The 114073-nt window shown below is 65.1% G+C and carries 104 protein-coding genes and 2 pseudogenes (1 of these 106 running past the window's edge); 51 read left to right on the top strand and 55 right to left on the bottom strand.

Annotation, left to right across the window (positions count from 1 at the left end):
• The first annotated feature begins 967 nt into the window (after positions 1-967).
• On the top strand, positions 968-1192 hold the full coding sequence (locus HAP48_RS17875) for a hypothetical protein (RefSeq protein WP_166211969.1): 225 nt from the start codon (positions 968-970) through the stop codon (positions 1190-1192).
• Between the two features lie 265 nt (positions 1193-1457).
• On the top strand, positions 1458-2675 hold the full coding sequence (locus HAP48_RS17870; RefSeq protein WP_166211972.1) for an ABC transporter substrate-binding protein: 1218 nt from the start codon (positions 1458-1460) through the stop codon (positions 2673-2675).
• A gap of 232 nt (positions 2676-2907) precedes the next feature.
• On the opposite strand, the gene HAP48_RS17865 is transcribed toward HAP48_RS17870, so the two are convergent.
• The 3 genes from HAP48_RS17865 to HAP48_RS17855 all read right to left on the bottom strand — a co-directional run bounded on the left by HAP48_RS17865 (position 2908) and on the right by HAP48_RS17855 (position 7952).
• The gene (locus HAP48_RS17865; RefSeq protein WP_166211976.1) at positions 2908-3870 is read right to left on the bottom strand and encodes an alpha/beta hydrolase; all 963 of its coding nucleotides are present in this window, start codon (positions 3868-3870) and stop codon (positions 2908-2910) included.
• A 75-nt stretch (positions 3871-3945) separates the two neighbouring features.
• Positions 3946-7407, bottom strand: a complete 3462-nt coding sequence (locus tag HAP48_RS17860) for an acyl-[ACP]--phospholipid O-acyltransferase (RefSeq protein ID WP_166211979.1) — start codon at positions 7405-7407, stop codon at positions 3946-3948.
• Positions 7408-7694: 287 nt separating this feature from the next.
• Positions 7695-7952, bottom strand: coding sequence for a hypothetical protein (locus tag HAP48_RS17855; protein ID WP_166211982.1), 258 nt, complete (start codon positions 7950-7952; stop codon positions 7695-7697).
• A 52-nt stretch (positions 7953-8004) separates the two neighbouring features.
• On the opposite strand from HAP48_RS17855, the gene HAP48_RS17850 reads away from it, so the two are divergent.
• Positions 8005-8625: a TetR/AcrR family transcriptional regulator gene (locus tag HAP48_RS17850; RefSeq protein ID WP_175612319.1), complete on the top strand. Its 621-nt coding sequence runs from the start codon at positions 8005-8007 to the stop codon at positions 8623-8625.
• 31 nt (positions 8626-8656) lie between these two features.
• On the opposite strand, the gene HAP48_RS17845 is transcribed toward HAP48_RS17850, so the two are convergent.
• Positions 8657-9655, bottom strand: a complete 999-nt coding sequence (locus HAP48_RS17845; protein ID WP_166211985.1) for a winged helix-turn-helix domain-containing protein — start codon at positions 9653-9655, stop codon at positions 8657-8659.
• 151 nt (positions 9656-9806) lie between these two features.
• Between HAP48_RS17845 and HAP48_RS17840 the strand changes: the two genes are divergently transcribed.
• Entirely contained in the window at positions 9807-10997 is a 1191-nt protein-coding gene (locus tag HAP48_RS17840) for an ABC transporter substrate-binding protein (RefSeq protein WP_166211988.1), read from the top strand.
• Positions 10998-11044: 47 nt separating this feature from the next.
• Here HAP48_RS17840 and HAP48_RS17835 read toward each other — a convergent pair whose 3' ends face one another.
• Complete coding sequence (locus tag HAP48_RS17835) at positions 11045-11464, bottom strand: hypothetical protein (RefSeq protein ID WP_166211991.1); 420 nt, start codon at positions 11462-11464, stop codon at positions 11045-11047.
• Between the two features lie 221 nt (positions 11465-11685).
• On the opposite strand from HAP48_RS17835, the gene HAP48_RS17830 reads away from it, so the two are divergent.
• Both HAP48_RS17830 and HAP48_RS17825 read left to right on the top strand, forming a co-directional pair.
• Entirely contained in the window at positions 11686-13953 is a 2268-nt protein-coding gene (locus HAP48_RS17830; protein ID WP_166211994.1) for a DUF2235 domain-containing protein, read from the top strand.
• 197 nt (positions 13954-14150) lie between these two features.
• Positions 14151-15833: a phospholipase D-like domain-containing protein gene (locus HAP48_RS17825; protein ID WP_166211997.1), complete on the top strand. Its 1683-nt coding sequence runs from the start codon at positions 14151-14153 to the stop codon at positions 15831-15833.
• A 77-nt stretch (positions 15834-15910) separates the two neighbouring features.
• On the opposite strand, the gene HAP48_RS17820 is transcribed toward HAP48_RS17825, so the two are convergent.
• Positions 15911-17011, bottom strand: a complete 1101-nt coding sequence (locus HAP48_RS17820) for an LLM class flavin-dependent oxidoreductase (RefSeq protein WP_166212000.1) — start codon at positions 17009-17011, stop codon at positions 15911-15913.
• A gap of 105 nt (positions 17012-17116) precedes the next feature.
• A complete protein-coding gene (locus HAP48_RS17815) occupies positions 17117-17755 on the bottom strand; it encodes a TetR/AcrR family transcriptional regulator (protein WP_166212003.1) in 639 nt (212 codons plus the stop codon).
• 55 nt (positions 17756-17810) lie between these two features.
• Between HAP48_RS17815 and HAP48_RS17810 the strand changes: the two genes are divergently transcribed.
• On the top strand, positions 17811-19337 hold the full coding sequence (locus HAP48_RS17810; RefSeq protein WP_210292652.1) for an FAD-dependent monooxygenase: 1527 nt from the start codon (positions 17811-17813) through the stop codon (positions 19335-19337).
• Positions 19338-19357: 20 nt separating this feature from the next.
• Here HAP48_RS17810 and HAP48_RS17805 read toward each other — a convergent pair whose 3' ends face one another.
• The 5 genes from HAP48_RS17805 to cobS all read right to left on the bottom strand — a co-directional run bounded on the left by HAP48_RS17805 (position 19358) and on the right by cobS (position 25018).
• Positions 19358-20470, bottom strand: a complete 1113-nt coding sequence (locus HAP48_RS17805; protein ID WP_166212006.1) for an NADH:flavin oxidoreductase/NADH oxidase — start codon at positions 20468-20470, stop codon at positions 19358-19360.
• A gap of 139 nt (positions 20471-20609) precedes the next feature.
• Positions 20610-21707: an esterase-like activity of phytase family protein gene (locus tag HAP48_RS17800; protein ID WP_166212009.1), complete on the bottom strand. Its 1098-nt coding sequence runs from the start codon at positions 21705-21707 to the stop codon at positions 20610-20612.
• Positions 21708-21710: 3 nt separating this feature from the next.
• The gene (gene cobT / locus HAP48_RS17795) at positions 21711-23609 is read right to left on the bottom strand and encodes a cobaltochelatase subunit CobT (protein WP_166212012.1); all 1899 of its coding nucleotides are present in this window, start codon (positions 23607-23609) and stop codon (positions 21711-21713) included.
• Entirely contained in the window at positions 23606-24016 is a 411-nt protein-coding gene (locus HAP48_RS17790; RefSeq protein WP_166212015.1) for a GNAT family N-acetyltransferase, read from the bottom strand. The genes cobT and HAP48_RS17790 overlap by 4 nt, the downstream gene beginning before the upstream one ends.
• A 3-nt stretch (positions 24017-24019) precedes the next feature.
• Positions 24020-25018 (bottom strand): cobaltochelatase subunit CobS, encoded by a 999-nt coding sequence (gene cobS, locus HAP48_RS17785; RefSeq protein WP_420869877.1) that lies wholly within the window; start codon positions 25016-25018, stop codon positions 24020-24022.
• Between the two features lie 292 nt (positions 25019-25310).
• Here cobS and HAP48_RS17780 point away from each other — a divergent pair, with 292 nt between their 5' ends.
• A complete protein-coding gene (locus tag HAP48_RS17780; protein WP_166212018.1) occupies positions 25311-25973 on the top strand; it encodes a DedA family protein in 663 nt (220 codons plus the stop codon).
• Positions 25974-25976: 3 nt separating this feature from the next.
• On the opposite strand, the gene HAP48_RS17775 is transcribed toward HAP48_RS17780, so the two are convergent.
• Positions 25977-27200 (bottom strand): citrate/2-methylcitrate synthase, encoded by a 1224-nt coding sequence (locus tag HAP48_RS17775; RefSeq protein ID WP_166212021.1) that lies wholly within the window; start codon positions 27198-27200, stop codon positions 25977-25979.
• 76 nt (positions 27201-27276) lie between these two features.
• Here HAP48_RS17775 and HAP48_RS17770 point away from each other — a divergent pair, with 76 nt between their 5' ends.
• The gene (locus HAP48_RS17770) at positions 27277-28371 is read left to right on the top strand and encodes a citrate synthase/methylcitrate synthase (protein WP_166212024.1); all 1095 of its coding nucleotides are present in this window, start codon (positions 27277-27279) and stop codon (positions 28369-28371) included.
• A gap of 180 nt (positions 28372-28551) precedes the next feature.
• Here HAP48_RS17770 and HAP48_RS17765 read toward each other — a convergent pair whose 3' ends face one another.
• A complete protein-coding gene (locus tag HAP48_RS17765) occupies positions 28552-29190 on the bottom strand; it encodes a J domain-containing protein (RefSeq protein WP_166212027.1) in 639 nt (212 codons plus the stop codon).
• A 109-nt stretch (positions 29191-29299) separates the two neighbouring features.
• Here HAP48_RS17765 and HAP48_RS17760 point away from each other — a divergent pair, with 109 nt between their 5' ends.
• Positions 29300-29575 carry a BolA family protein gene (locus HAP48_RS17760; RefSeq protein ID WP_166212030.1) on the top strand — a complete coding sequence of 92 codons (276 nt, stop codon included), beginning with the start codon at positions 29300-29302 and terminating at the stop codon, positions 29573-29575.
• 126 nt (positions 29576-29701) lie between these two features.
• Complete coding sequence (locus tag HAP48_RS17755; RefSeq protein ID WP_166212033.1) at positions 29702-30151, top strand: hypothetical protein; 450 nt, start codon at positions 29702-29704, stop codon at positions 30149-30151.
• A 146-nt stretch (positions 30152-30297) separates the two neighbouring features.
• On the opposite strand, the gene HAP48_RS17750 is transcribed toward HAP48_RS17755, so the two are convergent.
• Genes HAP48_RS17750 through HAP48_RS17740 form a run of 3 tightly spaced genes read right to left on the bottom strand, consistent with a single transcriptional unit; the run spans position 30298 to position 33393 of the window.
• Complete coding sequence (locus HAP48_RS17750) at positions 30298-31605, bottom strand: HlyC/CorC family transporter (protein ID WP_166212036.1); 1308 nt, start codon at positions 31603-31605, stop codon at positions 30298-30300.
• A 16-nt stretch (positions 31606-31621) separates the two neighbouring features.
• Positions 31622-32764 carry a 3-dehydroquinate synthase gene (gene aroB, locus HAP48_RS17745; RefSeq protein WP_166212039.1) on the bottom strand — a complete coding sequence of 381 codons (1143 nt, stop codon included), beginning with the start codon at positions 32762-32764 and terminating at the stop codon, positions 31622-31624.
• Positions 32761-33393, bottom strand: a complete 633-nt coding sequence (locus HAP48_RS17740; protein ID WP_166212043.1) for a shikimate kinase — start codon at positions 33391-33393, stop codon at positions 32761-32763. The genes aroB and HAP48_RS17740 overlap by 4 nt, the downstream gene beginning before the upstream one ends.
• 147 nt (positions 33394-33540) lie before the next feature.
• Here HAP48_RS17740 and HAP48_RS17735 point away from each other — a divergent pair, with 147 nt between their 5' ends.
• The 5 genes from HAP48_RS17735 (at position 33541) to HAP48_RS17715 (ending at position 38896) form a co-directional block, all read left to right on the top strand.
• Entirely contained in the window at positions 33541-33687 is a 147-nt protein-coding gene (locus HAP48_RS17735) for a hypothetical protein (protein WP_035976483.1), read from the top strand.
• A gap of 17 nt (positions 33688-33704) precedes the next feature.
• Complete coding sequence (xerD, locus tag HAP48_RS17730; RefSeq protein WP_166212047.1) at positions 33705-34709, top strand: site-specific tyrosine recombinase XerD; 1005 nt, start codon at positions 33705-33707, stop codon at positions 34707-34709.
• 212 nt (positions 34710-34921) lie between these two features.
• A complete protein-coding gene (locus HAP48_RS17725) occupies positions 34922-35884 on the top strand; it encodes an acetyl-CoA carboxylase carboxyltransferase subunit alpha (protein ID WP_166212051.1) in 963 nt (320 codons plus the stop codon).
• A gap of 230 nt (positions 35885-36114) precedes the next feature.
• Positions 36115-37593 carry a L,D-transpeptidase family protein gene (locus HAP48_RS17720; RefSeq protein ID WP_166212054.1) on the top strand — a complete coding sequence of 493 codons (1479 nt, stop codon included), beginning with the start codon at positions 36115-36117 and terminating at the stop codon, positions 37591-37593.
• 907 nt (positions 37594-38500) lie between these two features.
• Positions 38501-38896: a nuclear transport factor 2 family protein gene (locus tag HAP48_RS17715; protein WP_166212057.1), complete on the top strand. Its 396-nt coding sequence runs from the start codon at positions 38501-38503 to the stop codon at positions 38894-38896.
• Positions 38897-38935: 39 nt separating this feature from the next.
• On the opposite strand, the gene HAP48_RS17710 is transcribed toward HAP48_RS17715, so the two are convergent.
• The 9 genes and pseudogenes from HAP48_RS17710 to HAP48_RS17670 form a co-directional block, all read right to left on the bottom strand.
• The gene (locus tag HAP48_RS17710; RefSeq protein ID WP_166212060.1) at positions 38936-39166 is read right to left on the bottom strand and encodes a hypothetical protein; all 231 of its coding nucleotides are present in this window, start codon (positions 39164-39166) and stop codon (positions 38936-38938) included.
• A 63-nt stretch (positions 39167-39229) separates the two neighbouring features.
• Positions 39230-39931, bottom strand: a complete 702-nt coding sequence (locus tag HAP48_RS17705; RefSeq protein ID WP_166212063.1) for a branched-chain amino acid ABC transporter ATP-binding protein — start codon at positions 39929-39931, stop codon at positions 39230-39232.
• The gene (locus HAP48_RS17700) at positions 39924-40658 is read right to left on the bottom strand and encodes an ABC transporter ATP-binding protein (protein ID WP_166212066.1); all 735 of its coding nucleotides are present in this window, start codon (positions 40656-40658) and stop codon (positions 39924-39926) included. The genes HAP48_RS17705 and HAP48_RS17700 overlap by 8 nt, the downstream gene beginning before the upstream one ends.
• Positions 40645-41763 carry a branched-chain amino acid ABC transporter permease gene (locus HAP48_RS17695; RefSeq protein WP_224496500.1) on the bottom strand — a complete coding sequence of 373 codons (1119 nt, stop codon included), beginning with the start codon at positions 41761-41763 and terminating at the stop codon, positions 40645-40647. Before HAP48_RS17695 ends, HAP48_RS17700 begins: the two co-directional genes overlap by 14 nt.
• A 7-nt stretch (positions 41764-41770) precedes the next feature.
• Positions 41771-42990 (bottom strand): annotated as a pseudogene (locus HAP48_RS17690) (substrate-binding protein).
• Positions 42991-42994: 4 nt separating this feature from the next.
• Complete coding sequence (locus HAP48_RS17685) at positions 42995-43852, bottom strand: branched-chain amino acid ABC transporter permease (protein WP_029079578.1); 858 nt, start codon at positions 43850-43852, stop codon at positions 42995-42997.
• A 42-nt stretch (positions 43853-43894) separates the two neighbouring features.
• Positions 43895-45409, bottom strand: coding sequence for an amidase (locus HAP48_RS17680; protein ID WP_166212073.1), 1515 nt, complete (start codon positions 45407-45409; stop codon positions 43895-43897).
• Positions 45410-45681: 272 nt separating this feature from the next.
• Positions 45682-46863, bottom strand: coding sequence for a substrate-binding domain-containing protein (locus tag HAP48_RS17675; protein WP_166212076.1), 1182 nt, complete (start codon positions 46861-46863; stop codon positions 45682-45684).
• Positions 46864-46953: 90 nt separating this feature from the next.
• Positions 46954-48135: a substrate-binding domain-containing protein gene (locus HAP48_RS17670; RefSeq protein ID WP_166212079.1), complete on the bottom strand. Its 1182-nt coding sequence runs from the start codon at positions 48133-48135 to the stop codon at positions 46954-46956.
• A 178-nt stretch (positions 48136-48313) separates the two neighbouring features.
• On the opposite strand from HAP48_RS17670, the gene HAP48_RS17665 reads away from it, so the two are divergent.
• Together HAP48_RS17665 and HAP48_RS17660 are read left to right on the top strand one after the other, a co-directional pair.
• Entirely contained in the window at positions 48314-48757 is a 444-nt protein-coding gene (locus tag HAP48_RS17665; RefSeq protein ID WP_038387042.1) for a MarR family winged helix-turn-helix transcriptional regulator, read from the top strand.
• Positions 48758-48943: 186 nt separating this feature from the next.
• Complete coding sequence (locus HAP48_RS17660) at positions 48944-49378, top strand: VOC family protein (protein ID WP_166212082.1); 435 nt, start codon at positions 48944-48946, stop codon at positions 49376-49378.
• Positions 49379-49435: 57 nt separating this feature from the next.
• Here HAP48_RS17660 and secA read toward each other — a convergent pair whose 3' ends face one another.
• The gene (gene secA, locus HAP48_RS17655; RefSeq protein ID WP_166212085.1) at positions 49436-52300 is read right to left on the bottom strand and encodes a preprotein translocase subunit SecA; all 2865 of its coding nucleotides are present in this window, start codon (positions 52298-52300) and stop codon (positions 49436-49438) included.
• Positions 52301-52668: 368 nt separating this feature from the next.
• On the opposite strand from secA, the gene HAP48_RS17650 reads away from it, so the two are divergent.
• The 3 genes from HAP48_RS17650 (at position 52669) to HAP48_RS17640 (ending at position 55795) form a co-directional block, all read left to right on the top strand.
• Positions 52669-53598, top strand: coding sequence for a peptidylprolyl isomerase (locus HAP48_RS17650; protein WP_166212088.1), 930 nt, complete (start codon positions 52669-52671; stop codon positions 53596-53598).
• Positions 53599-53950: 352 nt separating this feature from the next.
• Positions 53951-55192: a bifunctional glutamate N-acetyltransferase/amino-acid acetyltransferase ArgJ gene (gene argJ / locus HAP48_RS17645; protein ID WP_166212091.1), complete on the top strand. Its 1242-nt coding sequence runs from the start codon at positions 53951-53953 to the stop codon at positions 55190-55192.
• 192 nt (positions 55193-55384) lie between these two features.
• Positions 55385-55795 (top strand): (deoxy)nucleoside triphosphate pyrophosphohydrolase, encoded by a 411-nt coding sequence (locus HAP48_RS17640; protein WP_166212094.1) that lies wholly within the window; start codon positions 55385-55387, stop codon positions 55793-55795.
• 277 nt (positions 55796-56072) lie between these two features.
• On the opposite strand, the gene HAP48_RS17635 is transcribed toward HAP48_RS17640, so the two are convergent.
• Positions 56073-56915, bottom strand: coding sequence for a methyltransferase domain-containing protein (locus HAP48_RS17635; RefSeq protein WP_166212098.1), 843 nt, complete (start codon positions 56913-56915; stop codon positions 56073-56075).
• 78 nt (positions 56916-56993) lie between these two features.
• Between HAP48_RS17635 and HAP48_RS17630 the strand changes: the two genes are divergently transcribed.
• From HAP48_RS17630 to HAP48_RS17610, 5 genes are all read left to right on the top strand, one after another.
• On the top strand, positions 56994-57803 hold the full coding sequence (locus HAP48_RS17630) for a ComF family protein (protein ID WP_166212101.1): 810 nt from the start codon (positions 56994-56996) through the stop codon (positions 57801-57803).
• 29 nt (positions 57804-57832) lie between these two features.
• Positions 57833-58105, top strand: a complete 273-nt coding sequence (gene grxC, locus HAP48_RS17625) for a glutaredoxin 3 (RefSeq protein ID WP_166212104.1) — start codon at positions 57833-57835, stop codon at positions 58103-58105.
• Entirely contained in the window at positions 58105-58983 is an 879-nt protein-coding gene (locus HAP48_RS17620) for a carbon-nitrogen hydrolase family protein (RefSeq protein WP_166212107.1), read from the top strand. Before grxC ends, HAP48_RS17620 begins: the two co-directional genes overlap by 1 nt.
• Positions 58980-59459 carry a DUF1178 family protein gene (locus tag HAP48_RS17615; RefSeq protein ID WP_166212110.1) on the top strand — a complete coding sequence of 160 codons (480 nt, stop codon included), beginning with the start codon at positions 58980-58982 and terminating at the stop codon, positions 59457-59459. Before HAP48_RS17620 ends, HAP48_RS17615 begins: the two co-directional genes overlap by 4 nt.
• A 128-nt stretch (positions 59460-59587) precedes the next feature.
• Positions 59588-60028: an EamA family transporter gene (locus HAP48_RS17610; RefSeq protein WP_166212113.1), complete on the top strand. Its 441-nt coding sequence runs from the start codon at positions 59588-59590 to the stop codon at positions 60026-60028.
• A 1-nt stretch (position 60029) separates the two neighbouring features.
• Here the strand turns inward: HAP48_RS17610 and HAP48_RS17605 are convergent, their stop codons facing one another.
• From HAP48_RS17605 to HAP48_RS17595, 3 genes are all read right to left on the bottom strand, one after another.
• Positions 60030-60929 carry a DMT family transporter gene (locus HAP48_RS17605; RefSeq protein WP_166212116.1) on the bottom strand — a complete coding sequence of 300 codons (900 nt, stop codon included), beginning with the start codon at positions 60927-60929 and terminating at the stop codon, positions 60030-60032.
• Positions 60930-61096: 167 nt separating this feature from the next.
• Positions 61097-61849: a bifunctional 2-polyprenyl-6-hydroxyphenol methylase/3-demethylubiquinol 3-O-methyltransferase UbiG gene (gene ubiG / locus HAP48_RS17600; protein ID WP_166212119.1), complete on the bottom strand. Its 753-nt coding sequence runs from the start codon at positions 61847-61849 to the stop codon at positions 61097-61099.
• Between the two features lie 14 nt (positions 61850-61863).
• Positions 61864-62331: a PH domain-containing protein gene (locus HAP48_RS17595; protein WP_166212122.1), complete on the bottom strand. Its 468-nt coding sequence runs from the start codon at positions 62329-62331 to the stop codon at positions 61864-61866.
• A 220-nt stretch (positions 62332-62551) separates the two neighbouring features.
• Here HAP48_RS17595 and HAP48_RS17590 point away from each other — a divergent pair, with 220 nt between their 5' ends.
• The 3 genes from HAP48_RS17590 to prfA all read left to right on the top strand — a co-directional run bounded on the left by HAP48_RS17590 (position 62552) and on the right by prfA (position 67664).
• Positions 62552-63805, top strand: coding sequence for an aspartate kinase (locus HAP48_RS17590; RefSeq protein WP_166212125.1), 1254 nt, complete (start codon positions 62552-62554; stop codon positions 63803-63805).
• Positions 63806-64259: 454 nt separating this feature from the next.
• Positions 64260-66527 (top strand): phosphoenolpyruvate--protein phosphotransferase, encoded by a 2268-nt coding sequence (ptsP, locus tag HAP48_RS17585; RefSeq protein WP_166212128.1) that lies wholly within the window; start codon positions 64260-64262, stop codon positions 66525-66527.
• Between the two features lie 57 nt (positions 66528-66584).
• Complete coding sequence (gene prfA / locus HAP48_RS17580) at positions 66585-67664, top strand: peptide chain release factor 1 (RefSeq protein WP_166212131.1); 1080 nt, start codon at positions 66585-66587, stop codon at positions 67662-67664.
• A 104-nt stretch (positions 67665-67768) separates the two neighbouring features.
• Here the strand turns inward: prfA and HAP48_RS17575 are convergent, their stop codons facing one another.
• Together HAP48_RS17575 and HAP48_RS17570 are read right to left on the bottom strand one after the other, a co-directional pair.
• Positions 67769-68236 (bottom strand): MarR family winged helix-turn-helix transcriptional regulator, encoded by a 468-nt coding sequence (locus tag HAP48_RS17575; RefSeq protein ID WP_166212136.1) that lies wholly within the window; start codon positions 68234-68236, stop codon positions 67769-67771.
• Positions 68237-68381: 145 nt separating this feature from the next.
• Positions 68382-68822 carry a hypothetical protein gene (locus tag HAP48_RS17570; RefSeq protein ID WP_224496499.1) on the bottom strand — a complete coding sequence of 147 codons (441 nt, stop codon included), beginning with the start codon at positions 68820-68822 and terminating at the stop codon, positions 68382-68384.
• Positions 68823-69111: 289 nt separating this feature from the next.
• On the opposite strand from HAP48_RS17570, the gene HAP48_RS17565 reads away from it, so the two are divergent.
• The 4 genes from HAP48_RS17565 to HAP48_RS17550 all read left to right on the top strand — a co-directional run bounded on the left by HAP48_RS17565 (position 69112) and on the right by HAP48_RS17550 (position 74012).
• Positions 69112-70467, top strand: coding sequence for a substrate-binding protein (locus HAP48_RS17565; RefSeq protein ID WP_166212142.1), 1356 nt, complete (start codon positions 69112-69114; stop codon positions 70465-70467).
• Positions 70468-70570: 103 nt separating this feature from the next.
• Positions 70571-71446 carry a branched-chain amino acid ABC transporter permease gene (locus tag HAP48_RS17560; RefSeq protein ID WP_166212145.1) on the top strand — a complete coding sequence of 292 codons (876 nt, stop codon included), beginning with the start codon at positions 70571-70573 and terminating at the stop codon, positions 71444-71446.
• Positions 71447-71460: 14 nt separating this feature from the next.
• Positions 71461-73317 (top strand): branched-chain amino acid ABC transporter ATP-binding protein/permease, encoded by a 1857-nt coding sequence (locus HAP48_RS17555; protein WP_166212148.1) that lies wholly within the window; start codon positions 71461-71463, stop codon positions 73315-73317.
• Complete coding sequence (locus HAP48_RS17550) at positions 73314-74012, top strand: ABC transporter ATP-binding protein (RefSeq protein WP_166212151.1); 699 nt, start codon at positions 73314-73316, stop codon at positions 74010-74012. Before HAP48_RS17555 ends, HAP48_RS17550 begins: the two co-directional genes overlap by 4 nt.
• 9 nt (positions 74013-74021) lie before the next feature.
• Here HAP48_RS17550 and HAP48_RS17545 read toward each other — a convergent pair whose 3' ends face one another.
• Positions 74022-74447, bottom strand: coding sequence for an HIT family protein (locus HAP48_RS17545; RefSeq protein ID WP_166212154.1), 426 nt, complete (start codon positions 74445-74447; stop codon positions 74022-74024).
• A 106-nt stretch (positions 74448-74553) separates the two neighbouring features.
• Between HAP48_RS17545 and prmC the strand changes: the two genes are divergently transcribed.
• Both prmC and HAP48_RS17535 read left to right on the top strand, forming a co-directional pair.
• The gene (gene prmC / locus HAP48_RS17540; RefSeq protein WP_166212157.1) at positions 74554-75444 is read left to right on the top strand and encodes a peptide chain release factor N(5)-glutamine methyltransferase; all 891 of its coding nucleotides are present in this window, start codon (positions 74554-74556) and stop codon (positions 75442-75444) included.
• A 452-nt stretch (positions 75445-75896) separates the two neighbouring features.
• The gene (locus HAP48_RS17535; protein ID WP_166212160.1) at positions 75897-76655 is read left to right on the top strand and encodes a DUF4167 domain-containing protein; all 759 of its coding nucleotides are present in this window, start codon (positions 75897-75899) and stop codon (positions 76653-76655) included.
• Positions 76656-76801: 146 nt separating this feature from the next.
• On the opposite strand, the gene HAP48_RS17530 is transcribed toward HAP48_RS17535, so the two are convergent.
• Entirely contained in the window at positions 76802-77551 is a 750-nt protein-coding gene (locus HAP48_RS17530; protein ID WP_166212163.1) for a class I SAM-dependent methyltransferase, read from the bottom strand.
• Between the two features lie 182 nt (positions 77552-77733).
• On the opposite strand from HAP48_RS17530, the gene gloB reads away from it, so the two are divergent.
• Positions 77734-78501, top strand: coding sequence for a hydroxyacylglutathione hydrolase (gene gloB, locus HAP48_RS17525; RefSeq protein ID WP_166212166.1), 768 nt, complete (start codon positions 77734-77736; stop codon positions 78499-78501).
• Between the two features lie 12 nt (positions 78502-78513).
• A complete protein-coding gene (locus HAP48_RS17520; RefSeq protein WP_166212170.1) occupies positions 78514-78948 on the top strand; it encodes a cupin domain-containing protein in 435 nt (144 codons plus the stop codon).
• Positions 78949-79134: 186 nt separating this feature from the next.
• Here HAP48_RS17520 and yddG read toward each other — a convergent pair whose 3' ends face one another.
• The 3 genes from yddG to HAP48_RS17505 all read right to left on the bottom strand — a co-directional run bounded on the left by yddG (position 79135) and on the right by HAP48_RS17505 (position 82338).
• Positions 79135-80001, bottom strand: a complete 867-nt coding sequence (gene yddG / locus HAP48_RS17515) for an aromatic amino acid exporter YddG (protein WP_166212173.1) — start codon at positions 79999-80001, stop codon at positions 79135-79137.
• A gap of 164 nt (positions 80002-80165) precedes the next feature.
• The gene (phbB, locus tag HAP48_RS17510) at positions 80166-80891 is read right to left on the bottom strand and encodes an acetoacetyl-CoA reductase (protein WP_166212176.1); all 726 of its coding nucleotides are present in this window, start codon (positions 80889-80891) and stop codon (positions 80166-80168) included.
• Between the two features lie 268 nt (positions 80892-81159).
• Complete coding sequence (locus HAP48_RS17505) at positions 81160-82338, bottom strand: acetyl-CoA C-acetyltransferase (RefSeq protein ID WP_166212180.1); 1179 nt, start codon at positions 82336-82338, stop codon at positions 81160-81162.
• A gap of 315 nt (positions 82339-82653) precedes the next feature.
• Between HAP48_RS17505 and phaR the strand changes: the two genes are divergently transcribed.
• Positions 82654-83241, top strand: coding sequence for a polyhydroxyalkanoate synthesis repressor PhaR (gene phaR, locus HAP48_RS17500; protein WP_166212183.1), 588 nt, complete (start codon positions 82654-82656; stop codon positions 83239-83241).
• 106 nt (positions 83242-83347) lie between these two features.
• Here phaR and HAP48_RS17495 read toward each other — a convergent pair whose 3' ends face one another.
• The 6 genes from HAP48_RS17495 to HAP48_RS17470 all read right to left on the bottom strand — a co-directional run bounded on the left by HAP48_RS17495 (position 83348) and on the right by HAP48_RS17470 (position 91899).
• Complete coding sequence (locus tag HAP48_RS17495) at positions 83348-83734, bottom strand: RidA family protein (protein ID WP_166212186.1); 387 nt, start codon at positions 83732-83734, stop codon at positions 83348-83350.
• Between the two features lie 28 nt (positions 83735-83762).
• Positions 83763-86102: an acetamidase/formamidase family protein gene (locus tag HAP48_RS17490; RefSeq protein WP_166212188.1), complete on the bottom strand. Its 2340-nt coding sequence runs from the start codon at positions 86100-86102 to the stop codon at positions 83763-83765.
• An 82-nt stretch (positions 86103-86184) separates the two neighbouring features.
• A complete protein-coding gene (locus tag HAP48_RS17485) occupies positions 86185-87426 on the bottom strand; it encodes an acetamidase/formamidase family protein (protein WP_166212191.1) in 1242 nt (413 codons plus the stop codon).
• 40 nt (positions 87427-87466) lie between these two features.
• Positions 87467-89077 (bottom strand): amino acid ABC transporter permease/ATP-binding protein, encoded by a 1611-nt coding sequence (locus tag HAP48_RS17480; RefSeq protein WP_166212194.1) that lies wholly within the window; start codon positions 89075-89077, stop codon positions 87467-87469.
• 31 nt (positions 89078-89108) lie between these two features.
• The gene (locus HAP48_RS17475) at positions 89109-90002 is read right to left on the bottom strand and encodes an ABC transporter substrate-binding protein (RefSeq protein ID WP_166212197.1); all 894 of its coding nucleotides are present in this window, start codon (positions 90000-90002) and stop codon (positions 89109-89111) included.
• Positions 90003-90207: 205 nt separating this feature from the next.
• Positions 90208-91899, bottom strand: coding sequence for a putative bifunctional diguanylate cyclase/phosphodiesterase (locus HAP48_RS17470; protein WP_166212200.1), 1692 nt, complete (start codon positions 91897-91899; stop codon positions 90208-90210).
• Positions 91900-92118: 219 nt separating this feature from the next.
• On the opposite strand from HAP48_RS17470, the gene HAP48_RS17465 reads away from it, so the two are divergent.
• Positions 92119-92403 carry a hypothetical protein gene (locus HAP48_RS17465; protein ID WP_166212203.1) on the top strand — a complete coding sequence of 95 codons (285 nt, stop codon included), beginning with the start codon at positions 92119-92121 and terminating at the stop codon, positions 92401-92403.
• A gap of 14 nt (positions 92404-92417) precedes the next feature.
• On the opposite strand, the gene HAP48_RS17460 is transcribed toward HAP48_RS17465, so the two are convergent.
• From HAP48_RS17460 to mtgA, 3 genes are all read right to left on the bottom strand, one after another.
• The gene (locus HAP48_RS17460) at positions 92418-93047 is read right to left on the bottom strand and encodes a hypothetical protein (RefSeq protein ID WP_166212206.1); all 630 of its coding nucleotides are present in this window, start codon (positions 93045-93047) and stop codon (positions 92418-92420) included.
• 193 nt (positions 93048-93240) lie between these two features.
• The gene (gene rpmF / locus HAP48_RS17455; protein ID WP_021077536.1) at positions 93241-93426 is read right to left on the bottom strand and encodes a 50S ribosomal protein L32; all 186 of its coding nucleotides are present in this window, start codon (positions 93424-93426) and stop codon (positions 93241-93243) included.
• A gap of 160 nt (positions 93427-93586) precedes the next feature.
• A complete protein-coding gene (gene mtgA, locus HAP48_RS17450; RefSeq protein WP_166216303.1) occupies positions 93587-94258 on the bottom strand; it encodes a monofunctional biosynthetic peptidoglycan transglycosylase in 672 nt (223 codons plus the stop codon).
• A gap of 200 nt (positions 94259-94458) precedes the next feature.
• Here mtgA and HAP48_RS17445 point away from each other — a divergent pair, with 200 nt between their 5' ends.
• The 3 genes from HAP48_RS17445 to HAP48_RS17435 all read left to right on the top strand — a co-directional run bounded on the left by HAP48_RS17445 (position 94459) and on the right by HAP48_RS17435 (position 96649).
• Positions 94459-95379: a polyprenyl synthetase family protein gene (locus HAP48_RS17445; RefSeq protein ID WP_166212209.1), complete on the top strand. Its 921-nt coding sequence runs from the start codon at positions 94459-94461 to the stop codon at positions 95377-95379.
• Between the two features lie 16 nt (positions 95380-95395).
• The gene (locus HAP48_RS17440) at positions 95396-96076 is read left to right on the top strand and encodes a DUF1345 domain-containing protein (protein ID WP_166212212.1); all 681 of its coding nucleotides are present in this window, start codon (positions 95396-95398) and stop codon (positions 96074-96076) included.
• A 162-nt stretch (positions 96077-96238) separates the two neighbouring features.
• Complete coding sequence (locus HAP48_RS17435) at positions 96239-96649, top strand: hypothetical protein (RefSeq protein WP_224496498.1); 411 nt, start codon at positions 96239-96241, stop codon at positions 96647-96649.
• A gap of 12 nt (positions 96650-96661) precedes the next feature.
• Here HAP48_RS17435 and HAP48_RS17430 read toward each other — a convergent pair whose 3' ends face one another.
• On the bottom strand, positions 96662-97096 hold the full coding sequence (locus HAP48_RS17430) for a GFA family protein (protein ID WP_166212215.1): 435 nt from the start codon (positions 97094-97096) through the stop codon (positions 96662-96664).
• Positions 97097-97298: 202 nt separating this feature from the next.
• On the opposite strand from HAP48_RS17430, the gene HAP48_RS17425 reads away from it, so the two are divergent.
• A complete protein-coding gene (locus HAP48_RS17425; protein ID WP_166212218.1) occupies positions 97299-97673 on the top strand; it encodes a nuclear transport factor 2 family protein in 375 nt (124 codons plus the stop codon).
• A gap of 108 nt (positions 97674-97781) precedes the next feature.
• Positions 97782-99389, top strand: coding sequence for a Na+/H+ antiporter (locus tag HAP48_RS17420; protein ID WP_166212221.1), 1608 nt, complete (start codon positions 97782-97784; stop codon positions 99387-99389).
• 139 nt (positions 99390-99528) lie between these two features.
• Here HAP48_RS17420 and HAP48_RS17415 read toward each other — a convergent pair whose 3' ends face one another.
• The 3 genes from HAP48_RS17415 to ispG form a co-directional block, all read right to left on the bottom strand.
• Positions 99529-100869 (bottom strand): Rieske 2Fe-2S domain-containing protein, encoded by a 1341-nt coding sequence (locus HAP48_RS17415; RefSeq protein ID WP_166212224.1) that lies wholly within the window; start codon positions 100867-100869, stop codon positions 99529-99531.
• Positions 100870-100999: 130 nt separating this feature from the next.
• Complete coding sequence (locus HAP48_RS17410; protein WP_166212227.1) at positions 101000-101893, bottom strand: TauD/TfdA dioxygenase family protein; 894 nt, start codon at positions 101891-101893, stop codon at positions 101000-101002.
• Positions 101894-102163: 270 nt separating this feature from the next.
• Entirely contained in the window at positions 102164-103456 is a 1293-nt protein-coding gene (gene ispG, locus HAP48_RS17405; protein ID WP_166212230.1) for a flavodoxin-dependent (E)-4-hydroxy-3-methylbut-2-enyl-diphosphate synthase, read from the bottom strand.
• Between the two features lie 259 nt (positions 103457-103715).
• On the opposite strand from ispG, the gene HAP48_RS17400 reads away from it, so the two are divergent.
• Complete coding sequence (locus HAP48_RS17400) at positions 103716-104591, top strand: sulfurtransferase (RefSeq protein ID WP_166212233.1); 876 nt, start codon at positions 103716-103718, stop codon at positions 104589-104591.
• A gap of 364 nt (positions 104592-104955) precedes the next feature.
• Here HAP48_RS17400 and HAP48_RS17395 read toward each other — a convergent pair whose 3' ends face one another.
• The gene (locus HAP48_RS17395) at positions 104956-105144 is read right to left on the bottom strand and encodes a hypothetical protein (protein WP_166212236.1); all 189 of its coding nucleotides are present in this window, start codon (positions 105142-105144) and stop codon (positions 104956-104958) included.
• 175 nt (positions 105145-105319) lie between these two features.
• Between HAP48_RS17395 and HAP48_RS50760 the strand changes: the two are divergent.
• Positions 105320-105529, top strand: a pseudogene (locus HAP48_RS50760) (DUF805 domain-containing protein); the annotation flags it as partial.
• Positions 105530-105795: 266 nt separating this feature from the next.
• A complete protein-coding gene (locus HAP48_RS17385) occupies positions 105796-106593 on the top strand; it encodes a hypothetical protein (protein WP_224497160.1) in 798 nt (265 codons plus the stop codon).
• Positions 106594-106825: 232 nt separating this feature from the next.
• On the opposite strand, the gene HAP48_RS17380 is transcribed toward HAP48_RS17385, so the two are convergent.
• Entirely contained in the window at positions 106826-107701 is an 876-nt protein-coding gene (locus HAP48_RS17380) for a DMT family transporter (protein WP_420869900.1), read from the bottom strand.
• Positions 107702-108011: 310 nt separating this feature from the next.
• Positions 108012-108500 (bottom strand): Fur family transcriptional regulator, encoded by a 489-nt coding sequence (locus HAP48_RS17375; RefSeq protein ID WP_165126866.1) that lies wholly within the window; start codon positions 108498-108500, stop codon positions 108012-108014.
• Positions 108501-108664: 164 nt separating this feature from the next.
• On the opposite strand from HAP48_RS17375, the gene HAP48_RS17370 reads away from it, so the two are divergent.
• The 4 genes from HAP48_RS17370 to HAP48_RS17355 all read left to right on the top strand — a co-directional run bounded on the left by HAP48_RS17370 (position 108665) and on the right by HAP48_RS17355 (position 113441).
• The gene (locus tag HAP48_RS17370; RefSeq protein ID WP_166212249.1) at positions 108665-109144 is read left to right on the top strand and encodes a MarR family winged helix-turn-helix transcriptional regulator; all 480 of its coding nucleotides are present in this window, start codon (positions 108665-108667) and stop codon (positions 109142-109144) included.
• A complete protein-coding gene (locus HAP48_RS17365) occupies positions 109137-110312 on the top strand; it encodes an HlyD family secretion protein (protein ID WP_166212252.1) in 1176 nt (391 codons plus the stop codon). Before HAP48_RS17370 ends, HAP48_RS17365 begins: the two co-directional genes overlap by 8 nt.
• A 6-nt stretch (positions 110313-110318) precedes the next feature.
• Positions 110319-111866, top strand: coding sequence for an MDR family MFS transporter (locus tag HAP48_RS17360; protein ID WP_166212255.1), 1548 nt, complete (start codon positions 110319-110321; stop codon positions 111864-111866).
• Positions 111867-112130: 264 nt separating this feature from the next.
• Complete coding sequence (locus tag HAP48_RS17355; protein WP_029079521.1) at positions 112131-113441, top strand: ABC transporter substrate-binding protein; 1311 nt, start codon at positions 112131-112133, stop codon at positions 113439-113441.
• Positions 113442-113643: 202 nt separating this feature from the next.
• Here HAP48_RS17355 and HAP48_RS17350 read toward each other — a convergent pair whose 3' ends face one another.
• On the bottom strand, positions 113644-114073 hold the 3' end of the coding sequence (locus HAP48_RS17350; RefSeq protein ID WP_166212258.1) for a Gfo/Idh/MocA family protein. 740 nt of this gene lie beyond the right edge of the window; 430 of the gene's 1170 nt are visible here — the last part of the coding sequence; the start codon falls outside the window, past its right edge; it ends in the stop codon at positions 113644-113646.

The raw sequence follows: 114073 nt of genomic DNA, 5'->3' as shown, positions 1-114073 counted from the left end.
CGGTGTCCCCTCGCGAAACGCGTAAGCGTTTCTGCGACGGCGGTGACAAGCAAGCCCAGTCTCGCCGGGGAGAGCACGTATAAGCCGTAACCCATCCGCGCGGGGAACGCCGGGATCGCCCGGCCGTACCTGTGGTCCTACCTCCCGAGCTTTTTGTTGCTCGGGACCCATGGGTGCGTGCTGGCACCCGGCGTTCCCCGCGCCCTCTGCTTAAGAAGCGAGGGTCACACTGCCGCAAAGCTCGGGCCGATCCGGCCGCGAGGCTGCGCGCGCTCACCCTCTCCTGCTGTCTGACAGGTGAATCGATCCGAGCAACGCGCATGCGTGGCAACGCGTGAGTGGATTTTTCTTTGTGTGATGACGCATGGAGTAAAATCATCCATCGCATCGCGTGAGGAGAGATGGATTGCGCTGCCTCGCCAAAGCTTCCGCCTTCCGCCTTCGCCAAGGCTACGGCGGACAAGTCGCCAAAGGCTTCGGCGGACAAGACGGCGCGACAAGCCTCACAGTGACGGCGTTGCCATGGCTGCGACACGTCCGCTGACAGCTGTTGCCAATGACAGCGGTGTCATCACGCGAATCCATTCTGACGCTTGGAGTGCGCGTGAAGAAAGCCTTAACGCGCCGACGTTAACCGACAAAGAAAGCCTATAAATCACGGCAAAAAGCGGCTTGTTGCGCCGAGGCCCTCGGCGAAGGCGGAACGTTAATCACAACATCACTGCGCATCATCACGAGCGCATGAGGCGCATGCAAAACGCCACGATCTCTTCCAGATGTTAGTGTGCAAACAAGCCGTCCGACACGATTGCGATTCGACGCGGCCACGCCGCGCGGCTTCGAAAACCGTGAAGGACATCACGGCCGGCACAACTGATCGTGAGGCATGTGCGCCGCACTCTTGGGAACAAGCCAGGCCGTAACTACATCACGTCCAAAGAACGACTTCAGTACAAGGAATTGATCAATGCAAGTTCGCGCAGTCGATACGCGCGGAAGACTGGTGCCTGCACTCGCAACCGCCGCCGTGGCGGTGCTGGCCACCGCCGCCCTCGTCGTCCTCGAATTCCACCCGCCCCGCAATGTGCTGAAGGGCGAGCCCGGCATGATCACCTCCGCCGCCGCCAGCCGCGCCGGCGCCACCGTGCTGCCGACCGATCCGATCACGACCGGCAGCGTGAGCTACCGTTAAGGGCGTCGCTATTTCACCATTGTCGTCCCGGCGAAGGCCGGGACCCATTACCCCGGCTGTCTATTTGGTGCGACGCTGGGGCAACATTCCGTGTAACGGCAAGCATTAGTGGTTGTGGGTCCCGGCCTTCGCCGGGACGACAGCATTAGTTGCCACGCCGCCGCATTTTCGCATCCCTGCCCCGGCGTCTCGCCACAAGCCCGACCCCCACAGCCTCACGTAAGCTCTCCCCGCGAACAATAAGAACGCCACAGGGAGGCTCACGATGACATCGAAGGCCATTTGGACGGCCATCACGGCTCTGGCTGCGCTTGCGCTCGCGACACAGGCGCACGCCGCCGAGAAGAAATATGGCGCGGGTACCAGCGACACCGAGATCAAGCTCGGGCAGACCTCGCCATTTTCAGGCGCGGCGTCGGCCTACAGCGTGATCGCGAAGGCGCAGGCGGCGTACTTCAAGATGATCAACGACCAGGGCGGCGTGAACGGGCGCAAGGTCACCCTGATCACGCTCGACGACGGCTACTCGCCGCCGAAGACGGTGGAGCAGACCCGCAAGCTGGTCGAGCAGGAGGAGGTCGCCGCGATCCTCAATCCGCTGGGCACGCCGACTGGGCTTGCCGTGCGCAAATATCTCAACGACAAGAAAGTGCCGCAGCTGTTCGTCGGCGCAGGCGCCACGCTGTGGGGCGACTATGCGCATTACCCGTGGTCGATCGGCTTCCAGCCGTCGTACCAGGCCGAGACCGCGGTCTACGCGAAATATGTGCTGACCAACAAGCCGGACGCCAAGATCGCGCTGTTCTACCAGAACGACGACGCCGGCAAGGATTACGGCAACGGCTTCAAGAAGGGCCTGGGCGCGGAGAACACCGCGAAGATGGTGGTGGCGGAAACGACCTATGAATCGACCGATCCGACGGTCGACAGCCAGATCGTGAAGCTGAAATCGTCCGGCGCCAACGTGCTGTTCATGCACGCGATCCCCAAGCAGGCGGCGCAGGCGATCAAGAAGATCGGCGAGATCGGCTGGAAGCCGGACCTGTTCTTCCTCGCGGCGACCTCGACCTCGGTGTCCTCGGTGCTGAAGCCGGCCGGCTTCGAGTACTCCAAGGACATCATCTCGTCCTACTCGCTGAAGGATCCGAACGATCCGCAGTGGAAAGACGATAAAGACGTGATCGCCTGGCAGGGCTTCATGAAGAATTACTTCCCCGACGGCAATCTGCAGGACCAGTTGATCGTCTACGGCTATGTGGTGGCGGAGGCGACGGTGCAGGTGTTGAAGCAATGCGGCGACGACCTCACCCATGAAAACATCATGAAGCAGGCCGCCAACCTCGACATCGCGCTGCCGATGTTCCTGCCCGGCATCAAGGTGAAGACCTCGCCGACCGACTATTTCCCGGTCGAAGCGATGCGGCTGCAGAAGTTCAACGGGGAAACGTGGCAGCTGTTCGGGGATACGATCGGGAATGATTGAGGGGGAGTGATTGAGGGGGTTGAGGAGAAGTTGTCGAGCGACGACCCCATCCACATCGTCGTCCCGGAACTATCCACATCGTCGTCCCGGCGAAGGCCGGGACCCATTACCCCGAATGTGCAAGTGGCGGGACGCTGGGGCCACAGCCTGCTCCCACAACAGACTGCGGTGGTTATGGGTCCCGGCCTTCGCCGGGACGACGAGGAGGTTAGACTTCCGGGACGACGGGAGGTTAGATCCCCTTCTCCAGCAACGCCCGAAAATCCGCCCGCGCGCGCTGCGCCTCGGCCCGCGCCGTCTCCGACGCATCGCCGAGACCGAAATAGCCGTGAATGAGACCTTCGCCGGCATGATACGTCACCGGCACGCCGGCCGCCTGCAACGCCCGCGCATAAGCATGGCCCTCGTCGCGCAGCGGGTCGAACCAGGCGGTCGTCACCACGGCCGGCGCGACACCGGCGAGGGACTTGGCGCGCAGCGGCGAGACGCGCCAGTCGGCACCCTGCGCCGGGTCGGCGAGATAGTGCCCGCAGAACCACTGCATCGTCGCACGCGTCAGGAAATAGCCCTCGGCATTCTCCGCGCGCGACGGAAATCTGGCGTTCTCGGCCGGATCGGCAAAACCGCCGACCACATCGGCGACGGGATAGACCAGCAGCTGCCCGGCAAGCTTGATGCCGGCGTCGCGGCAGGCGAGTGCGGTGGTCGCGGCAAGATTGCCGCCCGCGGAATCGCCGGCGACGCCGACGCGGGAGAGGTCGCCGCCGAATTCGCCGATACGCGCGACCACGTCGCGGATCGCGGCGAACGCATCCTCGAACGCGCCGGGGAAGCGCGTCTCCGGCGGGCGCCGGTAGTCGACGGAGATCACGACAGCGCCGGTCTCGATCACGAGGTTGCGGGCCTGGCGGTCATGGGTCTCGAGATCGCCGGCGACCCAGCCGCCGCCGTGGAAGAAGATCACGGTCGGCGCCCGCCCGCTGCCGCTCCGATAGAGCCGCGCGGCGAGCTTGCCGGCCGAGCCCTGCACCTCGATATCCCGCGCGACATCGACCGGCGGCGGCGGCACCGCCTTGCGCGCCTCGGCCAGCGCGCGCAGCGAATCGCGCGCGCTCTGCGGCGTCATGGTCGTGGGGTCGCGCAGCGGCAGCAGCGGAATGATCTTCTCAATGACGGGATCGAGCGGAAGCGGCATGATCGTGCTTTCTCGGGAGCAGTTGCCGTCTATCTGACAACATGCTCCCGAAAAGCACAACCATCATGCCAACCATCATGCGACGTGTTGCGCGAGCTGCTCCGGCGCGGCCTCGCCCTCCTCGCCGGCGGGCTCAGCCTGCGCCGCGGGCGCAGCAGCAAGTTCCTTGGCCAGCGCGGTGGCGCCGACATAGTCGGTCTTGCCGGTGCCGAGCAGCGGCACCTTGTCGACGACGCGGATGTCGGCGGGCACCGCAAGCTCGGAGGCGCCGACGCTCTTGGCCTGGCGCTGCATCGCGGCGCGGTCGGCATCCTTCTGCGTGGTGAGCAGCACGATGCGTTCGCCCTTGCGCTGATCGGGAAGCGTGACCGCGACCGACATCGCCTGCGGCCACAGCGCAGTCGCCATCGTCTCCACCGCGGACAGCGACACCATCTCGCCGGCGATCTTGGCGAAGCGCTTGGCGCGGCCCTTGATTGCGATGAAGCCTTGCGCGTCGACCGTCACGATGTCGCCGGTGTCATGCCAGCCTTCGGGCAGCGGCTCGAGCACGCCGGGATTTTCGGCACGGAGGTAGCCGATCATCACGTTCGGGCCCTTCACCGAGAGCCGTCCGCCTTCCTCGATGCCGGGGACCGGATCGAGGCGATACTGCATCAGCGGCGAGATGCGGCCGACGGTGCCCTGGCGGTTCGCCATCGGCGTGTTCATCGCGAGCACCGGCGCGGTCTCGGTGACGCCGTAACCTTCGAGGATACGGATGCCGTAACGCTCCATATAGATCTGCCGCGTGCGCTCCTTCACCGCCTCCGCACCGGCGATCACGAGCCGCAGCGTGCGGAAGTCATAGGCATGCGCCGAGCGGGCGTAGCCGGTGAGGAAGGTGTCGGTGCCGAACAGGATGGTCGCGCCGGTCTGGTAGATCAGCTCGGGCACGATCCGGTAATGCAGCGGCGACGGATACATGAAGATCGGGATGCCGCCGAGCAGCGGCATCATCATGCCGCCGGTCAGGCCAAAGGAGTGGAACACCGGCAGGACGTTGAACACCTTGTCGTTGGCATTGGCATCGACCCGCGCCAGCGCCTGCGCCGCATTGGCGAGGATATTGCGGTGGGACAGCACGACGCCCTTCGGCGTGCCTTCCGAACCCGAGGTGAACAGGATGACCGCGGGATCGTTGGCGTTGCGGGCGACGCGCGGCGCGATGCCGGCGCGGAAGCCCGCGATCTTGTCGGCGAAGCCGATGCCGGCCCTGACGTCCTCGAGATAGACGACGCGCGCCTGGCCCGCGATCGCCGCGATCAGCTTGTCGAGCTTGCCCTTCTCGATGAAGGCCTGCGAGGTCAGCACGGTCTTGACCTGCGCCGCCTTCATCGCGGCCAGCACGTTGACCGGGCCGGCCGAGAAGTTGAGCATCGCCGGCACACGGCCGATGGTCTGCAGCGCAAAGAAGACGACCGCAACGCCGGCCGAGTTCGGCAGCAGCACGCCGACATTCTCACCGACCGAGGTGCCCTGCTCGAGCTTGCGGCTCAACACCTGCGCGCCGAGGATCAGCTTGCGATAGGTCAGCTTGGTGCCGAGCGCGTCCTCGACGATGATCGGCTTGCCGGTGTCGCGGTCGCGATAGGCGTGGCCGAGGCCCTCGAACAGCGTCTGGTCGAGCATCGCATTCTTGACCATGGCGTCGATCATGACGTCCTGCAGCGCGGCGCCGGCGGCGTTGCGGCGCGCCTTGCCGCGCAGCGACTGGTCGACCGGCAGCTTCACCGGCGGCAGGATCGAGATCGTCACCTTGGGGAACCAGGAGCGCTTGATCTCGCCGTTCTTCAGATAGCTGAGATGCGAACGCTGCGCGCCCTCGATGCGGACCGGGACGACGACCGCATCGGCCTTGTCGGCGATCATCGCGGTGCCGTCATAGACCTTCATCAGCGAACCGGAGACCGTGATGCGGCCTTCCGGGAAGATCACGACCGGCTCGCCGGCGGCAACCAGTTTGATCAGGTCGCGCGCCGCCAGCGGCTTGGACGGGTCCATCGTATAGTGCTTGATCATCTTCAGGAACGGCTTGGCCCACCACGCCTTGGAGATGCCGGTGTCGACCGCGAAGCTCGCATCGATCGGCAGCGTGGCGTGCAGCAGCGGGCCGTCGACCAGGCTGACATGGTTGGGCGCGATCAGCATGCGGGTGCCCTCGGGCGGCAGGTTCTCCATGCCGCGCACCTCGACGCGGAACAACGCACGGAACAGCAGCGCGCCGAAGTCGCGCACGCCCTCCTTGCCCCACTTGCTCAGCACGAACCAGACGGTGCCGAAGCTCGCGATGGCGAGGCCGAAGAAGATCCAGGCGATCGCAAGCCCCGCGGCCTGCAGCGCGCCGACGAACACCGCGCCGGCGACCATGAAGCCAGCCTGCAAAATGTTGCCGGCGGCGATGATGCGGGCGCGCTCGGACGGTGCGGTCCAGGCCTGCACGGCGGCAAACGACGGCACCACGAACAGGCCGCCGCCGAAGGCGAACAGGAAGAAGTCGGCCAGCATCCGGAAGCCGCCGAACGAGCTCGCAAATGCGGCCGCGGTGACCTCTTTGCCGAGCGAGGTGGTTGCGATCGCCCAGGCGAGGTCGAGGCCGATCACGCCCATCACGATGGCGCCGATCGGCACCAGCGCGAGATTCGGACGGACATGGCTCAGCTGCGCCGCGAACAGCGAGCCGGCGGCAATGCCGATCGCGAACACGGCGAGGCACAGCGTGACCACGCCCTCGGTGCCGCCGACGCCTTCCTTGATCAGCGCGGGCAGCAGCGACAGCACGATCGCGCCGACCATCCAGAACCAGGACACGATCACCATGCCGTCCCACAGCCGCGGTTCGGCGTAGAGCGACTTCAGCAGGCGCACGGTCGAGGTCCAGGGATTCTTGGTGATCGACAGATCGGGCGCGGAGGGCTGCGTCAGGGGGATGCGGGATGCGAACGCCCAGGACAGAACGGAAAGGCCGACGACGGCGGCGCAGATCCAGCCCATATGGCTGGCGCCGGCGACGAACATGCCGCCCGCAATGGTGCCGATCAGGATCGCCATGAAGGTTGCGCCCTCGACCAGCGCGTTGCCGGTTGCAAGCTCGGAGACCGAGAGCTGGTCGGGCAGCACCGCATACTTCACCGGACCGAACAGCGCAGCGACGATGCCGAACAGCGCCAGCGCGATGAACAGCAGCGGGATCGAATGGGTGAAGAAGCCGGCTGCGGCGAACGCCGCGGCGAAAATCTCGAAGAACTTCAGCCGGCGGGCGACGACGGACTTGACGTAGCGGTCGGCGAGTTCGCCGCCGAGCGCCGACAGCACAAAGAACGGCGCGATGAAGACCGCACCCGCGAGCTGAACCAGCGCCGGCCCCTGCTCGTTGGCGACGCCATACAGCAGCATGATGACCAGGGCGTTCTTCAGCACGTTGTCGTTCAACGCCGAGCAGAACTGCGACCAGAACAGCGGCGCGAAGCGGCGGGACGACATCAATTCCTTGATCATGACCGTTTCCTTGGGTTAGCGCGCGAGGCGCTGGCAGGTCTGCGAGTTCGGGTGGCAGAGAATGGTGAGCGTGGTGAAATGACGGAGATGCCGCAGCCTTTAGTCTTTTCCGCAACGTATCGGTTCGAACCGGCGCACATCCGCTGGCGCCGGAATACCGGGACATTGCTCGCCAGAGATGTACGAGACCTTATCCAGACCTGGGGTTGCTCGGCGCCGAGGCGAGTTCGCGGAGGACATGGTGAGCGCTTTGTTGAGGTTTCGGCGACAATTGCCGCCGGTACGGTTCAGGTCAGTTCACTCAACCCGCGGAACGGCGACCAACGGCAGTGGCGCGGCTTGCACCCGCCGCCGCCCGAGGCCGCCGGGCGCGGCGCGCGCCGATCCGCGCGCCGCTGCTCCAGGACACCTGCGACGTCGCAGGCGCGGGCGATCCGCTCGATCGGCTCCATCGCCGGGGAGAGGATGGCGCGGCCAAGGCCCTTCACGAGCTCGATCGCGTCATCGACAAGGGTGGTGGTCAATTGAAGTGCTAGGGTCTGCATGTGAGTGGCCTCCTAAGCAGACTTGAGCAACGCTCAAATTAGTAGTACGAAAATGACCATTGTTCAAGAAGAATCGCGACGTGACCGAAAAAAACTTCAGCGGCGGACCCTGCTGATCGAGATCGCGCGCCGATCGATCGCAACTAAGGGATTGAGATCATTGAAGGTTCGAGACGTCGCCGAGGCCGCCGGGTGCTCCATCGGCAGCGTCTATAATGAGTTCGGCGACTTCGACGGCTTGATCCTGACGGTGAACCGGGAGACCGTTGAGGCCCTGACCACACGGCTGAAGGCAATTCCAGCCGACGATCCCCTGCGCCAGCTGCACGGGCTCGCCGACGCCTATCTCGGCTTCGCGACCGAGCACACCAATCTGCTGCGCTCGCTGTTCGAGCACCGGATGGAGGACGACCGGCCATTTCCGGAAGATATCCTGGCGATGGTGATGGACGCGTTCGCGCTGATGCACGCGCCGCTGCTGCGGCTGCTGCCCGATCGCGCCCCCGATGATGTCGCGCTGCTGTCGCGGATGATGTTCTCCGCGGTCCACGGCATCATCTCGCTGGGCCTCGAGGAGCGCATGGTCGCGGTGCCGCCGGAGCGGCTGCGCGAGCGGCTCGCGCAGTTCGTCGACACGCATCTCGCGGGATTGGGCGTAACCCGCAGGCCGTAGTCAGGCTCGCGTGCCCGCGATCGTGCCGCGCTCATGTCTGGTTGCGTGCGACGCGCCCCGAGCGGCCGAGGGTCCAGAGCGGCTCAAGAAATACCACCCCGGTGCCGCCCTCCCGGAAGATCAGCTTGAACTCGATCCGTCCGTCCGCGGTGATGGAGGCCGAATGCAGTCCCGCATTGCCGTCGTATCGCAAGGTGTCGTCAAGGACATGCCCGGTGAAGCCGCCGGAAAAGCCAGGTCCGGGTGTACGGCTGTGCGGCATGGCCGGTCCATTCACGAGATAGCCGGTCGCGACACCATCCCGATCGACGCTCGTGACGATCATCATGAACTGGCGGTGCGAGTTGATCCATCCTTCGTCGCTCACCCAGACGCCGAGAAAGCGGCGGACACTGTCCGGCACGTCGTTTGCCGGCGCGTGAACGCGAAAGGCCGGAAGCGGCAACTGCTTCTCGACCGCCAGCGCAGTGATCCGCTCGACATCAGGGTTCGGTACAATGCCGTGATCCTGCGGCGCGAACCAGTTCGCCAATTCCGCCAGGGGATGCCGCATCCCGTTTGCAATCAGCGGCACGAATGCGAGCGCGGCGAAGGCGATCGCCGACAGGCCGGCGACAAGCAACCATCGGGGCAACACGGCCAAGCGTCCTGCAACGGCGCGCGGAGCGGATGTCGCGCCCGCGGCATCCCGCGGTGCGTGTTCGTGCAATCGCGAAATCGGCTCGGCATCCAGCCGGTAACCCCGGCGCGATACCGTCTTGATGATGCGGTGGTCGTCATCCCGCAGTTTCAGGCGCAGTTCGCGGATGCATTGGACCAGCGAATCGTCCGAAACCGCGACGTGGCCCCACACTGCCTCGTGCAGATCCTGCTTGGAGACCAGCCGCCCGGCATTTCTGGCGAGACAGCCGAGCACCGCGAACGACTTCGGCCTGAGATCAAGTTCGACGCCATCCGCGCGCGCGACGCCGCGGGCGAAGTCCAGCTCAAAGGCATCAAATATCAATACGGAATCAGTCGCCGGGTTCATAGAGGTCACTCCATGCACACAGACGGCACCAATCCGGGAAATTTAGCAGGAAAATCGTCGTTCTGTCACTTCTTCATCAGGACTTCCCCGCGGCGCGGCCGATAGTGGCGGACCGGCCCGGCATCATTTCCGGGCACGCGGGAGGTTGACCATGTCGAGGACGCCATTTGCCGTGTTGGTCGGGGGTGTCATCGGGGGAGTCCTGGCGCTCGCGGCGGTGCAATCGGGACACGCCCAAACGCAGGACGTCGTGAAGGTCGGCCTGGTGATGCCGTTGACCGGCGTTTTGGGGCCGGTCGGCAAACAGGCGGTCGCCGGGGCGAGGCTCTACATGGCGCAACACGGCGACACGGTCGCCGGCCGCAAGATCGAATTGATCGTCCGGGACGACGCCAGCGTGCCCGACAATGCCAAGCGCATTGCGCAGGAGCTGATCGTCAACGATAAAATCGCGATCCTCGGTGGCGGGCTGACGCCGAGCGTGCTGGCGCTCGCGCCGCTGGTCAATGAGAGCAAGACGGCAACCGTCGTCATGGTCTCCGGCACATCGATCGTGACCGATCGGTCGCCCTACTTCGTGCGCACCAGCTGGACGCATGCGCAGCAGGCCAGCGTGCTGGCAGGCTGGGCGGCGAGAAGCGGATCGAAGCGGGCCACCATCATCGCATCCGACTGGACACCCGGGCATGAAGCCGCCGGCGTGTTTGCGGCGAGCTTCATCGCGGCAGGCGGATCGATCGTCGAGGCGTTGAAAGTGCCGCTGGCCAATCCCGACTTCGCACCGTTCCTGCAGCGCGCGCGGGACGGCAATCCCGACACCCTGTTCATTTTCGTTCCGACAAGCCAGGCCGGCATCCTGGCCAAGCAGTTTGTCGAGCGTGGGCTCGACAAGAGCGGAATCAAGCTGATCGGCCCCGGCGACATCGCCGACGACGAGGACCTGCCGGGGATGAGCGATGCCATGATCGGCATGATCACGGCAGGGTTCTACTCGGCCTATCATCCGTCGGACCTGAACCGCGACTATGTCGCGGCGTTCCGCAAGGCCAATGCGAATGTGCGTCCGAACTTCATCAGCGTCAGCGCCTATGACGGCATGCATCTGATCTACCAGGCGCTGCACGCGACCGGCGGCAGGACCAACGGCGACGCGCTGGTCGAGGCCATGAAGGGCATGGCCTGGGAAAGCCCGCGCGGCCCGATGTCGATCGATCCGAAGACCCGCGAAGTCGTCCACAACATCTACATTCGCAAGGTCGAGAAGATTGGAGGCGAGCTCTACAGCGTCGAGCAGGAGACCTTCCAGGCGATCAAGGATCCCACCAAGGTCGCGAACAGGTAAAGCAGGACGGAGCGGCAACTCTTCCGGCGCGGCGTCGCTTCGACGCCTCAGACCCGGGTGCGCGCGATCGTGCCGGCGACGATCTGCATGGCAACGCCGAGCACCCAGCCCGCCATGATGGTCGCGGTCCAGGCGATGTCCGGCTCGCTGCGTAGCACGACGACGCCGACCGAGAAGAACGCAACCATCGTCGCGAGGAATGTGCCGACCGCGCTGAGCAGCTCCGCCGCGTCGATCTTGCGCGTCGAGTTCGTGTCCTTCGGATGGAAGAGCTTTGGCGGCGTATCGATGCCGACATAGAAGCCGATCGCGCCGCCCAGCATCATGAGCAGCAGGAAGGCCTGCGAGGTCAGCGCCGACACGCTCGAGCCGACATGGATGGCGACGAACAGACCGCTCGCGGCTCCCGCCAAAGCAAGGCCAAAGCGCTCCAGGACATGGGCAAACTTTCTGACGCGGCTGCGCATGGCTGTGCCTCATCAATGAATTGCACCGCTGGCAGGCTAGGCCTTTTCGCAGCATCGCGAAAGCCGCCGCCTCTCACATGGCTGCGACCACGCGACGCTATTGTGCGCCAGTTCACACCTATCGTGGCACAGAGCGACTAAACATCGATCCAAAGTAGCAATCGAATCCGTTACTACTACGTTGCGCGATCCGCTTCATTCCTTTCAGCGAGCGTCTTTCAATGCCGAGTCCCAAGATCATCATCCTGTCCGACGGCACCGGCAACGCCGCCTCCAGCGTCTGGCGAACCAACGTCTGGCGGATCTTCCAGTCGCTCGATCTGCAGGGCAACAACCAGGCCGCCAAGTATGACGACGGCGTCGGCACGTCGTCGTTCGTTCCGCTTGCGCTGCTCGGCGGCGCCTTCGGTTACGGCCTCAAGCGCAATATCCTGGATGCCTACAAGTTCATCTGCCGAAACTACGACCACGAGAACGATTCGAAGATCTACCTGTTCGGATTCAGCCGCGGCGCATTCACCGTGCGCACGCTTGCCGCACTCATCCTCGATCAGGGCCTGATCGTCGCGGACACCGAATCCGAGCTGCACGACGGCGCGGTGAAGGCCTATCGGGCGTACCGCGCCGAGGGCTACCATTCGATATGGCGCATCGAGGTGCTGTTCCGCGCGCTGCGCGATTACATCCTTGTGCCGGTGTGGGATCGCCTCCGAGGCCACAAGTCTTATGCAGAGATCGCCCGGAAGCAGGTCGCCGCGATCGAATTCATCGGCATCTGGGACACCGTCGCAGCCTATGGCCTGCCGATCGACGAGATGACCCGCGGCATCTCCAACTGGGTGTGGCCGCTTGAGCTGCCGAACCGGATTCTCAGCCCGCGGGTCAAGTGGGCGCGACATGCGCTGGCCCTCGACGACGAGCGCACAACATTCCATCCGGTGCTCTGGACCGAGCAGGAGCCGGGACAACCGGTCCCGGCCGTGCCCGCGACCATCGATGGCGAACGCCTCGTCCAGGTCTGGTTCGTCGGCATGCACGCCAATGTCGGCGGCGGTTATCCCGACGATGCCGTCGCGTTCGTGCCGCTGGCATGGCTGGTCGACGAAGCCGTCAAGCGTGGCCTGGTGTTCAAGAGCGCGCCGACCGCCGATCCTGATGCGATCAAGTCGATCAGATCGTCCGAGGACAAGGACGGCCGCCTCTATGATTCGCGCGCGGGCCTCGGCTCCTACTACCGGTATGGACCTCGCAAGGTCGCCGAGCTCTGCAACGATCGTTATGCCCGTGTCAGCGTGCCGACGCCGAAGATCCACGAAAGCGTGTTCGAGCGGATCGACAGCGGCGCCAATGCCTATGCCCCGATCGGACTTCCGCCGAACTACGTGATTGTGTCCCGCAGCGGCCAGATCACGCCGCTGGGCGAGACGACGTTCGAGACGCCGACGAGCGCACCGGCGCGTTATGCGGCGCAGGAGAAGCTGTGGAATTATGTCTGGATGCGCCGGATCGCCTACTTCGCCACGCTGGCGGCGTCGTTGCATCTGGCCGCGTTCTGGCTGTTCCACAACCAGCACAAGGAGCACGAATTCAGCTCCTGGTTCAGGATGATTTCGGAGCTGGTGCGCTTCGTCCAATCGTTCCTGCCCGATTCGTTTCACTGGTGGACGGATTGGTATGCCGGCAACCCGGAATGGTTCGCCGGCGGCGTCATTGCCGTTTTCCTGCTGATGGGCGTCGGCACCTCGCTCAGCGCCGCGATCAGGGACAGGATGCGGATCATCTGGCGCGACCGCGCGAACCCGACGCCGCTCTCCGGAATCGTGCACAATGCGATCTATCGATTCCGCACCAGCGCCATCTATCAGTGGATCCTCAACTTCGGGAAGCGACACGCCGTTCCGTTCCTGCTGACGGCCTTGCTGGTCTGGTTCAGCGCGACACTGCTCAGCCATTTCCTGTTCAATGCCGCCGACTCGATGGGCGCTTTCTGCACGGGCACCGCGGCCGACAAGCTCGTCGCCGTCGACAAGGGCGTCCCGCAGGACGCAGCCGACTTCGATACCAGCGCGATCTGTGCGCCGACCGGCCTCAAGGTCCGCACCGGGTTCAAGTACGAGATCGCGATCACCATGGCGGAGCCGTGGGAGGACGCCGGACGGGCGGTGACACCGGTCGGATACCGCACGTCGACGATCGAGGCCGCAAAGCGCTGGCGTGGTTACGCCACGATCTTCCTGCGGCGCGTCCTGTTCCGGCCGTGGTTCAGGCTGATCGCACGGGTCGGAGAAACCGGGGTCGACGAGTATTTTCTTGATCCGGCGCCGGCGCCCAATACCGACCCGCAGGTCTACAAGGCGCGGTTCACCGCCGATCGCAGCGGCGAGATCTTCCTCTATGTCAACCAGGCCGTCATCGGCCTGCCCTGGGTCTACAAATGGTTCTACGGCGATCACAAGGGCAAGGCGAAGGTCACGGTGCGGTTGCTGTAGGGGGTCGAGCCGCGCCCACAGGATCGCGACCCGACACGGAGCCGCCCGGCGTGATCCATCTGTGATCCAGCCGACAGTGCGGGTTGTAGATCAGCTGCTATGCTCCCTTTGCTAGACACCACGGATCCCGGGAGAGTGCTGACGCGCCAGTTTCATATCGAGCGGATATTTCTCACCAGCGATTTGGAGGCATCACCATGATTTCCACAATTCAGGCGTTTCCGACCACCGACGGTATCTTCGTGGTTTGGGAAGTCGCGACAATGATTCCGGGCTGCCTCGGCTTCGCGCTGTATCGCCAGCAGCAGGGCAAGGCCGCGACGGTGGTCGACACCTGGGTCGGGTTCGAGGATCAGGTGCAGGGCCACAAGTCCGGCGAGCATCGGCCGAGCACCGAATGGCCGGTGCAGAAGACCAACTGGACCGATTTCCTGGCACCCGTCGACGCACCGGTCCGCTACGGCGTGGTGCCCGTCCTCAAGGACGGCGATACCAAGGTAAAGCCTGCGTACAATGGACCATCGACATGGACCGACTACGTCTCCGCCACGCCGTCAGGTCCGCTGAAGCCATGGTTCAACCGCGGCACGATATCGGCGCAATGGCTGTCGCGCGCGATTGGTACCGCGCCCAAGGCCTCCCAGACGCTGGAGAAGGCGATCTCGACCAAGGGCAACAAGATTCGCGACTTCCTCAAGGGACAGCTTGGCGCCCGCCTGCTCGCACTGTTGGCCGATGCCAAAAAGGACAAGCGCGACGTCTATCTCGCGCTTTACGAGCTCAACGATCCCGAACTGATCGCGGCGCTGACCGCGCTGAAGGGCAAGGCCCATGTCGTGCTCGGCAACAGTACCGGCAAGTCCGACGCCACGGCAAAGGACACCGAGAAGAACGCCGGCGTGCTGAAGAAGGCCGGCGTCGACATCGTTCGCCGCAAGATCGCGCCGAGCCGCTATGCGCACAACAAGTTCGCGGTGTTCTGCGACGGCGCGCAGACACCGAAGGCAGTCTGGACCGGCAGCACCAACTGGACGCGCACCGGACTGTGCACCCAGAACAACAACGGGCTGGAGATCACCGACGACAAGATCGCCGCGGCCTATCACGACCATTGGAAGCTGATCTACGCCGACGGCAGCAAGTCGCCGAAGGCGCTGGCGGTGGCCGGCGATAAGGAATGGCCGTTCACGATCGGCCCATCGAAGGTCAGCGTCTGGTTCACGCCGACCACCAAGAGCGGCGATCTCAAGGAAGCCACCAAGATGATCGAGGACACCGAGCATGGCGCGGTGTGCCTGATGCTCAATCCCGGCAACAAGGGCCTGCTCGGCCCGATCCTGGAGAAGGCGCAGGACAAGAAGCTCTATGTCCGCGGCGGACTCAACAATTTCCCGGCACAGGGCAAGGACAGCCCGAAGGATCAGCTGCAGCTGCTCGCCGGCGACGGCCAGCAGCAGGTGTTCAAGGGCAAGCAGATCGCCGACGTGATCCGGCCCGCCGGCATCGACAAAACCGCCGACTGGTGGGAGCACGAGATCAAGGACACCGGAAAATTCATGATCGCCGTGCACAGCAAGGTGATCGTGCTGGATCCGGCCGGCAAGAACCCGGTGGTCATGACCGGCTCGCACAATTTCTCTGACCGCGCCAGCACCAAGAACGACGACAATCTCGTCATCATCAGAGGCGATTCGCAGCTCGCGCTAACTTACGCCGCGCGCATCGTCAGCATCTACGGCCAGTATCGGTGGCAGGCCTGGCGCAACACGCCGGAGGGCCAGAAGGACAAGGGGCTGAAGCGCAGCGATGCCTGGCTGAGCAACCGCATCGGCAAGGGCTGGGCGGAAACCGAGACGCGGTTCTGGCTCGGCATGACCTGACTGCCTGATCTCCGATCGGGGGTCATGACATGAAACACGGGGCAGCGTCGCGGCTGCCCCGCGTTCTTCCTCACTCCCTACGCCGCGCGGCCGACCGAGGCGTCGAGATGCTTCAGCCGCGGCAACACCTCCTGCTTCAACAGCCGCAGCGAATTGTGCCAGGCCTCGGGCTTGTGCTTGTAGTCGAAGCCGAACACCAGCAGCACGCCGAAGCCGCCGACCTCCTGGTAGATCTTCTCGATCTTCTCGGTGACGGTCGCGGGCGAACCGACGATCCAGTTGTTGCGGGCGCAATATTCGACGGTGACATCGCTGTCAGGCACGTCGGGCGAGGCTTTCAAATAATCCTTGAAACCGAAGTGACCGAGCAAGGGGAGAAAATACTCACCCATCATCCGGCCCATCATGTCGCCGGTCGACAGCCGCCACGCCTCCGCATCGGTGTCGGCGACGAACACCTCACGCACCATGCGCCAGTCCTTGCGGCTCGGCTTGCGGCCGGTCTTGGCGGCACCGGCTTCCACTGAGTCCCAATGGCTGCCGACATAAGCAGGATTGAGATTGAGGCTCATCGGAATGAAGCCGCGCTCACCGGCGAGCTTCAGCGTGTCCGAGTTCTTCGACAGGCCCGCAACGCCGATCGGCGGATGCGGCGCTTGCTGCGGCTTGATGTGGGGTTTGAGGAAATCGAACATCGTGTCCGGCTTGGTCACCGTCCAGAACTTGCCCTTGTGGGTCCACGGCGCCGGCTCGGTCCACATTTTCAGGATGATCTCGAGCGCTTCGCGGGTCATGTCGCGGTTCTGGCCGGACATGCCGTCGACATTGAACATCGCCCAGTCGCTCGGCAGACCGCTAGCCGCGACGCCGAAGTTCAATCGCCCGTTCGAGATGTGATCGAGCATCGCAACGCGGTTCGCGAGTTCGGCCGGGTGATGATACGGCAGGAGGAAACCGCCAGGGCCGATCCGCAGATTCTTGGTCTGCAGCAGCGCCTGCGCGACCAGCAGATCAGGCGACGGGTGCCGCTCCCAGGGCGCGGTGTGATGCTCGCCGATCCAGGCCTCCTGGTAGCCGAGCTCGTCCAGCCAGCGCAGCACTTGCAGGTCCCAGTCGTGGCCCTCCTTCAATCCGCACTCTGGCGGATGCGACGGCATCGCGAAGTATCCGAGTTCCATGGGCTTCCTCTCTTTGTCTGATGCGTGTCTTCCGCACGCGATGGAAGAGTACCCGCCATGGCCGCGGCAGAACAATGGCCTTATCGCTTGCAGCCGGGCCGGGATTTATGCGTAGGGCGTATCCTTCAGCATGGCCGCGATCCCCGAAAAGCTTCGCTCCATGATCCGCTGAAAGGCCTCGCGCGACGACGCGGCCGATCTGCGGGCCTTCTGCGCGCGCAGCCCTTCCGCATAGGCGACGGTGATTGCCGTCACCACCATCGAAGCGGCGAGCCGGGCATCGGCGTCGGCGAGCGGCCGCTTGATCGCGCCCGCCAGCACGGTTGCGAGATCATCGATGAACTCGTCACGCATCTCGCGCGCCCGCGCCGCGAGCGCCGGGCTCTCTGCGACGGTGCGCCAGAATTTCGCCGTTGCATCGGTGAATTTCGCGAACGGATGCGCGCGATCCGCCAGGCTCTGCACCAGCTTGCGCAGGGTCACGAGCGGCGCCTCGCCGGGCGCTCGCTCGGCAAACGCGGCCTTCAGAATCTGGCGGCTTTCCTCTTCGCGGTCGAAGAACAGATCCTCCTTGCGCGGGAAGTAATTGAACACCGTCATCCGGGAGACCTCGGCGGCCTCGGCAATTTCGGCCACCGAAACATTGTCGAAGCCGCGTTCCAAAAACAGCTCGGTGGCGACGTCCGAGATCGCCTGACGCGTCGCCTCCTTCTTCCGCTCCCGCAATCCGTCCCGATTTGACATGCGGAAATTTGTACCATACTAAATATTATACCCAGTATAAAAATATGGTGACGGCGTGACGCGTGAACGAACGGATGTGGTGGTGGTCGGCGCCGGGCCGACCGGACTGCTGCTGGCGATCGAGTTGACCCTGGGCGGCGCCGACGTGGTCGTCATCGAGCGGCTGACCGAGCCCGACCAGACCATCAAGGCCGGCGCGATCGGCGCCCTCGCAGGCGAAGCACTGGAGCGCCGCGGTCTTGCGGATGCAATGGATGCGGTCGAGCGCGCGATGGCGGAGAGTATGTCGACGCTCATGAAGGGCGCGGACGCCCGGACCGAACTGCCGTTCAAGAAATTCGGCGGTCACTTCTCCGGCATCTTCCTGATCGACCAGACACGGCAGCACGAGCCGGACCGGCGGCTGCGCGGCGTGAACCAGCAAGCCCTGGAGAAGATGCTGAGCGAACGTGCCCGCGCACTCGAGATCGAGATCAGGCGCGGCTGCGAGCTGATCGATTTCAGGGATCACGGAGACGGCGTCATGGCGCGGACGCGCGGCGCCTCCGGCGAGATCGCGCTGCACGCGGCCTATCTCGTCGGCTGCGACGGCGGGCGCAGCGCGGTGCGCAAGCGCGCGGGCTTCGACTTCCCCGGCACCGACCCAACCCTCACCGGGCACCAGGCCATCGTCGACCTCGATCATCCGGATCGGCTGCTGCCGGTCGGCTGGCGGCGAACGCCTGTCGGCATGATGGCATATGGGCCGATTCCCGGTCGGGTGTTCCTCGCCGAGTTCGACGGACCGCCGGCCGATCGCAGCGCGCCCGTGACGCGCGAGGAGATCGAGAGCACCCTGCGCCGGATCAGCGGCGCCGACGTCCGCGTCACCGCCGTCAGGACCGCCACGCGCTTCACCGACAATGCGCGGCAGGCCACCGACTATCGTAAGGGACGTATCCTGTTGGTGGGCGACGCCGCGCATGTGCACTCGCCGTTCGGCGGGCAAGGCTTGAATCTCGGCCTGCTCGATGCAGTCAACCTCGGCTGGAAGCTTGCGGCGGTTGTCTGCGATCGCATGCCGGACAGCCTGCTCGACAGCTACACGGAGGAGCGGCATCCGATCGCGGCGAAGGTGCTCGCCAACACCCGCGCCCAGGTCGCCTTGATGCGGCCGGACGTCATGACCGACGCCTTGCGCGACATCGTCGCGGAGCTGATGAGCCTCGACGAGGGCACCCGCTACTTCGGCGAAATGATCAGCGGCATCAAGATCCGCTACGACCTCGGCAGCGATCATCCACTGGTCGGCCGGCTCGCCGGCAATCTCGCGCTCGGCGACGACGGCGCCGAAACGACGCTGTTCGATCAGATGGAGGACGGCAGGGCCGTGCTGATCGACGCAACGGGCGGCGCCGCGTCGGCGATCGCAGCCCGTTGGGATGTCCTCGTCCGATGCGTGCCAAGACGTGACGCGTTAGGATGCAGCGGCCCTTCGCTGCTGATCCGTCCGGATGCCTGCATCGCCTGGGCGGCCGACGACGCCGATACGACGGGCCTCGACGCCGCACTGGTGCGCTGGTTCGGGCCCGCCACGCATTGACCTCCAGGCGAGGCGCGCTGTCAGCGCGCCCCGAACGTGGTCTTGCCGAACAGTGCCTTCTGCGTCGAGGGCTGCGAGCGCCAGTATTGCGGCGGCGCGTTCACCTCGCCGCCGAGCTCGGCGGCGGCGTGCCAGCCCCAGCGCGGGTCGTAGAGCATGCCGCGGGCGAGCGCGACCATGTCGGCCTTCCCTGAGGCGACGATCTCTTCCGCCTGCTTCGCTTCCGTGATCAGGCCGACCGCCATCGTGGTGACGCCGGTCGCCTCCCGCACCGCCTGCGCTGCCGGCACCTGGTAGCCGGGTGCGAGCGGGATCTTCTGCAGCGCCGAGACTCCGCCGGAGGAGACGTCCATCCAGTCGACCCCGCGCTTCTTCAGCTCCTTGGTGAACTCGATGGTCTGCGCGACGTCCCAGCCGCCCTCGACCCAATCAGTCGCCGAGACCCGGACGCCGACCGGCTTGCGATCGGGAAACACGGCGCGCACCGCATCGAACACTTCCAGCGGGAAACGCATCCGGTTCTCGAGAGAGCCGCCGTAGCGATCGGTGCGCTTGTTGGCGAGCGGCGACAGGAACTGGTGCAAGAGATAGCCGTGCGCGCTGTGCAGCTCGATCGCGTCGATGCCGAGCCGGTCGGCACGTTTTGCTGAGGCGACGAAAGCCTCGCGGATCCGCTTCAGCCCGGCATCGTCGAGCGCGACCGGCGCGGCCTCGCCATCCTTGTGCGGCACCGCCGACGGCGCCATCGTCTGCCAGCCACCCTCGGCAATCGGGATCAACTGCCCGCCTTCCCAAGGCCGCTGGCTCGAGGCCTTGCGGCCGGCATGGGCGAGCTGCATCGCGACCGCCGCCTTCGAATGCTTGCGCACCGAGGCCAGGATCGGCTTCAGTGCCGCCTCGTTAGCGTCGCTGTAAAGGCCGAGACAGCCCGGCGTGATCCGCCCGATATCCTCGACATGGGTCGCTTCAATGCAGAACATTGCGGCGCCCGACAGCGCCAGCATGTTGATATGGGTGAAGTGCCAGTCGTTGGCGGAGCCGTCGATCGCCGAATATTGGCACATCGGCGCGACCATGATGCGATTGGAGAGTTTCAGGCCGCGCAGTTCGATCGGTGAAAACAGGGTGCTCATGCGGAGGGTATCCGGGATCGGGGAAAGGGCACGCTTAAGATAGAGGCGGCGGCGGCCGCGATCACCAACCGTCTGCATCCCCGAACGGACCCGGGCGCAGATCAGCAATGCGGTAGCGGCGGCCCTTGGGCGCGGCGTGTCAGTCGTCCACCAGGGTGAATTGCAGCAGCAGATTGCGCTGGATCAGCGAGAAATTGTCGTCCGAGATCATGGTCAGCACGGTCTCGCCCTCCGCGGTGACATGGGCGTCGATGCCTTCCATGTTATCGATCTCGTTGCCGAGATCGGCGTTGAAGATCGCCGGGCCATCGACGAGCGCGCCGGGCGCGATCTCGGACAGCGCTAGGCGGCGGATGCGGATGCCGACGCCGCCGAGCCAGGAGAACTTCCGTTCCAGGATCAACAGAGCGCCTGACGGCAGCAGGACCGCGTCGCTGATGTCGAAATTCTCGGTGCGGCGCACGCTGAACTGGCCCGGGGTCTTGCCGCCGACCAGGAAGGCGATGAGATTGCCGTTGGCATCGAGCCCGCGCTCCGAGAACGCGATCAGCGTGCCGGCCAGCGGCTGGCCGTTGGGCATCACCTTGGGCACGAAGACCAGCGCCTCCAGGCCCTTGTTGGTGGGCAGCTTGCGCGCCGCCGGCGGCAGCGGCACCACCTCGCCGCGCGACCGGGTAAAGCCCTTCGAAAAATCGTAGCGCAGCACCTGGTTGACCCGCTCGAGCCCGACATAGGCGAACGAGCCGTCGAGCGCGAGCGATTCCGAATCATACCAGCCGCGGGTGGCGGTGATCGGTCTGCCGTCGGCCCCTAGCAGCGGCGCCGCCTCGACATCCTCGAGCCCGACCATCTCCCGGCCGCGATAGACGATGCGGCCGGTGAACCAGCTGCCCTGGTCGCTGACCGCGATGAAGCGCTCGCCTTTGGGATCGAGCCGCAATGCGGAGAGGCCGCCGAAGCCGAAGAATGACGAGGTCAGGATCAGGCCGCTGCGATATTCCAGCGCGCCGAACCGCGTGCGCGCACGATCGCGGATGTCGAACGACGGCAGCGGCCGCGCATTGACCTCGACCGCGACAGGTTCGTCCACGCGGTGACGGCCCAGCCTGCCGGACGGTCCCGGCGTCAGCGGCGGCTCGGTGGCGCTCTGTGCCTGGGCGAGACGCGGCAGCGCGGCCGCCGACAGTCCCGCCGCCATATCTCGAAGGAAACGGCGGCGGCTAAGGTATGAGCGCATGTCTCACGAGTGGAGGCGGCGCCGGGTGCCTTGGGCGGGCGCCGAGCCATGGGTCTCGCTGAACAGTTCGGCGAGCTTTTCGGTGATGGCGCCACCGAGTTCTTCGGCGTCCACGATGGTGACGGCGCGGCGATAGTAGCGCGTCACGTCGTGACCGATGCCGATCGCGATCAGCTCGACCGGCGAGCGGGTCTCGATCTCGTCGATGATGTGACGCAGGTGCCGCTCCAGATAGTTGCCCGGATTGACCGACAGCGTGGAATCGTCGACCGGAGCACCATCGGAGATCATCATCAGGATGCGGCGCTGCTCGGGACGCGCCAGCAGGCGCTTGTGCGCCCAGTCGAGCGCCTCGCCGTCGATGTTCTCCTTGAGCAGACCCTCGCGCATCATCAGGCCGAGATTTTTCCGCGCGCGACGCCACGGCGCGTCGGCCGACTTGTAGATGATGTGGCGCAGATCGTTGAGACGGCCGGGATTGGCCGGCTTGCCGGCGGCAAGCCACGCCTCGCGCGACTGCCCGCCCTTCCAGGCGCGGGTGGTGAAGCCCAAGATCTCGACCTTGACGCCGCAACGCTCCAGCGTACGCGCCAGGATGTCGGCGCAGGTCGCGGCGACCGTGATCGGACGGCCGCGCATCGAGCCGGAATTATCCAGCAGCAGCGTCACCACGGTGTCGCGGAAGGTCGCCTCCTTCTCATGCATGAAGGACAGCGGATGATAGGGATCGGTGACGACGCGCGACAGCCGCGCCGGGTCGAGGATGCCCTCTTCGAGATCGAACTCCCAGGCGCGATTCTGCTGCGCCATCAGGCGGCGCTGCAGCCGGTTGGCAAGCCGCGCCACGATGCCCTGCAGGTGCGCGAGCTGCTTGTCGAGATAGGAGCGCAGCCGCTCCAGCTCGTCATGATCGCAGAGATCCTCGGCCGCAATCACCTCGTCGAATTTCGGCGCAAACGCATGATATTCCGGACCGCGCGGCTCGTTCTGGCCGCGCGAATTCGGCCGCGTCGCCTCGCCCGGCGTCTCGTCGTCGCCGAGCTCGCCGTCGTCGAACGTATCGCTGGTGGAGGCCTGCGCGCTCTCCATCGCGCTTTCGCTCATCTCTTCTGCCGTGGTCTGCGCCTGGTCGGCGCTCATCTCCTGCGCGGCGTCGGAATCGGGCGACCCCTCGGAGCCGGACTGATCGCTCTCGCCGTCCTGGTTCTCGTCCTGATCGTCGTCATCGTCGGAATCCATGTTGCGGTCGTCGCCGAGGTCGAGCGCCGACAGCAGATCATGGACGAGGTCGCCGAACTTGGCCTGGTCCTCGGCGAAACGGCTGAGCTTGTCCAGCCGCGAGCCGATCTTGTCCTCCAGCGTCGGACGCCAGAGATCGACCATCTTCTTGGCGGCCGCAGGCGGCGCCATGCCGGTCAGGCGCTCGCGCACCAGCATCGCCAGCGCATCCGACAGCGGCGCATCGGCACGGTCGGTGATCTCGTCATACTTGCCGCGGTGGAAATGATCGTCGAGCATCGCGGTCAGGTTCTTGGCAACACCTGACATCCGTCGCGAGCCGATCGCCTCGACGCGCGCCTGCTCGACCGCCTCGAACACGCCGCGCGCCTGCGGATTGCCCGGCATCAGCTTGCGATGCACCTTGGGATCGTGACAGGCGATCTTCAGCGCGATCGAATCGGCATGGCCGCGCACGATTGCCGCATCGCGCTTGGTCATCTTGCGCGCCGGCTCCGGCAGCCGCGCCTTGCCGGGCGCAAGGCCGGGACGTTCGGCGGCGAAGCTGACCTCGAGCTCCGGCTTCTTGGCGATCGCCTTCAGGCACGCCGATACCGAGCGCTTGAACGGCTCGGTCGGCGCTTCCTTCGACCCGGGACGGAATTTGATGTTGGAGGTTGTCATAGTGATTTCGTAAGCCAGTGGCGCGTGACGCCGCCGGGATACCCCTCAATCGAACCGAACTCTTTATATCCGTTGGCGCGGTAGAAACCCGGCGCCTGGAAGCTCATCGTATCCACATAGGCGTGCGTCGCTCCGAAGCGCCGCGCCTCGTCCTCGATCGCCTTGATCAGCTTCGCGCCAAAGCCCTTGTTGCGAAACTTCTGCTCCATCCAGAACAACTGGATGAACAACACCGCGGTCCAGACCTCGCCGACGATGCCGCCGACGATCTTGTCGCCTTGCCGCAGCGAGATGGCGAAGCGCTTGTACTTCTGCTTCCCCATCTTCTCGTTGTTGTAGCGGAGCAATCCGCCGAGCACCGCCTTCTTCGTCTGTGTAACTGTGCGCTCGACGGAGATTTTCGGCATGGGCTAGCTGAGCGCCACGTTGACCGAGGATTCCGGCAGCTCGACGTTGAAGCAGCGCTGGTAGAATTCGGCGACCAGCGGCCGCTCCAGCTCGTCACACTTGTTGAGGAAGGTGACGCGGAACGCGAAGCCGATATCGCTGAAGATGTCGGCGTTCTCCGCCCAGGTGATCACCGTGCGCGGGCTCATCACCGTCGACAGGTCGCCATTGGCGAACGCGTTACGGGTGAGGTCCGCAAGCCGCACCATCTTGTTGACGATGTCGCGGCCTTCCTGGGTGCGGTAGTGGCGCGCCTTGGCCAGCACGATCTCGACTTCCTCGTCATGGGCGAGGTAGTTCAGCGTGGTGACGATCGACCAGCGGTCCATCTGGCCCTGGTTGATCTGCTGGGTGCCGTGATAGAGGCCCGAGGTGTCGCCGAGGCCGACCGTGTTGGCGGTCGAGAACATGCGGAACGCCGGATGCGGCTTGATCACCTTGTTCTGGTCGAGCAGCGTCAGGCGGCCGGAGACTTCCAGCACGCGCTGAATCACGAACATCACGTCCGGGCGGCCGGCGTCGTATTCGTCGAACACCAGCGCGATGTTGTGCTGCAGGGCCCAGGGCAGGATGCCGTCGCGGAATTCGGTGACCTGCTTGCCGTCCTTGACCACGATGGCGTCCTTGCCGACGAGATCGATCCGGCTGATGTGGCTGTCGAGGTTGACGCGCACGCAGGGCCAGTTGAGGCGGGCCGCAACCTGCTCGATGTGGGTCGACTTGCCGGTGCCGTGATAGCCGGTGACCATCACGCGGCGGTTCTTGGCGAAGCCGGCGAGGATCGCAAGCGTGGTGGCGCGGTCGAAGCGATAATCGCTGTCGACTTCCGGCACGTGCGGATCGACTGCGGAATAGGCGGGAACTTCCAGATCGCTATCGATCCCGAAGACCTGCCGCACCGACACCTTCATGTCGGGCATTCCGACGGGTTCTTGCTCTTTGGTCTGGACGGCGGTCGTCATTCATCCTCCGAGGTCCCGGGCATTCCCGAAACCAGATTAGGTCATTTGGCTGCGGATGGGGTGCTTCGCACAAGCCTAGCAGAGAGCAACGGCTGGCAGAAGCCCGCGGGCAAATCAAAGTTTCACTGTTCTATCATAAAGATAGGAGTGAAACTCGGTTTTTGGAAGGCTGCCCTGCAAATCCCGCCGTACTTTCGCCGCAGCGCCAATGCGGCCTGCCCGGCCGGGCACTTTTCAGCCCGGCGGGGAGTTGATAGCTCTCAGATCGATATCACCGCCACATGGGAATTTTGTGACTTCATTCCTTGACCCCTTGATTGCGTTCGTTTCGGCCCATGCCTGGCTCGCCTATCTGACCCTGTTTCTGGCCGCCTTGCTGGAGGCGGTGCCGGTGGTCGGCTCCCTGGTGCCGGGCTCGACCATCATCCTGGCGCTGAGCGCGCTGGTGCCGGGCGGCGAATTGAAGCTCTGGCCGGTGCTCGCCGCGGCGGCTGCCGGCGCGATGCTCGGCGACGGCACGGCCTATATGATCGGCCACCGCAGCCAGCGCGAGATCCTCTCGGCGTGGCCGCTCTCGAACTACCCGCGCGTGGTCGCGCAGAGCGAGGCCTTCTTCAACCGCTGGGGCGTGCTCGCGGTGTTCTTTGCCCGCTTCGTGCCGCCGATCCGCGCCTTCGTGCCGATCACGGCCGGTGCGCTCGACATGCCGCCGGCGCGCTTCTACGCGGTCAACATCCCCGCGATCCTGCTCTGGGCGCCGGCGCATGTGCTGCCCGGCGTGCTCGCCGTCACCGCGCTGCATGACTATGCCGGGCTGCCGCATCACGGGCATGTCGGCAAGCATCTCTGGATGTTTGCGGTGGCTGGCGGCGCCGTCATCCTGGCGCTCGCGATCTGGACCATCCGCCGGCGGCATGGCGGCAGCCTGATCGAACCGGCCAGGCCGGCCAAGTAGCTGTCAGAGACTGTTGGTCGCGCCGGCCCGCCCGGGTGCCGGGCCGACATAGCGCGCGCGAGGCCTGATCAGCTTGCCGAGCTGTAGCTGCTCGCTGGCATGCGCGATCCAGCCGACGCTGCGGGCCATCGCAAACAGCGCGAGCTCGCTGCCCGCCGGCATCCGCAGCGCATGCACCAGCACCGCCAGCGCGTAATCGATGTTGACGAATTCGCCGGTCGCCTCCGCGATCCGCTCCGGCACCTCCCGGGTGAATTTGCGCGGTGCGCCGGCCCGCGTCAGCGCCTCGAGCAGCGAGATCGCGCGCGGGTCGCCCTTCTTGTAGACGCCGTGCCCGAAGCCGGCGAACCGCTCGCCCAGCGCGACGCGTTCGCGCACCACTGGCGCAACGTCGTTATCGATCATTGTCCTGACCAGGCGCGAGGCGAGCACGCCGGCGCCCCCATGCATCGGCCCCTTCAGCGCGACGAGCCCCGCAATCACCGCGTCGTACAGATTGAGCCCGGTCGATGCCGCGCAGCGCGCGGTGAAGGTCGAGGCGTTCAGTTCATGCTCGGCGAGCAGCACCAGCGCGCGGCGGATCAGATCGGGCGCGTGCTTGTTGTCCGATGTCCAGACCCGCGCCACCTGCTCGTGCAACAGGTCAGCCGATGGCGCCGCGTTCAGCATGGTTGCGACCAGCAGCCGCAGAATGCGGGCGCCGACCATCGCGCGGCCATCGGGCGCACGGGTGAAGGCGCCGGGATCGGCGCTAGCCGCCAGCGCCAGCACGGCGACCGTGCGGTCGATCGGCTGGGCACGGCGCGCGGCCTCCGCGATCGCGCGCATTTCATCCGAAACATGCGGACAATTGTCTGAGGTGAACGGATCGACGCCGGTGACGTCCCAGAGCAGCGTCGCGGTGTGCTCCAGGGTGTCGCGCTCGGCGAGATCGACGCAGTTCACGCCGCGATAGATCGGACCCTGCTCGGTGATGGTTGCGATCGCCGAATCCATCACCGGCAGGTCGGCGTCGAAATTGCGCAACCCGCGCGGCTCCGGCGACGGCACGCGGCGCTCCTTCAAGCCCCTTATGTCCTCGGCACGGTAGCGGTGGCTGCGCGAGTCCGGCGATGGCTCGGAGCGGATCAGGCCGCGGCTGACATAGGCGTAGAGCGTCGCCGGCGAGATCGCGAGCTCGGCGGCGGCTTCCCGGGCGGACAGGTAGAGCTCGGCGGATTTTTTCATATTGATTTATATAATCAAGATTGATCAACTCGTCGAGAGACCCGACCTTTGTGGCGTGAAGCAAGGAGATCGGGCCATGAATGTGCATCTCACCAAGAGTCAGATCGGTCTGGACGGCGTTCCCGCCGCCGAGACCGTATTGAGCCATGTCGACGGCGAGCGCGGCGAATTGATCATCGCCGGCGAGCACGTCGCCAACCTCGCGGGCAAGTCGAGCTTCGAGGGCGTCACGGCGCGGCTGTGGAACGGCGCCACCGGCAAGTCGCTGAGCGAAGCCAATGTCCGCGCCAGCCTCGGCGCCGCCCGCGAGCGCGCCTTTGCACGGCTAGAGGACCTGCTGCCGGCGACGCGCGGCATGTCGATCGTCGACGGCTTCCGCGCCGCGATCGCAGGATTGCGCGGCGAGAACGGGCTCGAGCACGAGGCGACCATTGTCGGCGCCTTCCCGGTGATCGCCGGCGCCCTGGTCCAGCGCGCCAGGGGCAGCGATCCGATCGCGCCCGAGGCGAATGCCAGCCACGCCGCCGACACGCTGCGGATGCTGCTGGGCCGTAAGGCCGCGCCGTGCGAGGTCGCCGCGCTCGACGCCTACTTCGTCACCGTCTGCGATCACGGCATGAACGCGTCGACCTTCACCACAAGGGTGATCGCATCCACCCAGGCCGACCTGTTCGCGGCCATCACCGGCGGCTATTGCGCGCTCACCGGTCCGCTGCATGGCGGCGCGCCGGAGCCGGTGCTGGAGATGCTGGATGCGATCGGCACCCGCGAGCGCATCAAGCCCTGGGTCGACGACGCGCTGGCGCGCGGCGAGCGGCTGATGGGGTTTGGCCATCGCGTCTATCGGGTGCGCGACCCTCGGGCCGACGTGCTGAAGGTCGCGATCGAACGCCTGGAGGCCGACGGCGCCGACCTGCCGTTTGCCGGCGAGGTCGAGGCCTATATCCGCAGCGCATTGCGCAAGAAGAATCCGGAGCGGCCGCTCGAGACCAATGTCGAGTTCTTCACCGCGATCCTGCTCGACGGGCTGAAAATCCCGCGGCAGGCGTTCACGCCGATCTTCGCCGTGGCCCGCGCCGCGGGCTGGACCGCGCATGCGCTGGAGCAGCGGCGCACCGGACGGCTGATCCGGCCGAGTTCGTCCTATGTCGGGGCAGTGCCGAAGGGCTGAGGCGCCGGCAACTCTATCTCCTTCCCCCTGAAAGGGGGAAGGTCGGGATGGGGGTCAGCCGCATACGACACTGTTTGTGGAGGGAGCAAATCCCCACCCGCTTTGCTCTGGCGAGCAAAGCGACCTCCCCTTTTCAAGGGGAGGTAAGAGACAACGCATCCTCGTCGCTGGACGACCGGCTTACGCCTCGCGCACCACGGTCTTCAGGTAATTATACGCCTTGATGATCTCGATCAGGCGATCCTCGGTGGAGCGGTCGCCGCCATTGGCGTCGGGATGGTGCTGCTTGACCAGCGCCTTGTACTTCGCCTTGACGTCTTCCAGCGTCGCGCCGGCGCCGAGCCCCATCACCAGAAGCGCCTTGCGCTCGGCATTCATGACCTTGCGGGTCTCGGGCTTCGGCTCCGCGCCGCCCGGTCCGGGGCGCCAGCGGCCGCGGCCGTTGAGCTCGGAGAACACGTGGAACGGATCGGAAGCGGCGTCGAGGCCGTCGTCGCCCTTCTTGCCGCTGTTGGCGCCCATCTTCCAGGTCGGACGATGGCCGGTCAGCGCGTCCTTCTGGTAGCGCGCGACGTCGTCGGGATTCATGCCCTGGAAGAAATTGTAGGACTGGTTGTACTCGCGGACGTGATCGAGACAGAAGTGCCAATACTCGCGCGAATTCTCACGGCCCTTCGGGGCGCGGTGCGCGCCCTTGTTCTGGCAACCCGACCACTCGCAGGCCACAGCCTGCTCGCCGGCCTGCGCCGTGCGCTTCGCACTCACCTTGGTCGGCTTAATGCGAATGGAGTCGAAGAACTTTGATGAATCGATCGGCATGTTCTCTTTGACTACGCAATGCACAATTCTTCAAGTCTTGACATTGCGCAGACCTCGTTTCCCGCTTGCACCATTGACGAAAAGCCGTCGCGGACCTAACTCCGCCGCCATGAGCACCAAAGACACTATCATAAACAAGTTGCGTGAAGCTTTCTTGCCGGAAAGCCTCGACGTGGTCGATGAGTCACATCTGCATGAGGGCCACGCCGGCCACAGGCCAGGCGGCGAGACGCATTTCAGGGTATATATTGTGTCTCCGGCCTTCGAAGGGAAGAGCCGGATCGAACGCCATCGCATGATAAATGCGACGCTGGCGGAGGAACTCGCCGGCTCCGTGCACGCGCTGGCGATCCATGCACACGCCCTCGGGGAAAAGCCGCGCTAGTTCGCGCGTGCCTCAAGACGCCGCCACAGTTTTCCTCTATTGAGGACGGATACTTCGGCGACGGACCTGCACCATATGCGGGCAGGTTAGCGTATTGCATCGCCACCGATCTATGTGGGGCCGTTGATGATCCCTTGCTGGCCACGCCTCCGGGCGATCGCAACCGCCGCCGGCCTGCTCCTGATCTGCACAATGCGCCCGGCCGCGGCGCTGGATATGCCGAGCCCGTTCGTCCAGGAGGTGCTGATCAAGAGCATCCTGGTGTCGCTCAACGACGCGGTGGCGGCGAACAATTTCACCGTGTTCCACGCCAAGATCTCAAAACCGTTCCGCGACCAGTTTCCGCCCGACAAGCTGAAGACGATCTTCAAGGACCTGGTCGACAAGCACGCGGTGTTCGACGCCGTGGTCGCCAGGCCGATCGTGCTCGATGAGGACGCCAAGATCGACGACAAGGGCGTGCTGCGGCTGAAGGGCCATTTCGACACCACGCCGAAGCAGGTGAAGTATCAGCTCGGCTTCATCGCCTCCGACGGCGCGTGGAAGCTGTCGGGGATTTCGATCGATATCGAGTAGCCGGCGCGCCTATCAGACCCGTCATCCTGAGGAGCGCGTAGCGCGTCTCGAAGGATGCACGGCCACCAGCCGGGCCGTCGCCCCTTCGAGACGCCGCTTCGCGGCTCCTCAGGGTGACGGTGATGGATCGGTATCAGCCACCGAGGCTAAAACGCCGTCCCCGCCCGCTTCGGCTTCTTCTCGTCGTGCTCGGCCTCGCGCGGGACCGCGACGATGCGCAGTGCGGTGATGCGGTTGCGCTCGCGGCGCAGCACGCGGAAGCGGAAGCCGTGGAAGGTGAAGCTCTGGCCGCGATCGGGAATCGAGCGCGCCTCATGGATCACGAGGCCGGCGACTGTGGTCGCCTCCTCGTCCGGCAGGCGCCAGTCCATGGCGCGGTTGAGATCGCGGATCGGCACCGAGCCGTCGACCACGACCGAGCCGTCCGGCTGCGCCCGCACACCGGCGACGACGACGTCGTGCTCGTCGGAGATGTCGCCGACGATCTCCTCCAGGATGTCCTCCAGCGTGACCATGCCCTCGACCTCGCCATACTCGTCGACCACGAGGGCGAAGTGGGTCTTGCGGCGGCGGAACGCCTTCAACTGCTCGGAGACCGGGCGCATCTCCGGCACGAACCACGGCGGCAGCGCGATCGCGGAGGCGTCGATCGCCGACATGTCGCCCTCATTGGCGCGGATTGCGCGCAGCAGATCCTTGGCGTGCAGCACGCCGACGATGTTCTCCGGCTTCTCGCGCCACAGCGGGATGCGGGTGTATTCGCTGGCCAGCACCTCGCGCACCAGCTCCTCCGGCGGCAGGTCGGCGTTGACCATGGTCATCTCGGTGCGGTGGACCATCACGTCGGAGACCTGCAGCTCGCTCAGGTCCAAAAGGCCGCCGAGCATGTCGCGGTCCTGCTTCTCGACCTTGCCCTCGTGATGCAGCAGATCGACCGCGCCACGCAGGCGTTCGGTCGGCGACAGCACCGCCTGATGCGTCCCGATCTTGATGCCGAGCAGCTTCATCAGCGCCAGCACGATGGTCTCGATGATGGTGAGCAGCGGCCCCAGCACGAAGATCGTCAGCCGCATCGGCCGCGCCACCAGCAGCGAGATGCGGTCGGGCGCGTTGATCGCGATGGTCTTGGGCAGCACCTCGGCGAACACCACGACCATCACGGTCATGACCGCGGTGGCGTAGAGCACGCCGACATCGCCGAACCAGGCGGTGAACACGCCGGTCGCCAGCGCCGAGGCGCCGATATTGGCGATGTTGTTGCCGAGCAGCAGCGCGCCGATCATGCGCTCGCGCATGTTGATCAGCTTCGAGACGACGCCGGCATCGCTGTTGCCCTGTTTCGACAGCCGCAGCATGCTGGCGCGCGAGGCGCCGGTCAGCGCCGTCTCGCTCGCCGCGAAGAACGCGGAGATGAAGAGACAGACCAGCACGATCGAGAAGGTTAACCAGCCCACTGGCTTGATCCGTGGTTTAGGCCTTCAGCTTGGCTTGCAGGAAATCACGCACCAGCTGTGGCTCGACATTGTTGGCGATCACGGCGCGGCCGACGGCCTCCAGCAGGATGAAGGTGAGCTTGCCGCGCTTGACCTTCTTGTCCTGCGCCATCAGCGCCAGCAGCGCGTCGGCGTCGGCAAGACCTTCCTGCGTGAAGCCCGCGATATCCTGCAGCCGCGTTGGCAATCCTACCGCGGATAGATGACGCGCGATGCGGGTAGCATCGTCGGACGAAATCATGCCGAGCTGCGCCGAGAATTCAGCTGATAGCACCATGCCGACCGAGACGCCCTCGCCATGGAACAGGCGGTCGGAGAAGCCGGTCGCAGCTTCCAGCGCGTGGCCGAAGGTGTGGCCGAGATTGAGCAGCGCGCGCTCGCCGGTCTCGCGCTCGTCGCGGGAGACGATCGCGGCCTTGGCACGGCAGGAGGTTGCGATCGCGTGCTCGCGCCCGGCGCCGCCTGCGAAGATGTCGGCGTGGTTCTTCTCGAGCCAGGCGAAGAGGGCCTCATCGCCGAGAATGCCGTATTTCGCGACCTCGGCGTAGCCGGCGCGAAACTGGCGCGGCGACAGCGTGTCGAGCACTGACGTATCGGCGATGACAAGCACCGGCTGGTGGAACGCGCCGATCAGGTTCTTGCCCTGCGGCGAGTTGATGCCAGTCTTGCCGCCGACGGAGGAATCGACCTGCGCCAGCAGCGAGGTCGGCACCTGCACGAAATCGACGCCACGGCGCAGGATCGCGGCCGCGAAGCCGGCGAGATCGCCGACCACGCCGCCGCCGAGCGCGATCACCAGATCGTTGCGCTCGATCTTGGCCGCGACCAGTGCTTCGCTGACCTGCGTCAAGGTGGCATAGCTCTTCGAGCCCTCGCCCTCCTCGACGACGATCCGCGAGGTCGGCACGCCTGCAGCTTTGAGCGACGCCTCGGCCGGCTCCAGCCAATGTTTCGCGACGGTGCGGTCGGTGACGATGGCGGTCCGCACGCCGGGCCGCAGCGCCGCGACGCGCTCGCCCAGCGACTGCAGCACGTCGCGGCCGATGACGATGTCATAGGCGCGGTCGCCGAGCGCGACGTCGACGGTAACGGAGGCGGAATGTTTCAAGGGCGCAGTCATGAGGTCGCGTTCAATCCATCAGATGGTGGCTCGTCGGCCGGGCGCACGCCGCACAGATGCGCATGCAGGGCCTCGAGACATTCGTCGACGATACGGTCGTGCGGCACGTCGCGCGAGGCGATCGTCAGGTCGGCGTTCTGGTAAACCGGCTCGCGCTCGCTGAGCAACCGGTTGACGGTCGCCTCCGGGTCGGCGGTGTGCAGCAGCGGACGATCGGCGCGGCGGCGGACCCGGCGCATGATGATATCACTGTCGGCCTTGAGCCAGATCGAGATCGCGCGGTCGCGGATCCGATTGCGGGTCTCCTCGCGCATGAAGGCGCCGCCGCCGGTCGCCAGCACGATCGGGCCGCTGTCGAGGATGCGGGCGATCACCCGCGCCTCGCCGTCGCGAAAATAAGGCTCGCCATGGGTCTCGAAGATCTCCGGGATCGTCATGCCGGCCGCCGCCTCGATCTCGGTGTCGGCATCGGTGAACGGCAGCTTGAGCCGCGCCGCCACCCGCCGGCCGATGGTCGATTTGCCGGCCCCCATCATGCCGACCAGCACGATCGACCGCGTCCCCAGCGCGGCCGCGATGTCGGCCTCCAGGGTCGGGTGGGTGGGCGCCGGTACGGCTGCGTCGGACATCAAAAAGCTCGGATATTGGGACGAATTGTTCAGAATTCGAGCCACCTATACTACCCCCGACGACACCGTTACCAGCGACTCTTGTGCAACGGCGCGGGGAACATGTTGGATGATTTCATTGGTTAATTCGCCGCCTGAGTCGCCTCCATGCCCAGCCTGTTCCGCTTCCTGACGGTCGTCGCCGTGATTTTCGGGATCGGGTACGGCATCGTTTTCGCGCTGGCGAATTTCGTGACCCCTAAGCCGCGGGAAATGAGCCTGACCATCCCGCCGGATAAGTTCCTCAAGAAATAGGCGCTATGAGTCTTGGCATGCCCGCTTCCGCCAAGATCACCAAGACCCCCGCACAGGCTCCGGCCAAGACTGCTCAGCCGAAGTCCTCCGACGCCAAGCTGACTGCGTTGTTCCTCGACATGCTCGCCGCGGAACAGGGCGCAGGCCGCAACACGCTCGACGCCTATCGGCGCGACCTCACCGACTTCTCCGACTACCTCGCCCAAGCAGGCACCGATTTCACCGGCGCCGACACCGAGAGCCTGCGCGGCTACCTTGCCGACCTCGATACCAGGGGCTTCAAGTCGTCGAGCGTGGCGCGGCGGCTGTCGGCGATGCGGCATCTCTATCGTTTCCTGCTCAACGAGCGGGTCCGCAGCGACGATCCGGCCGCGATCCTGTCCGGGCCGAAGCGCGGCCGCGGCCTGCCCAAGGTGCTGTCGATTGCCGACGTCGACCGCATGCTGACCCGCGCCAAGGAGCTGACCGTGAGCGACGTCTCGCCGGCGCAGCGGCTGCGCGCGCTGCGCCTGTACTGCCTGCTCGAGGTGCTCTACGCCACCGGCCTGCGCGTCTCCGAACTGGTGTCGCTGCCGGTCTCCGCGGCGCGGCGCGATGCGCGGATGATCGTGGTGCGCGGCAAGGGCAACAAGGAGCGGCTGGTGCCGCTGAACAACGCCTCGCGCCAAGCGATGGCGGACTACCTCGCGGCGCTGGAGGTGATGAAGCCGAAGGCGAAGAAGGCCGCGCCGTCGAAATGGCTGTTTCCATCCTCCGGCGAGAGTGGCCATCTGACCCGACAGCACTTTGCCCGTGACCTGAAGGAGCTCGCCGCCGCCTCCGGACTTGCGCCGCGGCTGGTCTCCCCGCACGTGCTGCGCCACGCCTTCGCCAGCCATTTGCTGCATAATGGCGCGGACCTCCGCATCGTGCAGACCCTGCTCGGTCACACCGACATCTCGACCACCCAGATCTACACCCATGTGGTCGAGGAGCGGCTGAAGAGCCTGGTCCGCGACCTGCATCCGCTGGCCGAGAAGTAAATCCGGCGGGCGTTGAACGGTTCGGGACATCGATACCTTCACCTCATCCGTCTTGACTTCGGCGGCATCTCCGCAGAAACAGCGTCACCTGCCTGCGATCCCGAAGCGTGCATTCTGCCCGGATGCGCGTTAACCGATTGAAGTTACAAAACTTCTCTTCTCTACGCCGAAACCGCTTCGCCCCTCGCACCCTTCCTCCCTATATTGAGTTGATGCCCGACCCGATGCGCAGCTATCTCGACTTCGAAAAACCCGTCGCCGAGCTTGAATCCAAGATCGACGAGTTGCGTGCGCTTGCCGCAAGCGGCAGCGACATCGGCGACGAGGTCGCACGGATCGAGGACAAGGCGGCGCAGGCGCTCACCGAGCTCTATGCCAATCTGACGCCGTGGCAGAAGACGCTGGTGGCGCGGCATCCGCAGCGGCCGCACTTCACCGATTTCATTGGCGGCCTGATCACCGAATTCACGCCGATGGCCGGCGACCGCAAATTCGCCGACGACGAGGCCCTGATCGGCGGCTTCGGCCGCTTCCGCGGCGAGAGCATCTGCGTGGTCGGCCAGGAGAAGGGCGCCACCACCGACAGCCGCATCAAGCACAATTTCGGCATGGCGCGCCCCGAAGGCTACCGCAAGGCGGTGCGCCTGATGGAGATGGCCGACCGCTTCGGCATCCCGGTGCTGTCGATCGTCGATTCCGCCGGCGCCTATCCCGGCATCGGCGCCGAGGAGCGCGGCCAGGCCGAGGCGATCGCACGCTCGACCGACGCCTGCCTGTCGCTCGGCGTGCCCAATGTCGCGATCGTCACCGGCGAAGGCATGTCGGGCGGCGCCATCGCCATCACCACGGCGAACCGCGTGTTGATGATGGAGCACGCGATCTACAGCGTGATCTCGCCGGAGGCGGCGTCCTCGATCCTGTGGCGCGACGGCACCAAGGCGCAGGAAGCCGCCAACAGCATGAAGATCACCGCGCAGGACATGCTGCGCTTCGGCGTGATCGACCAGATCCTGAAGGAGCCCTCGGGCGGCGCTCATCGCGACCCCGCCGCGATGATCACCACCACGGGCGACGCCATCGCCCAGGCGCTCAACGACCTACGAAATCTTGATCCGGACGCGATTCGCAAACAGCGCCGCCAGAAGTTCCTCGATATCGGCCGCAAGCTCGGCTGAGGCGCCCAAACCGCCGTATTTTTTGCCGAAATCGCCTGATTTTGCCGTAATTGGGCCCTGAGCAGGGTCTTTAACGTTCCTTGAACCATGCCTGCTACCGTGAGGGCCGTCAGCCCCTGTTCAGGTTGCGAGCTGGGGGTGTCGAAGGCTAATATTTTAGACAATGGCTTCAGGGCATATTCGCCGTGTTGGGGTCGCGAATAACGCCCGGTGGGTGTGGAGCTTCGGACTTGACTCATCGCACGCTCGTACGCGCGCTTCTGACCTCGGCGGTGCTCGCCGCGGGCATCTTGCTCGCCGGTTGTGACAGCGACCAGATCTCGCTCGCGCAGAACGCCAAGGCCAATCAGCCGGTCACGCCAAAACTCCTCGCCGCCATGGTCGAGAAGGACATGGATCTGCAGTCGCCGATGCTGGTCCGCCTGTTCAAGCAGGAGGCCGAGCTCGAGATCTGGAAGCAGGACCGCTCCGGCCGCATGGCGCTGTTGAAGACCTATCCGATCTGCCGCTGGTCGGGCGACCTCGGTCCGAAGGTCCGCGAAGGCGACCGCCAGGCGCCCGAGGGGTTCTATTCGATCAACCCGAGCCAGATGAACCCGCAGTCGGCCTATTACCTGTCGTTCAACACCGGCTATCCCAACGCGTTCGACAAGGCGCTCGGCCGCACCGGCTCGCAACTGATGGTGCATGGCGACTGCTCGTCGCGCGGCTGCTACGCGATGACCGACGAGCAGATCGCGGAAATCTATTCGCTCGGCCGCGAGTCGTTCTTCGGCGGCCAGAAGGCGTTCCAGCTGCAGGCCTATCCGTTCCGGATGACGCCGGTGAACATGGCCAAGCACCGCAACAATCCGAACATGCCGTTCTGGAAGATGATCAAGGAAGGCTATGATCATTTCGAGGTGACGAAGCAGGAGCCGAAGGTCGACTTCTGCGAGAAGAAGTACGTGTTCGACGCCGTCAAGGCACCGAACGCTGTGCGCGATCCGGTGTTCGATGCCTCCGCGAAGTGCCCGGCCTATGTGATCCCCGACGAGATCGCGAGCGCCGTGCGCGAGAAGGAGCAGCAGGACGCCGCCGAGACCTCCAAGCTCGTCTCCAAGGGCACGCCGGTGGCGCGCCTCAACACCGGCATCGACGGCGGCATGAACGCGATCTTCGCCTCGAAGATTCCGGAAGGAAACACCGGTCTCTCCGAAGGCGGCGACAGCCAGGCGCTGCAGTCGATGTCGCTGGCGCGCGCGCCGGGCACGATCCCCGGCACGGTCAATCCGCCGCGGCCCAATCTGGCGGTCCAGCAGGAACAGCCGGTGGTGGCGACGACGTCGTCGACCACGCCGTCGCCCACCACCCGTGTTGCTTCGGCCAACGCGTCCGACAAATCCGAAGGCTTCTTCTCCAGCTTTGCCCGCAAGGTCGGGATCGGTGGCGCCGCTGACGCGACCCCGGCGGCCGCCGCGCCCAAACCGCCGGCTGCAGCCGCTGCCGCGCCGGCCAAGCCGAAGGTCGCCGAGGCCAAGCCGCAATCGGTGGTTCGCGTCGCACCGAAGGCGGAGCCGGAGCAGGCCGCCAAGCCCGCGCCAAAACCGTCGGTCACCGACACCGCCGCAGCCGCACCGGCCCCCGCGGCCACCGGCACCCAGCTCGCCGGCTCCGCGCCGGTGGTGCAGTCGAACTCGTTCGACACCCGATTCTCGGCGGTGAAGTAGGCGCGGCGCCCCCCGTCGTCCTGGCGAAAGCCAGGACCGATAACCACCGCATTCGGTGATGAACGGGATCGCGGCCGCAGCGTCGCGCAACAATGGCCATTTGGGGTAATGGGTCCTGGCTTGCGCCGGGACGACATCGAATTTGTTGCCGCATCGAGGGACGTACATCCGCATTCTCGCGACATGATTTGCCCGAGTCTTACATTTCGTTTCGCCGCTCTGAAAGCAGAGGGCGCAGGGAAAGCCGGGTGCCGATCGCACCCATGGGCCCCGTGCAAAGGTAGAAAGCACGGGGGTAGGACCACAGGTGTAACCGGAAACATCCCGGCTTTCCCTGCGCGATGGGTTACGGCTTACTTCGTGCTCTCCCCGGCGAGACTGGGCTTGCTTGTCACCGCCCTCGCATCACGCCTTCGCGTGTTGCGACGAGACACCTGCCGCTAGGGCGTCAGGACCACACGACTTCACCGTCCGCTTCACGCACATTCGTCGACTGCACGCTCGGCGTCCACCGCATCTCACCACAACACCCGTGACGATGCGCAGCGCCCCTCGATCGGGTGAGACGGACGATTCATACACTGAGTTGCACTTCTGATAAAGCGAAATATTTTTGTCGCGGGGGCTTGCGCCGTCGGGCAACTCAGTGGCACGCGCGCGTGAGGGAGCCCACGCCACGCGCTCACCTCACTGTCATTCCGGGGCAGCCCGCAGGGCTGAGCCCGGAATCCATTCATCCACCAACATTGCGGCCCAATGGATTCCGGGCTCTCGCTTCGCGAGCCCCGGAATGACAGCGGAACAGCGGCGGCCTCGCATCATCGTCACCCATCGCCACCACATTCCTCTTGCCAATCACGCGCAGACGATCGTGAGATGCGACACGAGGCACAGCCGGGAGGTTGCGATGGATGATCGAACCGTGCGGGCGGCGCTGCAGCGCCATTGGGAGGCGTCGGACGCGAGCGATTTCGCGCGCGAGCATGAGATCTACCACGCGGATGCTGTGCTTGATTATCCGCAATCGGGCGAGCGAATCCGCGGCCGGCGCAACATTCAACAGAGCCGCACGGTGCAGCCGAACAGGAAGCGCTTCACGATCCAGCGCATGATCGGTGGCGGCGACCTCTGGGTCACCGAATTCGTGCTGACCTATGACGGCATCCCGTCCTACACGGTGAGCATCATGGAATTCCGCGACGGCCAGGTGGTGCACGAAACGCAGTATTTCGCCGACCGGTTCGAGCCGTCGCCGTCGCGCGCACACCTTGTCGAGCACGTCGGCGGAACGCCGACGCGTTGACCGCGTAAGAAGACTTGCGACTGCGCTGGCCGGTGACGGCTACATGCCGTGGCTTTCAAAGACCTTCTTGCAGCTGGAGCTCAGGCTGGCCCGCTTCATCTGCAGACAGTTCTGCACGGCGCCGTCGTTGCCGAGGTCTTTTCGGCAGAAGCGCTGTGCATCGCGCGAGCACGCATTCTGTTCCGCCTTGGTGCCGGAATGCTGCGCCAGCGCGGCGCCGCTGCTCATCATGGCAACAGCACTAAGAGCTACGATCGAAAGATAACGCATGGATGAACTCCTCCCGCTGCCCAACGGCAGCCGGAGCCGTTCGTTCCTGTGGAACCACGGATTCTACGGCGCCAGATACCGCAGCAGTTCCGGATCGTTGCGCACCTCGCCCGCGCCGCCCTGCAGCGCGACGCGGCCGCGGTCCAGCACATAGGCATAGTCGGCGACGCGCAGCGCGAGGTCGAGATGCTGCTCGACGATCACGACCGAAATGCTCTTGGCGAGCTCGATCAGCCGCTCGGTGATCTCCTCGATGACGCCGATCCAGACGCCTTCGGTCGGCTCGTCCAGCAGCAGCAGTCTTGGATTGCCGAGCATGGCGCGGCCGATCGCCAGCATCTTGCGTTCGCCGCCGGACAGCGTGCCGGCCGGCTGGTCGAGGCGCTGGCCGAGCTTCGGGAAGATCGCCAGCACGCGATCGACCGCGCTGGCATCCGAATTGGACAGCGAGCCGACCGCGAGATTGTCGCGCACCGAAAGGCGGGCGAACACCGAATGCTCCTGCGGTACATAGCCGATGCCGGAGCGCACCCGCTCCTCGGTGCGGCGCCGGGTGATGTCGCGGCCGTCGAAGAACAATTCGCCTTGCGAGCTTGCGAGCTCGCCGACGATGGTCTTCATCAGCGTGGTCTTGCCGGCGCCGTTGCGGCCGAGCACCGCGACGCCGCCGCGCCAGGGAATGCCGATGTTGACATCGAACAGAACCTGGCTGCGGCCATAACCGGCATCGAGATGCCTGATATCGAGGAAGGACTGGTCAGGCACGGCGAAGATAAATCTCCTGGACACTCTTGTTGGCCTGGATTTCCGCGACGGTGCCCGACGCCAGCACCTTGCCCTGGTCGAGCACGGTGAGGCGGTCGCAGATGTCGCGGATGAAATCGAGGTCGTGTTCGACAATGACGAGCGAGCAATGCTGCTTGATCGGCTGCAGCAGCTCGCCGGTGACGCGGCGCTCCTCGAGGCTCATGCCGCCGGTCGGCTCGTCCAGCAGCAGCAGCCGCGGCTTGCCGGCGAGCGCCATCGCGATCTCGAGCCATTGCTGCTGGCCGTGCGACAGCGCCGCGGCGGCATCATGCGCGCGGTCGGCGAGGCGGAACTGGGTCAGCATCGTCATCACCTGATCGTGCAGGCTCTTGCGGGTGCGCGACAGCACCAGATCGAACAGCGAGGACTGTGCCTGCAGCGCCAGCAGGATGTTGTCGTACAGCGTCAGCGTCGGCAGCACCGAGGTGATCTGGAATTTCAGGCTCATGCCTGCGCGGGCGCGCTCGGTCGGTGTGAACGCGGTGATGTCGGCGTTGATGAAGGACACCTTGCCCGTGGTCGGCACCTCGGCGCCGGCGACGCATTTCATCAGCGTGCTCTTGCCCGAGCCGTTGGGGCCGATCAGGCCGTGAAACTCGTTCTCGCCGACGGTCAAGCCTGCGCCGTCCAGCGCGGTGAGCTTGCCGTACACCTTGCTGATGCCTGACGCCTCAAGGAGCGGCATTGCCGGTCTCCTTTGGCGACTTGTTTGGTCCCTTGTTTGGCCCCTTGCCGAAACTGCCGACCCGCTCGCGCTCGCCGAGCACGAAGGAGATCAGCCCGAGCGGGCGGAACATGATGACCAGCAGCAGCAGCACGCCGAGGATGATCGGCCAGACGTCGCGGTAATTGTCCGACAGCCAGAAGCTGACGCCCTCGATGATCACAGTGCCGATCACGGCGCCGATCAGCGTGCCGGAGCCACCGAACAAGACGTAAAGCACGACCTGGGTCGAGAACACGACGCCCAGCATGTTGGGCCAGACGAAGCCTTCGTGGAAGGCATAGAGGCTGCCGGCGAGACCGGCGATGGTGCCGCCGACCGCGAAGATGATCGCCTTCAGGTGCTGCGCCTTGTAGCCGAAGAAGGCGATGCGCTGCTCGTTCTCGCGCAGGCCGGCGAGCGCGAGACCGAATTGCGAACGGACCAGGAAGCGGCTGAGCAGGTAGACGACGACCAGGATGCCGAGCACCATGTAGTAGTAGACCGGCCCTTCCTCGAGCTCGTAGCTGCCGAGCGTGAGCGGCGGGATCGACGGGATGCCGTTCTGGCCGCCGAGATAGTACCAGCCGCGCGCCAGCCGGTCCGCGGCATAGGAGCCGGTCAGGGTGCCGAGCGAGACGAAGATCACGCTCGAGGGATAACGCCCGAGCAGGAGGAAGCCGCCGAGCAGCAGCGACGCGGTGAGCCCGATCAGCGCGCCCGCAGGCAGGATCAGCAGGATCGACGTGACGTTGAGGTCGCGCGCCATCAGCGCCACGCCGTAGCCCGCGGCACCAAAGAACAGCGCCTGGCCGAAGCTCATGATGCCGGCATAGCCCCACACCAGGTCGAACGACAGCGCGAACAGCGCGAGGATCGCCACGCGGGTGGCGAACACCGTGAGATAATCCTGAAGCACCCACGGCAGGACCAGTGCGATCAAAAGCACCAGCCCTTCCACGATCGGCAGGACTTTCCATCCTGCCGATGCCTGTCCCGCCGGCGCGCTTGCGGCCGGTGTACCCTCACCCGTCACGACATCTGGCTCCTCGCCGAGGCGTGCGACGGCCTGCTTTGCTCCACTCATCGATCGCTCAGCATTCCTTGGGATCAACGAGACCGTTGCTGCGTGCCACGATCTCATAGTTCCCGCCTTTGGCAACGGCCGTGTACATTTTCATCTTGCAGTGACGCTTGCCGGGAACCATCTCGGCGGGGCCGCCGGGCCCTTCGGCGATCTTGGCGTGGTCGAGGGCGGCCGCGACCGAATCGCGGTCGACCTTGCCGGCTTCCTTGACCGCCGCTTCCCACAGCTTGAGGCCGCGATAGGTTCCGGTTGCGGCGCTGCCAGCGGCGAACAGGATGTTGCCGGGAAACTCCTTATCATAGGCCGCCTGGAGCTTGGCATCGAACGGACTCTCCTTGGTCAGCACCTTGAAATAGTCGAGGCAGCTGGCAAGGCCCTCGATCTCGTTGGCCTGGTTGATGTTGAGCGTGTTCTCGTCATAGTAGACGCAGGCGAGCCGCCCGCCGTTCTTCAGGAAGCCGGCTTCATAGAGCTGCTTGAAGAACGGGCCGACGCCCGGCGGGATCACGGTGTTGAAGACGACGTCGACCTTGTTGGAGACGATGCGGTTGACGGTCGACGAGAAGTCGACCTGGTCGAGCGGGTAGTATTCCTCGAACACGACCTCGCCGCCGTTCTGTTCGATCACCTTGCGGGCGTAGACGTTGAGCGTGTGCGGCCAGACGTAGTTGGCGCTCGGCAGCGCGAACTTCTTGCCGCCGTTCTTGATCAGCCAGGGAATGAATTCGTCGCATTGCTGCGCCGGGTCGGCCCGGTGCAGAACAGATAGGGCGTGCACTCCTTGCCCTCGTAGAGCTGCGGGTAGATGTAGAGCGTCTTGCCGCGCGCCACGATCGGGTCCTTGATCGCGTTGCGCATCGACGAGGTGATGCCGCCCAGCACCATGTCGACCTTGTCGCGCTGGATCAGCTTGCGGACATTGCCGACCGCGACCGATTCGTTCGAGGCGGTGTCCTCGATATAGAGTTCGAGCGGCCGGCCGAGCAGGCCGCCGCCGGCGTTGATCTCCTTGATCACCATCTTGGCGACGTTGGCGTCGGCGTTGCCGGCATAGGCGATCGGGCCGGTCAAATCGGTCGCGATGCCGACCTTGATCGGGCCGTCGGCGGCGTTGGCCCAGTCGGGCCTGACCACCCAGCTGCCGACCCCGGTCGCGAGCGCGCCGGTCGCGAAGGCAAAGTTGCTCATGAAGCGGCGGCGCGTAAGGTTCATGCGTTCAATCGACATCTGATTAGACCCCTTTCCCAGCAATGAGGCCTTGCGGCCGGAATTTGATGAAGGCAATGGCGAGCACGAAGACGAGGACGTCGGCGACAACAGGCGACATCACCCATGGCAGCGCCGCGCTGAGCGTGCCGATCAGACCGGCACCGGCGACCGGCCCGATGAAGGAGCCGACCCCGCCGACCATCACGGCGACGAAGCCCTGGATCAGGAATCGTATGCCAAGATCGGCAAAGAGGCTGAACACCGGTACGATCAGCGCGCCGGCAAGTCCGGCCAGCGCCGCGCCGAACGCGAAGGTCGCGCCGTAGATCAGGGGCGTCGAGATGCCCGAGGCGCGCGCCAGCGCCGGGTTCTCCAGCGTGGCGCGGACCCGCAGCCCAAAGCTGGTGCGCGCCAGCAAGAGATAGCAGCCGCCCATCACCAAAAGCGTGATCACGATGATGGTGAAGCGCCAGGCCGAGATGTGGATCGAGCCGAGGTCGATCGAACCGCCGATCGGCTCCGGCACCGTGAGATAGAAGCCGCCGATCAGGCCGCGCACGCTTTCGCGGATGATCAGGCCGAGCGCATAGGTGCCGAGCATCGCCACGATCGGCGCGGCGTAGAACCGCCGGATGATCAGCGCCTCGAGCACGAAGCCGAGCGCGCCAACCACAAAGGGCGCGGCGATCATGCCGGCCCAGACCGGCGCCCCGTGGGCGTAGGCCAGATAGGTCACATAGGCTCCGAGCAGGACGAACTCGCCCTGCGCGAAGTTGAAGATGCCCATCATGCTGGCGATGATGCCGAGCCCGAGCACGACCAGGACGATGATCGCGCCGAAGCTGATGATCTCGAACGCCGCGGCGAAGCTAGTGGCCATGGCGTCCGATCCGTACCCTGTGCGTCTGCGACAAGCGGCGCCTCACATCTTCTTCCAGTCGCCGGCCTGCTCGAAGGCATGCGCGGCGCGGTAGATGGTCTGCTCCTCGAACATCCGGCCGACCAGCATCAGGCCGACCGGCAGCCCGTCGACCATGCCGCAGGGCAGCGACATCGCCGGGTGATGGGTGATGTCGAACGGCGCGGTGTTGGAGATCATCTCGAGCGCGCGGGCGACATATTCCTCGCGGCTTGCATTGGCCTCGGGCAACTTCGTCGCCTTCATCGGCGTGGTCGGCATCAGCAGCAGATCGTAATCCTTGAACGCCTTGTCGTAGGCCGCGGCCAGCCGGCGGGAGATGTTGAGCGCCTTGCCGTAGAAGCGCGGACCGAAATTGTTGTTGATGTAGGTGCCGAGCATCATGAACAGCTTGGTGGTCTCGGACAGGGAATCCGCCTGACGGCGCCAGCCGCGATGGAAGTCCATCAGCGAGGTCGAATAGAGGTCGGAGCGGCTGAGGCCGTAGCCGTCGCCGAACATCATGGTCTGGGTCAGGCCTTCGGTGCCGATCGGGGTCCAGATCGCACCGCCGGCCATGTGCATCGGGATCGAGACGTTTTCGACCGACGCGCCGAGATCCTTGAAGCGCTTGGCCGCCTCGCGGACGCTTTCGTTGACCGCGGCCTCGGCGGTCGGCTGCTCAAAGCCTTCCTTGAGGATGCCGATCTTCATGCCTTTGACGCCGGCCCCGAGCGCCTTGGTGTATTGCTCGACCTTCGGCGCCTTGATGCGCGGGTCATAGCCGTCGTCGCCGGCGATCACTTCGAGCAGCAGCGCATTGTCTTCCACCGTCGCGGTCATCGGGCCGGTGTGGTCGACGTAGATCTCGATCGGCATGATGCCGGTATAGGGCACGAGGCCCCAGGTCGGCTTCATGCCGTAGGTGCCGCAGAACGAGGACGGCATGCGGATCGAGCCGCCCTGGTCGCCGCCGATCGCCATGTCGACCTCGCCGAGCGCGACCACGACACCGGAACCCGACGACGAGCCGCCGGCCGAATAGCCCATCTTGTGCGGATTGTGCACCGGCCCGTAGGACCCGGTGTGGCTGCCGCCGGACAGGCAGAAATGTTCGCAGTGCACCTTGCCGGCGATCTCGGCGCCGGCGTCGAGCATACGCGTGACGATGGTGGCGTCGAAATCGGGCATATAGCCTTCCAGCGTCGACGAACCGTTGGTCATCGGCACGCCGGCCAGCATGATATTGTCCTTCAGCGCCACCGTCTTGCCCTTGAGCTTGCCGGAACTCGCGCCCTTCACGGTCGCCTTGCGGTACCAGGCGTTGCGCGGGTTTTCCTCTGGGCTCGGGCGATAGCCCGGCGTGCGCGGATATTTCACCACCGGCAGCTCGTCCGGCATCGCGGCCACGACGTTGTAGGCATCGATCGAGCCCTGCATCAGGCCGCGGAACGAGGCCACGTCCTCATCGGTCAGGGACAGGCCACACTGCTCGGCGACGGCACGAAGTTGCGTTGGCGTGGGAAGGACGACGGTCACGGCGCTCTCCTGAAGCTTTTGAACTTGGAATTGATCCCCTCGGCGCAGGGCAGCAGCGGCGCGTTGGCACGCGCGAACCGCTCACCCCGTCGCTGTATTCAAAACGGAAATATTTTCCTTTTCAAGTATTATTTCGCAAAACCCCTCTCCCGCTTGCGGGGGAGGGCCGGGGTGGGGGTGCCGCCACAAGTCGTATCGTGGAGAGAGCCCCCACCCGGATTGCATCTTCGATGCAATCCGACCTCCCCCGCAAGCGGGAGAGGTAAGAAAGGTCAGATCGCCCTGACCACCCTGAAGTCGAGGCCGTCGGCTTCGGCAAGATACATCGGCATCCTGGCATGGCCACTGCGAACCGTCACGGGCCCGCGCGGGCCGCGGTAGACGAGGTTGTCAGCTGCCGCGAGCAGCGGCCGCATCTCCAGCGTGCCGGCGCGGCTGGCGGCGGCCTCGAGCAGGCAAAATCCTTCATAGGCGGACTCGCTGCACGATCCGACCGGCGGCGCGAACGGACCGAACATCGCGCGATAGCGGTCCCTGAATTCGTCGCCGGCCTGCGAGCCGGCGCCGGGGAAATAGCCGGAGGCGCAGAATAGGTTCTCGGTCTTGTCAGCGCCGATCCCGAGCAGCGCCGTTTCGTCGAAACAGGTGGCAAAGCGCAACGTGGTGGCGGCGAGCCCGGCATCGGCGAAGGCGCGGTTGAAGGTCACGCTGTCGGTGCCGATCAGCGAGATCAGCACCACATCGGGCTTTGCCGCACGGATCCGCGCCAGATGCGCCTCGTGATTGTCCTCGCCGACCGGGACGAACTCCTCGCCGACAACCTCGCCGCCGGTCTCCTTGATGTAGCGCTTGACCGCGCGATGCGACTGCCACGGCCAGACATAATCGCTGCCGATCAGGTACCAGCGCGAGGCACGCTTCGCCTCGGCCAGCCAGTGGATCGACGGCCGGCTCTGCCAGCGCGGCGTCTCGCCGATCGCGATGACGCCCGGCGTCCGCTCGCCGCCCTCATAGACCGGCGTGTAGATGTAGGGGATGCGGCTGCGAGTGATGAGGTCGCGCAGCGCGACGCGCACCGCGCTGGTGTGCAAGCCCATGATGAGATCGACTTCGTCGGACGCGATCGCCTGCTCGGCGCGGTCGAGCACGTCGTCGAGCGGCCCGCCGGCGTCGTAGACCGAGAACTCGATCTCGCGGCCGAGGATGCCGCCGCGCCGGTTGATGTCGGCGACAGCGAGCTGCGCGATCGAGGTGGCGGCTGGACCCCACATCCCGGGCGAGCCGGTGCAACAGACGAAGCCGCCGATCCGCAGCCGGTTCCGGGCACCGCGCGGACCGAAACCACCGCGATCCATCGGCGAAAATACCCGATCGGACGCCGACGCCAGGTTCCTGAACAGCAGGGACGGCGGGAACGGGAGGCCTCCACCCCTGTAATTCAAGTTTCTTGCCATGACGTTGAGCCTCGAATGCACACCTGCTCCTGTCTGGCACCGGCCCGCCGCGGCGAGCGCGGCATCGCCCTCACCGGCGACGGTACCATTCTAGATCGTCTTGATCACATTGAAGTCGAGACCGTCGGCTTCGGCAAGATAGATCGGCATTTCGGCGCGGCCGTCGCGAATGGTCACAGTGCCGCGCGCGCCGCTGTAGACGACGTTGCGCCCGGCGGCGAGCAAGGGCCCCAGCGACAGCGAGCGGGCACGGCTGGCCGCCGCCTCGAGGAAGCGCATGCCCTCGTAATTGGACTGCCCGACCGAGCCGATCGGCGGCGCGTGCGCCCCGAACATCGCACGGTAGCTGGTCCGGAAGTCGTCATTGGCGCGCGAATCGACGCAGCCGAAATAGCCGGAGGCGCAGAACAGGTTCTCGGTCGCGTCGGGCCCGATGCCGAGCATCACGGTCTCGTCCATCGCGCCCGCATAACGCAGCGTGGTGGCGGCGAGCCCGGCCTCGGCAAAGGCGCGGTTGAAGGTGATGCTGTCGGTCCCGATCAGGGTGATCAGCACGACGTCGGGCCTGGCGGCGCGGATGCGCGCCAGATGCGGCTCGTGATTGTCCTCGCCGAGCGGAACGAATTCCTCGCCGACCACCTGGCCGCCGGCTTCCTTGATGTAGCGCTTCACCGCGCGATGCGCCTGCCAGGGCCAGACATAGTCGCTGCCGATCAGGTACCAGCGCCGCGCCTTCTTGACCTCGGCGAGCCAGTGGATCGCCGGCCGGCTTTCGGCGCGCGGCGTCTCGCCGATCGCCATCACGCCATGCGTCCGCTCGCCGCCCTCATAGACCGGCGTGTAGACATAGGGGATACGGCCGCGTGTGACCTTGCGCAGCGCAAGGCGGACCGCGCTGATGTGCGAGCCCATGATCACGTCGATCTCGTCGAAGGCGATCGCCCGCTCGGCGCGGCGCACCACGTCCTCGATCGGACCGCCGGCGTCGTACATCGACAATTCGACCTCGCGGCCGCGGATGCCGCCGCGCTTGTTGATCTCGGCGATCGCCAGCATGACGCTGTTGGCCGAGATCGGTCCCCAGATCCCGGGCGCGCCCGAGAAGGTGATGAAATTGCCGATCCGGAGCTTGCCGTCGGTGCCGCGCCGGCGCGAGGAGCCCGGCCGGACGGTCAAAGCAAGATCGGCCGCGCTGGATGACGGGCTTCGAAACAGGTGCGGCGGCGCGACGGGCAAGCCGCCATACGCCTGAAAAGAGACCGTCGAGAGCACGCCAACTCCTGTCTGGGAAGCAGTACGCAACGCAGCCAGCGGGCGGTCGCGGCATCCGCCCTTTGGTTGGGGGAATATCCTAGGGGAAAATATTGAATATTCAACAATTGAAGTGCATATAGAAACGGCATGCGTTGCCGGACATTCATTCACCGGGTCAGGAACCAGGTCTCACGCCGTGGCTAAACCGCCGAAAGAAAATTCCCCGATCACCGAACATCTCACCTACCTGCTGGCGCAGGCCAACCGGGAGATCAACCGGCAGTTGGAGACGCGGCTCGCCAAGGAAGGCGTCCCGGTCGAGCAATGGCGCATCCTTAAAGTTCTATCCGACGGCAACGGCCACTCGATGGGCGAGCTCGCCGACGCGGTGCTGCTCAACCATCCGACGCTGACCAAGATGATCGACCGCATGGTGTCGGACGCCCTGGTCTACCGCGTCCAGGACCCCAAGGATCGCCGCAAGGTGCTGATGTTCGTCTCCGACCGCGGCAAGGCGCTGTGCCGCAGACTGAACTCGCTCGCGGTGAGCCAGGAAGAGCACATCGTCGAGAGCTATGGCGACAAGTCGACCACCGAGCTCAAGCGCCTGCTGGAAAGCCTGATCGGCAGCGCCAACTGACGCCGCGACGGGCCTGACGCACCGACGGGGCGCGCCGTCCTGGCCGCTCTCGAACCCTCAAAAAAGACCGGCTGCAAATGTCGGGACGCGGCCATGTGCTGCGTCCTTTGGGCGCGCCCGCGGCGCAGCCTTCGCGCCCGGGCGCTTGAGGTCCACCCGATCCACAGATAGCGAGGACACCCCGTCATGCCTTCGATCACGCCGTTCCTCTGGCTCGACAACAACGTCCGCGATGCGGTCGCGTTCTACAAGTCGGTGTTTCCGAACGCCGAGATCGAGACCGTCAGCGACTTCATGGCGAGTTTTGAGCTCGAAGGGCAGCGGTTCTACGCGCTCAATGGCGGGCCGCAGCACAAGTTCAACGAGGCGGTGTCGTTCTTCCTCAGCGTCGAGACCCAGCAGCAGGTGGATTACTTCTGGGAAAAGCTCACCGACGGCGGCCAGGAATCGCGCTGCGGCTGGCTCAAGGACCGCTTCGGCCTGTCCTGGCAGGTGATCCCATCCGCGCTCGGCCGCTATCTCAGCGACCCCGACCGTGTCAGGGCCGACCGCGTCATGCAGGCGATGCTGAAGATGCAGAAGATCGTGATCGCCGACCTCGACAAGGCCTACGCCGGCTGACGGCGATGCGGCTTCGACGGCGGGCCAATCGCCCGCCGCGTCATTGGCTGCGGCGGCTTACGCGTACCGCCCGTGGCAGTGCTTGTACTTCTTGCCTGACCCGCAGGGGCAGTCCTCGTTGCGGCCGACCTTGCCCCAGCTTGTGGGGTTGTTCGGATCGCGGTCGGCGGCGGACATTGCCGGCGCCAGCGAGGCCTGGGCGTAGGTGGCTTCGGTCAGGCGGGCCTGGGCGAACTCGTCCTCGCCGGTGTTGGGATCGAGTTTGTGCGCTTCCATCATCGGCAGCGGCTGCGGCGGCTCCTCCGGCGGCACGATCTCGACCCGCATCAATTGCGCGGTGACTGCCTCGCGCAGATGCGCGCTCATCTCCTGGAACAGGTTGAAGGCTTCGGTCTTGTACTCCTGCAACGGATCGCGCTGGCCGTAGCCGCGCAGGCCGATCACCTGGCGCAGATGGTCGAGCATGATCAGGTGCTCGCGCCAGAGATGGTCCAGCGTCTGCAGCAGGATGGTCTTCTCGACGTAGCGCATCACGTCGGGGCCCCATTGCGCGACCTTCGCCGCCATGCGCTCGTCGACATGGTTCTCGATGCGGTTGAGCAGCTCCTCGTCGGCGATGCCCTCTTCCTTGGCCCATTCGTCGACCGGCAGGTCGACATCGAGCACGCGCTTCAGCTCTTCCTTGAGGCCCGCGGTGTCCCACTGCTCGGCATAGGCATGCTCGGGGATGTGCTTGGTGACCACGTCCTCGACGAAGGCGTGGCGCATGTCGGTCACGGTCTCGACCACGCTGTCGTCCTTCATCAGGTCGACGCGCTGGTCGAAGATCACCTTGCGCTGGTCGTTCTGGACGTTGTCGAACTTCAAGAGGTTCTTGCGGATATCGAAGTTGCGCGCCTCGACCTTCTGCTGCGCCTTCTCGAGCGCCTTGTTGATCCAGGGATGGATGATCGCCTCACCCTCCTGCAGGCCGAGCCGCTGCAGCATGCTGTCGAGCCGGTCGGAGCCGAAGATGCGCATCAGATCGTCTTCCAGCGACAGGAAGAATTTCGAGCGGCCGGGGTCGCCCTGACGGCCGGAACGGCCGCGCAGCTGGTTGTCGATGCGGCGGGATTCGTGACGCTCGGAGCCGATGATGTAGAGGCCGCCCGGCTTCTTCACCGTCTTGGCGGGCTTGTTGCCCTTGGCAGGCTCGACCTCGAAATCCTCTTCCGCCTTCAGCACGAGTTCGCGGAAGCGCTCGATGTCGGCCTTGATCAGCTCGATCTTCCTGGCCTTCTCGGCCTCGTCGGTGATTCCTCCGGTCTCCTGCTGGATCCGCATCTCGAGCGAGCCGCCGAGCTTGATGTCGGTGCCGCGGCCGGCCATGTTGGTCGCGATCGTGATCGCGCCCGGCACGCCGGCTTCCGCGACGATATAGGCTTCCTGCTCGTGGAAGCGGGCGTTCAGCACAGCGAACAGCTTTGCCGGCTTGCCGGCGCGCGCCGCAGCGTAAAGCTTCTCCATGCCGGATTCGGCGCCGAAGTCGATCTGCTTGTAGCCGTGCTTCTTGAGATACTCGGCCAGCACTTCCGATTTCTCGATCGACGCCGTGCCGACCAGCACCGGCTGCAGCCGCTTGTTGGCGCGCTCGATCTCGGCAAGGATCGCGGCGTATTTCTCGTTCTGGGTGCGGTAGACCTCATCGTCCTCGTCGAGGCGCGCCACCGGCAGGTTGGTCGGGATCTCGACGACCTCGAGCTTGTAGATGTCGAACAGTTCGTCGGCTTCGGTCAGCGCCGTGCCGGTCATGCCGGACAGCTTCTGGTACATCCGGAAATAGTTCTGGAAGGTGATCGAGGCCAGCGTCTGGTTCTCGGGTTGGACCGTGACGTGCTCCTTGGCCTCCAGCGCCTGGTGCAGGCCTTCCGAATAGCGGCGGCCCTGCATCATGCGGCCGGTGAACTCGTCGATGATGACGACCTCGTCATCGCGGACGATGTAGTCCTTGTCGCGGGTGAACAGCGTGTGCGCGCGCAGCGCCTGGTTGACGTGATGCACGACGGAGACGTTCTCGACGTCGTACAGCGACTCGCCCTTGAGCTGGCCGGCGTCGCGCAGCAAGTTCTCGAGCTTCTCCATGCCGCCTTCGGTCAGCGTCACCGTGCGCTGCTTCTCGTCGACCTCGTAGTCGTCCTTCTTGGCGAGCTTCGGCATGAAGGTGTCGATGGTGTTGTAGAAATCCGAACGGTCGTCGAGCGGGCCGGAGATGATCAGCGGCGTGCGCGCCTCGTCGATCAGGATCGAGTCCACTTCGTCGACGATCGCATAGAAGTGCTCGCGCTGGACCATGTCCTCCAGGCGGTACTTCATGTTGTCGCGCAGATAGTCGAAGCCGTATTCGTTGTTGGTGCCGTACGTGATGTCGCAGGCATAGGCGGCCTTGCGCTCGGCGTCGTCGAGGCCGTGCACGATCACGCCGGTGGTCAGCCCCAGGAACGCATAGATCTGGCCCATCCAGGCGGAGTCGCGGCGGGCGAGGTAGTCGTTGACGGTGACGACATGGACGCCCTTGCCGGCGAGCGCGTTGAGATAGACCGCGAGCGTCGCGACCAGCGTCTTGCCTTCGCCGGTCTTCATCTCGGCGATGTCGCCCTCGTGCAGCACCATGCCGCCGATCAGCTGAACGTCGAAATGGCGCTGGCCGAGCGTCCGCTTGGCCGCCTCGCGCACCGTAGCGAAGGCCGGAACCAGGATGTCGTCGAGCGTCTTGCCGCCGGCGAGCTGCTGCTTGAATTCGGCGGTGCGCCCCTTGAGCTCGTCGTCGGTGAGTTTGACGAGGTCGGGCTCAAGCGCGTTGATGGCGTTGACGCGGGACTGATAGCCCTTGACCCGACGGTCGTTGGATGAGCCGAAAAACTTGCGGGCGAGCGCGCCGATCATGCGAAATTCCTGTTCTTCGGTCTTGAGTTAGGTCTTGAATTTAGGTCTTGGATTGCAGCCTGAGATGGTCCGCCAGATCGCCTATCAACTCACCGTGACGCGCTACGGTTCGAGCCCCGACCCGGGGCTCCTCCGCCAATTGAGTGGGAAACAGGCCATCCTGGGTTCAACGGCGAAAAACGCAGCAAAATAAGCGCTCTCACCGCCGACACGGTTGGCCAGAGATATGGCCCGGTCGGGGGGTTGTCAACGCTGGCAAGATGTCAAGGAATTCATCATTTTGACAAGACTTTCGCGTTGCCAATGTAACACGATTGGGCGAGTGTCCGCCCCGCTCGAGCTCCCCCCCTTTGAGACAAGGATTTTGCATGACCACCTCGCCTCCGGAAACCAAAACCGGCCTGCGCCTCGGCCTCGCCACCCTGGCCGCCACGGGCTGTCTTGTCGCAGTGCTGGCTGCCGGCCTTCCGGTCCGCGCCGCGGAATCCGACCCGGTGCTGGCGAAGGTCAACGGTTCCGAGATCCATGCCAGCGACGTGGCGCTCGCCGAGGAGGAACTCGGCCCGAGTCTGGCCCAGATGGACCCCGCGACCAAGAAAGACAACGTGCTGTCGTTCCTGATCGACATGAAGATCGTGTCCAAGGCCGCTGAGGACAAGAAGATCGAGAACAATGACGACTTCAAGAAGCGCCTCGCCTTCACCCGCAACCGCCTGTTGATGGACAGCCTGCTTGCCAGCGAGGGCAAGGCGGCGACCACCGACGACGCCATGAAGAAGGTCTATGACGAGGCGGCGAAGCAGATCACCGGCGAGCAGGAGGTGCGCGCCCGCCACATCCTGGTCGAGACCGAGGACGAGGCCAAGGCGATCAAGGCCGAGCTCGACAAGGGCGCCGACTTCGCCGAGCTCGCCAAGAAGAAGTCCAAGGATCCCGGCGCCTCCGACGGCGGCGACCTCGGCTTCTTCACCAAGGAGCAGATGGTGCCGGAATTCTCCGCGGTCGCCTTCTCGCTCGAGCCGGGCAAGATCTCCGATCCGGTCAAGTCGCAGTTCGGCTGGCACATCATCAAGGTTGAGGAAAAGCGCAGCCGCAAGGCGCCCGACTTCGAGCAGGTGAAGGCCCAGATCGAGACCTATGTGACCCGCAAGGCCCAGGCCGACTACGTCGCCAAGCTGCGCGAGGCCGCCAAGGTCGAGCGCCTGGACAAGCCGGCCGACGCGGCGACCCCGCCGGCGGATGCGGCCAAGGACGCGCCGAAGCCCGCCGACAACAAGATGGCGCCGGCGAAGAAGTAAGCGTCACGAGACGACGCAGTTGCGATGGCCGGGCATGTCCCGGCCATTTGCGTTTCAGGGGTGATGTGTAGCCCGTAATAAAGCCAGCTCGCGAGCTCTTCCCCTTCCCCCTGAAAGGGGGAAGGTCGGGATGGGGGTCAGCCGCATACGACACTGTTTGTGGAGGGAACAGATCCCCACCCGCTTTGCTCTGACGAGCAAAGCGACCTCCTCTTTTCAAGGGGAGGTGAGAGGCGGCCCGGACCAAGTTTTTTGAACAATTAGTGACAGCCGCAATCGTGGCTTCGCCCTCTCCCGCTTCGGCCTGCGAGATGATAAGCAGCGCTTCCCTCCCCGTAGCCGGAAGCGCCTCATGTCCACCGCCGTCTCCCCCCTCGCCCCGCCAGACGTTCCCGAGATGCCCGTGATCGCGGGTGTGCGGCTTGCGACCGCTGCCGCGGGCATCCGCTACAAGGGGCGTACCGACGTGCTGCTCGCGCTGCTGGACAAGGGCACCACGGTGGCCGGCGTCTTCACCAAGTCGAAATGCCCGTCGGCGCCGGTCGAATGGTGCCGTGCCAAGCTGAAGGGCGGGAACGCGCGTGCGCTGGTGGTCAATTCCGGCAACGCCAACGCCTTCACCGGCAAGACCGGCAAGGTGTCCACCGCGCTGACCGCGCAGATCGCGGCGAAGGCGGTCGGCTGTTCGACGTCGGAGGTGTTCCTTGCCTCGACCGGCGTGATCGGCGAGCCGCTCGACGCCACCAAGTTCGACGGCGTGCTGGCGCAGCTTGCGGAGACCGCGACGGCCGATCGCTGGATGGACGCTGCCAAGGCGATCATGACCACCGACACCTTCCCGAAGGTCGCCACCGCGACCGTGAAGCTCGGCAAGGCCAAGGTGACGATCAACGGCATGGCCAAGGGCGCCGGCATGATCATGCCCGACATGGCGACCATGCTGTCGTTCATCTTCACCGACGCGCCGCTGTCGGCGTCGGTGCTGCAATCGCTGCTCAAGACCGGCGTCGAGGACACCTTCAATGCGCTGACCATCGACGGCGATACCTCGACCTCGGACACGCTGCTGGCGTTTGCAACCGGCGCCGCGGCTGCCAATGGCGCGCCAAAAATCTCGCGCGCCAGCGACCCGCGCCTGAAGGCGTTCACCAAGGCGTTCCAGCAGATCCTCGCCAATTTGTCCGAGCAGGTGGCGCGCGACGGCGAAGGCGCGCGCAAGCTGGTCGAGGTCGTGATCGAGGGCGCGACGACAAAGCCGTCGGCGCGCAAGATCGCGATGTCGATCGCCAATTCGCCGCTGGTGAAGACCGCGATCGCCGGCGAGGACGCCAATTGGGGCCGCGTGGTGATGGCGGTCGGCAAGGCCGGCGAGCCCGCCAACCGCGACAAGCTCTCGATCTCCTTCAACGGCATCCGCGTCGCCAAGAGCGGCGCGCGCGATCCGTCGTACAACGAGAAAGAGGTGTCGGAGGCGATGAAGGCGCCGAAGATCCAGATCAAGGTCGCGCTCGGCCTCGGCAAGGCCCGCGACCGCGTGCTGACCTGCGACCTCACCAAGGAATACGTCGCGATCAACGGCGATTACAGGTCGTAAGCATCGCCGTCATCGCGAGGAGCTCGCGACAAAATTGCAAAGCAATTTTACGCTGAAGCGACAACCTGTCGGCCGTAGCTTTAGCGAAGGCGGAAGCAATCCATCTGTTCGAGCGTGCAGAGAGATGGATTGCTTCGCTTCGCTCGCAATGACAGAATCTCCGCCAACACCGCATCTGGACCTTGGCCCCGCATGGCTGACATCAAGCTAACCCTCGTCGTCGCCTGCGCGCTGGTCGATGCCGACAAGCGCGTGCTGCTGGCGCAGCGCCCCGCGGGCAAGGCGCTGGCCGGCCTGTGGGAATTCCCGGGCGGCAAGATCGAGCCCGGCGAGCGTCCGGAACAGACGTTGATCCGCGAGTTGCACGAGGAGATCGGCATCACCGTGAGCGAGCCGTGCCTCGCGCCGCTGACTTTCGCCAGCCACGCCTACGAGACCTTCCATCTGCTGATGCCGCTTTACATCTGCCGGCGCTGGGAGGGCATGGTCGTGGCGCGCGAAGGCCAGAACCTCGCCTGGGTGCGCGCCAACAAACTGCGCGACTACCCGATGCCGCCCGCGGACATCCCGCTGCTGCCGCATCTGATCGATTTGTTGCTGTAGTCTTCTTCGCCTCTCCCGCTTGCGAGGGAAGCGCGCTGCCAAAATATCGAAAACAACCCCATGCAAAGTAGCCGGCGGTGGCCGGCGTTCGACCATGCGACTTGACGCCTCGGGCAACTCACGGGTATTCTTCCAATATTCCGAAATCGCACAGACGGACGCTCGCCCCAGGGCGTATGGCAGTTGCGCGCTTCGGCCGACGTTTCCAGTCATGGCCGATAGCCGGATGCGATAGCCCTGCCCGCAAACGGAGAGGGAGCCCTGGCACTTCGCGTCCCTAACGCTTCGCGCCCTTCACCGCCGCTTCAAGACTCGCCATCGCCGAGCCGGGCCGCAGCGGCTTCGGCTGGCTGTCATGCGGCGCCCAGCCGGAGAGCCAGACGATGTCGAAGGTGGCGCGGATGCGGCCGTCGGGATCGGCGAAGCGTTCGCCGTAGATTTGCGCCATGCGCAGCATGGTGGCGCGGCGGGTCGGGGTGTGACGGCGCTCGCGCAGCACGTTGGTCGCGCCCATGCGCCTGAGATCGGCCATCAGCGCGAACGCGCTGGCATAGCGCACCACGACGCGGTCGACGTCGGTGACCGGCAGCGCGAAGCCGGCCCGCTGCAACAGCGCGCCGATGTCGCGCAGATCGGCGAACGGCGCGACGCGCGGCGACAGCCCGCCCTCGCATTCGGCCTCCGCCACGGCAAAACTTTGCCTGAGCTCGGTCAGCGTGTCGCCGCCGAGCATCGCCGCGAGCAAGAGCCCGTCCGGCTTCAGCGCGCGCCGGATCTGCGCCAGCACGCCCGGCAGATCGTTGACGAACTGGAAGGCGAGCGCAGAGACCGCGAGATCGCGCGATTCCGGCGGCAGGCCGAGCGACTCCGCCTCAGCAAAGCCGATCGCATCAACCGAGGCGACCCGCCCGCGCAAGGCGTCCGCGAGCCCGTCGCCCGGCGTCCAGACGTCGACGCCTGAGGAAAAGCTGCGCGACACCGCCTGCAAGCGGTCTGCCATGTCCTCCGTGGCGCGCTCGAGCAAAAATGTCGCCGCCCCCTCGCGCCGCGCGCGCGCAAGCCGCGCACCGAGCAAGGCGCGATCGAACAGAATGGGGGCAGTTGCCGGGGTCGGTGCCATGCCGGCTGGTTACGCCGGACCGCGGTCGCAGGCAATGCGCCTTGAGCCAACGCGGCTCAAACGCTAGCCTCGACTTCCATGGACGCCGAGGCATCACCGACACGCTCCGTTGCAAGCCATTTGCGCAGCGCGCTCGGCGCGGTCGGGGGCGCGTGGCTGCGCACCGCGCGGCTGGCGCTCGACATCGCGCTGCCGACGCTGTGCGTGTCCTGCCGCGAGCCGGTTCATGGCGAGGGCGTCTGTGCGGCGTGCTGGGCCAAATTGTCGTTCATCGCACAGCCGTTCTGCCCGCGGCTCGGCATTCCCTTCGTCTATGACCCCGGGCCCGAGCTGCTGTCGATGGAGGCGATCGCCAATCCGCCGTCCTACCACCGCGCCCGCGCCGCGGTGCGCTATGACGACGTCGCGCGCACGCTGGTGCACGCGTTGAAATACCAGGATCGCACCGATCTGGCGCCAACAATGGGCCGATGGATGGCGCGCGCGGGGAAGGAATTGCTGCAAGAGGCCGACATGCTGGTGCCGGTTCCCCTGCACTGGCGGCGCGGCTGGAGCCGGCGCTACAACCAGTCCGGCGCGCTCGCCAAGGTGATCGCGCGCCAGAGCGGCGTCAAAATGGTGTCCGAGGCGCTGCGGCGCGTCCGCGCCACCGAGCAGCAGATCGGGCTGTCGCGCAAGGACCGCGCCAGCAATGTGCAGGGCGCATTCGGGGTCGCCGCCGAACGCAAAGCTGAGATCCAGGGCCGCCGCGTGATCCTGGTCGACGACGTCCTGACCTCGGGCGCGACAGTCGATGCCTGCGCGCGGGCGCTGCTGCGGGCCAAGGCGTCGCAGGTCGACGTGCTGGTGTTCGCCCGGGTTGTCGATACCCACCGCGCTCCCATATAATCTCGTATTCTGGTTCAACCGAGCGCACCATGACCGCTGCCATCGAAATCTACACCCGCCCGGGCTGCGGTTATTGCACCGCGGCCAAATCGTTGCTGACCCGCAAGAACGCCGCGTTCACCGAATTGAGCGTCGCCAGCAACCCGGCCTATCGCGACGAGATGTACGACCGGGCCGGGGCCGGCACGACCTTTCCGCAGATCTTCATCGACAAGACCCATGTCGGCGGCTGCGACGAGCTCTACGCGCTCGACCGCGAGGGCAAGCTCGACCGCCTGCTCAGCAACGGAGGCGGCGCCTGATGGCCGACAGCACCACTTTCACCGCCGCCATGGTGCAGATGCGCACCGGGCTGCTGCCGGAGCCGAGCCTGGAGCAGGGCACGCGGCTGATCCGCGAAGCCGCGGCGCAGGGCGCCAACTACGTGCTGACCCCTGAGGTCAGCAACATGATGCAGCTGAACCGCAAGGCGCTGTTCGAGCACTTAGCGAGCGAAGAGGACGACAAGTCGCTGCAGGCCTACCGCGCGCTCGCCGCCGAATTGAAGATCCATCTGCATATCGGTTCGCTGGCGCTGCGCTATTCGCCGGAGAAGGCGGTGAACCGCTCGTTCCTGATCGGGCCCGAGGGCAATGTGCTCGCGAGCTACGACAAGATCCACATGTTCGATATCGATCTGCCGGGCGGCGAGAGCTATCGCGAATCGGCCAATTACCAGCCCGGCGAGACCGCGGTGATCTCTGACCTGCCCTGGGGCCGGATCGGATTGACGATCTGCTACGACGTGCGCTTCCCGGCGCTCTACCGCGCGCTGGCCGAGGCCGGCGCCTCCTTCCTCACGGTGCCGTCCGCCTTCACCCGCAAGACCGGCGAGGCGCATTGGCACACGCTGCTGCGCGCCCGCGCCATCGAGACCGGCTGCTTCGTGTTCGCCGCGGCGCAAGCCGGCCTGCATGAGAACAAGCGCGAGACCTTCGGCCATTCGCTGATCATCGACCCCTGGGGCGAGATCCTCGCCGAGGGTGGCGTCGAGCCGGGCGTGTTCCTGGCCGAAATCGATCCCGCCAAGGTCGAGACCGCGCGCAAGACCATTCCCTCGCTGCAGCACGGCAGGCGTTTCGGCATCGCCGACCCCAAGGCGGGCCCGGAACATCTGCACCTGGTCCGGGGTTCGGCATGATCCGCTACACGCTGCGCTGCGAGCACGGCCATCAGTTCGAGAGCTGGTTCCAAAGCTCCTCGGCCTATGAATCGCAGGAGCGGCGTCATTTAATCGATTGCCCGGCCTGCGGGTCGAGCAAGGTCGAGCGCGCGATCATGGCGCCGCAGATCATCGGCAAGAAGGGCCGCGAAAAGGCTCAGCCAGCCCCCGCAGCGTCGCCTGCCCCCGCCGAGGCACCCGCCGGCGAATCGACGTCGCTGATGATGGCGCAGGAACGCGAATTGCGCGCCAAGCTGAAGGAGCTGCGCGACCACATCGTCAAGAACGCCGACAATGTCGGCGAGCGCTTCCCCAACGAGGCGCGCAAGATGCATTACGGCGATATCGAGCATCGGCCGATCTATGGCGAGGCCTCGCCCGAAGAGGCGCGCGCGCTGATCGACGAGGGCGTCGAAGTCTCGCCGCTGCCGACGCTGCCGGAAGACAGGAACTGACGCGCACCGTTTCGCTCTCGTCATTGCGAGGAGCGAAGCGACGAAGCAATCCAGCTTCATGCTTGTTGCGCTATGGATTGCTTCGCTTCGCTCGCAATGACGGGTGGGCTAAACCGGCGAGCCCCCGAATGACCCCCGAGACATTTCCCTCCTGGCAGGTCTGGGCGTTTCTTTCGGCCATCTTCGCGGCGCTGACCGCGATCTTCGCCAAGGTCGGCGTCGAGGGCATCAATTCCGATCTCGCCACGCTGATCCGCACCGTGATCGTGCTGATCACGCTATCGGCGATCCTGTTCGCGACCGGACAGTTCACCCAGTCCGGGCCGATCTCGGCCAAAACCTGGCTGTTCCTGCTGCTGTCGGGGCTCGGCACCGGCGCCTCGTGGATCTGCTATTTCCGCGCGCTCAAGCTCGGCCCGGCGACGCTGGTGGCGCCGATCGACAAGCTCAGCGTGGTGCTGGTGGCGCTGTTCGGCGCCGTCTTCCTCGGCGAGCGCCCCTCGGCCTATGGCTGGCTCGGGATCGCGCTGATCTCGGCCGGCGCGGTGCTGATCGCGGTGAAGGGCTGACCTACGCCGCGATCAGCAGCGCGACGCCGATCACGATCAGGACAATGCCGAACACCTCACGCAACGAGAACGGCTGCTTGAGCGAGAAATACGCCACGCCCTGCGCGAACAGCACCTCGATCAGCGCCAGCGTGCGCACATTGGCGGCGGCGGTGAGCGCGAAGGCCAAAAACCAGAACTGCGAGGAGAACGCACCCATGAAGCCCGCGAACATCGAGGGCCGCCACAGGCCGAGGATTTTCCGCAGCACGTCGGGCGCGCGCAGCAACAGATAGACCGACAGGATCAGCGTCTGGACGAACAGGCTCCACATCAGCGTGTAGGAGGCCGCCGTCACGAACGAGACCGACGGCACGGCAATGATCGCGCCGCGAAAGCTCACCGCCGAGATCGCGAACACCGCGGCCGCGCCGAGGCCGAGCACGGTCGGGCGCAGGTCGCCAAAACTCTTCTGTCCGCCGGGCCGCAGCGCGGTGATGACGACACCGACCGTGGCGATCACGATCGCGATCACCTTAGGCGTCGTGAGATGGTCGCCGAGGAAGATGAAGCCGAAGATCGCGGTCTGGATCGCCTCGGTCTTCATGTAGGCCGTGGTCACCACGAAGGAGCGGTCGTTCATCGCCAGCAGCATGAAGCCGGTGCCGACGATCTGGCTCAGCGCGCCGGACAGCAGCCACGGCCAGAACGACGACGCCGGCCACGGCACGGCATCGCCGGTCAGCAGCACCGCCAGCGCGAAGAACACCACCGAGAACGGCAGGCCGAACAGGAAGCGGATATTGGTCGCGCCCCAGGTCCCGAGCGGCCCGGTCAGATGCCGCTGCATCGCATTGCGCGCCACCTGCCCGAACGCAGCGACGATGGTGAAGGGGATCCAGAGCGAGGCGATCGTGAGCATGCGGGATAAGGGAAGTGTGCCTGGGCGGGAGTACGCGCGCAGCGTGCCCGGCGCGGCGCGTGCGGTCAACCGACGCGCCGCATGACAGGGCTGGGCGCCCGCCTCAAACTCGCTGTCTTCCCTGCGAAAGCAGGGACGACACCTATCGTGTGGCCGAGACCTTCAGCTCACACCTCCTCCGCCACCACCATGTAGTTCACGTCCATGTCGGACGAGACGCTCCATTTGTCGGCGATCGGGTTGTAGACCACGCCGGCCTGCTCGGTGACGGTGAGACCGGCGTCGCCGAGATAGCGCTCGAGCTCGGCCGGGGTGACGAACTTGCTCCACTCATGGGTGCCGCGCGGCAGCCAGCGCAGCACATATTCGGCGCCGACGATCGCCAGCGCAAAGCTCTTCCAGTTGCGATTCAAGGTCGAGACCACCATCAGCCCGCCGGGCTTGAGCATCGCCGTGCAGCGCTTGACGAAGGCGCCGACATCGACGACATGCTCGACCACCTCCATCGCCAGCACGATGTCGAAGCGCTCGCGCACGTCCATCTCCTCGATCGTGGTGCAGCGGTAGTCGATCGACAGATGACCCTTGTCGGCGTGCAGCCTGGCCGCTGATATGTTGGTGGCGGATGGATCGATCCCGATCACCTGGGCCCCTAACCGCGTGAACGGCTCGCACAGCAGCCCGGCGCCGCAGCCGATGTCGAGCAGGCGCAGGCCGGACAGGCAGTTCAGGCTCTTGGCGTTGCGCTCGAACTTGCGGCAGGCGGCGTCGCGGATATAGGTCAGGCGCAGCGGATTGATCTTGTGCAGCGGCGCCATCTTGCCGTGCGGATCCCACCATTCATCCGACAGTTTCGAGAACTTCGCGACCTCGGCCGGATCGACCGAGTTGGCGGAGGCGTTGGAAAGCGTTGTGGCCATGATTGCGCGCGCCCCTATCGCGCGGTGATCGAATTGCGGAACGATAGCGGCGAGGCGATGGTCTTGATGGTCTCGATGCCCTCGCCGACGCCGCGAATGGTGACGTCGCCATAATTGAGCAGCCGCCCCATGATGCTCTGGTTGACGTCGACGCTCTCGACCTTGTCGAGGCTCATCTCGAAGGTGCGCCGCTTGATGAAGCCGCTCTTGTGCACCACGCGGAAATTGGTGACGTCGGTTTCCGTGGTCCAGCGATGGAACCAGGCCGTGACGGTCCAGTAGAGTGCCGCAACGGCGACCACTGCAGCCGCCGCCAGGCAGGCCAGGGTGAGGCCGTCGACCGCCGTCATCCGCGACAGGATCAGGAGCACCAGCACCACGATCCAGGCCCCGATCGCCGGCAGATAGAACATCCAGTGCGCGTTGGTGGAATACAGCACCTTCTCGCCAGGCTGCAGGATTTCGTCGATGTAACGCCCCATCCGATCCGCCTTCGAATTACCCTCGCGCTACCCTTGCGTTACCCTCGCGCAACAGCCCGCCCGCAACCGGTAGAAACACCCCAAAAGACCCTCAAGGGACCCCCAGGAAGCGGCTTGCCCCCGGGCGCGGCGCTATGTATACGCGCCTTTCGGTCCCCGCGCTTGCGGTTTTCGGCGTGGGTTAACCTACTTATCCTCTTAAAGGAATAGACGCGTCGTCATGGGCCGCCTCGTGATGAAATTCGGCGGTACGTCCGTCGCCAATATCGATCGCATCCGCAATGTCGCGCAGCATGTGAAGCGCGAGGTCGACGCGGGCCACGAGGTCGCCGTCGTCGTCTCCGCGATGTCCGGCAAGACCAACGAACTGGTCGGCTGGTGCACCGACGCCTCGCCGATGCACGACGCGCGCGAATATGACGCGGTGGTCGCCTCCGGCGAACAGGTCACCTCCGGGCTGCTCGCGATCGTGCTGCAGGGCATCGGGATCCAGGCGCGCTCCTGGCAGGGCTGGCAGATCCCGATCAAGACCTCGGAAGCGCATGCCTCGGCGCGCATCCTCGACATCGACGGCACCGAGATCATCACCCGCTTCAAGGAGCGCAAGGAAGTCGCTGTCATCGCCGGCTTCCAGGGCATCAATCCGCAGACCGGCCGCATCACCACGCTCGGCCGCGGCGGTTCGGACACTTCGGCGGTGGCGATCGCGGCCGCGCTGCGCGCCGACCGCTGCGACATCTACACCGACGTCGACGGCGTCTACACCACCGACCCCCGCGTGGTGCCGAAAGCGCGCCGGCTCGACAAGATCGCGTTCGAGGACATGCTGGAGCTGGCCTCGCAAGGCGCCAAGGTGCTGCAGGTTCGCTCGGTGGAACTCGGCATGGTGCACAACATGCCGATCTTCGTGCGCTCCAGCTTCGACAAGCCTGAGGATATCGACCCGCACGGCACGCCGCCGGGCACGCTGATCTGCAGCGAGGAGGAAATCATGGAAATGCACGTCGTCACCGGCATCGCCTTCTCCAAGGACGAAGCCCAGATTTCCGTGCGCCAGATCGAGGACAAGCCCGGCGTGGCCGCGGCGATCTTCGGGCCGCTCGCGGATGCCAACATCAATGTCGACATGATCGTGCAGAACGTGTCCGAGGACGGCAAGACCACCGACCTCACCTTCACCGTGCCGGCCACCGACTATAATCGCGCCAAGGACACGATCACCTCCGCCAAGGCCAAGATCGGCTACATCAGGCTCGACACCGCGACCGACGTCGCCAAGGTCTCGGTGATCGGCAGCGGCATGCGCAGCCACGCCGGCGTCGCCGCGAAGGCGTTCAAGGCGCTGGCCGAGCGCAACATCAACATCCGCGCCATCACCACCTCCGAGATCAAGTTCTCGGTCCTGATCGACGCCGCCTACACCGAACTCGCGGTGCGCACGCTGCACACCCTGTACGGGCTGGATCAGGCGTAGGGTTAGCAAAGCAGCCCTCGTCATTCCGGGGCCCGCGAAGCGGGAGCCCGGAATCCATTCCACCGCTTGGCTTGCGGCCCGATGGATTCCGGGCTCGCGCCAAGGGGCGCGCCCCGGAATGACGAGCGGATGGCCCCGGCCCCTCACACTCGGAACAGGCGGTCTCCAGTACCCCCGTCCCGGAGTTAGAATTTCTCTTAGCGGGCGCAGCATTGAGCTGACGCAGACGTTATTTGCTACTGGCAGGCGTTTTGCTTGGCAAAGCGAGCCTCGATTGGCTATACGGCCAGTCAGGTGGGCTGTCGCAAACTGTGGCACAGTTTCAGCGATCCCGAATCGGCGGGAACTGGCGCGAGCGGCGACGCCGAATGACTAAAATTGTTGTTTTTGACGAGTTTTGCGCCAGCGGCCGGCCGGCCCGGTGCGCCGGCCTCGTGGGGAGGGATTGAAGCATATGCGGAGCGCGTCGGGAGGCCCCCGCATCCTGTTGAGACGGCTCCGCGAAACCATGGCGGAGCAAGTCTCCGCCCAGGAGCGCCTCGACAAGATCGTGGTGCTGATCGCGGCCAACATGGTGGCCGAGGTCTGCTCCTGCTACGTGCTGCGCGTCGACAACACGCTCGAACTCTACGCCACCGAAGGTCTGAACCGCGACGCCGTGCACCGCACCGTGATGAGCGCGCATGAGGGCCTGGTCGGCCTCGTCGCCAGCGAGGCGACGCCGCTCAATTTGTCCGACGCGCAAAGCCATCCGGCCTTCGCCTACCGCCCGGAAACCGGCGAAGAGGCCTACCACTCGTTCCTCGGCGTGCCGATCCTGCGCGCCGGCAACACGCTCGGCGTGCTGGTGGTGCAGAACCGCGCCAAGCGCACCTATGTCGAGGAAGAGGTCGAGGCGCTGCAGACCACCGCCATGGTGCTGGCGGAGATGATCGCCTCCGGCGAGCTTGCCGCGCTGGCCCAGCCCGGCGCCGAGCCCGCCGCACGGCACTCGCTGCACAAGACCGGCGCGGTGCTCTCCGACGGCATCGCGCTCGGCCATGTCGTGCTGCACGAGCCGCGCGTCGTCATCACCAACTACATCGCCGAGGACCTGCCGAAGGAGGTCAAGCGGCTCGACACCGCGCTGGCCAATCTGCGCGCCGATCTCGACCGCATGCTGGAGCGCGGCGACGTCGCCGAAGGCGGCGAGCACCGCGAGGTGCTGGAAGCCTACCGCATGTTCGCCAACGACCAGGGCTGGTCGCACAAGCTGCATGAAGCGGTCGCCACCGGCCTCACCGCGGAAGCCGCCGTCGAACGCGTGCAGTCCGATACCCGCGCCCGCATGCTGCGCTCGACCGATCCCTATCTGCGCGACCGGCTGCACGACCTCGAGGATCTCGGCCACCGCCTGATGCGGCAGCTGGTCGGCCAGGACCATGCGCCGTCGCGCGAGCAGCTGCCCGACAACGCCATCCTGATCGCCCGCGCGATGGGTCCCGCGGCGCTGCTCGACTACGACCGCAAGCGGCTGCGCGGCCTGGTGCTGGAGGAAGGCACCGCGAACTCCCACGTCTCGATCGTGGCGCGCGCGCTCGGCATTCCCGCGGTCGGCGAAGTGCCGAACGCGCCCGGCATCGCCGATCCGGGCGACGCCATCATCGTCGACGGCATTTCCGGCGAGATCTATGTCCGTCCCTCCGCCGAGATCGAATCGGCCTACGCCGAGCGCGTCCGCTTCCGGGCGCGGCGGCAGGCGCAATATTCGGCGCTGCGCGACAAGGCGTGCGTGACCAAGGACGGCCAGCCGGTCGAGCTTCTGATCAATGCCGGCCTCACCATCGACCTGCCGCATATCGAGGACACCGGCAGCGCCGGCATCGGCCTGTTCCGTACCGAACTGCAGTTCATGGTGAGCCCGAGCCTGCCGCGCTCGAGCGACCAGCTCGCGCTCTATCGCACCGTGCTCGACGCCGCGGGCACCAAGCCCGTCACCTTCCGCACGCTCGACATCGGCGGCGACAAGGCGCTGCCCTATATGGAGACCGTGACCGAGGAAAATCCCGCGCTCGGCTGGCGCGCGATCCGGCTCGGCCTCGACCGCCCCGGCCTGTTGCGCGGCCAGATCCGCGCGCTGCTGCGCGCCGGCGGCGGCCGTGCGCTGAAGATCATGTTCCCGATGATTTCCGAGATCGCCGAGTTCGACCAGGCCAAGGCGATCGTCGAGCGCGAGCTGACCTATCTGCGCCAGCATGGCCATTCGCTGCCCGAGCGCATCGATATCGGCACCATGGTGGAAGTGCCGGCCCTGCTCTACCAGCTCGACGAGCTCCTGAAGAAGGTCGACTTCGTCTCGGTCGGCTCCAACGACCTGTTCCAGTTCCTGTTTGCGGTCGACCGCGGCAACGCCAAGGTCTCCGAACGCTTCGACATCCTGTCGGCGCCGATCCTGCGCGCGCTGCGCGACATCGTGCGCAAGGCCAAGACCGCGAAGAAAGCCGCCTCGCTGTGCGGCGAGATGGCCTCGAAACCGATCGGCGCGCTGGCGCTGATCGCGCTTGGCTACCGTTCGCTTTCATTGTCAGCAACTGCGCACGGCCCGGTCAAGGCGATGATCCTCGACCTCGACGCCACGAAGGCCGAGGCGATGATCAATCCGCTGCTCGACGCGCCGGTCGGCAGCGTGTCGATCCGCGCGGCGCTGACGAAATTTGCGGAAACCGAGGGGCTGGCCTTGTAGCGACGCTGTCGTCGCCGCTGCCGCACTTTCTCGCCTCCCGCAATTCGAGACACCACCATGCTACCCGAAGCCAAACTCGACGTTCTGCTCGCCCATCATGCCTCGCTCGAAGCCGAGCTGCTCGGCCAGGTCAATTCCGAGCGCTATGTGCAGATCACGCGCGAGCTCGCCGAGCTCCATCCGTTGATCGACGCGGTGAAGCTCTATCGCTCCGCCCGCTCGGAGCTTGCCGATACCGAGGCGATGCTGGCGGATGCGGGGACCGACCCCGAGATGCGCGGCATGGCGGAAGCCGAGCTGGAAACGCTGCAGGCGCGCATCGGCGAGCTCGAGCAGAATATCCGGATCGCGCTGTTGCCCAAGGACGCGATGGACGACCGCAACGTGGTGCTGGAAATCCGCGCCGGCACCGGCGGCGACGAGGCCTCGCTGTTCGCCGGCGACCTGTTCCGGATGTATGAGCGCTTCGCCGGCCTGCAGGGCTGGAAGGTCGAGGTGATTTCGGCGAGCGAAGGCACCGTCGGCGGCTACAAGGAAATCATCGCCGAGGTGCAGGGCCGCGGCGCCTTCGCCAAGCTGAAATTCGAGTCCGGCGTGCACCGCGTGCAGCGCGTGCCCGACACCGAGACGCAGGGCCGCATCCACACCTCGGCCGCGACCGTCGCGGTGCTGCCGGAGGTCGAGGACGTCGACGTCGACATCAAGAACGACGATCTGAGGATCGAGACCATGCGCGCGGGCGGCGCCGGCGGTCAGCACGTCAACAAGACCGAATCGGCGATCCGCATCACCCATCTGCCGACCGGCATCGTGGTGATGATGCAGGACAGCCGCTCGCAGCACAAAAACCGGGCGTCGGCGATGAACATATTGCGTTCGCGCATCTATGACGCCGAGCGCCAGCGCGTCGAAGCCGCGCGCTCCGCCGACCGCAAGGAGAAGGTCGGCTCCGGCGACCGCTCGGAGCGCATCCGCACCTATAATTTCCCGCAAGGGAGGGTCACCGACCACCGCATCAATCTGACGCTCTACAAGCTGCCGCAGGTGATCGCGGGCGAGGCGCTTGGCGAGCTGATCGATGCGCTGACCACCGAGCACCAGGCCGCGCAGCTCGCGGCGCAGGGCGCGGCGGCGTGAGCGCTAGCGTTTTCGAGCGAAGTGGACACCGGTTCGCGTGAAGAAAACGCGTCAAAACAAGCAGCTGGAGCTTCGGTTCTGATTCAATCAGAACCGAAAATGCTCTAGCGTTTTTGCGACTGCCTGAAGTGGCGCAGGATCTTGCCGAGCGCCGGACCGGCCGTGGTCAGCTCCTCGAGGTGAATCTTCGACAGCGCTTGCAGCTTGCGCTCGCCCTGCGCCGTCAGCGTCACCAGAACACGCCGGCCGTCGGCGGCATCGACCGCCCGCGTCAACAGTCCGAGCTTCGTCATCCGGTTGACCAGCTCGACCGCGGTGTGATGGCGGATCAGCAAATAGCGGGCGATATCGCCGACAGTGGTTGGCTCTTCGCCGGAGAATCCCTTGATGGCGAGCAGCGCCTGATGCTGCTGCGGCGTCAACCCGGCTTGCTGGGCCGCCTGTTCGCTGAACGCAAGGAAGCTGCGCAGCTGGTAGCGAAACCGCGCCAGCGCCGGGTAATCGACCGTCGCGGCCGCGGCGCTGCGCTTTGCGGTCGCGGCCGGCGCGCGCCGCTGCTTCGATTGAGGCATTCGCTGGTCCTGCTCCCGGCTCGCTCCGCCGGACGGCAGGAGCGGTGCGACGCTATCAAGTCCAGGCCCGGCGGACCATCCTACCGGCCGCCTTTGCACTCATGTTTTCAACGGTTTGACGGTCGAGTGGCGCGGCCGGGTGGCATCACGGCTGCGGCCAGTGATCGTAGCTCGAACTCAAGATCTTCAGCAGCACGATCTGGAAGGCGACCGGAATCCGCGGGCTCCGGCGGCGGATCGACCTCTCCAGCGCCTCGGTGATCTCGCTCTTGGTGAGATGCCCGGCCGAGGCACGCTCGACCAGATCGCCCCAGACCTCCGACAGCGATTTGCCGGTATGATGCGGCGCCGGGATCGATATCCCGCGCGTCTCGGCCCAATCGATGATCTCACGCATGGTTTGCTGTCCGCAGTTTCGCGCGGTCGCAAGATGGCGCGCCGTGAGCAGGCGAAGCAGATCGTCCGGCGGCGTCCAGCCCAGCTTTGGCGGCACTTCGTCGAGCAGTTCGGCCGACAACTCCTTCAGAACGTTGATCGCGCGGATGCTCAGGGTGCTCGATTGCTCAGCGCCGCCGTCCTCGGTCACGGCGTGCTCTCCGGGATTTCCGACGCGATTTGAAGGCTCGTGGATCATCGCCTCTCACTACAGGACCCGCACCCGGGCGGTAAACCCAGATATATCGTATTCCGACATTAATTCCATCGTAGACCGATATGATTCGACGAAAGGCGACATTGACTAAATATGCCGGTGGGGAATTGTAGCTGCGACGGGCTGCTCCATCGCAGCCGGCGCATCCAGCCGCCGATCGATCCGATCCGGCGACCGATGAACATGCGCGCCAAAAATCAATTTAATTGGAGGATAGTGAGCGATGAGCACCAAGGATTTCCTGCCGCGCAGAACACTGAACGTCTCGCGTCGCACCCTGCTGCAGGCCGGTGCCGGCCTGATCGGCGGCAGCGTGCTGCCGGCCTCGATCGCGTCGCGGGCATTCGCCGAGGACCACCCGGCGATCGGGACCTTTCCCGCCGGCTCGTCCGGCTCCTCGGCCTTCATCGGCATCTCGGTCCCGCGCACCGGCACCTATGCGGTGCAGGGCGAGGATGAGCTCAAGGGCTATCAGCTCGCGATCGAGCACATCAACAGCGGCCACGAGCTGATCAAGAAAATCTCGCCGAAGACCTCAAAGGGCGTGCTCGGCAAGGACCTGAAGTTCGGCGTTGCGGATTCCGCGGCGAAGCCGAACGAGGCCGTGCAGGCGCAGCAGCGCTTCATCAGCGAGAACAAGGCGGTGATGATCACCGGCGGCACGTCGAGTGCGGTCGCGGTCGCGCTGAACAAGCTGGCCCAGCGCGAGAAGGTGATCTTCGTTTGCGGCATCTCCGGCTCCAACGACACCACCGGCAAGGATTGCGTGCGCTACGGCTTTCGCCAGAACTTCTTCGGCCAGACTGCCGCGGCTGCGATCGCGCCGGTGCTGATCAAGCAGTTCGGCAAGAACAAGAAGGCCGCCTATCTGACGCCCGACTACACCTATGGCCACACGGTGACCAAGTCGATGCAGGACCGCCTCGCCGAGGCGGGCTGGACCACCGTCACCAACCAGGTGTCGCCGCTCGGCGCACCCGACTATTCGTCATATCTGCTCAATGTCGCGAATTCCGGTGCCGACGTGCTGATCAACGTCAACTGGGGCCACGACGCCGTGCTGTCGACGCAGCAGGCCAAGCAGTTCGGCGTGCTCGACAAGATGAAGCTCGTGGTGCCCTACCAGGTGCCGTTCATCGCCCGCGAGACCGGCGGCCTGATGCAGGGCGTCTACGCCGCGACCGACTATTGGTGGACCATCGAGGACAAGTATCCGCTGGCCAAGATGTTCAACGAGACCTTCGAGAAGAAGTTCGGATACAAGCCGGAATGGGGCGCCGAGAACGCCTATGTCAGCTTCGCGCACTGGGCCCGCATGGTCGAGGAAGCCGGCAGCTTCTATCCGCCCGACGTCATCAAGGCCTACGAGAAGGGCGAGACCGTCCCTTCGCTGGTCGGCGACGTGCATTATCGCCCCGAAGATCACCAATGCGTCCGCCCCGTCATCATCGTCCGCGGCAAGATGGAAAAGGAGATGAAGAACAAGGAGGACTATTACGAGGTGATCGAGATCGTCGCCGGCGACGGCTTGATGCAGAAGCCGGATGCGTTCGGCTGCCATCTCGGCGACTACACCTGATCAACGTGGGACGACCCGGCGCCGTGGGCGGGGCGACCCGACCCGCGGCGCCGCTTTGTGTCGAAACGCATCCTCCATTGACTGGGCCGACTGAACGCACGCCATGATCAACTGGCCAAATTTCGTTTCGCAACTTTTCAACGGACTGGCGCTCGGCGCGCTGCTTGCGTTGATCAGCTCCGGACTGACGATCATCTACGGCACGCTCGGGGTGCTCAATCTCGCCCACGGCGCCATGTTCATGATCGGCGGCTACGCCGGATACGTGACCTATTCCTACACCGGCTCGTTCATTCTCGCCGTGATCGCGGGATCGCTGTTCGTGATGGCGCTCGGCGTCGCGATGGAGCGGATCATCATCCGCCACTTCTACCATCGCCCGCATGAGGACCAGCTGCTGGTGACGTTCGGCCTCGGCATCTGTTTCGTGGAGATCGTGCGGCTGATCTTCACCAGCCAGTCGCAGGTGGTGCCGCCGCCGGCGCTGCTGCAGGGCATCACCTCGATGGGCTTCCTGTTCTACCCGACCTACCGGCTCGCCGTCGTCGGCATCGTCGCGGTCGCGCTCGGCGCACTGTTCCTGATCCTCTACCGCACCCGGCTCGGCATGATCGTGCGCGCCGGCATCGAGGATTCGGTGATGGTCGATTCGCTCGGCATCAACGTCTACCGCGTCTTCATGATCGTGTTCGGCATCGGCGCGATGGCCGCGGGCTTCGCCGGAATCATCAACGCGCCCGTGGTGTCGCTGACACCCGGCGTCGGCGACGACATCCTGGTCGAGACCTTCGTGGTGGTGGTGATCGGCGGCGTCGGTTCGTTTCCCGGCGCGATCCTCGGCGGGCTGATCGCCGGCGAGATCATCAGCATCACCTCGATGTTCAACCCCGGTTACGCCTACGTCATGCCGTTCGCGGCGATGACGCTCGTGCTCGTGCTCAGACCGCACGGCCTGCTCGGCACGCAGGGCCGCGAATGACGACGGATTATTAAATGCTGAAACAGCGCCCATACCTGATCGAGTTTCTGACGGCCGCCGGCCTGATCGCCGCGCCCTTCGTGCTGCCGTGGCTCGGCTTCGCACCCAACACGGTGAACCGGATCCTGGTCTGGGGCCTGTTCGGGCTCGGCTTCGACATCCTGTTCGGCTTCACCGGCCTGCTGTCGTTCGGCCAGTCGGCCTTTTACGGCACAGGCGGCTTCGTCGCCGCCTGGCTGCTGACCCGCGCCGGCTTTCCGAACGTCGTCCTCGCGCTCGTCATCGGCATGATCGCGGCGGCCGCCGCGGGCTATCTGATCGGCCTGATCGCGCTGCGCCGCACCGGCATCTATTTCGCCATGATCACGGTGGCGATCGCGGAGGTGTTCTTCTTCGTCGAGTTCAATCCGCTGTCGGACTTCACTGGCGGCGAGAACGGGCTGCCCGGCGTGCCGACCCCGAGCTTCAATCTCGGCTTCACCACACTGCACTTCACCACCGGCTGGTCGCTCTACCAGTTCCTGGCGCTGTGCTACTTCATCGGCGTCGTGATCGCGCTGCGCATCGTGCGTTCGCCGGTCGGCGCCGTGTTCAGCGCGATCAGGGACAATCCGCTGCGCGCGACCGCGGTCGGCCACAACATCCACGGTTACAAGCTGACCGCCTTCGTGATCGCCGCCGCCTATGCCGGTTTTGCCGGTGGCCTGCTGGGCGTGCTGCAGGCCTTCATGCCGCCCGACGCGTTCACTTTCGACACCTCGGGGCAGCTCGTGATGCAGACGGCGATCGGCGGCCGCGGCACGCTGTTCGGGCCACTGGTCGGCGCCGCGGTCTGGCTGTCGCTGCAGGACTTCCTGCAGGCGGCGCTCGGGCTCGGCGCGGCCTGGAAGCTCGTGCTCGGCATCGTCTTCGTGCTGCTGGTCTGCTTCCTGCGCCGCGGCATCATCGGCGGCCTCGCCGATCTCTATCGCCTCCTGACCGGACAGCGCGGCGCCAAGGAGCCGGACGAGAGCGCGTCCGAGGTTGTCGCTGTGGCAAGCGAACCCCGTGCCGCGGAGGTTGCCGCACCGATACCTGCGCCGCCCCGCGCCGACAGCATGTTGGCCGGTCCCATTCTTCAGGCCCGAGGCCTGACCAAGCGCTATGGCGGCCTGCTCGCCAACAGCGGTATCGATTTCACCGTCAATCACGGCGAGCTGCGCGGCATCATCGGCCCGAACGGCGCCGGCAAATCGACCTTCTTCAAGATGCTAACCTGCGAGGTCCACCCGACCTTGGGCACCATCGTATTTGGCGGCCGCGACATCACCGGGATGAACGTCACCGACGTCTGTCAGCTCGGCCTGACCAAAAGCTACCAGGTCAACCAGCTGTTCGCCGGCCTGACGGTGCGCGAGAACCTGGTGATCGCGGCGCTGTCGGCGCTTCGCGGCAAGTTCAAGCTCGATCTGTTCCGCAGCATCGACAGCATCCCCGGCCTGTCCGAGCGCGTGCAGCAGACGCTCGAGCTGGTCAATCTGACCTCGAGGCCCGATACGCCCGTGTCGGAGCTCGCCTATGGCGAGAAGCGGCGGCTCGAGATCGGGCTGGCTCTGGCAACGTCGCCGAGCCTTTTGCTGCTCGACGAGCCCTTGGCCGGCATGAGCCCGCGCGAACGCGTCGAAACCGTGAAGCTGCTGAAGTCGATCAGCCAGGGCCGCACCATGATCATCATCGATCACGACATGGATGCGCTGTTCGAGCTCGCCGAGCGCGTCACCGTGCTGCAGGAGGGCCGCGTGCTGGTCGAGGGAACGCCGGAAGAGATCAAGAACAATTCGACCGTCCAGGAAGCCTATCTTGGCGGCGTGCATGGAGTGCTCGCCGCATGAGCCTGCTCGAGGTCAATGGACTAAACAGCTATTACGGGGATTCCCACATCCTGTTCGACGTCTCGATGCGGGTCGAGCGCAACGAGGTGGTGGCGCTGCTCGGCCGCAATGGCGCCGGCAAGAGCACGACGCTGAAGAGCCTGATGGGCGTGGTGACCCCGCGCCGCGGCTCGGTGATGTTCGACGGTGTCGAGATATCCGGCAGGAAGAGCCACAAGATCGCGCAGGCCGGCATGCAGCTGGTCCATGAGGAGCGCCGCATCTTCGGCAGCCTGAGCGTCGAGGAGAACCTCGTGATCGCCGGCCTGACCGCCTCGCAGCGCTGGCCGCTCGACCGCATCTACGAGATGTTCCCGCGGCTCCGGGAGCGGCGGAGCAATCGCGGCACCGACCTGTCCGGCGGCGAGCAGCAGATGCTGGCGATCGCGCGCGCACTGGTGCGCGATCCGAAGATCATCCTGCTCGACGAGCCGTTCGAGGGACTGGCGCCGGTGATCGTGCGCGACCTGATGAAGGCGTGCCGCGATCTGGCCGAGGCCGGACAGACCATCGTGCTGGTGGAGCAGAACCTCGCCGCGACGCTCGCGCTGGCGCAGCGCATTTACATCATCAACAATGGACACATCGTCCACGAAGGGCCCGCGCAGGAGATCAAGGCGCAGCCAGAGGTCCTGCAGCGCTATCTCGGGGTTTAGCCCGCAAGTTCAACCGGCAAGCGCCGCGATCATGCGCTTGGCATGATCGGCGAGCACGTCCATCTCCTCCTTGCGGGTCTGCGCCGGCAGCAGCGCGACGCCGGCCTTCACCGGCATCACATGCATATGCAGGTGAAACACCACCTGACCGCTGGCGGGTTCGCTGAATTGCTGGATGATGATGCCATCGGCGGAGAACGCCTTCATCGCGGCGATGGCGATGCGCTTGGCCGACCGCGCCACCGCCGCAAGATCGTCTTCCGCGATGTCGAGGATTCCGCGCGCGGGCGCTTTCGGAATGACCAGCGTATGTCCGGGCGACCGCGGCATGATGTCGAGAAAGGCAAAGGTCCGGTCGGTTTCATGGACCTTGAAACTCGGCACCTCGCCCCGCAGGACCCTGGCGAAGATGTTCTGGTCGTCATAGCCCGTCATGGTCGCGCATTCCGGATCGATGCGTTTTAGGCGCCGACCGTGCGCGCCGGCAGCAAAGGGTGCAAGTGATATCGACGCCGCATCGACCATCGGCTAACAACGCGCGATGAGCGCATCAACAGGACATGGCAGCCAGACCGTCGAGAGCGCCCGGCGCGCACTCGCCGCGCGCCTCAAGGCGGCCGGCGGCGACGCCGCCGAACTCGACGCGCGGCTCTTGGTCGGCGCCGCGCTGGGGCTCGATCTGACCGGCTTGATCACGGCAGCGAAGCGCGCGCTGACCTCTGACGAATCCGATCGCCTCGAGCGCCTCGCAGTGCGCCGCCTCGCCGGCGAGCCGGTTGCGCGCATTCTCGGCGTGAAGGAATTTTGGGGACTGCCGCTGCAGCTCTCCGCCGCCACGCTGGTGCCGCGGCCCGACACCGAGACCGTGGTCGAGCGCGCGCTCGAACTGCTGCGCGCCGACGGCACCGCCGGCCGCGCCCTGCGGATCGCCGATCTCGGCACCGGGTCCGGCGCGATCCTGCTGGCGCTGCTCTCGGAATTGCCCAACGCGCATGGCTTCGCCACCGACATCTCGGCCGAGGCATTGCAGACGGCGAGCCGGAACGCCGCCGAGCTCGGACTTGCCGATCGCGCGACCTGGATCAAATGCGATTACGGCAGCGGGCTGACCGGCGCGTTCGACCTGATCGTGTCCAATCCGCCCTACATCCCCTCCGCCGATATCGCCGGCCTCGACATCGAGGTGCGCGAGCATGATCCCCGCGCGGCGCTCGATGGCGGTGCCGATGGGCTCGACGCCTATCGCCCGCTGATTTCGCAATCAGCGGGTCTTTTGGTCTCGAACGGACTTTTGGTTGTGGAGGTTGGGCAGGGCCAGAGCGGCGACGTTGAAGCCCTGATGACGGCGTCCGGGTTATCCCCAACGGGGCCGCCCAGGGCCGATCTGGGCGGCGTTCCGAGGGCCATTTCCGCCCGTCGGCTGCCCCGATAAAGTCCTATTGGAACGCAAAAAAACCTCTTGGAATATCCCCCGGGAACGACTACGTTCCGGGCACAACATCGGTGCTGGCCCCGTAATCGTTACGGGTGATGACCAGGGTTCAGCAGAGCCCGCCGATCGAAAGGTTCCAGGAACGCAGGTCACATTGAGCGCAATGGCTGAAAGCTGTGCTGCTCTAGACCGCCAAGCGAACGAAAGCCTGTTATTGCGCTTGAAGACTTACGCACGAGAACTGGGCCTGTCTCAACGGGCGCAATGATTTGGTCGCTAGCGAGATCCGCTGGCGGCGGTTGGGGAACGCGTCTTTGCTGAACGCGACTTTGCTGAACGAGATGGTCGGCGACATCGAAGCCACTTCGAACGGGACTGCGATTCCGCGTGCCTTGGCGCGCGCCGAATCGAACGGACTGCAATAACTTCAGGGCTGGAATAAAAGGCGACAGATGAGAAACGGTCAGAACAACAAGCGGATGCGCAACCGGAATAACAACAATAATAATAACAACAACAATAACCGGCGCGGCCAGAATCCCCTGACACGGGTGTACGAATCGAACGGACCCGACATCAAGATCCGTGGCACGGCCTCCCATGTGGCCGAGAAATACGTCCAGCTGGCGCGCGATGCGCGCTCCTCCGGCGACCCGGTGGCAGCTGAAAACTACTACCAGCACGCTGAGCACTACTACCGGATCATCGCAGCGGCGCAGGAGCAGTTCAGGCAGAATCAGCAGCAGCCGCGCCCCGACGCCGAGCCGATCGCGACCGACGACAGCGACGACGACAGCGATGGCTATTCAAGCTTCGGCCAGGAGCCGGGCTTCGTGCCGCAGCAGCAACAGCCCTTCGTCCGCGAGAACGGCCAGCCGCCGTACCAGCGCGAGCAGCCGCCGCGCGAGCGTGAGCAGCAGCCGCGCGAGCACCGCGAGCGTGAGCATCGTCCGCAGCCGCAATATCAGCCGCAGCCGCCGAACCAGCCGCAGCCCGTGCTGGCCGATGCCGGCGGTGTCGATCGCCTGCCCTCGTTCATCACCGGTGGCGCCCAGCCGCAGGTCAACGGCGCCTATGAAGGCAATGGCGGCGCAGAACGCGGCGAACGCAGCGAGCGCTTCCCGCGTCGCCGCCGCCGCCCGCACGGCCCGCGTGCCGACATGGCGGCGCAGCCCGCGCCGAGCGACGACTTCAATCCGGGCAACGAATAACCCTGAAGATCTCCCACCCTCCCTTCGCGGGGAGGGTGAATAAATCGGGTCACTGGAGCTTCGGTTCTGATTGAATCAGAACCGAAGCTTTTTGTTTTGGCGCGTTTTCTTCACGCGAACCGGCATCCGCTTCGCTCGAAAACGCTCTATTCCGGGTGAATGGACTTGCGCGTCGCCGTCGATGACGGCACCAGCACCGGCCGCAATGACGGGATCAGCTGCGTGCGCTCGCGGCGCGCGGGGATCGCGCGATAGACCTGCTTGCTCGCTTCCACGATATGCACGCCGGCGAACGGCATCGACAGCGCCGCGCCGAGGCGCTCCCACGCCATCGCCGAGCGCAGAAACCAGCTGCCCTGAACCGGCGGCATAAACAACGCCTCACCCCACGACGCCGGCGTGAACCAGGTCTGCCGCAACAGCTGCGTGATCTGCGCCCGCGAATAGGGCCGGCCATGGCCGAACGGCGTGGCATCGGTGCGTGTCCAGACGCCGCGCCTGTTCGGGATGATCGCGATCAGCCGCCCCGACGGCGACAGCACCCGCCACACCTCGCGCAGCAGCCGCTCCGGATCATCAGACATCTCCAGCGCATGAACCAGCAGCACGCGGTCGACCGCGGCATCCGGCAGCGGCATCGAGAATTCGTCGATCAGGGTCGCCAGCGCAGGCCGCCCGGTCGGCCATTTCAGCACGCCCTGGGCCGCCGGCATGAAGGCGATGCAGCGCTCGGAGGTGTCACGGAACAGGCCGAGATAGGGCGTCGGATAGCCGAGACCGAGCACGCGCTGGCCCTCCGCGTTCGGCCACCGTGCACGGATGCCGCGGTTAATCAGCTGCCGCGCCACGATGCCGAGGCGCTGAGAATAAAAGTCGCGCAGGTCGATGACGTCCATGCCCTAGCCTAACATGCCCCCTGCTGCCGGGGAGCGCCGAAATTTGCGTTGCCGCCGGAGCGTTAACGCCATATTTCACCCCTATACTGGACGCGTTAAAAGCATGATCCGAAAGCGTGGGCACCAGCTTTTTCGAAACATCATGCTCTGACCTGTCCGTCCCGTTTGTTCGTGGAGATATCATGACCGCCGAAATTCGCACATTCAGCTGCCTCACCGACAATTTCGGGTACCTGATCCACGATCCCGCGACCGGGGCGACCGCGTCGATCGACGCGCCGGAGGCCGGCCCGATCATCAAGGCGCTGGAGCGCGAAGGCTGGACGCTGACCGACATCCTGATCACCCATCACCATGGCGACCATGTCGGCGGCGTCGCCGAGCTGAAGCAGAAATATGGCTGCCGCGTCGTCGCCCCGCACGATAAGTCGGCGAAGATCGCCAATGTCGACCTGCGCGCCGCCAATGCCGACGTGATCAAGGTCGGCAGCCTCTTAGCCCGTGTGGTCGAAACGCCCGGCCATACGCTCGACCATATCTCCTATGTGTTCGACGGCGAGAAGGCGGTGTTCGCCGCCGACACGCTGTTCTCGATCGGATGCGGGCGGGTGTTCGAAGGCACCTACCCGATGATGTGGGATTCGCTTTTGAAGCTGCGCTCGCTGCCGGACGATTTTCGTCTGTATTGCGGCCATGAGTATACCGCCTCGAACGTCAAGTTCGCGCTCACCATCGAGCCCGACAACGCAGCCTTGCAGGCGCGCGCGGAGGAAGTGACCAGGCTGCGCGCCGAGAACAAGCCGACGATACCCGTGCTGCTCGGCGACGAGAAGAAGGCCAACGTGTTCCTGCGTGCCGACGAGCCGGTGGTCGCGGCCAAGCTGCACATGAAGGGCGCCGACGCTGCCCAGGTGTTCGGCGAGCTGCGCGAGCGCAAGAACAAGTCGTGATGGCCGACCTTGATGTCTAAGTTCTCGGCTGCCGACGTCATCGCGCGGCTCGCGCTGAAGCCGCACCCGGAAGGCGGGCATTATCGCGAGACGTTTCGCGACGAGAATTGTGACGCCAATGGGCGCGCCCGCTCGACCGCAATCTACTTCCTGCTGGCGCGCGGCGAACGCTCGCACTGGCACCGCATCGACGCAGTCGAGATATGGCACTATTACGCCGGCGCGCCGCTGACCCTGCGGATTGCTGAGGACGGCGAGCCGCAGCATGCGATCACGCTCGGGCCTGACGTCATCGGCGGCGAGCAGCCGCAGGCGATCGTGCCGGCGAACGCCTGGCAAGCCGCCGAAAGCAGCGGCGACTGGACGCTGGTGGGCTGCACGGTGGCACCGGGTTTCGAGTTCGCGAAATTCGAGCTGGCGCCGAAGGACTGGGAGCCAGCGTCGTAGAATCTTTCCCCGTCATCCCCGCGCAACGGCCTTGCCGTTGTCGCTGGAGGTGCGAGCCTTGCGGCGCAATTGCGCCACTGGGCGAGCCTCGAAGGATGCACGGCCCCAGTCGGGCCGTCGCCCTTCGAGACGGCCGCGTTGCGGCCTCCTCAGGGTGACGGTGAAACAGGCTTCGCTTTGCTCACCCTATTTTCTCAGCACCATGTCTTTCGCCGCGATCAGGCCGCCGCCGGCGATCAGGATCGCGGCGATTGCGATGTTCGCGCTCGGTTTGGCAAAACCCGCGAGGATCAGGAACGCGGTCGAGAGCAGCGGCGTGGCATAGGATGCGGCACCGAGCACGCGGATGTCGCCGCGCTTCATGCCGATGTCCCAGGCAAAGAACGCAGCTCCCACCGGACCGATGCCGAGCGCCACAACAGCAAGCCATTGCAACGGCGTTGCGGGCCACACCGTGGTCTCCGCCATCATGTGCACCAGCGCGGCAAGCACCGCGGTCGCAAGGCAGAAGCCCGTCACCGCATCTGTCGGCACTGCCTTGAGCCGGCGCGACATCACCGAATAGGCGGCCCAGACGAACGCCGCGACGAAGGCCGCCGCAAAGCCTGGAATCTGCTCTGCTGTGAAGGCGCCGGTATTGCCCGCGAACAGCAACACGGTGCCGGCCAGACCAAGCAGTGCGCCGACGATATGATGGATCGCAAGCCGCTCGCCCGGCAGTAGCGACGAGAACAGCACGATCAACAGCGGCCAGAGATAGTTGAGCAGGCCCGCCTCCGCCGGCGGCGCAAAACGCAGCGCCAGGAAATACAGCGCGTGATAGCCGAACAGCCCGCCGACGCCGACGACCCAGGCAATCGGCGGCTGCTTCAATGCGCCGAAGGCTGCGGGACGGAACAGGAAGCTTGCGAACGCAACCGCGGCGCCGATCGCGAAGGTCATCGCGGCGAGCTGGAACGCCGGGATCTTGCCGGTCGCGACCGTCATGACCGACAGCAGCGACCACATCAAAATGGCGGTCAGTCCGACGAGGGTGGCAGTTCGGGTCGTCATCACGGCTTATCCGGCACGGCCGGACACGAGCGCAAGGCGCTCAGGGTGCCGCAGCCATCTACATCATCGCTTTCGGCTGCCCTTGTACAGACGTGAATGCCCGGCACAAGGCCGGGCATCACGGTTCGATCGGTCGCGCCTGCGACGCGAGGACGCTTGTCGCGTCAGGCGTGATACTGGCCGCCGTTCACGGTCAGCGTCGAGCCGGTGATGAAGCCGGCATCGTCGGCGGCGAGGAACACCACGGCGCGCGCGATCTCCTCGGGCTCGCCGAGCCGATTGACCGGGATCTGCGGGATCACGTTCTTCTCGAGCACGTCCTTCGGCACCGCCTGCACCATTTCGGTGTTGATATAGCCCGGGCAGATCACGTTGACGGTGATGCCGCCCTTGGCGTTCTCCAGCGCCAGGGCCTTGGTGAAGCCGATATCGCCAGCCTTTGCCGCGGAGTAGTTGACCTGGCCGAACTGGCCCTTCTGGCCATTGATCGAGGAGATCGAGATGACACGGCCGAACTTGCGGGCGCGCATGCCCTCGATCACCTGGCGCGTCATGTTGAACAGCGAGCCGAGGTTGGTGTTGATCACGGCATTCCACTGCTCCAGCGTCATCTTGTGGAATGCGGTATCCTTGGTGATGCCGGCATTGTTGACGAGCACGTCGACCGGGCCGAGATCGGCCTCGACCTGCTTCACGCCGGCCGCGCAGGCGTCGAACGATGAGACATCCCACTTGTAGACAGGAATGCCGCTCTCCGCCTTGAACTTCTCCGCCGCGGCGTCATTGCCGGCGTAGCTCGCCGCCACGCTGTAGCCCGCCGCTTTCAGCGCCTTGCTGATCGCAGCTCCAATGCCCCGCGTTCCGCCCGTCACCAATGCAACACGTGCCATGTCCGTTTCCTCCTTGGCCGTCTTTTATAACCGGATCGCTCCGGTCTTCGCACTCACTCAACAAAGCGCGATGAGATCAGGTTGAATTGTCATCGCGCTTTAGCTCCCTTTTTTGAGCATGATCTTTTCGGAAAACCGCTTCACACTTTTCCGGATCATGCCCTCGAAACAAAAATGCCCGGCACAAAGCCGGGCATCTTTTCTATCAGCTCGCGCCGCGGTTGACAGATGATCTTTTCATCACCTAACCGACCTCGCTGCCTTTTGTTCAGTCGCGTGCAACGCACATAGCGATGCCCATGCCGCCGCCGATGCAGAGCGTCGCGAGGCCCTTCTTGGCGTCGCGCTTCTGCATTTCGTGCAGCAGCGTCACCAGCACGCGCGCGCCGGACGCGCCGACCGGATGGCCGATCGCGATCGCGCCGCCATTGACGTTGACCTTGGCCGGATCCCAGCCGAGGTCCTTGTTGACGGCGCAGGCCTGCGCGGCGAACGCCTCGTTGGCCTCGATCAGGTCGAGATCGGCGATGTTCCAGCCGGCCCTCTTCAGCGCGGTGCGCGACGCCGGGATCGGTCCGGTGCCCATGATCTTGGGGTCGACGCCGGCCTGGCCCCACGAGACGATGCGGGCGAGCACCTTCTTGCCCTGCTTGGCGGCTTCCTTGGCGGTCATCAGCACGACAGCAGCTGCGCCGTCATTGATGCCCGAGGCGTTGCCGGCGGTGACGGTGCCGTCCTTCTCGAAGGCCGCGCGGAGCTTGGCCATCGCATCGATCGTGGCGCCATGACGCGGATACTCGTCGGTGTCGACCACGATATCGCCCTTGCGGCTCTTGATCGTGACCGGGACGATCTCGTCCTTGAACTTGCCGGCCTTCTGCGCCGCCTCGGCCTTGTTCTGGGAGCCGACCGCGAACTCGTCCTGCTGCGAGCGGGTGATCTGGTACTGCTTGGCGACGTTCTCGGCGGTGTTGCCCATGTGGTAGCCGTTGAAGGCATCCCACAGCCCGTCCTTGATCATGGTGTCGATCAGCTCGAGGCCGCCCACCTTGACGCCGCCGCGCAGATATTGCGCGTGCGGGGCCATGCTCATGGATTCCTGGCCGCCGGCGACGACAACAGAGGAATCGCCGTTGAGCAGCGCCTGGTAGCCGAGTGCCACCGTGCGCAGGCCCGAGCCGCAGAGCTGGTTGACGCCCCAGGCCGGGCTTTCCACCGGGATGCCGGCCGCAATCGAGGCCTGGCGGGCCGGGTTCTGGCCCTGGGCGGCGGTGAGGATCTGGCCCATGATGACTTCGGAGACCTGACCGGCTTCGACACCGGCACGCTCCAGCGCCGCCTTGATGGCGATCGCGCCGAGGTCGTGGGCCGGTGTGGTGGCAAACGCGCCGTTGAAGCTGCCGACGGGGGTGCGGGCGGCGCTGACGATGACGACATCGTCTGACATGGGACATCTCCTATTGGTTGTAGCTGGGTTTCTCGACGGCGGGCGGCCGGTCTGCCGGGCCTGTCTCTTGACGGCTATCCTGTAAACCTCGTTGGGACATGTCAATCGAACTGTCACGCAAATCGCGCCGCGACGCACTCAAAATGACGCTCTTGGCACTTTCCTGAGCAATCCCTTTGCTTTGAGATTAACCGTGCCGCACAAAACGGTAGCCGAACCGCTTTGAAAATGCTTACCTTTGCTGCGATGCGTTGCATTTAACCCAGCGGCGATGCCGTTCGGGTTCCAGGTTCTTCGGTGTTGAAGTGAGAGCCCATGGCAAAATCTGAACAACCGACCACGATCAAGAAATACGCGAACCGGCGGCTCTATAATACCGGTACGAGCACCTATGTGACGCTCGAGGATCTCGCGGCGATGGTGAAGGAAGGCGAGGATTTCCTCGTCTATGACGCCAAGACCGGCGACGACATCACCCGCTCCGTGCTCGCGCAAATCATCTTCGAGCAGGAGAACAAGGCCGGCCAGAACCTGCTGCCGACCACGTTCCTGCGCCAGCTGATCCGGTTCTATGGCGACAGCATGCAGATGGTGGTGCCGAAATATCTCGAGCAGTCGATCGATCAGCTGACCCGGGAACAGGAGAGATTTCGCAAGCAGATCGCGGGCGCCCTGAGCGGTACGCCGTTTGCTCCGCTGGAAGAGCAGGTCCGCCGCAACATGGAGCTGTTCCAGCAGACCTTCTCGATGTTCAAGCCGTTCGTGCCGCAGCGCGGTGGTGAGGCCGAGAAGCTGCCGGAGCCTGCGGCTGACGATGGCAACATCGACGACCTTCGCCGCCAGATGAAGGACATGCAGGAACGCCTCGAGCGCATGTCGCAGCCGACGAAGAAGGACGAGTAGGTCCTGATCGCCGATCGGCCGGACCGACCGGCCGCACCATGGATCTGATGCCGGCGAACCCGGCGTCAGGCGCCGCTAACCTCTCTTCAGCCGGCGTTCGCTGCGTCTATGCAAGTCGGCGGCAGACGAGATCGATTTCGATCAACGCACCATAGGCTAGACCGGTCACGCCAACGCAGGTGCGGGCCGGCAGGCGATCGGACGGGAAGTAGCCGCGATAGATCTCGTTCATCGCCGCATAATCGTCCTCGAAGCGCGTCAGATAGATGCGCGACATCACGATATGCTCGAAGCCGAGATCCAGGCCCGCAAGCACCACGCGCAAATTCTCCATCACCGCGCGAGTCTGCGCCGCGATGCTGCAGGGCAATATGCCGGGTGTGGCTGGCGTATCCGGCATCTGGCCGGTGACGAAGACGAAGCCGTCGGTCTCGACCGCATGGCTGAACGGCGCGACCGGCTTCGGGCCACCGGATATCATGTGAAACTGCAACGACGTCTCCTCGTCTGATCTTTGATCGTTAGGTTTGCGGCGCGTGATCGAAGACGCGCTTGCTGAGGATGGCATGGACGCCCCAATTGCCGTCCACCACCTGCGTCACGCCGAAATCCACCGCCACCGACATCAGCGCGATCGCCTCGTCCTCGGTGAGGCCTTTGATGTTCATTAGGAAGCGGCGCATCTTGCGAAACGCATCCTTCATCGCGAGATCGAGCGACGAGGTCGCATAGACCTCGCTCTGCCCGTTGGCGCCGAATTCGGCGAGATAGTTGGGATGACTGAAGCCCATCAGCACCCAGTCGGCTTCGGTCTCGATTAGTGGATAGGTGAGATCGGCGAAGGGCTGATTCGTGAACGTGTTCTTCTTGTGCAGGATGACCTGGAATGTGCCGGTCATCGAACATTCGATGGCGGTGCCGCCGAGTTCGCCGTCACCCTGTGCAGCATGAGGATCGCCGACCGACAGCAGCGCGCCTGGCACCGACACCGGCAGATAGATCGTCGAGCCCTTGCCGAGCCGCCAGTTGTCGAGATTGCCGCCGAAATATGCGGGCGGGACGGAATCGACAAGTTCGGCCTCGCGCGGCGCCAGCGCGATAACTCCGAAATGCGGACGCAGCGGAATGCGGATGCCGTCGAGCACATCGTGCCGGCGCCGTACCGATGATGGCGGGATCGGAATACCCGGATAGTCGTAAGTCTTGTGCAGCGTCCCGAACGGATCGGTTTGCGGCTCCCAGCGGTAGGAATACAGCGCTCGTGCATGCGGCGCGTCATCGTCGTCGATGATCTCGTAGACCGTCACCGCCTCATGGGCGTTCTGCTCGGCGAGGAATTCCTTGTAGTGATAGCCCCACCAGGCCGCGACGCTGCTACCGAACACGCGCCCCTTGAAATTCGGATTGCGGCTCGCGCGCGGCACGATGTCGAGGATGCGGATTTCCAGTACGTCGCCTGGCTCCGCGTCCTTCACGGCCACCGGCCCGGTGCAAATGTGCACGCCGAATCCCTCGCCGGCGCCGCGGCCATAGATCGAGGCATCGAGCGGGCCGGCGCCGCGACGATCGACGTTCTTCCGATCGCGCGTCCAGTGGAACACACTCTCGGCGCCCGGATCGCCCTTGATCATGCGCTCGGGATCGTCGGAGGCGTGCTGGGTCAGCGTCTCAATGGTGATGGTGTCGCCGGAGCCGATCTCGACCTGCGGTGGCAACGAACGGCTGAAATATCCCCAATGCACGCGCGAAGCGTCGGCGGCGAGATGGTGATGGCGCGCCGCGTCCGCGACCTCCACGTCATGCGCGTTAAAGGGTGCGGCGGTCTTGCGCACGAGCGCGACATGCCGGCTGCGCAGTTGCGCCAGGGCTTGTTGAGGCCAGCCGCGTTGGCCGGCTGTGGCTGTCGATGCGGCTTGGCGCTCGGCTTCATGCTGGCGGAATTCGCGCGGCGATAGACCGAAGCGCTGGCGAAAGGCGCGGCTGAAATGCGCGGAGTCGTTGAAGCCGACGCGGAAGGCGATCTCGGAGATCGAGTGATGCGCCTCGGCGGGGTTGGACAGATCGGCCCAGGTGCGCTGCAGCCTGCGCTCACGTAGGTAATGCGTGAAACTGGTGCCGGCACCCTCGAACAGTTTTTGCAGGTAGCGTTCTGAAATGCCCTCAGCGCCGGCGATCTTCGCCGGCGTCAGATCGGGATCGTCGAGGCAGCGTTCAACGGTCTCGCACAGGCGATGCAACGTCGCCGCCTTGGAGGCGCTGCTGCCGCCGAGATCGCTTGCCGTATCGCTGTGCTGACACATGAATGTCGGCAGCAGATCGGCGAGACTTCGCGCGAGCGCGGTCCATTCGACATCGGACAGCGCTTCGAGATCGCGCGCGGCGAGTTCCATCATCTGCGCAAATACGCTGCCAAAGCCACCGGGCGGAAGCACACGCGTCTCACCGTCTTGCGGCGTGGTGCGGCGGCGATACGCCGGTTCGGAAGCCACCGACAGCACCACCGCGCGCATCTCGCGCTGGAACGATACGCTCCAGTCCCCCGCGCGCGGCAGCAGCAGAAGATGTCGCGCCGCGACGATCTGATAACCGGCCGCCGTCTTCAGTGCCACCCCGTCTTCGATCGGCAGGAGCACGAGCGGATGATCGGCTACCACATCGCTGCGCAACGACACCGATTGTGGCCCTGCCGAAAGCCTCGCCAGCGTCACGCCCTGAAAATTGCGCCGCACCGCGGTGGCATGGCCGGCATGAGTGGTTGTGGCGGCCGTCGGCTGCAAGCCGACAGACGCCAGGACGTCCCGCCAGGCCTCGGGGCGGTCGCCTTCGGAGTAGGATTCACTCGTGAATGGACGCGGCCTCATGCACCGACCTTCGGAGCCAAAGCCAAGCAATCTCCATGCCAGCCCAAAGGATGACACGTCCTGCCCTGTGGCCGGCGCCTGATCAGTCACACCGGAACACGTTCTTGCGGATGGTCCCGTGCACGCCCCAATTGGCGTCGACCACCTGCGTCACGCCGAAATCCGCGCCCACCGACATCAGCGAGATCGCCTCGTCCTCGCTGAGCTTGTGCACCGTCATCAGGAAGCGACGCATCTTGCGGAAGGCGTCGCGCATCGCGCGGTCGAGGCTGGAATGATCGGCGATTTCGAGCTGCGCATTGGCGCCGAGCTCGGCGAGATAGTTGGGATAGGTGAAGCCGTAGACCGACCAGGCGTCGGGAGTTTCCAGCATCGGATGTATCAGGCCTTCGAGCTGTGTGCCGCCGAGATCGCGATGCTTGTGCAGGATGAACTCGAAATCGCCGGTGAGCGAGGTCTCGATCGCCGTGCCACCGAGCTCGCTGTCGCCCTGCGCGGCATGGGGATCACCGACCGAGAAGAACGCACCGGGCACCGCGACCGGATAGAACATCTTGGCACCCTTGCCGACGCGCCAGTCGTCGATATTGCCGCCAGTATAGCTCGGCGGGATCGAGGACACGAAATCCTGCTCCGACGGCGCGAGGCCCATGGTGCCGAAATGCAGCCGCGCGGGCACACGGACATTGCTCAGAATATTCTCGCGCTTGACGATGGTGGCGTGATCAACGCGCACGCCGGGATAGTCGATGGTCGAATGCACGATGCCGTCGGGATCGGTCTGCGGCGTCCAGACATAATTGTAGACCGCCTTGGCGAAGGGTTCGCCCAACGTGTCGAGCTCGAAGATCGTCACCACCTCGCGCGGCTTCGGCGCTTCGATCAAGTCGTGATAGTGAAAGCCCCAATTGGCCGCGACATTGGAGCCGAAGCATTTGCCGGCATGGCAGGCCTTGCAGGCCGGCCTTGGACGCACGTCGAGAATGCGCACCTCCAGCACGTCGCCTGGCTCGGCGCCTTCGATCGCCACCGGGCCGGTGAGCAGATGCACGCCGACGCCTTCGCCGGAGCCGCGGATGAACGGGCCTTCGGTAGGCCCCGAGCCGCGCCGCGCCACCGCCTTGTGCTCGCGCGTCCATTTGAACACGCTCTCGGCGCCGGGATCGCCCTCGATCATGCGCTCGTAATCGTCATTGGCGTGATGCGTCAGCGTCTCGATGGTGGCGCGGTCGCCAGACTTCAGCGTCAGCGCCGGCGCCACGACCTTGCTGAAATAGCCCCAATGCACGGTCTTCGCAGATACCGACAACAGATGATGTTTCACGCAAAGGCCCTCACGCGGATGCAAGCGGACTGATTTTTGTTCATGCGATTTCGGCCTCCATGGCATTGAGGAAACGCTGCGCTACCGGATTGCGCGGATTGCTCAGCACCTCATTGGCCGGGCCATCCTCGATGATCGCGCCGTCCGCCAGCAGCACCACGCGATCGGCGACTTCACTGGCGAAGCGCAGTTGATGCGTTGAAATGATCATGGTGAGGCCGTCTTCCACCACAAGGCGACGGATGACTTCAAGCACCTCATTGACGAGTTCGGGGTCAAGCGCGGAAGTCGGTTCATCGAGCAACAGCACGCTGGGATTCGGCGCGATCGCACGGGCGATGGCGACGCGCTGCTGCTGGCCCCCGGAGAGATGCCGCGGCAGCGCATCGGCACGGTGGCTGAGGCCAACGCGCGCGAGCAGTTCGGTCGCCCGGCGATCCGCATCGGGGCGCGACACGCCATGCACCCAGCGCAGCGGCCCGGCGATATTCTCCCTCGCGGTGAGGTGGCCGAACAGGTTGAACTGCTGGAATACCATGCCGACGCCGACTTCGGCACGCGCCTGCGCCAGCAGCCGCGGCGACAGCGCCTTGCCGTGATCGTTGAAGCCGAGCCGGCGACCGCCGACCTTGATGCTGCCGTCGTTCCAGAGCTCGAGATTATTGATGCAGCGGAGCAGCGTGCTCTTGCCGGAGCCGGACGGCCCGAGCAGCGCGATCACCTCGCCGATCCGCACCGCGAGATCGATGCCTGCGAGCACCACCTGCTTGTCATAGCTCTTGCGCAGCGCGGCGATATCGACGGCCACGTTGTTTCGCGCCAGCATCTCGGTGCGTTTGGCACGATCGATACGCCCGGGCTGCGAACGCGGCGGCGGCAATTCGGCGACGCCGACATCGGGCAGGATCTCAGGCGGCGTCTCGTCCGCCGCGGTCAGCGGATCATCGAGCCCCTGCGCCCGATACCACGGCATCATCCGCATCAGCCTCATCTGCTTCGACGCGCGGTCGAGATCGAACAGCCATTCGAGGAACAGCTGGGTGCCGGCGATCGCCGCAGTGAGGAACAGATAGATCAGGCCGGAAGCGAAGAAGATCGAGAAGAAATCGAAAGTTGCCGACGCCATCTGGGTCGAGCGCAACGTCAGCTCCTGCACGGCGATCACCGACGCCAGCGACGAATTCTTCAATGCGCTGACGGTCTCGTTGCCGAAAGCGGGGATCATCGAACGGATCGCCTGCGGCGCGATGATCCGGCGCATCAGGACGCCGGGCGTCATGCCGAGCGCCTGCCCGGCCAGCACCTGGCCGCGATCGACGCCGAGCACGCCGGAGCGCAGCATCTCGGCGATGAATGGCGCTTCGTTGCAAGCCAGCGCGAGGCCGGCGGCGAGAATGGCGGGCAGCTTGATGCCGATCTGCGGCAGGGCGTTATAGGCGAACACCATCTGCAGGATCAGCGGTGTGCCGCGAAAAATCACAGTGTAGACCCGGGCGAAGGACGCCAGCAGCTTGAAGCGGCTGAGCTGCATCCACGCCAGGATCACACCGAGGACGAGGCCGCCGAGTAGACCGAGGGCGGTGACCTGCAAGGTCGCCTGAATGCCCTCGATCATATACGGCATGGTCAAATAGTGGAGGAACAGCTCCATGGAGCGGGCCGTCCTTTTGTCAGCGCTGGCCTTATTTGACCATCAGCAGACCGGGCTCGATCAGGTTCTCCGGATCGAGGTTCCACTTCTTCAGCAGCGCGAGCTGGTCACCCGACTTGTGGATCTCGGTCAGCGCCGCTTTCACGGCATCGCGGAATTTCGGCTCGTCCTTGGGCACGGCGATGCCGACGCGATACGGTATCGTCACCGCGATGGCTTTTTCGAGCTTATCCGGATAGGCCTTCACCGCATTGTCGACGGTGTTGACGTCGTTGACATAAGTATCGGCGCGTCCGGCCAGGATCGCCTGGATGCAGTTGGCGTTGTTGTCATAGAGCTGAATGGTCGGCTCAGGCTTGCCCTCCTTCTTGCACTCCGGCACCAGTGCCTGGATCAGCGGGACTTCGACGTAGCCGGTGTTCTCGGCCGCCGCCGCGCCGCACATCGAGGTATTGATGCCGGTGATCTTCTTCGGATTTCCTTTGGCGACCAATACGCCGTCGAACACCTTCGAATAGGTGATGAAGTCGGCCGCCTTGGCACGCTCTTCCGTGGCGTAGATGTCAGAGATCACAATGTCGGCCTGACCGCTGGCCAGCGTGGTCAGGAGTGCGGCGAAGGTCACCGCCTTGTAGGTCAGCTTGAAGCCGAGGCATTCACCAATCTGCTCGCCGAGATCGATATCGAAGCCGACATATTTGCTCGGATCCTTCGGATCGATCGACTCGTAGCCTGGCGTATGCGGATTGATGGCGTTGACAAGGGTCTTGCCCTTCCAGTCCGGATATTTCGCCTGCAACTCGGCACAGGCGGCCGGCGCGGCGGCCTTGGCGCCGGTCGGGGCACCGACGCCCACAAGCAGCAGGGCCCCTAGCGCCGCGATATGCATCAGTTTGTGCGTGCGCGGAAAAGATTGCGTGACCATTCGATCCCTCTTTCGACATTGTCATGGCGCAAGCCACGGTCCAAACCTCGAAGAAGTAAAAGCCGATCGCCGCCGGAAAACTTGTCTGGGAACGCACAATAAATTGGATGAACCCGCGCCAAAGCTTGGGCACGACGCGCTCATATTTTGAGCAACCTCTGCCGAGAACGGAGCGGGAGGGCGGTGATCAGCCGATCATCGCGCTTCAGCTCGCGGCGGGCACGGCCTTCTCGGTCGCCCCGTTCCACGGCCGGTCCGGCGAGGCGAGGCCGATCAGGCGGCCCTGGATGAAGTCGCAGCCCCACTCGCGCAGCATCACGGCGGCTTCTTCGTCCTGCACCCATTCGGCGACCGTCTTGATCTCAAGACGGCGGGCGAGATCGATCAGCGTCTGCACGAAGGCGCGGTCGTCGGCCGAGCGCACGATGTTCTGCACGAAGGCGCCGTCGATCTTCACAATATCGACGCCGAGCTTGCGCAGGTTGCGGAACGAGGTGTAGCCGGCGCCGAAATCGTCGATCGCGATCCGGCTGCCGAAATTCTTCAGCCGCGTGACGAAGCCACGGACATCGTCGATGTCCTGGATCGCGACCGTCTCGGTGATCTCGACGATCAGCCGCTCGCCGACGCCGGGATGCGCCCGCATCAGCGATTCGATGGTCGCCCACCAGTCCGGATCCATCGTGGTGTCGGGCGAGATGTTGAGGCTGAGCTGGACATCAGGCGCGGCGGCAAGCTCGGCGATGGCGAGCTCCAGCACGCGATGATCGACCATCCGGATCAGGCCGAGCCGCTCGGCGACCGGTACGATATCAGGCGCGAGCAGCGCCCGGCCGTCGTCCTGCTCCATGCGGACCAGGCACTCGTAAAACGAAGCCTGCCGCGAACGCGCATCGACCACCGGCTCGAAGCCGATCACGATACGGCGCTCGTTCAGCGCGGTGACGATCTCGTCGGTGACGCGGATGTTGACGCGGCGCTGGGCGTCGCGCTCGACATTCGGCTTCCACAGCGCGAACGATCCGGCGCGGCGGCTCTTGGCGGCGTCCAGCGTCTCCTGGGCGCGATTGACCGCCTCCTCCGCCGACCTGGCATGGCGCGGGATGGTGACGGCGCCGATCGACACGGTCACCGACACCGGGCCGGATTTGGTCGGCACCACCTCGTCGCGGACTGCGGCGAGGAAGCGCTCGGCCGCGACATTGGTGTCATCGACGGTGCAGTTGCGCAGGATCAGGCCGAACTTGTTGCCGGAGAAGCGGCCGAGCATGTCGCCGCTGCGCAGCCGGGCGCGGATCCGCTTCGCAACCTCGGCGATGACGGCGTCCGCGACATCGAAGCCGAAGGCATCGTTGACCCGCGCCAGGTGATCGATGCCGATCAGCATGAAGGCGCAGGAGGTGCGGAAGCGCGCGCACTCCTCGATCGTCTCGGCGAGCGAGGCGATCAGATAGGTGCGGTTGAGCTCGTTGGTCAGCGGATCGTGCCGCGACAGCTTCATGAGCTGCTCGTCGCGGGCGTGCCGTTCATTGTTGATGCGGACGACGCCCTGCACCAGCGCCGGCCTGCCGTCGGCGCCGGCAAACCAGCAGCCGGTCTCCTCGATCCAGATCACCGGCGCCGAGGTGACGGCGCGCACGCCATATTCGATCCGGTAGGGAACGCCCTCCCCGCTGCGCACAGTCGCGGCCTGGCCGAGCGCATCTGATCGAACCGAACGCAATGGCTCGATCAGCTTGGCGAGCTCGGCGCCGCTCGCGAGCGCAGCGACGGGGATATCCGGGAAGACCGTCGCCGCATTGTCGCTCCAGGCGATCGCGTCGCTCGCCAGGTCCCAGGCGAATGTTGCCTGGCCGAGCGAGGCGAGGATGCTGGCGGCTGGCGGGACAGGTGGCATCGAACATGTCTCGATTTGGGACGGCGCCCGGTGATTCTGCACGCCCTCAAGATAGTGGTTCCGGCGAATCCAACGCTAGGAGAAGTTGATAAATAATCTGGAAACCACGTTTACGACTGCCGGGGAACGAACTGGGGATGGCGGGCATGACCCTTGCCACGGGGGTGTTGCGGAGGGACGCAACGTCCCAGAGTATGACGGTCAACGGGTCTGCGTGCGATGCCTGATATCGATCAATCGGAAATCCTGGACGGCGAGGTTACAGGCGAACCTGCAGCCCCCTGCACCGCCTTGGTGCAGCTGGCCGCTAACACCCATTGGGCCCCCAAGATCCCGCTACCCCACGCCGATCCGTCGTTCGTGGCCCAGCTGATCGCAACCGCCGCCCACGAACCGCAGACGTGCGAGCTGCGGCGTGGGTCATTGGCCGACGCGCAGAGCGCCTACGGCCCGCACATCGACGAACGCCGCAGCGTCGCGCGGCGCACCCGGCAGATCATCTAGATTCCGGAAGAGTATCAGCGCTGCGGCGCGTCCGACGGCGGCTGGCCGCCCGGCTGCAAATCCGGCGAGGTCACCGTCGGCTTTGGCGCGGACTGATCGAGCAGCACGGATTCCGCAACCGACGCCGCCGGAGGGACGGTTGCGGCCGGCGGTGGCGCGGCGGGCGCCGGTGTGACGACAGCGGCCGGGGCCGGCGCGGGCTCGGCGACCGGCGCGGGCCGTGGCGCCTCAACCGCGGCGGGCTGCGATTTGCTGGCGCTCGGCGCCGCGACCACCGCGCGGCGGCGGGCGCGCAGCGCAATTCCGGAAATGAAATCGACCAGCGCCAGCAGCGTGAGCAGGCCATAAGTCGAGTTGCCGAATTTCGGCCAGAGCACGAATTCGGCGGCGGCCGCACCGAACACGATCAGCGACAGCAGGTGGTCGGTGAGATATTTCGCGCCAGGGCGCGCGCCCTTGATGACCTCGAGCAGCAACAGCAGCACGCCGGCAGCGAGCAGCATGTCGCTGAGCGTGATCTGCCACTGCTCGCCCGAGAGCAATGTCAGCCTGATCAGCGGGTCGGTGACGGACACGCCGGGCATCAGGAAGGCGATGATGTTGTAGACCGCGAGCGGAACGAGCAGCAGCGGAAAACCGACCATCGGGGCTTGCGCCTTATTGAGGGAGAACCAGCATTGCGGCGATGCCTACGCTTCGCCGCGGACGCGCCCGTCTTGACCGGCCTCGTTGGCCGAATTCAGGCGCAGCGCCGTTTTGTTCGGAGCATGATCTTATCGGAAAACCGCTACACACTTTTCCGGATCATGCCCTGCGGCGCGACAGCCGAATGTCCGATCAGGACTCTTTCTTGGCCTTCAGGACCTGGCGGCCCTTGTACATGCCGGTCTTCAGGTCGAGGTGGTGCGGGCGGCGCAGTTCGCCGGAGTCCTTGTCCTCGACATAGGTCGGGGTCTTGATCGCATCAGCCGAACGGCGCATGCCACGGCGCGACGGCGAGGTTTTTCTTCTGGGAACGGCCATGACGGTGTCCTCTAGGGGTGTTGCGGAGGCATCGTCCGAAATGGGGACGAGCGCACAGCGCTTCAAAGCGCCAGCTGCGATGCCGGTAAGGCCGCGCTTATAGAGGAAGGCACCGCGTAAATCTAGGGTCCGATACGGTAAAATCCGCCCGAAATCAGCCTCAGGAGCCGCGATTTTCGCGCCAGCAGCGCTCCACCGCATTGCCCCTCGCCATATAGGTCCCGGACAGCCTGCGCACCCCCGGACCCGGGTTCCGGGCGCTCCGTTTGACCGGATTCGGCAGGATCGAAGCCATAAGCGCGGCCTCGCGGGCTGACAGCCCGGCTGCCGACCGGCCGAAGGCATATTGCGCCCCCGCTTCGGCGCCAAACTGCCCGGATGGGCCCATTTCCGCGATGTTGAGGTAGATTTCCAGGATTCGCTGCTTGGGCAGCACGAAATCGATCCAGAGCGCCAGCGGCAGTTCCAGCCCCTTCCGGATCATGCTGCGGCCGGGCCACAGGAACAGGTTCTTGGCGACCTGCTGGGTGATGGTCGAGCCGCCGCGCGCCGCCTCACCATCCCCGGCATCGTCGATCACCTCGCGCAGCGCGCCCCAATCGACGCCCCGGTGCTTGCAGAAATGGGCGTCTTCCGCGCCGACCACGGACCGCGGCAGATACGGCGACATCGCGCCGAAATCGATCCAGTGCCGCGTCACCGGGGCGCCTCGCAGGGTCCGCCACGCCATCAGGGCCGAGACCGGGTGGCCGGTGCGATAGAACGGCGTCACCAGATACGGCAGCACCAGCAGGGCCAGCAAAAGCAGCAATAAAATTCGGACGATGCGCAAAACGAGGGTTTCCGGGGAGAACCTCTCCAGGAAGGATTTGGGCCCCGCCCGCCAGGACATGGCCGGCGCTGTCAGACGTCTGTGGGATAATTCACGGTTTTTCCAGCACTTTTAAGGCGCGAATCCGTCGCAGGGTGGAATTGACGAAGCCCGTGCCATCAACGATTGTCCGGCCGAAAATCGATCTGGAGCAATTCTTAATGACGACCGGTACTGCAGAGTTTTCCAAGCGGCTGGACCAGACCGCGGAGGATACCGAAGCCCTGCTCGCGAAACTTTTGTCCGACACGACCGAAACCGACGAAATCGTGCGCCCGAAGCGGCTGATCGAGGCGATGCGCTATTCGAGCCTCGGCGGCGGCAAGCGGCTGCGGCCGTTCCTCGCGGTCGAGAGCGCGGCGGTGTTCGGCATCCCGCGCGAAGCCGCCCTGCTGGTGGGCGCCGCGCTCGAATGCATCCACTGCTATTCGCTGATCCACGACGATCTGCCGTCGATGGACAATTCCGATCTGCGCCGCGGCCGCCCGACCCTGCACAAGACCTATGACGAGGCGACCGCGATCCTGGCCGGCGACGCGCTGCTCACGATCGCCTTCGACATCATCACCCGCGATGCGATCCACAAGGACGCCCAGGTCCGCCTGCTCCTGACCCGCGCGCTGGCGCGCGCCTCCGGGATCGGCGGCATGGCCGGCGGCCAGATCCTCGACCTTGCCGGCGAAGGCCGCTTCGGCGATCGCGAGCCGGTCGACGTCGCGCGCCTGCAGCAGATGAAGACCGGCGCGCTGCTCCGCTTCGGCTGCATCGCCGGCGCGATCCTCGGCCAATCCTCGCAGAAGGAGTACCAGGCGCTCGACGATTACGGCAAAGCGCTCGGTGAGGCCTTCCAGATCGCCGACGATCTGCTCGACGTCGAGGGCGACGCCGCCGCGCTCGGCAAGCCGGCAGGCGCCGACGCCGCGCTCGGCAAGACCACTTTCGTCACCCAGCTCGGCATCGATGGCGCCAAGCAGCGCGTGCGCGACCTGCTGGCGCGCGCCGATGCCGCATTGTCGATCTTTGACGGCAGGGGCGACGTGCTGCGCGCGGCAGCCCGCTTCGTCGCTGAGCGCAAGAACTAGCCGAAAGCCGCGTGAAATGAACAAGGAGCCCGACGACCGCCTTGTTCGTTTCCGCAAGCTGCCGATGCCGGTCCGCGTCGTCGTGGGCCGGCCGCGCACCTTCGTCTCGCTTGGGGTCGGCATCCTGGCTGCCCTGCTGGTGCCGGGAGCGCCGCGCATTGTCACGCGCCTGCTCGCCGGATGGGACGCCTTCGCCGCGCTGTATCTCGTTCTTGCCTATGCGATGATGCTGCGCTGTGGCGTCGCCTATATCAAGCGAAGCGCCATATTGCAGGACGATGGCCGTTTCCTGATCCTGCTGGTGACTGCGTTCGGCGCGCTGGCGAGCCTCGCAGCCATCGTGTTTGAACTCGGCGCAGCCAAGGGCAGCCCGGCCGGACTGGCGGCGGCGATCGTCACCATCACGCTGTCATGGACCATGGTTCACACCGCGTTCGCGCTGCACTACGCTCATGAATTCTACCGCGGCAAGACGCCCGGCGGATTGCAGTTTCCGAGCGGCGACGAGCATGTCGACGCCGATTACTGGGACTTCATCTACTTCTCGTTCGTGATCGGCATGACCGCGCAGGTCTCCGACGTCGGCATCACCGACAAGATCATCCGCCGCACCGCGACCGTGCACGGCGTCATCTCGTTCGTGTTCAACACCGCGCTGCTGGCCCTGATGGTGAACATCGCGGCGAGCGCGATCTAGCTGCTCACGAGTTGCAGACTCGACATTGCCGCCGCCGAGGCCGGGGCAGCCGCCGAGATCCGTTCATGGCGACACTGCGGGAGGGACCTTCGGTTCGGATTTGGCTCGTCACGACATTTCGTGCACGATCATGGGAACGAGAACAATACCACGGAGGACGTCATGCAGGGCGCAACCGCACCGGTTCCATTCGCGCGATCGGGCACGATCGGCCGCATGGCCCGAAACCTTGTCGCCCTCGCGCTGCTGGCCGGCTGCGCCGCGGGCTGCGGCATGGTCGACGCCGTGTTCGACGGCTTCAAGCATGCCAAGGCCGTCGAGGAAGATCTCCTTGCGGCGGTCGGGGTCAAACCACAGGTCGGATTCAACTGGCGCAATGGCCGGCTGACATCGGTGACCGTCACCTTCCCCAATCTGTTACAGGACAAGCCGCTGCGGGAACTCTCCGACGCCGCGCGCAACGCGGTCGGCAAGGAGTTCAAGCAGCGCGCCGACAATGTCGTGCTCGCCTTCTCGCTGGGGCCGTCCACGACGACCTCGGCACATGCGGAGCAACCTCAGGGCAAGAACTGAGCTGGCGCGGATTTATTCCGCACCTTTGGTCACGTGCCCCTGATACTGCGGCAGGTCGTCCAATATCGCGTACCACGGCGCCTTGGAGCCGACGAAGATATGCGCGGTCGGCCGGATCGCCGGCGCATCGCGCAGCGTTCCCATCGTGACATGGACATAGGCGCCGTCGCGGACAAGCGAATAGAGCAGCGAGCCGCAGCGGCCGCAATGCGCGTCGTGGGTCAGCTCATTGCCGTAGATCAGCAGACGATCGGCGCCGCTGACGACAGCGAATTTTTCGCGCGCGATTCCTGCGAACGGCTTGAACGCCGATCCCGTGGTGCGGCGGCAGTTCGAGCAGTGACAATTCAGCGCATAGGAAAATGCATCAGCCACCTCGTAGCGCACGTCGCGGCAGAAGCATTCGCCCGTCAGGATGCGATCGTTCGAATTTGCAGATGCGGTCACGGCTTTCTCCTCACGCGGAATTTTGCTAGCGGCCATAGCGCAATCCGGTGGTTCATGGCTAAATCCTAGAGCCCTTTCCGTTCCGATTGAATCGGAACGGGGGCTCTAGATTCCTGTTTGACGCGTTTTCTTTACGCGAACCGGTACCCACTTCGCTCGAAAACGCTCTCACAGACCAAAACCCTGCCGGGAGGACCAACCAATGAGCCAAGATCGATCCAGCGTCGAAAATGTCGTGCAAACCTATTTCGACGGTCTCTACGAGGGCGACGCCGACAAGCTCGCCGCGGCCTTTCATCCAAGCGCCGACCTGCGCTGGGTGGAGAAGGGCGAGCTGAAGGTCCTGACCGTGCCGGACTGGCTTGCCTGGGTGCGCAAGCGGCCGTCGGGGAGGGCCGAGGGCAAGGCTCGCGAGGATTTCATCGTCACCATCGACCGCTCCGACGACAACACCGCCTTCATCAAGGTGCGGTGCCAGCTGCCGCCGCGCTACTTCACCGACTATTTGGTGGCGATGAAGCTCGCCGATGGCTGGCAGATCGTCTCGAAGTCGTACCGCTACGACCTGCGGGACTGACCGGCGGACCCGCCGTATCCCTACGACGGCATTGTGAGACACCCCAGCGGTCCGGCTCCGGCCGGACCGCATTGACTGCCGGTGGTTTCCGGGCGAATTGAGCCCATTATGGAAGCCAAGTTTCAGATTTTTCTCACCCTGCTCGGCGTGCTGGCGGGAACCGCGCTGGTGGCGCGGCGGACCGATATCGCGCCGGCGATCCTGCTGCTGCTGACCGGCGTCGTGCTCGCCTTCGTGCCGGGCATGCCGTCGCTGGAACTGCCGCCGGAGCTCGTGCTTCTGGTGGTGCTGCCGCCGCTGATCTATTCGGCGAGCGTCGCGATGAGCTGGCGCGAGTTCAAGGCCAATCTGCGGCCGATCATCCTGCTGTCGGTCGGCTGCGTGATCTTCACCGCCTTCATGGTCGCGGCGGCGACCCATTATCTGATCGGCCTGCCCTGGAGCGTCGGCTTCCTGCTTGGCGCGATCGTCGCGCCGCCGGACGTGGTGGCGCCGCTTGCGATCGCGCGCAAGCTCGGCCTGCCCCGGCGCGTCCTGGTGGTGCTCGAGGGCGAAGGGCTCGCCAATGACGCGACCGCGCTGATCCTCTATCGCTTCGCGCTGGCCGCCATCACCACCGGGCTGTTCTCGCTGCCGAAGGCGACCGGCACCTTCCTCGTCATCGTCGCCGGCGAGATCGCGTTCGGCACGGCGATCGGCTGGCTCAGCCTGCGCGCCCGCCGCAGAGCCCGCGATCCGCAGGTTGAAATCACGCTGTCGCTGATCACGCCCTATCTCGCCTACTGGATCCCGGAGCATTTCGGCGGCAGCGGCGTGATCGCAACCGTTGCCTGCGGTCTCTACATGAGCTGGAACGGACCGCTGTTGATCTCGGCCGCGACGCGCCTGCAGGGCATCTTCTTCTGGGACCTGGTCATCTTTCTGATCGAGGGTCTGCTGTTCCTGATGACCGGCTTCCAGATGCGCTCGCTGTACGAGAAGTCGAAGTCGTTCCCGCTGCACGACATCCTCACCGCCACCGTGCTGGTCGCCGTCATCGTGATCGTCGCGCGCTTCCTCTGGGTGTTTCCCGGCACCTATCTGCCGCGCTGGATCAGCCGGAGCATGCGCGACCGCGATCCGCTGCCGTCGTGGCGGGCGGTGTTCGTGGTCGCCTTCACCGGCGTGCGCGGCGCGGTCTCGCTTGCCGCGGCGCTGGCGCTGCCTTTGACATTGCCTGGCGGAGACGCCTTCCCGTATCGCGACCTGATCCTGTTCGTCGCCTTCGGCGTGATCTTCGTGACACTGGTCGGGCTCGGCCTCGGCCTGCCGCCGGTGGTGCGCTGGCTCGGCCTCGCCCAGGACGGCCGCAGCGAGCATATCGCCGAGCATGAGCAGGAAATCGCGGCGCGGCGCGAGGCGCTGAATGCCGCGCTGAAGTCGCTCGATGCCATCACCGACGACCGCGAGCTTTCCGACGAAGTGGTGAAGCTGCTGCGCTCGCGGCACGAGATCCGCTTCAACCAGCTGCCCGATACGCTCGACCCCGAGAAGCACGACGTCTCCGCGGCCGGCACCGCGCTGACGCGGGAGCTGATCTCCTCCGAGCGCAAGTTCATCCATATGCTGCTGCGCGACGGCAAGATCACCGACGAAACCAGGCGGCGCATCGAGCGCGATCTCGATCTCGAGGAAGCGAGCCTCTCCAACCGGGAGTATCGCAGGATTCCGTTGTAGGTTTGCGTCGCCCCTGTGAAGCGCGAGCCGGGACCCATAACCACCGTCGCTGGTTTGGCGAAGGCTGCGGCCCCAGCGTGCTCCGACAATTTTTTTCGGTGGTTATGGGTCCCGGCTTTCGCAGGGACGACAGCATCATCTACTCCGCCGCCGCGTTCTGCCCGGAGCCGCCGACAAAGCCGGCGGGATCGCCGAACCGTTCGATCATCACGGCGGTAAGGTCCTTGGTCTTGCTGGTGACGCAGGCGCCGGAGCGCACGGTGTAGCGATCCTGGTGCGCCACATGCGGCGGCGCCTCGCCCTTCTGCAGCGCGCGGGCCGCCTCCATCACCAGCTTGCGGAAATGCATGATACCGAGATCGGTCGGGCCGAGATGCTCGCGGGTGCGATCGGCGATCGGGCCCTGGCTGTCCTGCACCGCGGCGTCCTGTTCGGAGACGCCCTTGATGCCGGTGTAGCTCTTGGTCCGCTGCAGCTGGCGGTCGATCAGATAGTCGTTCGCCTTGTTGCGCCGCGGCACGTAATTCTCGTCGACCACCGCCATCACGCCATTGCCGTTGCGGTAGCCATCCCGTTCCGCCTCGGTCAGCGGCCGGTCGGGATTCCACGCATAAGTGTAGATCCAGCAACTGGTGTCGCTGACCGGCACGAAGGTCTGGCCGAACATGTTCTCACCCGGCATCGAGCTCGGTGCGTAGCTGTGGAACGGCATCAGGAACTGGGCGATGCGCCAGTAGATGTTGTCGCTGCCGGTGAGCCGCCCGCCCGCGACCGTCAGCCCGGCCTCATGCGGATTGATCTTGATCACGGGCCGCGGATCCTCTGCGATCCAGCGCATGTGGTCGGTCGCAACCCGCGTCAACGGGTTCACGAAATGCTTCTTGATGTCGAGGATCTCGTTCTCCTGCTTCTCGAAGGAGAGATGCGCGAAGGTGAAATGCGCGGTGTCGATCGAGCCTTCCACCGCCTGTACCCAGTTGCAGTCCTGCCACTTCTTGGTGACGAAGCGGTGCGAGGCCGGCAGCAGCGCCATCTCCAGCGCCGGCAATTCGGGCATCGCCTCGACAGGGCCCATATAGGCCCAGATCACCTCGCCCCATTCGCGCACCGGATAGGACTTGATGCGGATCAGATCCTTTGCATTGAGGTCCGGATAGGATGTCGGCATGTCGACGCAGCGGCCGTCGGTGTCGAACTTCCAGCCGTGATAGACGCAGCGGATGCCGCATTCCTCGTTGCGGCCGAGCCAGAGATTGGCGCCGCGATGCGGGCAGTATTGATCGATGACGCCGACCACGCCTCTGCTATCGCGGAAGACCAGCAGCTCCTCGCCCATCACCACGATCTTCTTCGGATCGCTGTCCGGCTCGGGGAGTTCTTCCGACAGCAGCACCGGGATCCAGAACCGGCGCAGGAGCTCGCCCATTCCCGTCCCCGCACCCGATTCGGTGAGGAATTTGTTGTCTTCGGCGCGAAGCATGGACGACCTCCCGATTTATTTTCGGTTCTATTCGTAGGATGGGTAGAGCGAAGCGAAACCCATCACTTGCATCCGCGCGGTGACGATGGGTTTCGCTGCGCTCTACCCATCCTACGCACCACGCTCATCCTCACACCGGCCGTTCTCCCTTGACGGTCACGCGCGTGCCCGAGCGGGTGTGCGGCCAGTAATCCCACATCGCGCGGTGCTGGGCGCAGCGATTGTCCCAGAATGCGATGGCATTCTCGGTCCAGCGGAAGCGGCACTGGAACAGCGGGTTCTCGCCGTGCTGGTAGAGATAGGCCAGCATGGCGTCGCTTTCGTCGCGCGGGATACCGACGATGAAGCGGGTGAAGCCGCGGTTGACGTAGAGCGACTTCTTGCGCGTCACCGGATGGGTGCGGACCACCGGGTGCTCGGCGCGCGGATATTCCCGTTTGTCGGCGACGCCGTAATTCGCGTACAGCCCACGATAAGTCTGCTCGCCGTCGTGCAGCGCGGTGAGCCCGTCGAGATAGGCCTTCATGCGATCCGACAGCGCCTCATAGGCGGCGTACATGTTGGCGAACAGCGTGTCGCCGCCGCGCGGCGGGCATTGCTTGATGTAGAGGATCGAGCCCATCGGCGGCTCGAGGTCGCAGGACACGTCGGTGTGCCAGCCCTCGCCGTTGGCGCGTGGTGAATCCTTGTCGGCATAGATCTTCATCAGCGCCGGATCGCCCTCGTTGGGCGCGGCGGGATGCACATGCAGCTCGCCGAACTTGCGGCCGAAGGCGAGATGCTGGTCGGGGCTGATATGCTGGTCGCGGAAGAAGATCACGAGGTTTTCGGCGAGCGCGCGATGGATCTCGTCCATCTGGCGGTTGGAGCGCACATCGCCGGAGACCAGCTTGCCGATATCAACGCCGGAGATTTCGGCGCCGATGATCGGCGTCAGCTTCTCGACGCCGATGGTCTCATAGGGCTCGGATTGGTCGGCGAGGTGGCGATAGCGCGGACCCTGCTTGCCGGACAGTGAGCTCATGGGCGTTCTCCCGATGGTTCTTGATTAGGAGCATGGTAGCGCGCATCGGCAGAAGCGCAATCCGCACCGCAAACATGCCCGTCGTCCCGGACAAGCGCAGCGAAGCGGAGCGCAGATCCGGGACCCATAACCACAGGATCGGGTTTTGCGAAGGCTGGTAACCCGCATCTCGCGCCACAACCACCGCCTGTGGTTATGCGTCCCGGCTCCCGTGCACAATTGCGCACTGGGCCGGGACGACGGCTTGTGTGGGTCACGAGCGGAGTGAAACTACTCCGCGGCGCCCGCCTGCTCCGGCACCTTGGCGCCCGCGCCGTACTTCTGATCGATGTAGTCGATCACCAGCGCCTTGAAGTCGGCGGCGATGCCCGGACCGCGCAGGGTGCGGAACTTCTTGCCGTCGACGAACACAGGCGCAGCCGGCGCCTCGCCGGTGCCGGGCAGCGAGATGCCGATATCGGCATGCTTGGATTCGCCGGGGCCGTTGACGATGCAGCCCATCACGGCGACGTTGAGCTCTTCGACGCCGGGATACTTGGTCTTCCAGGCCGGCATCTCGTCGCGGATGAAATCCTGGATCGATCGCGCCAGCTCCTGGAACGTGGTCGAGGTGGTGCGGCCGCAACCCGGGCAGGCCGCGACCAGCGGCACGAAGGTGCGGAAGCCCATGGTCTGCAGCAATTCCTGCGCGACCTGCACTTCCAGCGTGCGGTCACCGCCGGGCTCCGGCGTCAGCGAGATGCGGATGGTGTCGCCGATGCCCTGCTGCAAGAGGATGCCGAGCGCGGCCGAGGACGCGACAATACCCTTCGAGCCCATGCCGGCCTCGGTGAGGCCGAGATGGATCGCGTAGTCCGAGCGGCGCACGACTTCCTGATAGACCGCGATCAGATCCTGCACGGCGGAGACCTTCGCCGACAGGATGATCCTGTTCTTCGGCATGCCGAGCTCTTGGGCGCGGGCCGCCGACAGCAGCGCCGACTGCACCATGGCCTCACGCGTCACCGCGCGGGCGTCGCGCGGATTCGGCAAGGCGATGTTCTCGTCCATCAGCTTGGTCAGCAGCTCCTGGTCGAGCGAGCCCCAATTGGCGCCGATGCGCACCGGCTTGTCGTTCTTGTTGGCGATCTCGATGATGTCGGCGAACTGGGTGTCGCGCTTGTTCTTGAAGCCGACATTGCCGGGATTAATGCGGTACTTGTCGAGCGCTTCGGCGCAGGCCGGATACTCGGCGAGCAGCTTGTGGCCGATATAGTGGAAGTCGCCGATCAGGGGCGTGGTGATGCCCATCTTGCGCAGGCCGTCGCGGATGTGCGGCACGGCGGCAGCGGCTTCTTCGCGGTCGACCGTGATGCGCACCATCTCGGAGCCGGCGCGGGTCAAGGCCGCGACCTGGGCGATGGTGCCCTCGATGTCGGCGGTGTCGGTGTTGGTCATCGACTGCACGACGATCGGCGCACCGCCGCCGACGGCGACGTTGCCGACCATGACTTGCGTGGTTTGGTGCCGCGGCGCGGGGCCGGCGACGTCGTCGTCTTGCGGCAAAATCTCGGGCTTGTTCATGGCGTCTCGAATATCAGGTTTTGGTGACATTCACCAAGGGGGCGATGGGCCCCGCGGGAGGCGGGCCAAACGGGCATGTTTCGGAGTGAATTCAACAGCTTATGGCGCCGATTGAGGCCAAAGGCAAGCCATGCAGCGGCGTCCTGCATGATCCGCTATATTGGGCCGAATTGGGGTGAATCAAAGGGCAAAGTGACAGCTTTTCATGTGACCTTGAGCATCTTAGCATCGTCTTAAGATCATTCCGGGAGGGCGCGACATGGCCGGCCATAGCGAGCTGATCACCACGGCGGAACTCGCCGACATCCTGACCCGGCCGGATCTCCGCCTGTTCGACTGCACGACCTATCTGGAGCCGGCGCCTGCCGGCAGCGGCGTTCCCTATATTGTCGTCTCGGGCCGCCAGACGTTCGAGGCCGGCCACATCCCCGGCGCGAATTTCCTCGATTTGCAGGCCGAATTCTCCGATGCCCGTACCGAGCTGCGCTTCATGATGCCGCCGACAGCCCAGCTCGAGGCCGCGTTCGGCCGCCACGGCATCTCGGCCAACAGCCGCGTGGTGCTGTATTCGATCGGCACCGCGATGTGGGCGACGCGGTTCTGGTGGATGCTGCACTCGCTCGGCTTCGAGGGTGCCGCGGTGCTCGACGGCGGCATCGACAAATGGACCGCCGAGGGACGCGACATCGAGACCGGGCTCGCCGGCGGCTATCCGCCGGCCACGTTCCCGGCGCGGCCGAAGGACGGCACGTTCGTCGACAAGCATGACGTGCTCGCCGCCACCACGGAGAGCGACACCGTCATCGTCAACGCGCTCGGCCCGCAATTCTACAAGGGCCTGGAGCCGAGCCGCTACGGCAGGCCCGGCCGCATCCCCGGCAGCGTCAGCGTGCCGGCCGCAAGCTTAATCGATCCCAAGCACAAGACGTTCGTGCCGCTGGCGGAAGCCGAAGCGACATTCGCCGCGCAGGGCATCAGCAAGGACAAGCGCGTCGTCGCCTATTGCGGCGGCGGCATCTCCGCGACCATCGACCTGTTCCAGCTGCATCGGCTCGGCTACGACATTCTCACGCTCTATGACGGCTCGATGGGCGAATGGGCGAAGGATGCGTCGCTGCCGATCGAGGTGGGGTAACGGGGGCACGGACTGCTCTCCCCTCACGTCGCCGCTGCGAGAGCTGTTGAACCGTCATCCTGAGGTGCGAGCGTAGCGAGCCTCGAAGGATGAACGGCCCGGCCGGTGGCCGTCGACCCTTCGAGACGGCCGCTCCGCGGCCTCCTCAGGGTGACGGTGATCGACGTGAGCACGCGCCCTCACCGCTTCGTCGTCCCTGCGAAAGCAGGGCCTCATAACCACAGGATTGAGTTGCTGAAGCGCGCTGTGGCCCCAGCGTCGCGCAACAATCATCGTCGGTGGCTATGGGTCCCGGCCTTCGCCGGGACGACGGTGAACGTGCGGCGCGGCCGGTGAGGCCGCAGCGAGTGCGTCGGCGCGGCAATCAAGCCGGCTTCTTGACGATCTCAAAGCCCCGGGCCGCCAATTCCTTCAGGATGTTCTTTGCCAAATGGGAGCACTCATCAGGCTTGATCCAGCAAGCACTCCGCCAATCCGGATCATCCTCTTTGGAATATGCGGTGAACGCCGACCGGATTCCGGCTTCAATTGCATCGGTGGCATCGATTGGCATCGGCGCGCCTCCAAGGCATCCCTCGCGTGGGAGATAACACGGAATGTTAGTGGCGATGTTGGCGTAGATCAACACCGTCCCGGCTCGCCACGTCGCATCGGCTCGCTGCAATTGCGCCCGTCGACAATAGAGAAACGTAAATCTTCGCCGCTAGGCTGCCGCCGTCTGCCCGGAGATGGTCATGCAAGCCACCGCGTCGATCGCCACCTGCTTCAGGAAATTCGCCGACTTCAGCGGCCGGGCGCCACGCGCCGAGTTCTGGTGGTTCTTCGGCTTTTGCCTGCTGGTTCTGCTCGCGGCCCATCAGCTCGACACCGCGATCTACGTCGCCATTGCGATGGCGCTGCCGATGTTGGCGGTGACGGCGCGGCGCTTTCACGACAGCGGCCTGACCACCGGGCTCGCGGTGTTCTTCGCGGTCGCGCCGTTCGCCATCTTCTACTTCTTTGCCGCGATCCAGGATCGCGTCGAGGCCTGGTTTGGCGTTCACGTGCCGTACGGCCTGATCGCCGCCATCCCGGCGATTTGCGCCTTTGCCTTCTCTGGTTTCTGTTTCCTCGCCGCACTCGCAAGGCGAAGCCAGCCGGCCGCTACGACGGCACGAACGGGGCCAGCGCTGGTCCATCGGGAGCCGTTCCGCTTGATGCGGCCGTGGGCGCGAGGCAGGAGGCGGAACGCAAGGTCTCCGGTTTTTCCAAAGCCGTCATGGCCGTATTCGCCATCCCGCCGGATGGCGGGACACAGGCCGTCGCGGACAAGGCCGACCCTGGCGTCACCGCCGCGTGCAACATCGTCGTCGATCTCTGCGCGCGTTACGGGCACGGCATCTCCTCGCCGCCTTTCGACGCGCTGTTGTCAGGGACCGGGGCGCGACTTGAAGCCGCCGGCTGGCGCGTGATGGCGGACGGCGGCGCGGAGATCGACCTGAACCATCGGGCAAGCGTCAGCGTGGTGGGCAAGCACGCGGCCGACCTCCGCAAGCAGGCCGGACCGATCGACGTCGACAGCCTTCTGCAGCAGGAGAGAGCGCAGTTGCAGGCGGCCGAAACGACCACGCCGGAGCAGGATCGAACGGCGGCCTACTACGCACTCGACGGAGCCGATGCGGATGCATTCATCGCGATCGAGAAGCAGCGCCAGGACTACAACACCTATTTCAGGATACGCCTTGGCCTTGCCGAACGGCATGAGCCGGCGGCGATGGAGACGCTACGCTTGTCGACGCTCTACCAGTCGTTCCGCCACGCGTTCTCCGATGGCCCGCCGACCTACCCGGCGTTCGGCCAGAGGATCATCAAGGGCTATCAGCCGATCCTCTACCGGGACGGGCTTGGCACTTCACTTGACGTCACCGATCTCGGCGCCGGCAGCGCGAAGATGCTGTCCGACCGCGGCCTGCATCACGCGGCGCTCTATGTCGATCTCGAGATGCATGAGCGGATGATGTAGCGAGCTGCGGTATTAACCATCCGCGCCAGTTCCATGCCGGAACACCGTACTGATCCGGATTCCTGACGAGCCAGGACGGTCGTAATACAATCCCTGCCGGCACGACGGTAATTTGCAGAGCATTTTTCACGTTTGGGTTTTTACAGGCCTATTTCAACCGGCAGAAAAGGACCGTCCATGTGACGGTCCTTTTCGATTCAGCGTCCTGGCTGCGCCCTTCGGTCTCTGGGCCTCACGCCGGCACGTTCGGGTCCGGCGTCACCTTCGGGTCGGGCTTGTTGACGAGATAGAGGCCGGCGATCACCAGCAGCGCGGCGACGCCGAATACCGGCGTCAGCGTGTCGTGCATGATGAAATAGGCCGCGACCACGCCGAACAGCGGCGTGATGAAGGTGAAGGCCGACAGCTTGCTGGCCGAATAGGTCTTCACCATCGCAAACCAGATCACGAAGGTGCAGCCCACCACCCAGACCGCCTGATAGGCGAGCAGCGAGATCGACAGCACGCTCGGCACATGCTCGATGCGCTCGCCCGCAATCCAGGCGGCAAACCCGGGGATCGGAATCGAGATCGCGACCTGGTAGCCGAGCGCCTTTTCCGGCGCGGCCTGGCGCAGGCGCGTGCCCTTGGCGACCAGCGTGGTCGCGGCCCACAGCGCGCCGCCGCCGACCACCATGAGATCGCCGAGCAGAACCTTGGCGTCGACATTCGGTTGCGGCACGCCGATCGCGAGCGCGACGCCGGCAAAGCTCAGCGCAAGGCCGCTGCACTGCACGGTGGAGAGACGCTCGCCGAGGAACTGGTGCGAGCCGAGCGCGACGAAGAACGGCGCGGTGTAGAGGAACACCGAGGCGCGCGACGCCGAGGTGAAGACGAGCCCAGTGAAGATCAGCACGAACTCGCAGCCGAACATCAGCCCGGCAATCACGCCTGGGACGAGCGAGCCGTCGCGCTCGAAGAATTTGACGCCGCGCAGCCAGCCGACGATCAGCATCACCGGCAGCGCGCCTGAGGAGCGGATCATCGCCTGCAGCATCGGCGGCACATCGGGCAGCGCGAGCTTGACCGCGAGCTGGTTGAAGCCCCAGCTGACGCACAGCATCAGCATCACGGCGATGGCGCCGGGCGGCAGCCCATGGCCGACACTGACGGGCCTCGTGACGGGGGCTGTGATCGCTTGGGTCGACATGTTTCCTCGTGGGCCGGCTTGGTGCCGTGTTGTTAGTAGCCGGTTAGGCTCCCTCGCCCCGCTCTTGCGGGGAGAGGGCTGGGGTGAGGGGCTCTCTCCATAAATTCGATAGAGGCGAGCGCGCGGTGAGCCCCCCTCACCCGAAATTCGCTGACGCGAATTTCGACCTCTCCCCGCAAGCGGGGCGAGGTAACTCGAGAGCTGCGCCGATCAGCAGAACCATTGCGCATCACGTCTTCTGGCAATGCGCGCAGGTGCCGGCGATCTCGACGACGGACAGTTTCGGGATGAAGCCCGAGGCCCGCGCCGCAGCCGTCAGGCTTTGCGCGACCGGTGCGGCCGGGATCTCGCCGACCGAGCCGCAATGGTCGCAGATCAAAAACGCCACCATCGAGGCTTCGTCATGGTCGTGCGCGCAGGCGAGGAAGGCGTTGCGGCTCTCGATGCGGTGCACGAGGCCGTTCTCCATCAGGAAGTCGAGCGCGCGGTACACGGTAATCGGTGCCGGCCGCGGCATCGTCTTGGCCAGCTCGTCGATCACCTCATAGGCGCCGAGCGGGCGATGGCTCGACAGCAGCGCCTGCAGCACCTGACGCCGAATCGGGGTGAATTTCTGGCCGCGGCGCGCACAGACCTGCTCGGCATGCGCCATCGCGTCCGCGGCGCAGCGGCCGTGGTCGTGATCGGGGGCAGGAAAGGTCGGCTTCGCGAGGCTCATTGCCCGATATGTAGCATTTTTGCGCCCATTCCCATAGCCCGGCCGCTCCCAGTCACTCGTCGCGTTGCAGCCATGTGCGCCATGCGGGGCAGCCCCCCGTTAACCCGGCATGCAGAATTCATAAGCAAGCTTATTATATCCAAAGCTTATGGAAGGATGCACCTATGCGCGGTTCCGTGGACACGGACTTCATGTTTACGCTGGGCGAATTGTTCCGGCTGATCCGCGTCTATGCCGACAAGGAGGCTGCGCGCTACGGCATCACCCGCGCGCAATGGGCCGTGTTGTTCAGGATCGAGCGCAGCGAGGGCATGAAGCAGACCGAGCTCGCCGAGCTGCTCGAGATGCAGCCGATCACGCTGACGCGGCTGATCGACAAGCTCTGCGACAATGGCTGGATCGAGCGCCGCAGCGACGACAGCGACCGCCGCGTCAACCGCCTCTATCTGAAGAAGGCCGCGCGCCCGCTGCTCGGCAAGCTGGCCGGCCTGCGCTCCGAACTCACCGCGACCGCGCTCGAGGGCATCAGCCCGGCCGACGCGCACCGCCTGCTCACGCAATTGGAATCGATCAAGGAAAACGTTCGCAATGCCATCCAAAGCCCAGCCGGCGAACCCTCCCGAAAGGAACAGCGCTATGGCTGAACCCGTGCTCAAGCTGGCGCCCGAGCAGAAGAGCAATCCGGAAACGCCCGCGCCGTCGGGCAAGGCCAGCCGCGCGCCGCGCCGTCGCCTGATGGCGGGCCTGCGGCGCTATCGGCGGGTGCTGCTGCTGGTCGTGCTGCCGACCGTGGCTGCGATCGGCGGCATCGTGTTCTATCTCAATGGCGGACGCTATGTCGGCACCGACGACGCCTATGTCGGCGCCCAGAAGGTGCTGATCACGCCGGAGATCTCCGGCAAGATCGACAAGATCGTCGTCAAGGAAGGCCAGCACGTCAGGAAGGGCGACGAGCTGTTCGAGATCGATCCGGTGCCGTTCCGTCTCGCGGTCGCGCAGGCCAAGGCCGCGCTCGACCAGACCAGGACGACCTATGACAATCTGGTCGACAACATCAAGATCAACACCCGGATGCTCGAATTCGCCCAGCAGAGCATCGAATTGAAGAAGAAGGACGTCGACCGCAAGTCGACGCTCGCCAAGCAGAATTTCGGCTCGCAGCTCGATCTCGACAACGCGGCGAACGCGCAGGTGACGGCCGAGAGTCTGGGGCAATACATCAAGCAGCAGATTTCCAAGGACAAGACCCAGCTGCTCGGCGATGTCGATTTGCCGATCGAGCGGTTCCCGCCCTATGCCCAGGCCAAGGCCAAGCTCGACGACGCGCAGCGCAATCTCGATCACACCGTGCTGCGCGCGCCGATGGACGGCGTCGCAACCCAGGTCGACCAGATCCAGCTCGGCCGCTTCGTCGCCGCGGGCGCGCCGGTGTTTTCGGTGATCGACGTCGACCATCCCTGGGTCGACGCCAACCCGAAGGAAAGCGACTTCACCTATGTCGCGGTCGGCCAGCCGGTTGAGCTCGACGTCGACGCGTTCCCGAACCATCGGTTCAAGGGCAAGATCGGCTCGCTGTCGCCCGGCACCGGCGCGCAGTTCGCGATCCTGCCGCCGCAGAACGCCACCGGCAATTTCGTCAAGGTGGTGCAGCGCGTGCCGGTGCGGATCTATTTCGACGAAAACGATCCGTTCGTGAAGAAGCTGAAGGCCGGCATGAGCGTCTACGCGACGATCGACACCAACCACCGCCGCACGCTGGCGGGCCTGCTCGGGCTGTCGCCGGCCTCGGCGCACCCGGACCACCAGGACTAAGACGCGATGAATGCACCGTCACCATCCGGCATGCGCCGGAACATGGTGACGATCTGCGCAATGACCGCGACGATCATGCAGGCGCTGGACACCACCATCGCCAACGTCGCGCTGCCCTATATGCAGGGTTCGCTGTCAGCGTCGCAGGACCAGATCAACTGGGTGCTGACCTCCTACATCGTCGCGGCCGCGATCATGACCGCGCCGGTGGGCTGGATCGCCAACCGCTTCGGCCGCAAGCGCATCTTCATCATCTGCTCGGCCGGCTTCACCTTCGCGTCTGTGCTGTGCGGCCTGGCGCAGGACATCAACCAGATGGTGCTGTTCCGCCTGCTGCAGGGCGTATTCGGCGCAGCGCTGGTGCCGCTGTCGCAGGCCGTGATGCTCGACTCCTATGCGCTGCATGAGCGGGCCAAAGCGATGTCGATCTGGGGCATGGGCGTGATGATGGGCCCGATCATGGGGCCGTCATTGGGCGCCTGGCTGACCGAGACCTATTCCTGGCACTGGGTGTTCTTCGTCAATCTGCCGTTCGGCGCCTTCACGGTGCTCGGCCTTGCAATCTTCATGGACGAGACCAGGCAGGACCACAATCTGCGCTTCGACTGGTTCGGCTTTGGCGCGCTCGCGGTCGCGATCGGTGCGCTGCAGCTCGCGCTCGACCGCGGCGAGCAGCTCGGCTGGCTCGAGTCCAACGAGATCATGATCGAGTTCATCGTCGCGGCGGTCGGCTGCTACTTCTTCTTCGCCCATTCGTTGACGACCGACAGGCCGTTCATCCAGTTCGCGATCTTCAAGGACCGGAATTTTCTCGGCGGCGTCGTGTTCATGACGGTCATGGGCCTCGTGCTGTATTCGACCATGGCGCTGTCCTCGCCCTATCTGCAGAACGTGGTCGGCTATCCGATCATTACCGCCGGCCTGCTGCTGGCGACCCGCGGCGCCGGCACCTTCGTCGCGATGATGCTGGTCGGCCGCATGATGCGCTACATCGAGGCGCGGACGCTGATCATCTCCGGCCTGGCGCTGACCGCGGCCTCGCTGTTCCAGATGACCGGCTGGACCGACATGACCCAGGCGAACGAGATCATCGTCGTCAGCGTGGTCCAGGGCTTTGGCTTCGGCCTCGTCTTCGTGCCGCTGTCGACGGTGGCGTTCCTGACCTTGCCGAACCATTTGCGCACCGACGGCACCTCGATGCTGACGCTGTTCCGCAACGTCGCGAGCTCGGTCGGCATCTCGATCGTGATCGCGCAGCTCACCGAAGGCGGGCGGCGGATCTACGCAAAACTCTCGGAGCAGATCAATCCGTTCAACCACGCGCTGCAGATGCCCGACATATCCGGCATGATGAACCTCAACACCGATACCGGCCGCGCGATGGCCGACAGGATGGTCGCCGCGCAGTCGCAGATCATCGCCTTCTCGCACGACTACCAGCTGGTGATGCTGTTCATCCTGGTCTCGATCCCGCTCGCGATGATGATCGGCTCGACCAAGGCCGCGCTGCGTGCGCAATCGGCGCCGCCGGACCACGCCGCGGTGATGGAGTAGGTTTCCATTGTCATTCCGGGGCTCGCGAAGCGAGAACCCGGAATCCATTCATCCACTACGCCTGCGGCCCAATAGATTCCGGGCTCGCGCCAAGTGGCGCGCCCCGGAATGACGAGGGGAATGCCGCCGCTTCTCCGCTCACACCCCTCCGAAAGCGCAAGACCCCGCAGCCGCAATCGCGTTGACTTTCCGACCTCGCCTCCCAATACTCCCTGGAAAACAAGCAATACCCGTCACAGCAATGACGGCTTCAGGGAGGACGCGATGCCGACTTCACGCAGGACGCTGCTGAAGACCTCAGCGGCTGCCGCCGCTGCTTTCAGCTTCGATTGGACACGGGCGCAGGCGCAGGCCGAAACGGTGCGGATCGGCGTGATCTACGACCTGACCGGCCCGTTCGCCGCCGGCGGCTCGGTCGCCTCCTCGATCGGCACCCAGATCGCGATCGATCTCGTCAACGAGAAGGGCGGCGTCGGCGGCAAATACAAGATCGCGCCGGTCAATGTCGATTCCCAGAGCAAGCCCGATGTGGCGATCAACGAGGCCAATCGCCTGATCGACCAGGAGAAGGTCGACATCCTCAACGGCGTGTTCGCGAGCTCGCACGCCGTGCCGCTCGCCGCCAAGGTCGAGCAGCAGAAGCGCATCCTCTGGATCACGACGGCGGTTTCGACCGCGGTGTTCAAGGACAAGAACCTGCAATATGTGTTCCGCGCGCAGATTCATTCCGACCAATACGGCCAGGCGTTTGGCGGCTTCCTCGCCGAACACGCCAAGGCCAGGCTCGGCATGGAGCCGAAGGACGTCAAGGTCGCGCTGATCCATGAAGACGGCCCCTATGGCGTCGGCGTCGCCGCCGCCGACGAAACCTTCGCGAAAGAAGCCGGGCTGCAGGTCGTGCTCAAGGAAGGCTACTCGGCCTCGGCGCCCGACCTCTCGGTGCTGGTGACGAAGCTGAAGCGCGCCAAGGCCGACATCATCTCGCATGCCGGCTACAACCCCGACATCACGCTGTTCCTGCGCCAGGCGCGCGAGAGCGGGCTGAAGTTCAAGATGCTGTTCGGCGCCGGCGCCGGATACAGCCAGCTCGACAAGCTGCGCACGGCGTTCGGCGCCGACATCGACAATTTCTGCAACATCGACCCCGTTCCGGCGCAGCTGCTCGATCCGGCCAAGCTGGCGCCGGGGGTCGGCGACCTCACCAAGACCATGGTGGCGCGCTATCGCGACAAGACCAGCGCCACCGAAGTGCCGCCGCACTGCTCGATGGGTTTCAACCAGACCTGGGTCCTGCTCAACAACGTGCTGCCGGTCGCCAAGGAGAAATATGGCGGTTTCGATCCCGAGGCAATCCGCAAGGCGGCGCTCGACGTCGACATCCCGCCGGGCGGCACCATCCAGGGCTATGGTGTGAAATTCTATCCGCCTGGTACCCCGATGTCCGGCCAGAACGAGCGCTCCACCCCGGTCGTGATGCAGAACGCCGGCGAGCGCATCACCGTGGTGTGGCCGACCAACATCAGGACACAGGACCCGGTGTTTCCGCTGCCGAAGGGATCGGTGTACGGGGCGTAGGGGTCGATTGTTTACCGCGGCTTGTTGGGAACCATCCCCGTCATCCTGAGGTGCGGCCTCTTGGCCGCGTCTCGAAAGATCGACGGCCGCCAGCGGGGCCGCGCACCCTTCGAGGCTCGCTGCGCTCGCACCTCAGGATGACGGGTCTAGCATAGGCAAGTCTGGGACGAGAGTAGTCACGCAGCAACCAGCGCACCGCTCGTTACAACACCACCCGCCTGCCCTCATCCGCGGCCCAATAGCCAGCGTAATTCACCTTCGTCGTCTCATACGCCAGCGCCAAGTCGGCGAGCGGCGCGCGGCCGGTTGAGACGCATTCCATGAAATCCTGGATCTCCTGCAGATAACCGCGGGTCCATTCCTCCTCGAGACAGACATATTGCCAGCCGGTTTTGCGATCGACCTTCTCGGTGATGTAGACCGAGGCCAGCTTCTCCTCTGATGTCTGGTAGCTCGTCAGATGCGTGTTCGGCGTGATGTTGGCGAACAGCGAACCGCCGCTCGTGTAAGTCTCGATCAGGTTGCGCACGCCGCCCATGATCATGTCGCCGGAAAACACCGTTGCCTTGGTGCCGTCGGAGAAGGTCGCGGTCAGCGTGCCCCAATCCTCGACGTCGACCGGATTGGCCTTG

Source organism: Bradyrhizobium septentrionale (assembly GCF_011516645.4).
GTDB classification, from domain to species: Bacteria; Pseudomonadota; Alphaproteobacteria; order Rhizobiales; family Xanthobacteraceae; genus Bradyrhizobium; species Bradyrhizobium septentrionale.
This window is presented reverse-complemented; position numbering and strand designations above follow the sequence as displayed.

What these genes read in the sequence shown, in the direction of transcription:
- HAP48_RS17875 (WP_166211969.1), top strand. Translation starts at nt 968, where the DNA reads ATGCAAGTTCGCGCAGTCGATACGCGCGGAAGACTGGTGCCTGCACTC.
- HAP48_RS17870 (WP_166211972.1), top strand. Translation starts at nt 1,458, where the DNA reads ATGACATCGAAGGCCATTTGGACGGCCATCACGGCTCTGGCTGCGCTT.
- HAP48_RS17865 (WP_166211976.1), bottom strand. Translation starts at nt 3,870, where the DNA reads ATGCCGCTTCCGCTCGATCCCGTCATTGAGAAGATCATTCCGCTGCTG.
- HAP48_RS17860 (WP_166211979.1), bottom strand. Translation starts at nt 7,407, where the DNA reads ATGATCAAGGAATTGATGTCGTCCCGCCGCTTCGCGCCGCTGTTCTGG.
- HAP48_RS17855 (WP_166211982.1), bottom strand. Translation starts at nt 7,952, where the DNA reads ATGCAGACCCTAGCACTTCAATTGACCACCACCCTTGTCGATGACGCG.
- HAP48_RS17850 (WP_175612319.1), top strand. Translation starts at nt 8,005, where the DNA reads ATGACCATTGTTCAAGAAGAATCGCGACGTGACCGAAAAAAACTTCAG.
- HAP48_RS17845 (WP_166211985.1), bottom strand. Translation starts at nt 9,655, where the DNA reads ATGAACCCGGCGACTGATTCCGTATTGATATTTGATGCCTTTGAGCTG.
- HAP48_RS17840 (WP_166211988.1), top strand. Translation starts at nt 9,807, where the DNA reads ATGTCGAGGACGCCATTTGCCGTGTTGGTCGGGGGTGTCATCGGGGGA.
- HAP48_RS17835 (WP_166211991.1), bottom strand. Translation starts at nt 11,464, where the DNA reads ATGCGCAGCCGCGTCAGAAAGTTTGCCCATGTCCTGGAGCGCTTTGGC.
- HAP48_RS17830 (WP_166211994.1), top strand. Translation starts at nt 11,686, where the DNA reads ATGCCGAGTCCCAAGATCATCATCCTGTCCGACGGCACCGGCAACGCC.
- HAP48_RS17825 (WP_166211997.1), top strand. Translation starts at nt 14,151, where the DNA reads ATGATTTCCACAATTCAGGCGTTTCCGACCACCGACGGTATCTTCGTG.
- HAP48_RS17820 (WP_166212000.1), bottom strand. Translation starts at nt 17,011, where the DNA reads ATGGAACTCGGATACTTCGCGATGCCGTCGCATCCGCCAGAGTGCGGA.
- HAP48_RS17815 (WP_166212003.1), bottom strand. Translation starts at nt 17,755, where the DNA reads ATGTCAAATCGGGACGGATTGCGGGAGCGGAAGAAGGAGGCGACGCGT.
- HAP48_RS17805 (WP_166212006.1), bottom strand. Translation starts at nt 20,470, where the DNA reads ATGAGCACCCTGTTTTCACCGATCGAACTGCGCGGCCTGAAACTCTCC.
- HAP48_RS17800 (WP_166212009.1), bottom strand. Translation starts at nt 21,707, where the DNA reads ATGCGCTCATACCTTAGCCGCCGCCGTTTCCTTCGAGATATGGCGGCG.
- cobT (WP_166212012.1), bottom strand. Translation starts at nt 23,609, where the DNA reads ATGACAACCTCCAACATCAAATTCCGTCCCGGGTCGAAGGAAGCGCCG.
- HAP48_RS17790 (WP_166212015.1), bottom strand. Translation starts at nt 24,016, where the DNA reads ATGCCGAAAATCTCCGTCGAGCGCACAGTTACACAGACGAAGAAGGCG.
- cobS (WP_420869877.1), bottom strand. Translation starts at nt 25,018, where the DNA reads ATGACGACCGCCGTCCAGACCAAAGAGCAAGAACCCGTCGGAATGCCC.
- HAP48_RS17775 (WP_166212021.1), bottom strand. Translation starts at nt 27,200, where the DNA reads ATGAAAAAATCCGCCGAGCTCTACCTGTCCGCCCGGGAAGCCGCCGCC.
- HAP48_RS17770 (WP_166212024.1), top strand. Translation starts at nt 27,277, where the DNA reads ATGAATGTGCATCTCACCAAGAGTCAGATCGGTCTGGACGGCGTTCCC.
- HAP48_RS17765 (WP_166212027.1), bottom strand. Translation starts at nt 29,190, where the DNA reads ATGCCGATCGATTCATCAAAGTTCTTCGACTCCATTCGCATTAAGCCG.
- HAP48_RS17760 (WP_166212030.1), top strand. Translation starts at nt 29,300, where the DNA reads ATGAGCACCAAAGACACTATCATAAACAAGTTGCGTGAAGCTTTCTTG.
- HAP48_RS17755 (WP_166212033.1), top strand. Translation starts at nt 29,702, where the DNA reads ATGATCCCTTGCTGGCCACGCCTCCGGGCGATCGCAACCGCCGCCGGC.
- aroB (WP_166212039.1), bottom strand. Translation starts at nt 32,764, where the DNA reads ATGACTGCGCCCTTGAAACATTCCGCCTCCGTTACCGTCGACGTCGCG.
- HAP48_RS17740 (WP_166212043.1), bottom strand. Translation starts at nt 33,393, where the DNA reads ATGTCCGACGCAGCCGTACCGGCGCCCACCCACCCGACCCTGGAGGCC.
- HAP48_RS17735 (WP_035976483.1), top strand. Translation starts at nt 33,541, where the DNA reads ATGCCCAGCCTGTTCCGCTTCCTGACGGTCGTCGCCGTGATTTTCGGG.
- xerD (WP_166212047.1), top strand. Translation starts at nt 33,705, where the DNA reads ATGCCCGCTTCCGCCAAGATCACCAAGACCCCCGCACAGGCTCCGGCC.
- HAP48_RS17725 (WP_166212051.1), top strand. Translation starts at nt 34,922, where the DNA reads ATGCCCGACCCGATGCGCAGCTATCTCGACTTCGAAAAACCCGTCGCC.
- HAP48_RS17715 (WP_166212057.1), top strand. Translation starts at nt 38,501, where the DNA reads ATGGATGATCGAACCGTGCGGGCGGCGCTGCAGCGCCATTGGGAGGCG.
- HAP48_RS17710 (WP_166212060.1), bottom strand. Translation starts at nt 39,166, where the DNA reads ATGCGTTATCTTTCGATCGTAGCTCTTAGTGCTGTTGCCATGATGAGC.
- HAP48_RS17700 (WP_166212066.1), bottom strand. Translation starts at nt 40,658, where the DNA reads ATGCCGCTCCTTGAGGCGTCAGGCATCAGCAAGGTGTACGGCAAGCTC.
- HAP48_RS17695 (WP_224496500.1), bottom strand. Translation starts at nt 41,763, where the DNA reads ATGAGTGGAGCAAAGCAGGCCGTCGCACGCCTCGGCGAGGAGCCAGAT.
- HAP48_RS17685 (WP_029079578.1), bottom strand. Translation starts at nt 43,852, where the DNA reads ATGGCCACTAGCTTCGCCGCGGCGTTCGAGATCATCAGCTTCGGCGCG.
- HAP48_RS17675 (WP_166212076.1), bottom strand. Translation starts at nt 46,863, where the DNA reads ATGGCAAGAAACTTGAATTACAGGGGTGGAGGCCTCCCGTTCCCGCCG.
- HAP48_RS17660 (WP_166212082.1), top strand. Translation starts at nt 48,944, where the DNA reads ATGCCTTCGATCACGCCGTTCCTCTGGCTCGACAACAACGTCCGCGAT.
- secA (WP_166212085.1), bottom strand. Translation starts at nt 52,300, where the DNA reads ATGATCGGCGCGCTCGCCCGCAAGTTTTTCGGCTCATCCAACGACCGT.
- HAP48_RS17650 (WP_166212088.1), top strand. Translation starts at nt 52,669, where the DNA reads ATGACCACCTCGCCTCCGGAAACCAAAACCGGCCTGCGCCTCGGCCTC.
- argJ (WP_166212091.1), top strand. Translation starts at nt 53,951, where the DNA reads ATGTCCACCGCCGTCTCCCCCCTCGCCCCGCCAGACGTTCCCGAGATG.
- HAP48_RS17640 (WP_166212094.1), top strand. Translation starts at nt 55,385, where the DNA reads ATGGCTGACATCAAGCTAACCCTCGTCGTCGCCTGCGCGCTGGTCGAT.
- HAP48_RS17635 (WP_166212098.1), bottom strand. Translation starts at nt 56,915, where the DNA reads ATGGCACCGACCCCGGCAACTGCCCCCATTCTGTTCGATCGCGCCTTG.
- HAP48_RS17630 (WP_166212101.1), top strand. Translation starts at nt 56,994, where the DNA reads ATGGACGCCGAGGCATCACCGACACGCTCCGTTGCAAGCCATTTGCGC.
- grxC (WP_166212104.1), top strand. Translation starts at nt 57,833, where the DNA reads ATGACCGCTGCCATCGAAATCTACACCCGCCCGGGCTGCGGTTATTGC.
- HAP48_RS17620 (WP_166212107.1), top strand. Translation starts at nt 58,105, where the DNA reads ATGGCCGACAGCACCACTTTCACCGCCGCCATGGTGCAGATGCGCACC.
- HAP48_RS17615 (WP_166212110.1), top strand. Translation starts at nt 58,980, where the DNA reads ATGATCCGCTACACGCTGCGCTGCGAGCACGGCCATCAGTTCGAGAGC.
- HAP48_RS17610 (WP_166212113.1), top strand. Translation starts at nt 59,588, where the DNA reads ATGACCCCCGAGACATTTCCCTCCTGGCAGGTCTGGGCGTTTCTTTCG.
- HAP48_RS17605 (WP_166212116.1), bottom strand. Translation starts at nt 60,929, where the DNA reads ATGCTCACGATCGCCTCGCTCTGGATCCCCTTCACCATCGTCGCTGCG.
- ubiG (WP_166212119.1), bottom strand. Translation starts at nt 61,849, where the DNA reads ATGGCCACAACGCTTTCCAACGCCTCCGCCAACTCGGTCGATCCGGCC.
- HAP48_RS17595 (WP_166212122.1), bottom strand. Translation starts at nt 62,331, where the DNA reads ATGGGGCGTTACATCGACGAAATCCTGCAGCCTGGCGAGAAGGTGCTG.
- HAP48_RS17590 (WP_166212125.1), top strand. Translation starts at nt 62,552, where the DNA reads ATGGGCCGCCTCGTGATGAAATTCGGCGGTACGTCCGTCGCCAATATC.
- ptsP (WP_166212128.1), top strand. Translation starts at nt 64,260, where the DNA reads ATGCGGAGCGCGTCGGGAGGCCCCCGCATCCTGTTGAGACGGCTCCGC.
- prfA (WP_166212131.1), top strand. Translation starts at nt 66,585, where the DNA reads ATGCTACCCGAAGCCAAACTCGACGTTCTGCTCGCCCATCATGCCTCG.
- HAP48_RS17575 (WP_166212136.1), bottom strand. Translation starts at nt 68,236, where the DNA reads ATGCCTCAATCGAAGCAGCGGCGCGCGCCGGCCGCGACCGCAAAGCGC.
- HAP48_RS17565 (WP_166212142.1), top strand. Translation starts at nt 69,112, where the DNA reads ATGAGCACCAAGGATTTCCTGCCGCGCAGAACACTGAACGTCTCGCGT.
- HAP48_RS17560 (WP_166212145.1), top strand. Translation starts at nt 70,571, where the DNA reads ATGATCAACTGGCCAAATTTCGTTTCGCAACTTTTCAACGGACTGGCG.
- HAP48_RS17555 (WP_166212148.1), top strand. Translation starts at nt 71,461, where the DNA reads ATGCTGAAACAGCGCCCATACCTGATCGAGTTTCTGACGGCCGCCGGC.
- HAP48_RS17550 (WP_166212151.1), top strand. Translation starts at nt 73,314, where the DNA reads ATGAGCCTGCTCGAGGTCAATGGACTAAACAGCTATTACGGGGATTCC.
- HAP48_RS17545 (WP_166212154.1), bottom strand. Translation starts at nt 74,447, where the DNA reads ATGACGGGCTATGACGACCAGAACATCTTCGCCAGGGTCCTGCGGGGC.
- prmC (WP_166212157.1), top strand. Translation starts at nt 74,554, where the DNA reads ATGAGCGCATCAACAGGACATGGCAGCCAGACCGTCGAGAGCGCCCGG.
- HAP48_RS17535 (WP_166212160.1), top strand. Translation starts at nt 75,897, where the DNA reads ATGAGAAACGGTCAGAACAACAAGCGGATGCGCAACCGGAATAACAAC.
- HAP48_RS17530 (WP_166212163.1), bottom strand. Translation starts at nt 77,551, where the DNA reads ATGGACGTCATCGACCTGCGCGACTTTTATTCTCAGCGCCTCGGCATC.
- gloB (WP_166212166.1), top strand. Translation starts at nt 77,734, where the DNA reads ATGACCGCCGAAATTCGCACATTCAGCTGCCTCACCGACAATTTCGGG.
- HAP48_RS17520 (WP_166212170.1), top strand. Translation starts at nt 78,514, where the DNA reads ATGTCTAAGTTCTCGGCTGCCGACGTCATCGCGCGGCTCGCGCTGAAG.
- yddG (WP_166212173.1), bottom strand. Translation starts at nt 80,001, where the DNA reads ATGACGACCCGAACTGCCACCCTCGTCGGACTGACCGCCATTTTGATG.
- phbB (WP_166212176.1), bottom strand. Translation starts at nt 80,891, where the DNA reads ATGGCACGTGTTGCATTGGTGACGGGCGGAACGCGGGGCATTGGAGCT.
- HAP48_RS17505 (WP_166212180.1), bottom strand. Translation starts at nt 82,338, where the DNA reads ATGTCAGACGATGTCGTCATCGTCAGCGCCGCCCGCACCCCCGTCGGC.
- phaR (WP_166212183.1), top strand. Translation starts at nt 82,654, where the DNA reads ATGGCAAAATCTGAACAACCGACCACGATCAAGAAATACGCGAACCGG.
- HAP48_RS17490 (WP_166212188.1), bottom strand. Translation starts at nt 86,102, where the DNA reads ATGAGGCCGCGTCCATTCACGAGTGAATCCTACTCCGAAGGCGACCGC.
- HAP48_RS17480 (WP_166212194.1), bottom strand. Translation starts at nt 89,077, where the DNA reads ATGGAGCTGTTCCTCCACTATTTGACCATGCCGTATATGATCGAGGGC.
- HAP48_RS17475 (WP_166212197.1), bottom strand. Translation starts at nt 90,002, where the DNA reads ATGGTCACGCAATCTTTTCCGCGCACGCACAAACTGATGCATATCGCG.
- HAP48_RS17470 (WP_166212200.1), bottom strand. Translation starts at nt 91,899, where the DNA reads ATGCCACCTGTCCCGCCAGCCGCCAGCATCCTCGCCTCGCTCGGCCAG.
- HAP48_RS17465 (WP_166212203.1), top strand. Translation starts at nt 92,119, where the DNA reads ATGCCTGATATCGATCAATCGGAAATCCTGGACGGCGAGGTTACAGGC.
- HAP48_RS17460 (WP_166212206.1), bottom strand. Translation starts at nt 93,047, where the DNA reads ATGGTCGGTTTTCCGCTGCTGCTCGTTCCGCTCGCGGTCTACAACATC.
- rpmF (WP_021077536.1), bottom strand. Translation starts at nt 93,426, where the DNA reads ATGGCCGTTCCCAGAAGAAAAACCTCGCCGTCGCGCCGTGGCATGCGC.
- HAP48_RS17445 (WP_166212209.1), top strand. Translation starts at nt 94,459, where the DNA reads ATGACGACCGGTACTGCAGAGTTTTCCAAGCGGCTGGACCAGACCGCG.
- HAP48_RS17440 (WP_166212212.1), top strand. Translation starts at nt 95,396, where the DNA reads ATGAACAAGGAGCCCGACGACCGCCTTGTTCGTTTCCGCAAGCTGCCG.
- HAP48_RS17435 (WP_224496498.1), top strand. Translation starts at nt 96,239, where the DNA reads ATGCAGGGCGCAACCGCACCGGTTCCATTCGCGCGATCGGGCACGATC.
- HAP48_RS17425 (WP_166212218.1), top strand. Translation starts at nt 97,299, where the DNA reads ATGAGCCAAGATCGATCCAGCGTCGAAAATGTCGTGCAAACCTATTTC.
- HAP48_RS17420 (WP_166212221.1), top strand. Translation starts at nt 97,782, where the DNA reads ATGGAAGCCAAGTTTCAGATTTTTCTCACCCTGCTCGGCGTGCTGGCG.
- HAP48_RS17415 (WP_166212224.1), bottom strand. Translation starts at nt 100,869, where the DNA reads ATGCTTCGCGCCGAAGACAACAAATTCCTCACCGAATCGGGTGCGGGG.
- HAP48_RS17410 (WP_166212227.1), bottom strand. Translation starts at nt 101,893, where the DNA reads ATGAGCTCACTGTCCGGCAAGCAGGGTCCGCGCTATCGCCACCTCGCC.
- ispG (WP_166212230.1), bottom strand. Translation starts at nt 103,456, where the DNA reads ATGAACAAGCCCGAGATTTTGCCGCAAGACGACGACGTCGCCGGCCCC.
- HAP48_RS17400 (WP_166212233.1), top strand. Translation starts at nt 103,716, where the DNA reads ATGGCCGGCCATAGCGAGCTGATCACCACGGCGGAACTCGCCGACATC.
- HAP48_RS17395 (WP_166212236.1), bottom strand. Translation starts at nt 105,144, where the DNA reads ATGCCAATCGATGCCACCGATGCAATTGAAGCCGGAATCCGGTCGGCG.
- HAP48_RS17380 (WP_420869900.1), bottom strand. Translation starts at nt 107,701, where the DNA reads ATGCTGATGCTGTGCGTCAGCTGGGGCTTCAACCAGCTCGCGGTCAAG.
- HAP48_RS17375 (WP_165126866.1), bottom strand. Translation starts at nt 108,500, where the DNA reads ATGAGCCTCGCGAAGCCGACCTTTCCTGCCCCCGATCACGACCACGGC.
- HAP48_RS17370 (WP_166212249.1), top strand. Translation starts at nt 108,665, where the DNA reads ATGCGCGGTTCCGTGGACACGGACTTCATGTTTACGCTGGGCGAATTG.
- HAP48_RS17365 (WP_166212252.1), top strand. Translation starts at nt 109,137, where the DNA reads ATGGCTGAACCCGTGCTCAAGCTGGCGCCCGAGCAGAAGAGCAATCCG.
- HAP48_RS17360 (WP_166212255.1), top strand. Translation starts at nt 110,319, where the DNA reads ATGAATGCACCGTCACCATCCGGCATGCGCCGGAACATGGTGACGATC.
- HAP48_RS17355 (WP_029079521.1), top strand. Translation starts at nt 112,131, where the DNA reads ATGCCGACTTCACGCAGGACGCTGCTGAAGACCTCAGCGGCTGCCGCC.